The organism is Algoriphagus aurantiacus (genome assembly GCF_035156405.1).
GTDB lineage: Bacteria > Bacteroidota > Bacteroidia > Cytophagales > Cyclobacteriaceae > Algoriphagus > Algoriphagus aurantiacus.
Window position 1 is genome coordinate 1 of sequence record NZ_JAXRUT010000023.1, and the last position, 99,355, is coordinate 99,355.

General features: G+C 37.8%; 74 protein-coding genes. 66 read left to right on the forward strand and 8 right to left on the reverse strand.

Going from position 1 to position 99,355, the window contains the following annotated elements:
- The first annotated feature begins 77 nt into the window (after positions 1–77).
- The gene (locus SYJ56_RS19405) at positions 78–338 is read left to right on the forward strand and encodes a hypothetical protein (RefSeq protein WP_323837048.1); all 261 of its coding nucleotides are present in this window, start codon (positions 78–80) and stop codon (positions 336–338) included.
- A gap of 76 nt (positions 339–414) precedes the next feature.
- Here the strand turns inward: SYJ56_RS19405 and SYJ56_RS19410 are convergent, their stop codons facing one another.
- On the reverse strand, positions 415–1,209 hold the full coding sequence (locus SYJ56_RS19410; RefSeq protein WP_323837050.1) for a thymidylate synthase: 795 nt from the start codon (positions 1,207–1,209) through the stop codon (positions 415–417).
- A gap of 135 nt (positions 1,210–1,344) precedes the next feature.
- Between SYJ56_RS19410 and SYJ56_RS19415 the strand changes: the two genes are divergently transcribed.
- Positions 1,345–3,600, forward strand: coding sequence for an efflux RND transporter permease subunit (locus tag SYJ56_RS19415; protein ID WP_323837052.1), 2,256 nt, complete (start codon positions 1,345–1,347; stop codon positions 3,598–3,600).
- An 8-nt stretch (positions 3,601–3,608) separates the two neighbouring features.
- Here SYJ56_RS19415 and SYJ56_RS19420 read toward each other — a convergent pair whose 3' ends face one another.
- Positions 3,609–4,652: an endonuclease/exonuclease/phosphatase family protein gene (locus SYJ56_RS19420; RefSeq protein ID WP_323837054.1), complete on the reverse strand. Its 1,044-nt coding sequence runs from the start codon at positions 4,650–4,652 to the stop codon at positions 3,609–3,611.
- 335 nt (positions 4,653–4,987) lie between these two features.
- Between SYJ56_RS19420 and SYJ56_RS19425 the strand changes: the two genes are divergently transcribed.
- The 42 genes from SYJ56_RS19425 (at position 4,988) to asnB (SYJ56_RS19630) (ending at position 63,147) form a co-directional block, all read left to right on the forward strand.
- Complete coding sequence (locus SYJ56_RS19425; RefSeq protein WP_323837056.1) at positions 4,988–5,563, forward strand: DUF2911 domain-containing protein; 576 nt, start codon at positions 4,988–4,990, stop codon at positions 5,561–5,563.
- Positions 5,564–5,696: 133 nt separating this feature from the next.
- Positions 5,697–8,111, forward strand: coding sequence for a penicillin acylase family protein (locus tag SYJ56_RS19430; protein WP_323837058.1), 2,415 nt, complete (start codon positions 5,697–5,699; stop codon positions 8,109–8,111).
- Positions 8,112–8,116: 5 nt separating this feature from the next.
- Positions 8,117–8,488, forward strand: a complete 372-nt coding sequence (locus tag SYJ56_RS19435; RefSeq protein WP_323837060.1) for a hypothetical protein — start codon at positions 8,117–8,119, stop codon at positions 8,486–8,488.
- A 113-nt stretch (positions 8,489–8,601) separates the two neighbouring features.
- Complete coding sequence (locus SYJ56_RS19440) at positions 8,602–9,120, forward strand: ArsR family transcriptional regulator (RefSeq protein WP_323837062.1); 519 nt, start codon at positions 8,602–8,604, stop codon at positions 9,118–9,120.
- Positions 9,121–9,271: 151 nt separating this feature from the next.
- A complete protein-coding gene (locus tag SYJ56_RS19445; RefSeq protein WP_323837064.1) occupies positions 9,272–11,893 on the forward strand; it encodes an SLBB domain-containing protein in 2,622 nt (873 codons plus the stop codon).
- 19 nt (positions 11,894–11,912) lie between these two features.
- On the forward strand, positions 11,913–13,232 hold the full coding sequence (locus SYJ56_RS19450; protein ID WP_323837066.1) for a UDP-glucose dehydrogenase family protein: 1,320 nt from the start codon (positions 11,913–11,915) through the stop codon (positions 13,230–13,232).
- Between the two features lie 223 nt (positions 13,233–13,455).
- Positions 13,456–13,980: an acyltransferase gene (locus tag SYJ56_RS19455; RefSeq protein ID WP_323837068.1), complete on the forward strand. Its 525-nt coding sequence runs from the start codon at positions 13,456–13,458 to the stop codon at positions 13,978–13,980.
- A 33-nt stretch (positions 13,981–14,013) separates the two neighbouring features.
- Positions 14,014–15,417 carry a lipopolysaccharide biosynthesis protein gene (locus SYJ56_RS19460; protein WP_323837070.1) on the forward strand — a complete coding sequence of 468 codons (1,404 nt, stop codon included), beginning with the start codon at positions 14,014–14,016 and terminating at the stop codon, positions 15,415–15,417.
- On the forward strand, positions 15,417–16,826 hold the full coding sequence (locus tag SYJ56_RS19465) for a hypothetical protein (RefSeq protein ID WP_323837072.1): 1,410 nt from the start codon (positions 15,417–15,419) through the stop codon (positions 16,824–16,826). The genes SYJ56_RS19460 and SYJ56_RS19465 overlap by 1 nt, the downstream gene beginning before the upstream one ends.
- Positions 16,827–16,857: 31 nt before the next feature.
- Positions 16,858–17,478 carry an acetyltransferase gene (locus tag SYJ56_RS19470; RefSeq protein ID WP_323837074.1) on the forward strand — a complete coding sequence of 207 codons (621 nt, stop codon included), beginning with the start codon at positions 16,858–16,860 and terminating at the stop codon, positions 17,476–17,478.
- A 16-nt stretch (positions 17,479–17,494) separates the two neighbouring features.
- Positions 17,495–18,385 (forward strand): glycosyltransferase family 2 protein, encoded by an 891-nt coding sequence (locus SYJ56_RS19475; RefSeq protein WP_323837076.1) that lies wholly within the window; start codon positions 17,495–17,497, stop codon positions 18,383–18,385.
- 117 nt (positions 18,386–18,502) lie between these two features.
- Positions 18,503–19,594, forward strand: coding sequence for a Wzz/FepE/Etk N-terminal domain-containing protein (locus SYJ56_RS19480; RefSeq protein ID WP_323837078.1), 1,092 nt, complete (start codon positions 18,503–18,505; stop codon positions 19,592–19,594).
- 1 nt (position 19,595) lies between these two features.
- The gene (locus tag SYJ56_RS19485; RefSeq protein WP_323837080.1) at positions 19,596–20,591 is read left to right on the forward strand and encodes a glycosyltransferase family 2 protein; all 996 of its coding nucleotides are present in this window, start codon (positions 19,596–19,598) and stop codon (positions 20,589–20,591) included.
- Complete coding sequence (locus tag SYJ56_RS19490; RefSeq protein ID WP_323837082.1) at positions 20,588–21,790, forward strand: hypothetical protein; 1,203 nt, start codon at positions 20,588–20,590, stop codon at positions 21,788–21,790. The genes SYJ56_RS19485 and SYJ56_RS19490 overlap by 4 nt, the downstream gene beginning before the upstream one ends.
- A gap of 8 nt (positions 21,791–21,798) precedes the next feature.
- Positions 21,799–22,533 carry a glycosyltransferase family A protein gene (locus tag SYJ56_RS19495; protein ID WP_323837084.1) on the forward strand — a complete coding sequence of 245 codons (735 nt, stop codon included), beginning with the start codon at positions 21,799–21,801 and terminating at the stop codon, positions 22,531–22,533.
- Complete coding sequence (locus SYJ56_RS19500) at positions 22,533–23,288, forward strand: glycosyltransferase family 2 protein (protein ID WP_323837085.1); 756 nt, start codon at positions 22,533–22,535, stop codon at positions 23,286–23,288. The genes SYJ56_RS19495 and SYJ56_RS19500 overlap by 1 nt, the downstream gene beginning before the upstream one ends.
- 2 nt (positions 23,289–23,290) lie before the next feature.
- Entirely contained in the window at positions 23,291–24,157 is an 867-nt protein-coding gene (locus SYJ56_RS19505) for a glycosyltransferase family 2 protein (RefSeq protein ID WP_323837086.1), read from the forward strand.
- Positions 24,158–24,159: 2 nt separating this feature from the next.
- Complete coding sequence (locus tag SYJ56_RS19510) at positions 24,160–25,884, forward strand: capsule assembly Wzi family protein (protein ID WP_323837088.1); 1,725 nt, start codon at positions 24,160–24,162, stop codon at positions 25,882–25,884.
- Positions 25,885–26,139: 255 nt separating this feature from the next.
- On the forward strand, positions 26,140–27,444 hold the full coding sequence (locus SYJ56_RS19515) for a nucleotide sugar dehydrogenase (RefSeq protein ID WP_323837090.1): 1,305 nt from the start codon (positions 26,140–26,142) through the stop codon (positions 27,442–27,444).
- A gap of 112 nt (positions 27,445–27,556) precedes the next feature.
- Positions 27,557–28,384, forward strand: a complete 828-nt coding sequence (locus SYJ56_RS19520) for a polysaccharide biosynthesis/export family protein (RefSeq protein ID WP_323837092.1) — start codon at positions 27,557–27,559, stop codon at positions 28,382–28,384.
- Between the two features lie 11 nt (positions 28,385–28,395).
- Entirely contained in the window at positions 28,396–30,759 is a 2,364-nt protein-coding gene (locus SYJ56_RS19525) for a GumC family protein (RefSeq protein ID WP_323837094.1), read from the forward strand.
- Positions 30,760–31,346: 587 nt separating this feature from the next.
- A complete protein-coding gene (locus tag SYJ56_RS19530; RefSeq protein WP_323837096.1) occupies positions 31,347–39,101 on the forward strand; it encodes a PKD domain-containing protein in 7,755 nt (2,584 codons plus the stop codon).
- Positions 39,102–39,482: 381 nt separating this feature from the next.
- Entirely contained in the window at positions 39,483–40,928 is a 1,446-nt protein-coding gene (locus SYJ56_RS19535) for an oligosaccharide flippase family protein (RefSeq protein ID WP_323837098.1), read from the forward strand.
- A complete protein-coding gene (locus tag SYJ56_RS19540; RefSeq protein WP_323837100.1) occupies positions 40,928–41,908 on the forward strand; it encodes a glycosyltransferase family A protein in 981 nt (326 codons plus the stop codon). The genes SYJ56_RS19535 and SYJ56_RS19540 overlap by 1 nt, the downstream gene beginning before the upstream one ends.
- Positions 41,909–42,565, forward strand: coding sequence for a CatB-related O-acetyltransferase (locus SYJ56_RS19545; RefSeq protein WP_323837102.1), 657 nt, complete (start codon positions 41,909–41,911; stop codon positions 42,563–42,565).
- Between the two features lie 27 nt (positions 42,566–42,592).
- Complete coding sequence (locus SYJ56_RS19550; protein ID WP_323837105.1) at positions 42,593–44,008, forward strand: hypothetical protein; 1,416 nt, start codon at positions 42,593–42,595, stop codon at positions 44,006–44,008.
- On the forward strand, positions 44,008–45,144 hold the full coding sequence (locus SYJ56_RS19555) for a glycosyltransferase family 4 protein (protein WP_323837107.1): 1,137 nt from the start codon (positions 44,008–44,010) through the stop codon (positions 45,142–45,144). Before SYJ56_RS19550 ends, SYJ56_RS19555 begins: the two co-directional genes overlap by 1 nt.
- On the forward strand, positions 45,141–46,700 hold the full coding sequence (locus SYJ56_RS19560; RefSeq protein WP_323837108.1) for a glycosyltransferase family 2 protein: 1,560 nt from the start codon (positions 45,141–45,143) through the stop codon (positions 46,698–46,700). The genes SYJ56_RS19555 and SYJ56_RS19560 overlap by 4 nt, the downstream gene beginning before the upstream one ends.
- Complete coding sequence (locus SYJ56_RS19565; RefSeq protein ID WP_323837110.1) at positions 46,697–47,692, forward strand: glycosyltransferase family 2 protein; 996 nt, start codon at positions 46,697–46,699, stop codon at positions 47,690–47,692. The genes SYJ56_RS19560 and SYJ56_RS19565 overlap by 4 nt, the downstream gene beginning before the upstream one ends.
- A gap of 18 nt (positions 47,693–47,710) precedes the next feature.
- Positions 47,711–48,832, forward strand: a complete 1,122-nt coding sequence (locus tag SYJ56_RS19570; RefSeq protein ID WP_323837112.1) for a glycosyltransferase family 4 protein — start codon at positions 47,711–47,713, stop codon at positions 48,830–48,832.
- Between the two features lie 2 nt (positions 48,833–48,834).
- Entirely contained in the window at positions 48,835–49,551 is a 717-nt protein-coding gene (locus SYJ56_RS19575; protein ID WP_323837114.1) for a class I SAM-dependent methyltransferase, read from the forward strand.
- A complete protein-coding gene (locus SYJ56_RS19580; RefSeq protein WP_323837115.1) occupies positions 49,526–50,659 on the forward strand; it encodes a glycosyltransferase family 4 protein in 1,134 nt (377 codons plus the stop codon). Before SYJ56_RS19575 ends, SYJ56_RS19580 begins: the two co-directional genes overlap by 26 nt.
- Positions 50,656–52,071 carry an O-antigen ligase family protein gene (locus SYJ56_RS19585; protein WP_323837117.1) on the forward strand — a complete coding sequence of 472 codons (1,416 nt, stop codon included), beginning with the start codon at positions 50,656–50,658 and terminating at the stop codon, positions 52,069–52,071. Before SYJ56_RS19580 ends, SYJ56_RS19585 begins: the two co-directional genes overlap by 4 nt.
- The gene (locus SYJ56_RS19590) at positions 52,071–53,390 is read left to right on the forward strand and encodes a phenylacetate--CoA ligase family protein (RefSeq protein WP_323837119.1); all 1,320 of its coding nucleotides are present in this window, start codon (positions 52,071–52,073) and stop codon (positions 53,388–53,390) included. Before SYJ56_RS19585 ends, SYJ56_RS19590 begins: the two co-directional genes overlap by 1 nt.
- Positions 53,390–54,583, forward strand: a complete 1,194-nt coding sequence (locus tag SYJ56_RS19595; RefSeq protein ID WP_323837121.1) for a glycosyltransferase family 4 protein — start codon at positions 53,390–53,392, stop codon at positions 54,581–54,583. Before SYJ56_RS19590 ends, SYJ56_RS19595 begins: the two co-directional genes overlap by 1 nt.
- A complete protein-coding gene (locus tag SYJ56_RS19600; protein WP_323837123.1) occupies positions 54,580–55,470 on the forward strand; it encodes an NAD-dependent epimerase/dehydratase family protein in 891 nt (296 codons plus the stop codon). Before SYJ56_RS19595 ends, SYJ56_RS19600 begins: the two co-directional genes overlap by 4 nt.
- Positions 55,471–55,474: 4 nt before the next feature.
- The gene (locus SYJ56_RS19605; protein ID WP_323837124.1) at positions 55,475–56,527 is read left to right on the forward strand and encodes a glycosyltransferase family 4 protein; all 1,053 of its coding nucleotides are present in this window, start codon (positions 55,475–55,477) and stop codon (positions 56,525–56,527) included.
- Positions 56,528–56,529: 2 nt separating this feature from the next.
- Positions 56,530–58,380 (forward strand): asparagine synthase (glutamine-hydrolyzing), encoded by a 1,851-nt coding sequence (asnB, locus tag SYJ56_RS19610; RefSeq protein WP_323837126.1) that lies wholly within the window; start codon positions 56,530–56,532, stop codon positions 58,378–58,380.
- A 219-nt stretch (positions 58,381–58,599) separates the two neighbouring features.
- The gene (locus SYJ56_RS19615; RefSeq protein WP_323837127.1) at positions 58,600–59,601 is read left to right on the forward strand and encodes an N-acetylneuraminate synthase family protein; all 1,002 of its coding nucleotides are present in this window, start codon (positions 58,600–58,602) and stop codon (positions 59,599–59,601) included.
- Positions 59,598–60,752 (forward strand): UDP-N-acetylglucosamine 2-epimerase, encoded by a 1,155-nt coding sequence (neuC, locus tag SYJ56_RS19620; protein WP_323837129.1) that lies wholly within the window; start codon positions 59,598–59,600, stop codon positions 60,750–60,752. Before SYJ56_RS19615 ends, neuC begins: the two co-directional genes overlap by 4 nt.
- Complete coding sequence (locus tag SYJ56_RS19625; RefSeq protein WP_323837130.1) at positions 60,753–61,457, forward strand: acylneuraminate cytidylyltransferase family protein; 705 nt, start codon at positions 60,753–60,755, stop codon at positions 61,455–61,457.
- A 1-nt stretch (position 61,458) separates the two neighbouring features.
- The gene (gene asnB / locus SYJ56_RS19630; RefSeq protein WP_323837131.1) at positions 61,459–63,147 is read left to right on the forward strand and encodes an asparagine synthase (glutamine-hydrolyzing); all 1,689 of its coding nucleotides are present in this window, start codon (positions 61,459–61,461) and stop codon (positions 63,145–63,147) included.
- Between the two features lie 438 nt (positions 63,148–63,585).
- On the opposite strand, the gene SYJ56_RS19635 is transcribed toward asnB (SYJ56_RS19630), so the two are convergent.
- Complete coding sequence (locus SYJ56_RS19635) at positions 63,586–64,494, reverse strand: hypothetical protein (RefSeq protein ID WP_323837134.1); 909 nt, start codon at positions 64,492–64,494, stop codon at positions 63,586–63,588.
- A 5-nt stretch (positions 64,495–64,499) separates the two neighbouring features.
- Entirely contained in the window at positions 64,500–65,921 is a 1,422-nt protein-coding gene (locus SYJ56_RS19640) for an MBOAT family O-acyltransferase (RefSeq protein ID WP_323837135.1), read from the reverse strand.
- A 608-nt stretch (positions 65,922–66,529) separates the two neighbouring features.
- Here SYJ56_RS19640 and SYJ56_RS19645 point away from each other — a divergent pair.
- From SYJ56_RS19645 to rffA, 17 genes are all read left to right on the forward strand, one after another.
- Complete coding sequence (locus SYJ56_RS19645) at positions 66,530–67,498, forward strand: MraY family glycosyltransferase (RefSeq protein ID WP_323837137.1); 969 nt, start codon at positions 66,530–66,532, stop codon at positions 67,496–67,498.
- 477 nt (positions 67,499–67,975) lie between these two features.
- Positions 67,976–68,446: a nucleoid-structuring protein H-NS gene (locus SYJ56_RS19650; protein WP_323837138.1), complete on the forward strand. Its 471-nt coding sequence runs from the start codon at positions 67,976–67,978 to the stop codon at positions 68,444–68,446.
- A 26-nt stretch (positions 68,447–68,472) separates the two neighbouring features.
- Positions 68,473–69,051, forward strand: coding sequence for a hypothetical protein (locus SYJ56_RS19655; protein ID WP_310104303.1), 579 nt, complete (start codon positions 68,473–68,475; stop codon positions 69,049–69,051).
- Positions 69,048–69,890 (forward strand): hypothetical protein, encoded by an 843-nt coding sequence (locus SYJ56_RS19660; RefSeq protein ID WP_323837141.1) that lies wholly within the window; start codon positions 69,048–69,050, stop codon positions 69,888–69,890. The genes SYJ56_RS19655 and SYJ56_RS19660 overlap by 4 nt, the downstream gene beginning before the upstream one ends.
- A complete protein-coding gene (locus SYJ56_RS19665; RefSeq protein ID WP_323837143.1) occupies positions 69,877–72,327 on the forward strand; it encodes a leucine-rich repeat domain-containing protein in 2,451 nt (816 codons plus the stop codon). Before SYJ56_RS19660 ends, SYJ56_RS19665 begins: the two co-directional genes overlap by 14 nt.
- 909 nt (positions 72,328–73,236) lie before the next feature.
- The gene (locus SYJ56_RS19670; RefSeq protein ID WP_323837145.1) at positions 73,237–74,760 is read left to right on the forward strand and encodes a hypothetical protein; all 1,524 of its coding nucleotides are present in this window, start codon (positions 73,237–73,239) and stop codon (positions 74,758–74,760) included.
- Positions 74,748–76,343 carry a hypothetical protein gene (locus tag SYJ56_RS19675; protein ID WP_323837147.1) on the forward strand — a complete coding sequence of 532 codons (1,596 nt, stop codon included), beginning with the start codon at positions 74,748–74,750 and terminating at the stop codon, positions 76,341–76,343. The genes SYJ56_RS19670 and SYJ56_RS19675 overlap by 13 nt, the downstream gene beginning before the upstream one ends.
- Positions 76,336–77,559, forward strand: coding sequence for a hypothetical protein (locus SYJ56_RS19680; RefSeq protein WP_323837148.1), 1,224 nt, complete (start codon positions 76,336–76,338; stop codon positions 77,557–77,559). The genes SYJ56_RS19675 and SYJ56_RS19680 overlap by 8 nt, the downstream gene beginning before the upstream one ends.
- Before the next feature lie 359 nt (positions 77,560–77,918).
- Entirely contained in the window at positions 77,919–78,200 is a 282-nt protein-coding gene (locus tag SYJ56_RS19685; RefSeq protein WP_323837150.1) for a four helix bundle protein, read from the forward strand.
- 153 nt (positions 78,201–78,353) lie between these two features.
- Positions 78,354–78,860, forward strand: coding sequence for an ArsR family transcriptional regulator (locus tag SYJ56_RS19690; protein WP_323837152.1), 507 nt, complete (start codon positions 78,354–78,356; stop codon positions 78,858–78,860).
- A gap of 68 nt (positions 78,861–78,928) precedes the next feature.
- On the forward strand, positions 78,929–79,756 hold the full coding sequence (locus SYJ56_RS19695) for an ABC transporter permease (RefSeq protein ID WP_323837154.1): 828 nt from the start codon (positions 78,929–78,931) through the stop codon (positions 79,754–79,756).
- Between the two features lie 382 nt (positions 79,757–80,138).
- Entirely contained in the window at positions 80,139–80,396 is a 258-nt protein-coding gene (locus SYJ56_RS19700) for an endonuclease domain-containing protein (RefSeq protein WP_323837156.1), read from the forward strand.
- Positions 80,397–80,806: 410 nt separating this feature from the next.
- Positions 80,807–81,469 (forward strand): GNAT family N-acetyltransferase, encoded by a 663-nt coding sequence (locus SYJ56_RS19705; RefSeq protein WP_323837158.1) that lies wholly within the window; start codon positions 80,807–80,809, stop codon positions 81,467–81,469.
- 103 nt (positions 81,470–81,572) lie between these two features.
- On the forward strand, positions 81,573–82,490 hold the full coding sequence (locus tag SYJ56_RS19710; protein WP_323837160.1) for a glycosyltransferase family 2 protein: 918 nt from the start codon (positions 81,573–81,575) through the stop codon (positions 82,488–82,490).
- Between the two features lie 187 nt (positions 82,491–82,677).
- Positions 82,678–83,049 (forward strand): nucleotidyltransferase family protein, encoded by a 372-nt coding sequence (locus SYJ56_RS19715; RefSeq protein WP_323837162.1) that lies wholly within the window; start codon positions 82,678–82,680, stop codon positions 83,047–83,049.
- A complete protein-coding gene (locus SYJ56_RS19720; protein WP_323837164.1) occupies positions 83,039–83,380 on the forward strand; it encodes a HepT-like ribonuclease domain-containing protein in 342 nt (113 codons plus the stop codon). Before SYJ56_RS19715 ends, SYJ56_RS19720 begins: the two co-directional genes overlap by 11 nt.
- A 115-nt stretch (positions 83,381–83,495) precedes the next feature.
- On the forward strand, positions 83,496–84,728 hold the full coding sequence (gene rffA / locus SYJ56_RS19725) for a dTDP-4-amino-4,6-dideoxygalactose transaminase (protein WP_323837183.1): 1,233 nt from the start codon (positions 83,496–83,498) through the stop codon (positions 84,726–84,728).
- Positions 84,729–84,876: 148 nt separating this feature from the next.
- Here rffA and SYJ56_RS19730 read toward each other — a convergent pair whose 3' ends face one another.
- From SYJ56_RS19730 to SYJ56_RS19745, 4 genes are all read right to left on the reverse strand, one after another.
- Positions 84,877–85,404: an RNA polymerase sigma factor gene (locus SYJ56_RS19730; protein ID WP_323837166.1), complete on the reverse strand. Its 528-nt coding sequence runs from the start codon at positions 85,402–85,404 to the stop codon at positions 84,877–84,879.
- A 224-nt stretch (positions 85,405–85,628) separates the two neighbouring features.
- Entirely contained in the window at positions 85,629–87,839 is a 2,211-nt protein-coding gene (locus SYJ56_RS19735) for a hypothetical protein (RefSeq protein WP_323837168.1), read from the reverse strand.
- Positions 87,840–87,841: 2 nt separating this feature from the next.
- A complete protein-coding gene (locus tag SYJ56_RS19740) occupies positions 87,842–89,038 on the reverse strand; it encodes a sialidase family protein (RefSeq protein WP_323837170.1) in 1,197 nt (398 codons plus the stop codon).
- Positions 89,038–90,108, reverse strand: coding sequence for a polysaccharide deacetylase family protein (locus SYJ56_RS19745; protein WP_323837172.1), 1,071 nt, complete (start codon positions 90,106–90,108; stop codon positions 89,038–89,040). Before SYJ56_RS19745 ends, SYJ56_RS19740 begins: the two co-directional genes overlap by 1 nt.
- Positions 90,109–90,572: 464 nt before the next feature.
- On the opposite strand from SYJ56_RS19745, the gene SYJ56_RS19750 reads away from it, so the two are divergent.
- The 5 genes from SYJ56_RS19750 to SYJ56_RS19770 all read left to right on the forward strand — a co-directional run bounded on the left by SYJ56_RS19750 (position 90,573) and on the right by SYJ56_RS19770 (position 98,828).
- Positions 90,573–91,850: an MFS transporter gene (locus tag SYJ56_RS19750; protein WP_323837174.1), complete on the forward strand. Its 1,278-nt coding sequence runs from the start codon at positions 90,573–90,575 to the stop codon at positions 91,848–91,850.
- Between the two features lie 4 nt (positions 91,851–91,854).
- On the forward strand, positions 91,855–93,039 hold the full coding sequence (locus SYJ56_RS19755; RefSeq protein ID WP_323837176.1) for an AraC family transcriptional regulator: 1,185 nt from the start codon (positions 91,855–91,857) through the stop codon (positions 93,037–93,039).
- A gap of 272 nt (positions 93,040–93,311) precedes the next feature.
- Positions 93,312–93,482, forward strand: a complete 171-nt coding sequence (locus SYJ56_RS19760; RefSeq protein WP_323837178.1) for a hypothetical protein — start codon at positions 93,312–93,314, stop codon at positions 93,480–93,482.
- A 51-nt stretch (positions 93,483–93,533) separates the two neighbouring features.
- Positions 93,534–96,929 (forward strand): SusC/RagA family TonB-linked outer membrane protein, encoded by a 3,396-nt coding sequence (locus tag SYJ56_RS19765; protein WP_323837179.1) that lies wholly within the window; start codon positions 93,534–93,536, stop codon positions 96,927–96,929.
- Between the two features lie 207 nt (positions 96,930–97,136).
- Positions 97,137–98,828, forward strand: a complete 1,692-nt coding sequence (locus SYJ56_RS19770; protein WP_323837181.1) for a SusD/RagB family nutrient-binding outer membrane lipoprotein — start codon at positions 97,137–97,139, stop codon at positions 98,826–98,828.
- The last annotated feature ends 527 nt before the right edge of the window (positions 98,829–99,355 follow it).

Below are 99,355 nucleotides of genomic sequence, written 5' to 3' on the forward strand. Positions count from 1 at the left end.
CTCGTTTTTCATACCCTAAAATACAAAGAAGCAGTCAGAATAACACAGAAAAATTAATATAATATACTGTTAATCAGTTGATTATAAATACATTCTCCCTGCAACGGTCTTTATTTGCTATTTTTTTTAGAGTGTATGATTATGGTGATTTCTTCAAGGAATTTGAAAATGAACTGATTACCAATTACAATTTCAAGAAACCACAGTCTGCAGTGAATTTTCATTACATAGAAAATGAACACTATTCTGCCGTACTGGATGTGTTTGGTCACTCACAATATTTCTGCTGGAATGATAAGCAGGAATTAGATAGATGTCTGGAAGGAATAAACCTATGAGTAGATAATTTCCAAAAAAGCTCTGGATCGATTTCGGTTCAGGGCTTTTTCATATCTAAACTTAGCAAGTCATTCCTTAAACTGCCACTGCAGCTTTGATATGTGGGTGTGGATCGTAATTGATTAATTCGAAGTCTTTGTATGCGAATTCAAAAATATCCGTCACATCAGGATTGATTTTCATAGTTGGTAATTCCTTCAGTTCACGGCTTAGTTGTAATTCGGCTTGCTCCAAATGATTTGAATACAAATGAGCGTCTCCAAAGGTGTGAATGAAGTCTCCTGCTTCCAATCCGCAGACTTGAGCTACCATCATAGTGAACAAGGCATACGATGCGATATTGAATGGAACTCCAAGAAAAACATCAGCGCTTCGTTGATAGAGTTGGCAACTTAATTTACCATCGGCTACATAGAATTGGAAGATGGTGTGACAAGGAGGCAAAGCCATATTATCTACATCCGCGACGTTCCAAGCACTCACGATATGTCTGCGGCTGTCTGGTTTGGTTTTGATCTGGTGAATAAGATTCTTGATCTGATCAATTTCTCCTCCTTTGCCATCTGGCCAATGTCTCCACTGATATCCATAGACCGGCCCTAAATCGCCATTCTCATCTGCCCATTCGTTCCAGATCGATACTTTGTTCTCATTGAGATAGTTGATGTTGGAATCACCTTTCAGAAACCAAAGAAGTTCAATAATGATAGACCGAAGATGAAGTTTTTTGGTGGTGACAACGGGAAACCCTTTCGATAAATCAAAGCGCATCTGATGACCGAAAATACTTCGGGTTCCTGTTCCAGTTCTATCTCCTTTCACGGCTCCTTCATCAAGGATTTTGCGCATCAAATCGTGGTATTGCTTCATCTTTTCTGTTTGATTTTCAAGTTTCGGCAAGTTAATCAGTTCAGAGAATAAATGGAATTGATTTAGAACAAAGCACACTCAATCTTATTATACTTGAAAGGGGAATCAGGTCTTAAAGCCATTTACAAAAAACAAATGTTCCAAAAATCAACAGCTTATGCGTTTCTTTTTCTTGCCACTTTACTCAGTATTTTGCTGATAATTTTCCGTCCAATTCCGCAGTTTAATTATGATTTTGAAACATTTTTTCCACAGAATGATCAGGATCTGGATTTTTATCAAAGCTTCAAAAGTCAATTTGAAAATGACAATGACTATTTGCTCATAGCCTTGAGTAATCCTAGTGGAGGGCTATTAAAGCAGGATTTTCTAGCTAAATCCCATTCCATACAATCTGAAATTCAAAAATTGGATAAAATCGATACGGTTATTTCTATTCTGAATTTGAACCAACCTATCATTGGGCTTTTTGGCTTGACAAATCGAAAAGTAGTAGACTGGTCAACTGAAACTTCCTTGGCTAGGACTTCTGTGAATTTGGATCAGTATCGCTCACAATTGATTTCAAAGGATGGGAATTCACTCTTGCTTTGGATTAAAAATGAGCAAAATATATCCAAGGCTGACGGAGATGCATTGTATAATTCGATCAAGGATATTTTTACACAGTATGGAAGTAATCCTACTGCCATAGCTGGTAAAATCCAAATGCAGGGAGACTTTATCAAACTAATGCAAGATGAATTTGGGCTATTTTTTGGATGCTCGATCTTACTCATGTTGTTTTTACTAGTATTAATCTTCCGCTCTTGGTGGGGAGTGCTTATACCACTTTTTGTACTAATTGTCGGAGTTGCTTGGGCATTTGGATTGCTTATCTATTTGGGCAAACCCTTAGACGTGATGTCAGTGATGCAGCCAACTATTTTTATGATTGTAGGCTTGAGTGCGTTGATACATTTTTTCACGCACTTAATAAAAAAAATCAAGACTGGTGCAACTAAAGAGGAAGCTATCCGCGCTGTTTTCGCAGAATTACTTGTTCCAGTTTGGCTAACCGTACTGACTACTTCCTTAGGTTTTATTTCTCTCTATTTTACTACTATACCGGCTCTCCAAGATTTTGGTTGGACCACGGGCCTAGGAGTTTTAGTGATATTTTGTTCAGTTATAGTTATTGCTCCAGGATTATTATTTCTAATCCCAATAAAAATTCACCCTCCCCTGCAAAAGATTGACAAACCCAGCATGTTACTTTGGGTTTTCTCCTGGCAATTGAAACACAGAAAATGGATCTATTTTTCATTTCTAGGAATCACTATTCTATGCATTACCCTTGGGTCCAAAGTGATAATCAATGGATATCTTCTTGATAACTTGCCAGTTGATCATCCTATCCAAAAAGATTTTGAATACTTCGATGAGCAATTTGGAGGGTCAAATCCCCTGGAGCTTTATTTGTCAGTAGGTAATGGAGCTAATTCTTTACTAGACCTAGAAGTTCTAAAAGAGATAAATAAAGTAAACACAAAAATCCATGAATTATTTGGTGAAGGACAGACGATTTCACCATTGACTCTGGTGAAATCCATTAATCAAGCACAAAATCAAGGAGATCCAAAAGCATTTATTCTTCCTTCAAAAGGCCAGTACCAGCGTATGAATCTATGGCTTGATAAAGTGTTGGAGTCTGATGGACCAAAAGTTTTGAGTGACGATAGAAAATCAGGCCGAATCAGTGCCAGAGCTCCAGATCTCGGTTCATTGAAAATGACAGAGCTCCGCGAGGAATTAAATGAATTTGTCAATTCAGAAGTGAATGCGGATTTGCTAAACGTACGATGGACAGGTACGGCTTATTTAATTGATAAAGGACATAAATCAGTGACTTTGCAGATGGCAAAGGGCCTAGGTGTTGCGTTTCTTTTGGTAGGTGTAATTGTGGGCTTTTTATTCAGATCTTGGCGGATATCATTTCTTCTTTTGATCCCTAATTTAATTCCACTAATCTGGATGCTGGGATTAATGTATGTGTTGGGTATTGAATTTAAGCTGACGACAGCCATTCTATTTACAGTTGCATTTGGTATCGCAGTAGATGATAGTATTCATTTTATGAGTAGGCTAAAGCATGAACTTAACTTAGGTAAAAACCTGATTTATGCCTTGAAGCGTACATATTTGGAGGCTGGCAAAGCAATGGTTCTGACCACGGTTGTATTGACAGCAGGATTTGGCTTGTTGATTTTTAGCCAGTTCGGAGTAACTCACTTTACAGGTTTGTTGATTTCTGCTTCAATGATTTTTGCCCTTTTGGCAGATATGCTGCTGCTACCCTTGTTGCTTATACCCTTGAAAAAAATGTGGGAGAAAAAATTCAACAACTCATAAGGAATTGACTATTTCTCGTTTGCCTCCAATGTGAAAGTAGCTGATACCGGATAATGGTCGGAATAGTCTACCTCTCTGTGAGTTTTGAACTGGACTGCTCGGAGCTTTTCACTGGAAAAAATATGATCGATCCTTAGGAAGAAAAGTATGCGGTTATAAGTGAAACCAAAACCTCTTCCTGCTGCTTCAAAGGCATTTTTATAATTTTCCCCCAATTTAAAATAGGTGTATGAATAAGGTACTTCATTCAGATCACCCATTAAAATCAATGGATGTGGACTGTTATTCATGTGCTCTAAAAGCACCTTAAGCTGCTTACTCCGGGCTAGGCTGCCTCTTTGAAGTTTTCCCAAGGTTTGCCTATAATTAGCTTTTACCCCTTCTATGTTTTCTAATCCGTCAGAGTCAATTCTCATTGATTCTAAGTGTGCATTATAAATACGAATAGTATCACTTTTAACCACAATGTCTGCGAAAATAGCTCCGTTAGTTCCCTGGGCGTCAAATACCTTTCCGTCATTGATGATGGGGTATTTGGAGAAAATCGCTAGCCCATTTGACCTTTTGCTTGGATTACCGTCTGTGATATGATAGGAGACTTTATAGTTCGAGTTTTTCCCGAGAATTTTTACAGCATCCCGCGATGGGGTAGTGTTATCTTGGTAAAACTCCTGAAATACTTTTACATCAGCGGGCTGATCCTGCAGCCAAGAGAGCACATTTGAACCTGGAGTTCCCTCACTTTTAGGGTTATCATAAAACATATGGGCATTGTAAGTGAGAACTTTGAGACCTTCGGCAGTTTCATTTTTGGGATGAATCTGGAATGTGGCTAAGAAAAACTTATAGCCAATCAGTAAAGCGAGTAGTGGCAAAATGGATAGTCTTCTCCATGATAGTATGAAAATCACCAAGAGGAGTAGATTCAGGAGTAAAATTACCGGGATGAAAAATGGCAAAAGTCCAACGTATTGAAAATACTCTGGGGAGATATAAACGCTAGCAAACAATACTAATGTGACGGCAAAAATGAGCCAAGTAATGACTTTCATGAATTGTAATTAATCTGACAATAAAGTAAGCAATAAATCATAATCCTATTGAAGCATTAGGTCTTATAACCTTCTGGGCAATCTTCGATCCAATTGGAAATTGATTTCCAAAAATCATTTAACTAATTTGTAAAGGTAGAATATTTGATATTCCAGCAAATGATTGCGGTGCAAATGGTGAAAGAGAGGCTTGAATTTTGCTGATTTACCAAATATTAGTTATTTCGATAGTAAATTACCCACTATGAAATTGAGCATGTCGAAGAAGACACCCATTGGGATGATTATCAACCATGCGAGATTCCATGTGACCAATAAAAATCAATTATAAACTCATGAAAACGTACCATACGATTTTAGCATCAGGAATGATTGCTGTAGTTTTTGCTTCATGCAGTGAATCAAAGACTTCCGAATCCTCAGGGTCTGAAGTAGCTGAGCAAACTATGGAGGCTTTAGAGACAGAAGAATCCAGACCTAGTCCATTAATGGTAAAAGAAGGCCAGATTTCTGGGAAGGCATTCAAAGTGCAATATGGTTCTCCTGCTGTGAAAGGGCGTGAATTATGGGGTGACCTAGTTCCATTTAATGTGGTTTGGAGAACTGGGGCAAATGAAGCTTCTTATGTAGAACTATCTGAGGAAATGACTGTGGAAGGCAAAAAACTTGCTCCCGGTAAATATTCTTTGTTTACAATCCCTAAGGAAACCGGACCATGGACTGTAATTTTCAATTCAGAATGGGATCTAGAACATGGACATTTTCAATACGATGAAAAAAATGATGTGTTAAGAGTTGATGTGGCGCCTGTTTGGGAGGAAAGTAGCCAAGAATTACTTTCAATCGAAATCGAAAATCCTGGAATAGTCATTCACTGGGAAAAACTTAAGCTGCCTATCAGTATTAATTAGAAATACATATTTCTTTAGAAGCCTTCAATTAAGAATTGAGGGCTTTTTTATTTGATAGTGTCAAAAGGATGGATGGATTTGCATAATAATATAGGATTAGGCTAAATTGGTCACCTTACCTAAAACCCATCCAATGAAGTATGTAGGCTTTTTAGTCGTTTTGGTTTTGACAATCGCATTAGCTGTAGCGGTTTCCACACCCTTTGGAGCGATCCCACCTTTGGCTCCTTTGCTGGATCCCTATCATGGGTTTTGGCAGAATTCTATCTCTGAAGATAAGTTGGCTGAAGATGAGTTGGAACTCAATAATCTAGGTAGCGAGGTGAAAGTTATTTACGATGAAAATCTTATTCCTCACGTTTTTGCAAATAATGAGGCTGACTTATACAGAGCTCAGGGATACATTACTGCGAAGCATAGACTTTGGCAAATGGAATTCCAAACTATGGCTGCGGCAGGTAGAATCTCAGAAATTGTGGGTCCAATAGCTATCGATTTAGATAGAATGACTCGCCGAAAGGGCTTGGCTTATGGCGCAGAGATGGGGATGAAATTTATCCAGGAGAATGATCCTGATTCTTTTCTTTTACTAGAAGCCTATGCGGATGGGGTGAATCAATACATTGACCAGCTCTCCGTTGGTCGATTACCAGTAGAATATAAAATCCTGAACTATAGACCGGAGCATTGGTCTGCTTTTAAATCCATCCTCTTATTGAAGTATATGACTGATATGTTGGTGGGAGATCGGGATTTGGAGTATTCGAATTTGCGGAAAATTCTAGGTGATGTAATGCTGGATAAACTTTACCCAGAATATCCAAGTGGAGTAGAACCAATCATTGAGCCAGGTCACAAGTGGGATTTCAAATCGCTTTCAGTCACTCGGCCAGATAGTATCAACTATCCTGATGATCAATTGGTGATTGATCCCTTGCCTCAGCCAGAAGAAGGAACGGGCTCAAATAACTGGGCAGTATCCGGCTCTAAGACTAAAAGTGGAAATCCAATTCTGGCCAATGATCCGCATCTGAGCTTAAATTTACCTTCACTTTGGTATTCCATGCAATTGACCACACCTGAGCATTCTGTCAAAGGAGCTACCCTTCCTGGAGCATTGGGTGTGATTTCTGGATTTAATGAAAATATAGCTTGGGGTGTAACCAATGCTACAAGAGATACACGGGATTGGTACAAAATCACTTTTCAGGATAAATCTAGAAAAGCTTATCGCTATGGAGATAAATGGAAACAGACCACCTTCCGAGTAGAAGAAATCAAAGTCAAAGGCGAGGATCTGTTTCTAGATACCGTAGTCTACACGCATTATGGGCCTGTCGTTTATGATAAGACTTTTAATTCAAACCGTCAGGACGTTAATTTTGCATTGAAATGGAACGTCCACGAAGGTTCTAATGAACAGAAAACCTTCCTTTTGTTGAATACGGCCAAAAACTATGAGAATTATAATACTGCATTGGATAATTTTACCGCTCCGGCTCAGAACTTTGTTTTTGCTTCCAAGAGTGGTGATATAGCCATGAGAATTCAGGGGAAGTTTCCTTTGAAATGGAAAGGTCAAGGTAAGTTTTTTATGGATGGGGCGGATCCCAGCATGGAATGGCAGGGATACATTCCTAATGAGCAAAATGCCAGTACCTTAAATCCTTCCAGTGGATTTGTCAGCTCAGCGAATCAGCATCCTACGGACTCCACTTACCCATATTATGTCTTCGACAATAGCTTTGAATTCTTTAGAAATCGTCGACTTAATAGCCGACTTAGCGAGATGAGTAACATCACAACTGAAGACATGCAAGGGCTACAGTTTGATGATTACTATTTACATGCAGCAGAAGCATTGCCGATAATGCTGGAGTTGATCGGAAGTGATTTTGAAAATGATGCAGATGCCAAAAAGTACCTCTCCATATTGAAGCAATGGGATTTTTATGCAGACCCAAATCAAAAGGCCCCTACCTTATTTTATATCTGGTGGAGAAAGACCTACAGTGAGATATGGAAGGAATTGGCATCCAATGTAGCGCCAGTCGTACTTCCAAACTACTATCAAACGGTTCTTTTTATGAAGAATGAGCCTCGTGGAGAAGTATTTGATTTGAAAAATACTGCAGAAATGGAAACTGCGGCAACTCACGTGAAGCAAGGCCTTAAAGAGATGATTGCGGACATGAAGAAATGGGAAGCAGATGAAGGGGATTTTTCTTGGGCCAATTATAAAAAAACCACAATTCAGCACCTTGTTCCCCAGTTTAAGTCATTTTCTGTGGAGAATGTGTACACTGGGGGCGGGGCTGGAATTCTAAATGCTACCAGTGGAAGACATGGCGCAAGCTGGAGAATGGTGATAGAATTAGGTCCAGAAGTTAAGGCTTTTGGGATTTACCCTGGAGGACAATCTGGTAATCCTGGAAGTAAATTTTATAGCAATTTCATCTCCATTTGGGCAAATGGTGAGTATCTGAATTTCGATTTGAGAACTCCAGATCAAGAAGAAGGCGTATTATTCAAAACTATTTTAAACTAAGGGCTATGAAGTTTATACTATTCACTTTTCTCACAGCTTTGCTTGTCATTGTATTTAATCCATTTCTGCCTTACTGGGCAATAATGTTATTAATTGCAATTTTCGCAGCATTTTTCGGTAAAAAGGGTGCTGGAGCTTTTTTCGCAGGTGGCTTAGGAATGGGCTTAGCTTGGCTAGGTCAGAGTGTCTACCTCAGCACAGTTTCTGGAAGCTCCTTGCCAGATAAAATGGGTGAATTAATGGGCTTGGGATCGGATATGGCCTTGTTTGCTTTTACAGGAGTGTTAGGCTTTTTACTTGGAGCTTTTAGTGCTTGGACAGGAAGCTTATTGAGAAAATTATTTAAAAGAAAGCCTGATAATATTTATGGTGGATAGAGACATAAAAAGGAAATAGTTAAAAGCCGTCAATCTTAATCAAAAACACCCAATTTATTTTTCATATTCAATGCAATGAGTACCTTTGTTACTCACTATTGAAGTGAATTTTTATGCTTGAATCCTTAATTACCTCAAAGACAAGGTTGAGGTTACTTGTTAAGTTTTTTGTTAACTCCAAAACGAAAAGCCATTTGAGAGGACTGGCCGATGAATTTGGTGAGTCTACCAATGCCATTCGAAAGGAGTTGAATAATTTGACTCAAGCAGGTATTCTGGTGAAAGAGTCAGATAAGAATAAAATTGCCTACAAGGCAAATGTGAAGCATCCATTTTTTTCCAACATTCAAGAAATCATTCGAAAATATCTGGGCTTGGATAAGCTACTCGAGCAGATTCTTGAACGAATGGGTGAGGTGAGTCAAGTAATTCTTGTTGGTGATCTTTCTAAAGGTATCGATTCAGGTAAAATTGACGTAGTGGTTACCGGTGATAACCTAAATGAGGATTATATTTTAAATCTATCAAATAGGATAGAGGAACTGATAGATCGAAAAGTGGTATTGACATTGCTACCTAGGAGGATGGTCTCTACAGGGCTGGTTTTGTTTGACAAGGAAGTAGGAGCTTAGGACGCTCAGAATTTTACGAGTTAAAATTGGCGATAGGCACTTTTGTGACTGAAAGGGCGAAGCTTTGATTATTTGTTTGAGAATTGATTAAAAATCAGAAATTAGCAGTTAGTTGTAAGTGAAAATTGAATTGAACACGAAAATTATTGAATTGAAAAAATATACTTGGTTGATTAATTCTAGGAATTACCTATTTCTGGTGATTTTTTTATTGCTAGCCTTTGCTGCGCAAAGTCAGAGCCTTTCGGATATTCAAAATCTTAAAGTAGATGACTTGTCCGATGCTCAAATTGAACAATTGATTAAACGGGCAGAATCAAGTGGTCTTACCACCAATCAGTTGACTGCTTTGGCACGAGAGAGAGGGATGCCCGCTCTAGAGGCAGCCAAATTGAGCAAACGAATTAGCGAACTTCAAATGTCTGCCAATTCGCAAAGTGAAGGACAAGTTGGGGATGGTGGTAGATCTTTGAGTGGATTACAAGAACCAGATATGTTCGATTCCATTCGCAGGTCTGACCCATACTATGATTTGACAGTAAAGCAGAAAAAGATTTTCGGATACAAATTGTTTCATAATCGAGATCTTAATTTTAGCCCTAGCCTGAATATTCCAACGCCACAGTCGTACGTGATAGGTTCTGGAGATCAATTGTTATTGGATGTTTACGGTGCGTCTCAGCAATCGTATGATTTAAGTGTCACTCCAGAGGGAAGAGTTTTCATTCCTAATATCGGTCCTATACAAGTAGGAGGATCTAGTATTCAAGCAGCTACAGTAAGAATCAAATCATCACTGGGAAGGATATATTCTGGGCTGAATGGAGCTAATCCAAATACTTTTATTCAATTAAGGCTTGGGAATATCCGTTCGATCAAAGTTTCGATGGTTGGGGAATTGACCAAACCGGGTACCTATACATTACCTTCATTTGCTACAGTGTTTAATGGACTATATGCGGCTGGAGGGCCCAATGAAAATGGTGCATTTAGAAAAGTTCAAGTATATCGTGACAGTCGATTAGTAGCGACGGTTGATATTTATGAGTTTCTGTCCAAAGGAGATCAAAATTCAAATATTACACTTCAAGACAATGATGTGGTGATCGTTCCTCCGGTAGAAACCCGCGTTGAAATTATTGGACCAGTGCGAAGAGAAGGACTTTTTGAAGTGAAGCCTGGGGAGTCCTTAGAAGATTTATATATCTATACCGGCGGTTTCACTAGCCATGCATACCAAGATAGAATAACCATCAGGCGAATTGAAAACAATCAGCGTAAGGTGCTAGATATCCCATCCAGCGAGTTTGATTCCTTTTCCCTACAAGACGGGGATGAAATATTAATTGGAGAGGCACTAGAAAGATTTTCCAATAGAGTGCAAGCTACAGGGGCTGTCACTCGTCCAGGTGAGTATTCATTGGGTGATGGTGGACTGACTGTCAAAGGACTCATTGAAAAGGCAGAAGGATTAAAACCGGAAGCATTTTCTAACAGAGCTACGTTGTACAGAACTAGCGCTGATCTGACTTTGGCTGCGGAAACACTTGATCTGAAAGGTATTTTAAATGGCACAGCCCAAGATGTTCCTTTAAAAAATGAGGATTTGTTGTTTGTGCCGAGTAGATATGATATCCAGGAAGAGTATTACGTGAAAATATCGGGAGAAATTAACTATCCCGGTACCTATCCATTCGCATCTGATATGACTGTGGGTGATCTTATTTTAAGGTCTGGAGGCATGTTGGAATCGGCTACAAATTCATCTATTGAGATCGCTCGGCGAATTAGAGATGCCACTTCAGGTAAAATTGCAGAGATAAAGACACTGTCTATAGATCCAAACTTAGAATTGAAAGAGGAAGAGAAAAATCTTACTCTTCAACCTTTTGACCATGTGTTTATTAGAAGAAGCCCTGGGTTTGAGAGAGAGCAATTGATAACTATCCAGGGGGAGGTAACGTATCCAGGTGAATTTGCTATAGCATCGGCAAACGAGCGGATTTCTGATGTGATCAAACGTGCAGGAGGAATAAGCCAATATGCCTATCCAAAAGGAGCAAGCTTGATCAGAAGAACTGTCTATCATAAAGGACCAACTGAGGAAGAGGTTAGGGAGGAAATACTTAAAGAAATTTTATCAAAACTAGATCCTGAAACAAACAGGAAGGCGAACGAAGCGGAAGAAATTTTGTATGAACGAATAGATAAAAAACTTGCTCAAAATGAAATTGAGAGGTTAGAAAGAGAGCAAACTGAGCAAAAACGAAAACTTTTTTTAATCGCCCCTGCATTTGACACATTGAGGCAAGATTCCACAATTACTTCTATGAGAATGAAAGAACAAGACTTTGTGGGTATTGATTTGGAGTATATTTTGAAACATCCAGGTTCAGAGGAAGATTTAATTTTACTTGAAGGTGATATCATCCAGATTCCCAAAGAGCTTCAAACAGTACGAATGGTCGGTGAGGTTTTACTTCCTACCACTACCAGGTTTGTGGAGGGAAATAAGCTCAAAAAGTATATTTATAGGGCAGGTGGTTTTACGGAAGATTCTCGAAAAAGCAAAACTTATGTAGTATATGCGAATGGAGATGCACAGAGTACCCGTAGCTTTTTAGGGATTAGGGTATTCCCTAAAATTGAACCAGGGGCGGAAATTGTTGTCCCTAGGAAACCTGAGAAACAAGGATTAAATGCTGCAGGATGGATAGGTCTTGCTTCTAGCTTGGCCACACTTGGAATTCTGGTAGATCGATTAATTCAATAATTATTTAGAATAGTATTATATGAAAATTGCAGTTGTAGGTACCGGCTATGTTGGTTTGGTATCAGGAGCATGTTTTGCAGATGTAGGGATCGAGGTTACCTGCGTGGATATCGATCAAAAGAAAATTGATAATCTCAAAAATGGCATTATGCCGATTTATGAGCCGGGTCTAGAAGAGGTTGTGGTCCGAAACTACAAGAGTGGAAGACTAAAATTCAGTACAGATCTGGGTGAGGCCATACAGGGAGCTTCAGTAGCATTTATAGCTGTGGGAACACCTCCAGGTGAAGATGGCTCAGCTGATTTAAAGTATGTATTGGCTGTGGCGGATGAAATCGGCACCAAAATGACCGATTATATTGTGGTCGCAACAAAAAGTACTGTGCCTGTTACGACAGGGGAGAAGGTTCGGGCAGCAATTAAAGGGGCCTTGGACAAAAGAGATTCTGATTTGCCTTTTGCGGTAGCATCCAATCCGGAATTCCTGAAAGAAGGAGCTGCAGTGGAAGACTTTTTGAAGCCGGATAGGATTGTGATCGGAGTAGATGATGAGCGTGCTGAAGAGATTATGAAGCGATTGTACAAGCCATTCCAATTGAGCGGAGAGCGTATTATCTATATGGATATTCCGTCGGCAGAGATGACTAAATATGCAGCGAATGCCATGCTGGCTACCAAGATTTCCTTCATGAATGATGTGGCCAACCTATGTGAACTGGTAGGAGCAGATGCGAATATGGTTCGAAAAGGAATTGGTTCAGATCCACGGATCGGGAATAAATTTATCTATCCGGGTGTAGGCTACGGAGGATCTTGCTTTCCAAAAGATGTAAAAGCAATCATCAAAACTGCCAAGCAATACGGCTATGACCTGAGGGTTCTTCAAGCTGTGGAGGATGTCAATGAGGATCAGAAATATGTACTCTCCCAGAAAATAAAGGCTCACTTTGGGGAAGACCTGACAGGAATGACCTTTGCGATGTGGGGATTGAGTTTCAAGCCCAACACCGACGACATGCGTGAGGCTCCGGCAGGGGTGATAATCGATGAGCTGAGAGCGGCTGGAGCTATGGTAAAAGCATACGATCCAGTAGCAATGGATGAAGCGAGAGAACATTATATCTTTGATAAAGTGACCTATTGCAAAGATGCATATGAAGCTTTGGTAGATGCAGATGCGTTGCTGTTAGTTACCGAATGGTCGGAGTTTAGGATTCCGAGCTGGGATGTGGTAGGTAGGTTGTTGAAGAACAAAATCATCTTTGATGGAAGAAATATCTACGATAAAAAGTATTTGAAAACGTTGGGTTTTGAAGCTCACGGAATCGGATCAAAATAAGTATAATATGCCTCTATGGATTCCTTAGAGGCATATTTTTGATTAAAACTAAAAAATTAAATTATCTAATTTGTATTTAAAGTACAAAACCCAAAAGCTACTAAAACTTGATAATGAGTAAGTCATTCCTCATGGAATTCTGCTTTAATGAAATAGATGGTTTGACACGCTTTTCAGTTGCTGAAAAAAAATGTGGAATCGTGACTCTGAATATACTTGATTCATGAATGTCCTAAAGTTCATACGTCACCATTATAGGGCATATAAAAAGAGGAAAAGAATCGATTTTCACACTAAGCAAGCTAAGAAGGTATTAGGAGGCTATGGAGATTTGTTGAAAGTTAATTTCAAATGCCTCTTTAATGACAATGTTTTCTTAGGCAAAAACTGTCATTTCAATGGAATTGAAATCCCAAAAGGTGGTAAAGTGACGATAGGAAATAATTTTCACTCGGGTAAATCCTGCATGATTCTGTCAAAATATCATAATTATGAAGGGACAAAAATCCCTTATGATAATACGTATATAGTAAAGGATGTTGTTATAGAAGATAACGTTTGGTTAGGAAATAATGTAATTGTTTTAGGAGGAATCACTATTGGAGAAGGGGCAATTATTCAAGCAGGTGCAGTAGTTGTTAGTGATATCCCTGCCTGCGCAATTGCCGGTGGAAATCCTGCAAAAGTATTTAAGGAAAGGGACAAAGAACACTATAATACTCTTAAGAAAGAGGGGAGATTTCATTAAAATTTATTTTTCTTAAGGAAGTCGTTCTTTATTATGTTTAAAAAATTATTTAGCCATACAGTTATTTATGGTTTTGCTCCCCAAGTTGCCAAAGTAGCTCAATTTTTTATTTTGCCTGTTATTACCCAGGATTTAACAGAAATTGATTTTGGGGTGGCAGGGATACTTACGGCTTATACGAGTAGTATAGCCGTATTGGCATTTTTGGGGCTCAGGGTAATCTTAGTCAATACCTTTTATAAATCGCCCAATCATTTTAAGTGGGCTTGGAGACAAATTTACGGGTTCTTAACCTTATGGAATTTTGTGTATGCGTTACTTTTGGGATTTTTAATTTATTGGATTATTCCGGAGGAGGCGCATGAAGATAGGTGGTTGATTATGTTAATAAATGTTGCCCCTTTGGTTCTATTTGGTCCTGTTGGGACCATAGGAACAACCTATTTTCAATTAAAACAAAAACCATTACAGATAGGTTTAAGAACTGCTCTATTTGGTGTTTTGGCAGTTTTTCTGAATCTTTATTTTATCTCATTTCTGAAACTGGGCTATATGGGCTGGTTTTGGTCTAATCTTATAGTGACAGTTCTTTCTAATGCTTCATATTATTATCCAATAAATTTTAAATTTGGATTAAAGCCTATTTTTAATTTTAAATGGAGACTTATAAAACAGTCACTCAAGGTCAGCCTGCCTACAGTACCTCATTACTATTCAACCTATTTATTGAACTCTTCGGATAAAATGGTCATGGATGTGTTAGGTGTAGGTGTGGATAAAATAGGGAAGTATAATGCAGCATACATGGTCGGGAATATCTTCCAGCAGATAGGGGTGGCAGCAGGTTTTGCAGTTGGCCCTATGATGATGCAGAAATTCAAAGAAGGGAAAGATATAGTCGCTAGAAATTTAATCTTCGGACTACAATTTGCCTTTTTTGTGTTGACATTCTTGGCTAGTATTTGGCTCAAGGAACTTTTTTCCTTTCTATTAAGAAGTCCCGGTTTGGATCAATTGTATTCCCTAGGTATCATTATTATTATGGGGTATAACTACCGCCCCATGTACATGGGGTCTAGTAATAAGTTGTTTTTTGTAGAAAAGACTAATATTATTTGGAAAGTTACCTTCGTGGCAGGGATTATTAATGTGGTACTTAATTCTATATTTATCCCAATTTACGGTTTTGAAGTTGCTGCATACACCACATTCATATCACTAATGTTTATGGGCTACATTGGGTTTTTTATTCCTTCAATAAAGGCTGAAAATCCTGTTAACTACCATCCCTTAGCTTGGTTGATAATGACAATAGGATTAACCGTAGGAGCCTATTTCATCGTTGATTTTCCAATGCATCTAAAAATAGTTATTACACTGCTGGTTTTAGGGATTTCACTGATTTCTGCTTTCCTATTCAAAAAAAGATTTAACTAGTGGATTTTAAAGTAAGGCAGGAGGTTATTAGTTTTCTCAATGATTTTGAGGCCAAGCACCCTACAGAACAGTGGTTAGCCGAAGGGGTTAAAGTTTGGCCTATACTTAAAACGAGCCTTTTTTTAAGGTTGGCTTGGGGAGATAAAGGATTTCATAAACAAAACTTTGATCGTTCTGAGTTAGTTGACTCTGTTTATCGTACAGCAAAAAGGATTAGATCCAGCTCTTGGCTAAAAGGGGTAGAGCTGAAGTCAGCAAATTATTTGTTTTTCAGTGGGGTTAATTTTAGAGAAAAGTTCAATGGGGAGTCCTTCAATAAATTTTATGACCCAATAGGCGATGAGTTAGAAGGAAAAGGCAAGAAATTTATTTTTTTGGAATATGGAAGTACAGCTCAAGAGAACACCTATAAAAACCGGGTGAAAAATATTCAACTTATTTATCACTATTTTGAAAACAGAGTTAAAATAGCGGAGATTGACTATTCCAAATGGAATGGAATCGTCGAACTCATATCTTTTTTTCAAAGTAGGTTGTCATGTTCGAGTTTATCCGTTTACGAGAAGATTCGGGATACCTTAAGAAAGGTTTTCATTTGGAAGGCAAGTTTCGACTGGATTTTGGATCAAACTAAACCACAGAAAATTTTCCTTTTGTCGTACTATAATTTTCCTTGTTTCGGTTTATTGATTGCTGCAAGAAGGAGGGGAATTGCCTGTGTTGACATACAGCACGGCCCGCAAGGAGTGTTGCACGTAGCATATTCTGGATTTAAAGAGGATTATGCTATCCTTCCTACTTCGTTCTGGTTGTGGGATTCAAAATCAGAAGAACAATTAAAGGACAATCTGAATTTTTCTACATTTCAAACTACAGTAGGAGGAAACCCTTGGCATTATTTTTTAATGAATAAAAGTAATGAGTTGAACCAAAAGAAACCCTCCATCTTATTCACACTTCAACCAGTTAATCCCATTATAGATGAATATGTGATTGATACTATACTCAGGACAAAGGATGAGTATGCTTGGTTGATTCGCCTACACCCGAGGATTGATACCACTTCAAAAGGTGGCCTGATTGAGAAATTGAAAATCTTGGGGATTTTCGATAAGGGATTATGGGATTTAGCAAATGAAACCCCATTGCCTTTATTATTGAAAGAAGTGGATCTTCATATTTCCAAGTTTTCAGGATGTATTTCTGAAGCTGCAGATATAGGCACATTCAGCATAATACTTGAGCATGTTGGTGAAATTACTTTCAAACATTTGTTAAAGGAGCAAATAGCAATAGGGGGGATAGATTTTAATTCTGAAAATTTATTGTCCGCTATTCATGCTAACATTGGCAAAAAGAAAGCAGTAGATTCAGTTGATTTAGAATTAGTAGTAGATCAGTTATGCTGATTTTTTATTTTCCAAATAACTTAGGAAGATAATGGTAATTGCGGGCGCAGGTGGTCATGCTTTAGAGATTTTTGACGAATTGAAATGTCTAAAACCAGGAGAAACAGGGAATGGCTTTATTTGCTATGATGAAGATTTCTCCAAATTGAAGTTTAAGCAAAACATCAGTATTCTTCACACTGAAGATGAATTGAAACAAGAAATTCCTGATTCTTTTAGGTTTTGCTTAGGAGTAGGCAACCCTCGCGTTAGAAAGAGAATGATTGGTTTTCTTGAGCAATTAGGAGGGATCTACTTTCCAATTGAATCAATAAACGCTGTAATAAGTGAATCTTCCTTAGGGGTTTTTGATGCCTTGAATCAATCTTTTATTGGCCCGAATGTAAAAATTGGTTTGGGATCTTTGATTAATGTAGGGGCCAAAATTCATCATGAAGTCAGTCTTGGAGAATTTGTGGAAATTGGCCCAGGTTCTCTGATTTTAGGAAATGTGACCATAGGTGATTTTACCCAAATCGGTGCAGGAGTAGTAATTCTTCCTGGAGTTAAGGTTGGTGAAAATTGTATAATTGGGGCAGGCTCTGTTGTAACCCGAAATATTGAAGATGGGGTGACTGCATATGGTGTTCCATGTAAAATAATCATTCAATAGATTCTATAAACCTTTCATGGAATTTCAAAATAACATGAATGTAATAATTTCTGTAATCATTCCTACTTACAGGGAATGGGACATTTTAACTACCTGCCTCAACGCATTGGAAGCACAAAATCTTCCGCCTGAGTTCTTTGAAATTTTGATAATCAATAATTCTATTAATCATCCTTTACCCGAAGGGTACGCCTTACCCAAAAATGCAAAAGTAGTTGATCAGCCAATTAAAGGATCCTATGCGGCCAGAAACATGGGAATAAAGCTCGCTTCAGGCGATTTTTTTGCATTTACAGATTCTGATTGCACGCCGGAGATAGACTGGATCTCCAAGGGATTAGCTTACCTGATGAGATCAAATGTGGATTTAGTTGGAGGAAAAATAGTGCTTTACAAACCTGTGGATGGCGACCAATTGACCTATTTGTATGAGGATAATTTTTCCTTTAATCAAAAGAAAAACGTGGAGCGAAATGGTCAAAGCATCACGGCCAATCTTTTTTGTTCAAGAGAAGTAATCCTAAATAATGGTCCGTTTTTGGAGAATTTACTGTCAGGAGGAGATTTTGAATGGACTCGAAGAGCTACTTCAGCAGGCTTTAATTTGGTTTATGGTTCAGACGTAATTGTCAAGCATCCCTCCAGAAGAAATCTATCGGAATTGATTAAAAAAAAGAAAAGAACAATAGGAGGGATGTACTTCAGGTTTTTCAAACAGTATAGTGCTGCCCAGAAATTCTTGTTTACAGTTAAATTTCTTCGACCTCATATAACTATTTTAGCGTACAAGCATCTGAGTTTTACAGAACGTGTTCAGCTTTTCTTTGCTACCTGGTATGTAGAATTTATCGGAATGAAAGAGATGTTGTTATTACATTTTATGAGAAAACCTGCCCAAAGATCTTAGCCAACTGGCCCTGTACCTTGCATCTTCCACAAAATTAAGACTAAGCCTGTTAATAAGGTATTCTCAAACCATTAGGAGATCATCTTTTAAAGTTTTTGTATTTTCAATATTCCAATTATGAATAAAAAGACTGAAAAAATTCTGGCACAGAACGATTTTACAATCGTAAACCTGACCAGACTTATCCGAATGAAACTGCATTTGCTGATAGGTACTATAGTCCTTTTTATGTTAATGGGGTACGTTTATTATTCTACTACACCTGATTCCTATGTCTCTACCTCGGTATTATTGGTGGAGGCGCAAAATTCAAGTTCCTCAGGAGGATTAGGTTCTTTGGCTCAAGTAGCTGGGATTTCTGTTCCTGGGAATGCGGACCCAATTAATACCTTAGACCCCGCCCTTTATCCTCTTATTTTGCAAAGCAAGCCTTTTTTGGAGGAATTAATGAATACTAAGGTTAAGTCGAACCAATATCAGGATTCTGTTAGTTTGTTTAAATATATGGTCGAAGTAAGGCCTCAAAATAGTATCTATAAGGTACTCAAAAGACCTTCAACCATTATTAGTTCTCCTCTTAAAATTGATGATTCCCAAATAAATGAAGCCAGAGGAAAGAATAGAGTGCAATATAATCCATTTGAGCTTTATGCTTTAGGTCAAATTGGCCAGCGTATCCTAGCTACTTCTGAGGGCAGATTATTGACCATTACTACTGAAATGCCTGAGGCAGAGCTGTCATTTCAGTTTTCCCGATTAGTAGAAAAATTACTGATTGAATACGCTACGAAGTATTTGATAGAAAAGCAAGAGGCCCAAGTAGAATATTTGGATGCTCAATTCCTGAAAAGCGAAATAGGATTTAAAGATGCCCAATCCACTTTAGCAAACTTCAAGGAAAGAAACCAGGGTTTGTTTTCAGAAAGTTTGAAAGCCTATGAACAAAATTTAAATGCTGAGTACAGCTTGAAATTTGAGCTGTTCCGAACTATTGCTCAGGAATTGGAATTGGCTAAGATAAAATTGAATAGTCAGAAACCTATTTTCACATCAATTGAGCCTTCCTATATAGCGCTTAGTCCTGCTTCACCTAAGCTTATGTTGACCGTAGTGTTTATGCTTGTTCTGGGTTTTATTTTTGGGCTGATCCTCATATTTGTTATTTATACCAGAAACTATTTTCAGATCCATCAAGGAGAGAATCCCTAAGTTGAAAGTATCCTTAATTATTCCGTGTTTTAACAATGCGGATCATATTGAAGAGACCTTAGCTTCAGTTCAAAATCAAACTACAGCTGACTGGGAATGCATTGTGGTGGATGATGGGTCTTCGGATGATTCAATTACTATTATCAATTCATTTTCTAGGGCAGATGCTAGGTTTCACTATTATTCAAGACCCGATCATATACCTAAGGGAGCCAATGCGTGTAGGAACTTCGGTGTAAGTAAAAGCTCCGGTACACACCTGGTATTCCTTGATGCCGATGATTTGTTATCCGAAGACTGCATTGAAGTGAGAGAAGGCTATTATCGGGACGAAGATCTGGTAATCTTTTCGACGGCGCATTTCACCGATTCAATTGAAGAGGCAACCCCCTTTATTTCTGGTCTTAATGTGAATCTCTCTCCGATCAATTATCGGAATATGTTTCTAGCTTATTGGATTCCTTGGCATTTAAGTAGCGGGCTTTGGAAAAAAGACTTTTTCGAAAAAAGTGGGGGCTTCAATCCTAACCTAAAAAGATTCCAGGATGTAGAGTTACATGTAAGAGCATTAAGTATTCCTGATTTCAGCTTTAGTATTCACTTAGCACATGGCTATACTTCCTATTACAGGAAATCAGCTTTTCATACTAAAATTGGATTAGAAAAGCGAAGGTTTATTCTGGACCAAGGATTTCAGTATGCCAAACTATTGAAATCCCAGTTGCCGCCCCATGACTTTACGAAGTCAGCGGGGCTTTTTATTTACTTCCTATTCAGGTTTGAAGAGGTGTTTTCATCTGCTGATCTTAAGGAAGTAAAAAACTTATTTCTTAATAGCGAAAAAGAAAGGAAGGTCTCGAATTTGAAAGGTGATTTGGCTATCCTGGTAAATTTGTTTGAAAAGTTACTCACTAAGCCAAATCGATTCAGGAAGTATCTCAGTTATGTTATTTATAGGAAGTTTAGATTTATACAAATTAGCAAACTAAACACTTGAAAGTCTACTATCAAAATATTGAGTTTTGGGAATTGATTTCTCTTCCATTTTACTTTGTAGTTCTTTATCTGCTTTTGACAGCTTTTGCTAAACGAGTGTTGCTTGAAGACGCCAAATTCATCAATCTTTATTTTTTGGCACTCCTGCTGTTTTATTTGGCCATTGGATTATTGGATTTCAAGATCCGATTAATTCCATATTTTCCTGATACCAATTTGTTCACTAGGATTTTGGAAACTGGTATTACTCCTTCTAATCAATCCATTGGAGTGAAGATTGGTTATAAGTTCCTGGCGATTCCTGTCTACTGGCTTTCACTAAAGTCCATTTTCAATTATTTTCTATTTAATATATTTTTCTTTCAGTTGGGCATAGTCCTCCTAGCAGGAGCATTTAATAGAAGCTACAAGATACATGATGTATGGATACAGCGGTTTTACCTAGTTCTTTCAGTCTTTTTACCTTCCGTGATCGTGTATTCTTTTACTCCGCTACGGGAAAGTTATTTTATACTTGCCCTAGGACTGTTTTTTTACGGACTTACAGGGAAATATCGGGTCAATGTATTTCTTTTGCTAGGAGTTTTGTTAGCGGGTATTCTTAGAATTCAGCTGTTGCTTTACTTCTTTATTATTTTTGGTTTACAGGTATTGAGCCAATTGAAGCTCAACCGTAAGCTAATTATTATACTTGTTATAATGCTCTTTCCTGTGTTTTTTGTAGCACTCAACTATTTGTCAACCAGCATTTTAAATATTTCGATTTCACCCGAAAGCCTTACCCTTTTCAGGAATATCCAACGCATGAATTATTTTGAATCTGGCGTGATCTATCCCGAAGTTGCTTGGGATAATTGGCTTGACGTATTATTGGATTTTCCCGGTTTGTTTTTTCAGTTTCTATTGGCACCTTTTCCAGTAATTATTTTCATTCCCTTCTGGACAAAACTCGCCTATTTTGCTGATGGCCTTTATTTATTGGCAGTGTTGATTCTAAGTGCTTTTTTCATTAAGCAGATCAATAAACATGGACTTTGGATACTTTATATTGTGATTTACTTAGCCATGTCGGCATTTTTTGAGTTCCACCTTCTTGGAGCCGTACGTCACCGATTGCCGGCGACCTTACTGATCTTGGGGCTAACCGCACAGGGTCTCGCTTATTACTTGCCCAAATATCGATGGATTTTCAAGTTCTAATTTCAACTATGAATGAGGATCCTACTTCATTCAAAAGATTGGCTATTTCCACTTTGGTAATTTCTCAAAATGCTACTGCTTACGAGGAATCCAGTCAGGATTTTATGTTTTTATCCTTCAATGAACGTGGGCTCTCAAAGAGCAGGAATCGGGCAATTGGTCAGGCTACAGCTAAGTTTGCACTGATTGCTGATGACGACGTATCTTTCTGTGAGAATTTTGAAAAAAAAATTGAAACGGGATTTAAGCAATTTCCAGATGCTGATATCCTTACGTTCAAGATTTTAACTCCTTCAGGTGAGGCGTATAAGAAGTATGCTCCCAATGCTTTTAAACATGACCGCAGTAGCATTTACAAAGTTTCATCCGTTGAGATTGTAATCAGACCTGATCGTGTAAGAAATGCAGGGCTTCAATTCGACGAAAATTTTGGCTTGGGAGCTGTCTATCCAAGCAGTGAAGAAATGATTTTCTTAAATGATGCATTAAACAAAGGGCTTAATATCTATTTTATTCCAGAATATATCGTCGTTCATCCCGTTGAAAGTTCAGGAAAGATTTTAGATAGGGATTTTTACCGAAGTAAGGGAGCATTAATTCGCAGATTGTATGGATCATCTATGTTTTTGTGTATTGGAATTGCATTTTTAATAAAACAAATTTTAAAACCACAAAGGTCTATTTCATTGCTTAGCTCGATCAAGGAAAGTGTCAAGGGGTTTAATTCTATCACCAACGAATAATGTTAGTATCTATAATTACCCCAGTTCATAATGCTTATTCCCATATAGAAGATACCATTCAGTCTGTTTTGAATCAGACCTTCATTGATTGGGAATTGATACTTATTGATGATTATTCTTCTGATAATGGAATTCATATTTTAAATAAATATGAAGAGATGGATGCTAGAATTCATCTTTACAAAAATCCAAACAATCTGGGGGCTGCACTCAGCCGAAATAAGGGGATTGAAATTGCTCAAGGAAGATTTATTGCCTTTTTAGACAGCGATGATCTGTGGGAGCCAAATAAGCTTGAAGTTCAAGTAAAGTTTATGCTGGAGAGTAATCATGCCTTTACTTTTTCAGGATACCTTAAGTTTCGCGAGCAAACTATTATAGGAGAACACGAAGTACCTCATCGTGTAAATCATAAGGAACTCTTAAAGACTTGTTCTATAGGCTGTCTTACTGCTATGTACGATACCGATCAATTGGGGAAGGTATATATGCCTGTGATCTCAAGAAGACAGGATTTTGCACTTTGGCTGAAAATACTCAAAATGATTCCTTACGCTTATGGAATCAATCAACCTCTGGCTAGATATCGCCTGCGCAATGATTCCATCTCGGGAAATAAATTTCTAGCAGCAAAGTACCAGTGGAGAGTATATCGGGAATTCGAACATTTAAACTTTTTTGAAGCTTGTTATTATTTCTCTCATTATACCTTTTTTGGCGTATTAAAAACCTATCTCCATAAAGCCAAAAAGTAATCTTGCATTCATTTTCTATTTCTGTAATAATTCCGGTATTCAAAGATTGGACTCGTCTGGTGCTCTGTCTGGATGCCTTGGAAGCACAAAAGAATACCAATTCCTCCTTTGAGGTGATTGTAGTGAATAATGATCCTGGTGATTCATTCATTCCAAGCCCTACCTACACCTTTCCCATTAAGTTTTTGAAAGAACCTGTTCCTGGTTCCTATTCGGCCAGGAACAGGGGACTGTCCCAAGCTACTGGTGATGCTTTTCTATTTACAGATTCGGACTGTATCCCTGCTCCTGACTGGATTAGCGTAGCATCAAAACTGCTGGAGGAAAATACTGCAGATTTGTTTGCAGGCTCTATTGCTCTTTTTTCGCAGGTAGACAACAAATATGTCCGACTTGAAAAGGCTTTTGCCTTTCCCAACTCAACCTATGTCTCTAAGTATAACTTTGGGGTTACAGCTAACCTTTTAGTAAAAAAAGAGGTTGTGGAAAGTATTGGAGCATTCAATGCAGGTCTTTTTACAGGAGGCGATTCAGAGTTTTGCAATAGGGCTTTCAATGCCGGCTTTAAGATTAACTACTGTCCGACTTTGAAGGTTAATCATCCTGCTAGGTCGAGTTGGGAAGAGTTAAAAGTAAGGGCTATCCGCTTTGGAGGTCGATTGCCAACAAAAGGGAATTCCTTTATTGTTACGTTGAAACTACTGGGAAAATTCAGAATCCATTGGAAAGATATTTCGGAAATATATCAGCTTAAGGAAGTAAGTTTTTCTGACAAATTGGACTTTTTTGTTATACGGCAAAAACTAAGGTGGGTAGAAGCAAAGGAATCATTCAGTGTTTTTTTTGGTAAAAATCCAGGTAGAAAATAAAAATGCAGGCTAAAGCAATGCGGGTAGGCAAAAGGATGAAATTATGGGGCAGAAATGCGCTTTTAATTCTGCTGTCTCTGATTTCGGAATCTGCCTTAAGTCAGATATTGAATGCAGATGATCCGGTATTGGAAGAATTTATAAGAAGAAAACAGCTGCTCGGGGAGTTTGATTCAGCATTCTCTTTTCAAATAAGGCCGTTTTATTTAGCAGCGGTAGATTCTACACCAGCTGTTCGGGATGTAGTGAATTACCTATCAGGAAGGAAGCCTCTACGAAAAAAGCATGTGCAATTCAGTTTACTGCCCTTACGTTTAAGAACCGAAGTAAACAGTAAAAGGCCGTATGGATGGGGCAATAAACTGATGGTTCCCAATGTAGGAATCCAAACTACCCTGAGTGCAGGTTTTTATACCAGATTTCATGTGCTTGAAATCCAATTCCAACCTGAATATCTTTTTGCCCAAAATAAGCCCTATCAAGGCTTTGGTGAAGATTTTACGTCTAAGGAAATAAGTGCTAGGTTTTTCTATTGGAACAATGGCGATAACCCAGAGCGATTTGGAGCAGGGGCTATTTCAAAGTTTTGGTGGGGACAGTCTAGTGCAAATATTGTCACCGGACCGATAGCTTTGGGTATTTCTACCCAGAATATCTGGTGGGGGCCTGGTCAGTTTAATTCGTTGGTATTTAGTGATAATGCTCAAGGTTTCCCTCATTTAAGCCTAGCTACCAGAAAGCCTCTTCGCACCTTTATGGGGAATTTCGAAGGGCAGATAATAGTAGGAAGATTAGAAAACAGTGGACTTGCTCCAAGTCAAATAGAGAGATTTAATGACCTGCTTTTCAGGAAATTTGATGGAGATTGGCGCTATCTCAATGGGATTTCATTGACCTATAACCCATCATTCATTCCACACTTATTTGTAGGATTTAATAGGACCTTTCAGCAATACAGCAAGTATAAAGGCGATACATTTGCGGAGTGGTTTCCCATTTTTGAAGGTTTCCAAAAGGAGAAGTTTTTTACTAATGGCAATTCTGTCATCTATGATAGCAATGGACGAGATCAGCAAGTTTCAATATTCTTTAGACTATTGGTTCCAAAGGCTCATTTTGAAATATATGGGGAGTACGGTCGGCGGGATCACTCGTTCAACTGGCGGGAGTTTATTTTAAATCCTGAACATGCTAGAGCATATCTAGCTGGTTTTCAAAAGATTTTCCCTATAGATGCTGAAAACACATTCATCCAGGTAAGAGGAGAAATGACTCATCAATCAGAATCTGTCAACCGCTACATAAGATATCCGGGTCTCATCGGGAATCAAACATGGCATACTCATGGGCTTGCGAGAGGGTTTGTAAACTATGGCGAGACTTTGGGAGTAGGAAGCGGGGTAGGTTCAAATGTTCAGATCTTGGAAGTTTCCCATGTTTCCGGTTTCAATAAAAGAGGGATACTCCTCGAAAGGTTAGAAAACAACCAAGATTTTTATTATAGAGCATTTGGCCACGATTCTAACAAAAAACCCTGGATCGATTTCAGTGTTGGACTCCTTTGGGATCAGCAGTGGGATCAATTAATTCTAAGCGGAAAAGCTCAATTCATTAAAAGTTATAATTATCAATGGGTGACCGAGTTAAAAAGTAAGGATGACTTCCCTGTGGGATATAATCCATTGGCTTTTTACGGCAGCTTAAATTTAATCTATTCAATTAGGTAGAACTAACTGATTTGTGTTTTAAATCTCTCAAAATTCACTAGTTTTGCGCTCTATTTGAAATGAGTAATTTTGGTACTCATTTGAAGCTAAGATTAAGGGTGACTGAATGATTTTAGTGGTAAGACTACTAAATAATTAAGGAGTAAAGCTTATCCCATGAATAAAGCTAAGTTGTGGGACTGAAAGGGCGAAGCTGACAATTATAGGAATTGGTGATCAAATTTTTATATGAATTCTTTTGAAAGTACAACAACTATGAATACGGAATTAAAAGATGTAAAAATTGCTATAATAGGCTTAGGATATGTTGGCCTTCCATTGGCTGTAGAGTTTGCAAAGAAATATCCTACCGTGGGATTTGATATAAACACAAAGCGAGTAGACGAAATCAATGCTGGCAAAGACAACACCCTTGAAGTGGAAGACGACTTACTTCAGTCAGTATTGGTGAAAAATTTTTCTTCTACAGGGGCAAATGGTTTACTTCCTACTCATCAAGCTACAGATCTTGCTGATTGCACTGTTTATATAGTGACTGTGCCTACTCCTACAGATAGACATAATCGTCCAGTACTTACTCCTATGCTGAAAGCATCGGAGAATATTGGTCGAAGTCTTAAAAAAGGAGATGTAGTCATTTATGAATCCACTGTTTATCCTGGAGTTACAGAAGATGAATGTGTTCCTGTTTTGGAAAAAGTGTCGGGATTGAAATTTAATGAAGATTTTTTTGCAGGATATTCTCCAGAGCGAATTAATCCTGGAGACAAGGAGCATACAGTTGCCAAGATTCTAAAAGTCACCTCAGGATCTACTCCGGAGATTGCGGAGTTTGTGGATCAGTTATATCGTACCGTAATTATTGCAGGTACACACAAGGCATCTTCCATTAAAGTAGCTGAAGCAGCCAAAGTAATTGAAAACTCTCAGAGGGATATTAACATTGCTTTTGTAAATGAGTTGTCTAAAATTTTCAATCTATTGGGAATCGACACAACTGAAGTTCTTGAAGCTGCGGGCACAAAATGGAATTTCCTAAAATTTAAACCAGGATTAGTTGGTGGACATTGCATAGGGGTTGATCCATTTTATTTGGCACAAAAGGCCCAGGAAATGGGATATCATCCAGAAATTATCCTAGCAGGCCGTAGATTGAACGACAGCATGGGAAAGCATGTGGCCACTGAGGTGATCAAACTTATGATGCGAAAGGATCTTAAAGTGATAGATGCAAAGGTGATGATTCTTGGTTTCACGTTTAAAGAAGACTGCCCTGACGTGCGAAATACAAGAGTCATTGATATTTACAAAGAATTACGTTCCTTTGACATGGAAGTAGACGTATATGACCCATGGGCGAATCCGGAGGAAGTAAAGCATGAATACGGAATTGATATCATATCTATCGGACAATCACCCAATTTATCCGATTATTCGGCCATTATCCTAGCCGTGGCACACAAGGAATTTAAGTCTCTTCCAATAGCCAAATCTCAAAACCAAGTAGTATTTGATGTCAAAGGAGTTTTGGAAAAGAATCAAATTGATGCGAGACTCTGATACAATATGTATCAAATTTAAGTCAATTTTGGCCTATTTAACTTCTATCTAAGTCAAGATTAATATATATATATATAAACAATTTAAGGTGACTTTTCTAAAGATGAATAATATGAGAAATAAAATCACGGCATTTATTTGCTTATTTATTGTTTTAATAATCTCTTTTTCTTGCGTTTCTAATAAAAAGGTAATCTTTATGCAAGAATTGGAAGAATCTACAGGCCCATTAGTGGAATCTAGTAAAAAGTATCCATATCAAACGGAAGATTATTTTCTTCAGATAAATGATATTGTGGAAATTAATATTAAAACTACAGACCCAAATTTAAATCTTATTTTTGGAGCTATTACTAATGAGAGTCAAAATAACGCTATGATGGGTGGTGGACAAGGAGCGGGAGATGCCTTTTTTATGAATGGGTATACCATCAGTGATAAAGGTCTCGTTGAAATTCCTCTTATCGGTGAAGTGAGATTGCTAGGATTGACAACAGATCAGGCAAAAGTAATTATTGAAAATGAAGTTTTGAAATATGTTAACAAAAATGAGTTTTTTGTTAGGGTGAGGTTAGGCGGTATTCGTTTTAGTGCTTTAGGTGAATTTACGAAATCAGGTAAATACACTATTCTTCAAAATAGGGTTACTATTTTTGAAGCAATTGCTTATGCAGGTGATTTAAATAATTTAGCAAAGCGAGATGAAATTCTTTTAGTAAGGCAATATCCAGATGGCTCTCAAATTCACAAAATTAACCTATTGGATAGAGAACTATTGGGTTCGGAATTTTATATATTAAAACCTAATGATCTAATATACGCGGAACCTATGAAAGTAAAAGAAATTGGCGCAGGGAATAATTTGGTTGAAACCGTTACACTTTTGACTAGTTCTATTACAGCAATAGCACTGATTCTTACTTTAGTTCGAAATAATTAATTTATTTAAAGATGAATAAATATCAGGAAGAGTATGATGTTTTTGAGGAGAATGAAAATTCTTTTGATTTGAAAATATTATTACCAAAACTTATAAAAATTTGGCCCTACTATCTTTTAAGTCTGATTTTATTTTTAGGTTTATCTTTTTACTATACTAAAACTACATCCCCAACTTATCGTGTTTCTGGTAAGTTTTTTATTAAGGATAAAGAGAACTCTATATCTCTTTTTGATAAATCTTCGGTACTAGAGGATCAAGGAATTGGTATAACAAATGAATCAATCATACTTAAATCTAGTCCAATAGCTGATTCAACCTTAAACCTATTGAAATTTGATGTTGAATATTATAATCAAGGATCATTTTTATTAGAAGAGTTATATAAAAATAAACCCTTTCTAGTAGAAGTGGACTGGAAAAGTCCACAATTGATTAATAGTTTAATCAAAATTGAGTGGAAGAGTCCAACTTCTTATTCTTTGATTTTCGATGCTGAAAGATATACTCAATTTATTCCTGATGGACCAACAAGTATCATAGACCAAATTAACACGCAGATTTTTAATTTTGGAGAATGGATTGAAACTCCAAATTTTAAGCTTAAAATTAGTAATACATCAAATGAAGAAATTGGCAATTTTAATTTTCTTTTAAGGGATAAAAACTTTCTAGTAAGTAAATTCTCAGGGAGTCTAAACGTAGACATAGTTGATAAAAATTCGTCCATTTTAGATCTTAGTCTTATAGTTCCAAATCAAGAAAAGGGTGAAGCTTATTTAAATGCGTTGATGCAAACTTATTTAGACTTAGAACTTCAAGAGAAGAATGAAATTTCAAATAGGACAATAAATTTTATAGATAATCAGGTTTCAGGAGTCTCTGATTCATTAACTTTTTTTGAAAATCAACTACAAAATTTCAGGTCTAACAACAAAATTTATAATCTCAGCAATGAGAGTAATACGGTTTTTAGTCAGCTGACTGCCATTGAAACACAGCTAGCAAATGAAAATCTCAAAAGAAGATATTACCAAACGTTAAAGGATTATTTGGTTAGGGAAAATTATAATGAAATTATGGTTCCTTCGGGACTTGGGATTGAAGACCCTTATTTAAATGGATTGATTGAAAATCTGTTATCAATTCAAGTAGATCGTTCCCGTCTTATGGCTACACAAACGGAACTTTCTCCTGCGGTAAGAGAAGCAAATAAAAAGCTTTCAGATCTTAATAGGTCAATTCGGGAAATTCTTGAAAATGTTGATCTTAATAACTCAATGACTATCAAAGATCTTGAAAGGAGAAAGGAAGAAATAGAAGCCTCTTTCAGGTCTTTACCTGCTGCAGAACAAAATTTAATAAGAATTCAACGCCAAGCTACCTTAAATGAAAGTATATATAACTTCTTAAGCGAAAAGAGAGCTGAAGCCGCTATTACTAAAGCATCAAATCGACCTAACAATAAAATTGTTGAATATGCAAAATCATCCGGAGGGCAAATTAATCCCAAACCAGTCTTAAATTACCTCGTAGCCCTTTTTTTAGGGTTTATGACTCCTATTGGTTTTGTATTAATCAGAGAATTGTTTAGATCTAAAATTGAGGATATTGGATATTTGGAGAGAAAATTAAAACTGCCTGTTATTTCTACCATTCCTAAAGGCAAAACAGATGATAATTTAGTTGTTTTCAACTTTAGTAAAGCAGGGATTTCTGAATCTTTTAGATCACTTCGGGCGAATATTCGCTTTATGATGCCTGCTGAAAGACAAATTACTATTATGTTGACTTCGACTATTTCAGGTGAAGGCAAAACTTTTTGTGCTCTAAACTTGGCGTCTGTTTATTCTTTGACCGGAAAAAAAACAATTTTGATTGGTTGCGATATGAGAAAACCAAAAATATTTCAAGATTTTGACATTCCTAATAATTCTGGTTTATCAACATTATTGAGTGGTCAAGATACAAATTGGAAGGATGTAGTTGTATCTACTAAATTTGATAACTTAGATATTTTAGTCTCAGGTCCTATTCCTCCAAATCCTTCTGAATTATTATTAACTCCACAGTTTGAACTCTTACTTAAGGAATTGAAAGAAACGTATGATATAATTATTCTTGATACTCCTCCGATTGGTTTAGTAAGTGAAACGATAGATTTATTGAATTTTGTTGATTTAACACTCTTTGTTTTTAGACAGAATTATAGTCACCGTACTTTTATTGAAGCATTAAATAGTTTAAAGTATGGTAAAGGATTGAAGAATGTCTATGCATTGTTTAATAGTGTTGATACAACTAAGGTTAATTATGGATATGGATATACTTACGGATATGGGTATGGTTATTATGATGAGGAAAAGAAAAAATAATAGAATGTAATCTTTTCGTTAGAGCAATTTAATTTTTTTATTAGACTTAAGTTTTACTAATTACCTTGATGTTATTGGTTGCTATTATATTCAAATCAGTCAACATTTTAGCTTTTTTTCCTTGGGTAATATTATTTTAAGATAAACAGCCTGAAATTTTTTCTTAACGTCTATACTATCCTAAAAATTATGTCTTTAGGATTTTTTTCTTTTTTGGTTACATTCTGAGTTTGATAGAAGAAGTATTATCTTTAAGCGAAGAAGATGATTACGGGGTTCTTTTCAGCCACTTACTCCGTATATGTTAGATATTGGATTTTTTAGGCCTTATTCAGATTTGGAAAAGTTGTTCGCCTAGCTTTTTTTATTTGATTGTCCGTAAATCCAACATGGAGAAGAATCAAAGAAATCGAAAAATATGTTGTGGATTTTTAATAACGATAGCCATCTTTTCAGTTAAGGTTCATCAAGAGTCACTGTCATCTATATTGTCTGTTATTTGACCATAGTTAGTCGTTTTCATAGAATATTGCTTATTTTAACAAATGCTTAAAATCAGTTCATCAATTTTAAATTTTAGGTACTTATTGCGAATTATTGCAGTATTCTTACTCTTTTTACTTGAGACAGCTGATTTATTTTCTCAAAACATTATTACAATTAGAGAGGGGTTTCCATATTGCGAATCCTTCGAAACCTTAACTCCCAGAGCTAATACAGTCATTGATGGATCTAGACGAGAGGATGAGAATTATGTTTCTGCTATTCCTAAGCTAACGGGGAATTCGCTTCAGCTTACATCTAATTTGCCGGAGGAAAGTGGTCATGTCTTTATTGATTATCCATTTGCTTCCAATAGGGGGGTAAAAGTTTCTTTTGAATACTCTAGTTATGGTAAGACAAAGACTGAAGGAGCAGATGGGCTCAGTTTTTTTATGTTTGACGGTTCAATAGACCCTAGCACTTTCGAAATAGGCGGAAAAGGTGGTGCTTTAGGGTATACTCCCAGGAAAGCAGAATCTTCTCCTGGAATTTATGAGATGAATGAACCAGGCTTAAAAGGAGCATACTTGGGTATTGGTTTAGATGAATTCGGCAATTTTGGAAATCATTATGAGAATAAGCGTTATGGATTTTTAGGGAAAGATCCTATGGATCCTATTAGCAGTTGGTCTTCTCCTCCAACTCCTATTGATCGTTTTAAGCATACTGTTGTTCTTAGAGGACCTGTTATGGCAAATGATATCAATCGGAATGATGCTTTTAATTATAGTAGTTATGAATTTATTACGGGTAAGTTTTTAGCTGAAAATGTCTATCCTGGTGTGGACTCGAAATACCTTACTCCTGTTGGTTCTCCTGTTTTCACAATTGATACAAATAGTGATGAAGCTATTTTTGATTGTAACACAATTGGCTATCGAAAAGTATTTATTGATTTACAACCGGATCCTATTTCTGGATATAAAGTAAATGTTTGGATGCTTGTCAATACAAGTGGTACACCTCAACTGATCAATGTAATTGAAGATGAACCTTATCCCTTCATACCACCACCTTTTTTAAAGATTGGTTTTGCAGCTTCTACTGGTGGCTCAAATAATTTTCATGAAATCAAAAATGTTTCAGTTGAGGTTTCCGAGTCGGAAGGTCAGGATCCTATTTCCTTAGCCTACGTTGAGGAAGTTTGTCAAGGAGGGGAGCTCGAATTCCAGATTAACCCTACAGTAGAAGACGATGCTTACATTAGGTGTATACAGTTATACCCTACCATTGCTGAAGCGAATGCTGCCAAAAACTCCGCGGATTTGATTAATTCTGCACAAACCTTTGATTGCGGTATATCAGGTAAATGCTTTATTGAATTATGTGATCAAGATCTATTGACTGCTCCTACAGAGTTTGGAGATTTTGAAACCTTCATGGAAGAAGATAATGATGGGAATTTCACTCAAAAAATTAGATTTCAATCTTCGGGGATATTAAGTACTACAGGTCAAGTAACCGTCTATTATACAGTGATAGACAATTTCGGACAAATGTCAGCACCTCAATCAATCACAATTGATGTAGTGCCACTTCCGGAGCCACAAATTAGCACCATAGATCCATTGACTTGGGAAGAATCAGAGATTGATGAAATTTATGTAACACTTGAGGCAATGCCTAAAGGTTCAGCCTATCAATGGTTTAAAAATGGCATTCCGGTTCCAGGAGCTATTGAAGAAACGTTTCTGGTTCAGGGAAATGAAGGGATAGGAGCATACACAGTTGAAGTAACTACCGAGGAAGGCTGTGTTGGTCTTTCATCAGAGGAGGTTAAAATTTTATTAATTTCTGATATTAGCCCTGAACATGTGACTAACCGGGAAACTTGTTCAGATGAAGGAGCTTTAACAATCCAGTTTGACCCCTCCAGCCTGGTTGGCGACGAAAAGTGGCAGATCGTTAATTCTGTGGGTGAGCAGATTTATCCTGTAGCGGGGGTGTGGAGTTTTTTCAGTACAGAACAATTAAGCACAGGACAAGTAGTTGTTAGCAATCTCTTAACTGGCGATTATATTTTCCAAGTTGGTGATTCTTTTAGGGAAGGACAACTTGGAAGTGATGGAAACCCACTATTTAGACATCAAATACCTTTCACAATAGAACCTATTGAATCTCCTGTTGCAATTAACCTCACAAAAGTAGATGAGATTTGTTATGGGGAAGGTGGAAGTATTTTCGTAGAATCCTCTGGTGGATTAGGGTTATATACCTATGAGCTCTATAAGGATGGAACTTTAGTTATGGAGAGCACACCTTCCTTATCACAATCTAGTTATGAATTTGTTGATGTTCCTGTTGGAATTTATGAAATTATAGTAACTAGTGGAGATAGATGTCAAGCATTTGAAACTGCAGAAATTCTTCCGCAAGTGCCAATAGACGTCGAAGTTTCTAATTTTAAAAATATCACTTGCACAGATAATGATGGTTTTATTGAATGGATTGCGAGTGGAGGTTCTGGTGTTTATTCTTTTGTTTCCTTAAGTAGGGATGGTAATGTTTTGGATGAGAGTGAATTTATTCTAACTCAAAACGGGGAGAATTCATTTACTACAAGCAATTTGTCTGTTGGTATTTACACACTAGTGATTTTGGATGATCAAGGTTGTTCTGTTAACTCAACCTCAAATCAGCTAATTTCCTCTGAACCTAAACCAGAATTATCAATTGATTTCCCAGAGGAAATATGTGAAGGGGAAGATGTTTTATTGGAGGCATCTTTAATTAATTTTGGCTTGATTACCAATCCGGAATATACTTGGATATCCCCTTGGGGTGATAGGATCACTAATGATGTCACTATTAATGGAGTTGATTTTTCTCCTAGAGATCATGATAGCAATCCTTTAACCCCTCCGTATTTATCAATTTCTGGGTTAAATAGTGGAACATATGAATTTTCCCTTGAAATGAGTGGTGAGAATTCATGTGATCCAATTTCAGAAATTTCTTTGAAAGTTAATGCTGTTCCCCAAGCTGAATACTCGACAGTTACTGTTTCTTGCTTTGGGGGGGCAGACGGACAAATTTCCGTAGGAAGTATTGAACCGCCAACAGGAGATTTTTCCTTTACATTATTAGAAACAGGGGAAAGAAATTCCACTGGAAATTTTAACAATCTTCAGGCTGGAGATTATACTATACGCATTAAAGATATTTCAGCGTCTTGTTACTCTGATAAAATTGTTCAAATCAACCAGCCACCATTTCTCGAGATAAATGAAATTGACAAAACTGATGCGAGTTGTGGTGAGAATAATGGAGAGATCAGTTTTGAAATTATGGGAGGGTCTCCTGATGCCTCATGGAATTATGACATTACAATAAATGGAAATAATCAGGCATCCTTTGGTGCTGATTTCGTCGAAACTTCCGATGGTATTTTTACATTATCCAATCTTGCACCGACCAATTATCAAATAGAGGTTTCCGATTCTAGAGGTTGTCCTATAGAGCTTTCCATTTCTTTAGAAGATATACCCACTCCGGTATTTGATGTAGAGGATACAATCATCTGCGTAGAAACGGATGCCATCCTAACGCCAATAACAGTTAGTAATATTATTGGCGCTTCTCCAATATTTGAATGGTTTGTAGAGGACATAAACAACCCTGGGCAGTATATTCAAATTAACAATGGGGACGGGGATGGTGAAATTTCATATTCTATTAATTCAGGGATTCTAACGATATCAGGATTACTTAATTTAGATAGTCCTTATACCTATTATTTAGGTGTAACGGGAGATCAAATCTGCACTTCGGATTTAATTCCAGCTCAGATCGAAGTCATACAATTACCGAATGCAGAATTTTCATCATTGAATGTTTCTTGTTTTGGTGGATCAGATGGTCAAATTATCCTGAATAGTATAGAGCCAACTGGTAATTTCACATTTACTATACTTGAAACTGGCGAAACCAATACAATTGGATCTTTTTCTAATCTTTCGGATGGAAATTATACCATTCGAATTAGAGAAGATGCAGCTAATTGTTTTTCAGAAGAAGTTATAGAAATCAAACAGCCTGACGAGTTAATTATAACTGATCCGCAAGCGACGAATCCAACCTGTGGACAATCAAATGGGAGTATCCAATTTGATATCACTGGCGGAACCCCGGACTATGAGATTTTAGTCAATGGAAACCCAATTTCTGATTTTTCTTCAAGTATAAGTGGGACCACTGTTGAACTCAAAAATCTATCTCCTGCTACCTATAGTGTCTTGGTACGTGATGCCAATAATTGCGAACTGACTGCATCTAATTTGATGACTCTTGAAAATGACGATGGAGTAGAGGTTAACATGAATCCACTTAATGAGGTGGTTTGCGTTGGCGCAGATGCCGTTTTGATTCCAACATATTCTACATCCCTACCAGTTGTACCAGTTCTCAAATGGTACAGAGACTCTACATTGACGCAGAGCATTACAAATGGAACTGATGCAGCAGGTGTAGGTTATCAGATTGACTCAACGAATGGTGAATTGACTATTCAGGATCTTCAGATTGGTGACTATACATATTATGTCGAAATATCTGGTCCAGGAATTTGTTCTAAAGTCGAAACGGCAACCGTAGAAGTATTTCCCGAAATCACTGCTACAATAGAAGTTAAAGATGTAATTTGTTTTGGAGATTCTAATGGAAGTATACAGATTTCACCTGCAGGGGGTAATGGGAATTTTGAAGTTAGTTTAAACAGTTCACCATTTACGGCGTCAACTTCCTACACAGACTTACCGGCAGGTTCTTATACGGTTGCAATTCGAAATGATGTAGGATGTTTAACTGAAATAGAAGTTGAAATCCTTGCTCCATCTGAAGCTATTTCCATCAATAATCCAACTATCATTAGAGCTTCTTGTGGATTGGAAAATGGAAGCATAAGCGACCTCGTTATTTCAGGGGGATGGGGTGATTATAATGTAGAATGGCGAAAAGGTTCTGCAACGGGACCACTTGTAACAGGGGGATTAACTGGCGCAGTAGATCTGACTCCAGATACTTATTTCTTATTAGTTTCAGATTCAGAAGGCTGCTCAGCTGAATTTCCTTTGGTGGTAGAACAGTCATCTGATCCCGTTTATGCAGTTGTGCCTCCCATTAACTCATGCACAGGCAGTCCTGTGGAAATCCGCCCTATTCACATTGCACCAGATCCTACACTTCCTCCGGCTGCTGCAACAGAGGTGAGGTGGTATACCGGTCCAGGCCAGACAGGTCTTATTCAGAATGGCCCGGACCCATCTTTAGATGGCGTTACTTATACCATAGATGACACCGATTGGCTGAATCCTGAGCTATTGGTCGAAGGACTACCAGCAGGTGCTTACAAGTATTACTTTTACGTAGTTTGCACTGGGCAGGAAATTGAAATTGAGGTAATTGCATATGATACTCCTGATGTAGAACTGGAAACTGATAAAATCACATGTTTTGGAGATACTAACGGTAAAGTTCAGGTTATATCAGGAGCTGATCCTTCTTACACTTATAGCATAGATGGAGCAACACCTATATCCTTGACTGAACTTGAATCACAGAGTTTCGTCACAGGGAATTATACTCTTGTAGTAGCAACTCCTGCTGGATGTGCGCAGGATTTGAACTTTGTAATTGAAGGTCCTGCGGCACCACTAACTGCCTCCCCGCTTACTAAAATCGATCCGGGATGCGGAGCTCTAAATGGCAAACTGATACTTACAATTACTGGAGGATGGGCACCTTATTCACTTGAAGTATTCAAGAATGGAATTAGTGAAGACATCATCACTACATCAGAATCCAATATAACACTTGATGAGTATGCAACAGGAGTTTATAAAATCGAAATCACTGATGTGGTAGGTTGTGTGATAAGTACCAATGAAGTTACGTTAGTAGATGGCCCAACACAGGTATTAGTCACACATGAGGTGATTTGTGAAGGTGAAGTAGCAACTTTAACTCCTACTTTAGATCCTGCGGCAAGTGGGTCAACATTCCAATGGTTCATTGACCAAGGATTGACTCAAGAAATCACCAGTAGCCCTAATCCAACTGCAGATGGAAGAATATATCAAATAAATGCAGGAACAGGTACTCTCACAATAGCAGGATTAACTCAGACTGCAATACCAATTACCTATTATGTAACTGCATCAGGTCCTACAGTATGTCCTGGATTTATTGGTCAGGGAAGTGTAATAGTAGGAGGATCTCCAGCAGCTACAGCTCTGGTTGTGGATGAGGTATGTTTTGGGGACGGGGGAACAATTACTGTAAATGCTAGTGGAGGCTCTGGCAATTACACATACAGCTTGAACGGCGGAACCTTTGGTTCTTCTAATGTATTTGATGTCGACCCAGGTACTTATTCAATCGAAGTTAGATCTCAGGAAGGTTGTAGCTATACGCTTGATGATGTTGAGGTGATCGGTCCACCCGCGGTCTTAAGTATCAACTCATTGCTTCAGGATAATGCATCTTGCAGTCTTGACAATGGAGAAATCAGATTTAATATTGAAGGAGGATATACTCCATACAGCGTTTCTTATTCCAAAAATGGAACCAGCGCAGGTATTATTACCTCTCCCGATGGAAAGATTAGGATTTCAAATTTGGGTCAAGGTACTTATTCATGGACAATTACCGACTCACAGGGTTGTGAACTGATTTCTAGTAGCCCTATAACCATTACTGAAGTGCCAACAATCATCACAGCTAACGGCGATCAGATCTGTGAAGGCGAAACGGCGGAATTGATCGCTTCTGTTCCTCAAAATATCCCGGACCCCCAATTTACTTGGAGCTTTGATTCGGAGGGAAACAATCCAATTATACCTGGAGAAGTAAATGGAGTTACTTATGATGTCGGACCGGATGGGCAGTTGAACATTACAGGCTTGCTTGGCTCAGGATCACCCTATACTTACTATGTCTCTGCAACCGGAACTGGCATTTGTGGACTTTCTCCAAAACCAGTATTGGTAACCATGAGCCCAGTCGCAAACCTTAAAGTATCCAACCCTTCTGTTGTATGTGATCCAAATGGAAGAGTAGATCTTACGGATTACATAGAGGGATTCAATTCAGCTGTTTACGATTACAATGTGCTTAGCCCTTCTGGATCTGCAATGCAAATCGACGAGATTGAAAATGTGGCAGTATCGGGTGATTATAGAGTAAGTAGTTCCTTAAAGGGATCCAGCTGTTGGAATCAACCTCAACGAATTAGAGTTTTAATTGCGGAGACAGAATTAATAGCAAGTTTCGAATATGAAGTTGACCTTGGAGGAGGAAATGTGATTACTAACGGAGATGTCCAAATTCTTGAAGATGTCCAATTCCAAGACCTAACACAAGGAAATGCAATTCTATGGAATTGGGACTTTGGAGATGGTAGTACCTCCGCAGAACAAAGCCCTGTTCATCAATTCCAGGAAAAGGGCACTTACAACGTGATCTTGACCAGCATCGATAACATAGGGTGTCAATCTGATTTCCAAATTATCGTAAATGTATTTGATGATTACATGGTGATTGTACCAAATGCATTCACTCCAGATGGAACCAAGAATCAATTCTTCAAACCCCAGTTTAGAGGAATAGCAAGTATTGAATTCTATATTTTCAACACATGGGGCGAATTGATTTATGAAGCCAAATCTCTTGAAGATATTGGGTGGGATGGAACCCTCAACGGTGTGACTACTCCTAATGGAAATTATGTTTATCGTGGAAGATTTATAAGTAGATCTGGTGAAATTATTGAAAAGTCGGGAGTATTCGTCTTAATAAGATAAATCTTTGTAAATAATCTTACGATTAAGGTCACTACAGTAATTGATCATATTAGCTTATTTGAATTCTTAAATTTGTTGAAAAAATCATAATGCTAAATTGTAGAGATAGCTGCTTAAAATGGTTTAATTATAAAATATGTAGGTTAGAAAAACCTATGTTATTTATTCTGAAATTTATAAAATTATAAAGCAATGCCTACCTACTTATCTACCAGTAGATATTTAAAAACACCATTAGATATAATAAACTCAAGAATTTAAACTATTTATTCACCAAGCTCTTCGGTCAATCTCAAGTAAGTAAATAACATTATTGCTACATTCTGGGAAATCATATTTAATAATACTAATTCTAATGCATATTATTTTTTACTGTAGGTAATGGCATCAACAAATGTTGTCAGTGCAGCTAAGTCAGTACTAATTGGGAGTTTTATATCTAAAGGGATATCATTTCTAAGTTCTATAATTCTCGCTCGAATTCTACTTCCAGATGATTATGGTTCATTAATATTAGCAACAATAATTACTGGTTTGATTGGTCAAATAGGTAGTATGGGTTTTGAACTCTATTATTTACAATATAAAGGAAGTGATTCTGAAAAATTATTTGTATTAAATCAAGTTTATATTTTGAGATTGATTACAAATTCGATAATATTTCTTGTTCAATCACTTTTAGGTTTGTATTTAATATTTTTCATGGAAAGTGAAGTTAGTGGTGGAATTATTATTATGCTTGCAGTATCATTATTGATAGAAGCATTCAACTCACCTCAAGAAGCAATCTTAAAGGATAAAATTGATTTTAAGAGAATTACTGTTGGAAATATATATAGAGAAGTATTTGGAACAATAGCGAAAATTTCGGCCGCTTTTCTTGGTTTAGGAGGTCTCTCGTTTGGGTTTGGTCCTATAATAGGTAGTTTGACAAGGCTAATATATTATAGAAATATTGTAAGTTACAAGCTAGATGATTTTCAGTTAGATAAAAATAAAATATCTGAAATTTTCAAATTTGGCAAACACTTACTATTTGCATCAATAGGTAGTTATTTTGTTCAACAAATAGATAAAATTATTATAACCAGTTTCTTTTCAAAAGAAGATGCGGGTAAATATTCTTTTTCTTGGAATATTGCTGCTATGCCTTTTAATTATTTAATTGTTCCACAAGCACAATTAAATTTATCTTACATAACAAAATTTAAGCAAGGTGACTTCAGTCTTTTTGAAAAACTTTCAATAGTTCAGAAGATGATTTTCACATTCTTTTTTCCCGTAATTCTTTTTCTAATTCTTTTTGTTGAAGAAGGTATTGTTTTATTATTCACTGAAAAATGGATTGATACCACTCCAATAGTGTCTATATTGTTAGTCTATTATACTTTTCAATCGATAACATTTCCTTTCAGCGGAGTAATAAATGGACTAGGGAGACCTGAAATAAACTCTAAAATAATCATTATCAGATTTTGTGTTCTGGTACCTGCTCTCTTAATTGCTGTTTTCTACTTTCCAGGTATGTTAATTTATACATATATATTTGTTTTGATATCCTTAATATTTGATTTTTTAAAGATGATATTTAGTTTCAAATTGATTGATGGTTTGAATAAGCAGGCTATAGGTCGGTTATGGATAGAGTTGTTGTTTTTCTTTCTGATTTTAATTGTCTCTTTTATTAATTTTGATAGTAGTATTTTCAAAATATTGACATTTTTCGGTTTAAATTTTCTGTTTATTAGTCTTTCGTTGGTTTTTAACAGGCAAATGTTTTTTGAGTCATTTCTCTTATTTAAGAGAAGTATTATTTCAAAGATATAATGAGGAAGGGTAAGAATCCTATTTTAACAAAAAAAATTAATAAGAAATCTGGTTATCATAGAATTTTAATTCCAGTGTATATACCAGATTTAAATGGATATTATTCAAATTCATTTGAAGTTTTAAAGCTTTGTATTAGTAGTTTATTAAGTACTGTTCATGAAAAGTCTTTGATTACAATTATTGATAATAATTGTTGTTTAGAGGTGAAAAATTATTTAAATGACCTAGTAAGAAACCGTAAGGTTAATCAAATAATAGTTAATTCTGAAAATAATGGGAAAATAGATCCAATTGTTAGTATACTTAAAGGAACTCATGAGAATTTAATTACTATTACAGATGCTGATGTATTGTTCGCTTCTGGATGGCAAAGTGAAGTAGAAAAATTGTTTATTGATTTTCCAGAGGCTGGTATGGTTAGTCCTTTGGGAATTCCTTCGTTTTATTCTTATTTTTCAGCTTATTCTTGGTTTTATGGTATTTTAAAATATAAGATTGTTAGAGAGTATAATGACGATTTGTCTTCTGTTATTAAATTTAATGAGAGTATTGGTAGGCATCGTAGTATTAATTCGATTGAAAGTAACCCAATTTATATAAAGAATGGAAATTCAAGAGCCATGTTGGGAAATGGGCATTTTTGCGTTACAATAAGTAAAGAAGTTATCCCCTATATTCCTCTTAAATTATCAGGTAGTCAATTTAAAGGTGCTGAGGTCAATTTTATTGATTACCCGGTTGTTTTGGCTGGATTTATGCGAATTGCAACTCCAATGGGTCACGTATATCATATGGGAAATGTTTCAGAACAATGGATGTATGAGTTATTAAATGAAAATAAGTGTAATATTAATTATTTTAATATTCCGCCAAGAAAGAAAAGTATGTTTGTGTACTTATTTGGGGGTTTCCTGAGAAAAATATTTTTGAATTCATCATTTTTAAAATTTCTTGTTAAACATATTTATAAGTTGTAAATGATTACAATTGCTAAAAATATATTATATTTTGTAAAGTTTCGAATACAGAAATATTTCTTTTTACAGACTCGAAAGAAAGAACAAACAATTATTGATAAATCTATAATTGGATTTAAAAATGTCTTATTTGAAGGAAGAAATATTGTTCCTGAAAATTGTAAATTTTTTGGTAAGATTATAATTGGGTACAAGTCTACTTTAGGCTCCAGTAATTATTTTCATGGTAATATTTCAATTGGTAAATATTGTCAGTTGGGCAGTCATGTTGCAATTCATTCTACAAGTCATCCTCTTAATTATTTAACTACTTACGTTAATAGAAATCTTTTTAATGGAGAATTGACTAATCTAAAAACCGTTGAAACAATTAATATAGGGCATGATGTTTGGATAGGCCATGGCGCAATAATTCTTGGTAATATTCGAATCGGTAATGGTGCTATCATTGGAGCCGGAGCCGTTGTAAATAAAGACGTTAAGCCATTTTCTGTAGTTGCTGGCGTACCAGCAAAACTTATTAGGATGAGGTTCCATGAAAATATTATACAGGAAATAGAGGATCTCTCTTGGTGGGACTTGTCTGAATCAGATTTAGAAGCCCATAAAACCTTATTTTTTAAGGATTTTTCAAATAAAAATTCTATATATAAGTAAATTACCTATTAAGTATAATAAATTGTAATGAAAAATAATAGTATAAAAAAAGTTTTTATTTTATTACCAGATGGAATTGGATTAAAGAATTTTGCATTTAGTGAATTTTCTAAGATAGGAGAGGCGAAAGGTTTTTCAGTTATATTTTGGAATAAAACTCCGTTTAACTTACATGAACTGGGTTTACATGAACTTGAGTTGCCTAATTATAAACCTTCTTTTTTAACTTCGATACTTAAAACTGTAAAGTCTTACATTTATTTAGATTTTTTTACTAACAAATTTAATGATTCTACTTTTCAGTCTTATAAACAAAAGAAGCTTTTTTCTTTTAAAGAATTTAAATCGTTTTTTAAGTTTATTATATTTTACATATTTTATTTAATATTTAAAATAATTGGTAGAAATAAAATTCAATCATTAATTAATAGCATTGAGAGAAGAACTAAATATTATTCTGTCTGTAAAGCACAGTTGTTAGTTGAAAAGCCTAGCTTCATTTTTTGCACTAATCAACGTCCCGTCACTGGAATTTCTCCATTATTAGCCGCATCAGATTTGGGCATACCAACATCAACTTTTATCTTTTCATGGGATAATCTACCAAAGGCTACAATGGTCGTTAAAACTGATTATTATTTTGTTTGGAGTCTTTATATGAAGAAGGAGATTTTGAAATATTATAATGAAATAAAAGAATCTCAAATTATGGTAACTGGTACACCACAGTTTGAATTTTATTTCAATGATAATAATATACTCCCAAAAGAGGAATTCTATTCTCAGTATAATTTAAAATTAGACCAAGAATATATTTGTTTCTCTGGCGACGATATCACTACAAGTCCTTACGATCCCATTTATTTAAGAGATTTAGCTAATTCTATTTCCTTGTATAATCAACATGTTGATAAGAAAGTAGGTATTATTTTTAGGAGATCTCCTGTGGATCTTTCAAATAGATATCAATCGGTCTTAGATGACTTTAGAGACTTAATTCACCCAATTGATCCTGTATGGATTAGTTTTGGAAGTGTGTGGAATGAAATAATGCCTACAAGGGAAGATATAAAGCTCCTTACCAGCACGGTTTATTATTCTAAATTTGTTGTTAATTTAGGATCCTCTATGGTTTTTGATTTTATTATTTATGGAAAGCCTTGTTTTTTTGTAAATTATAATCCTAATGTTAATGATGATAATTGGTCAGTTGAAAAAATTTATAAGTATATCCATTTTAAATCAATGCCATCTATTGACTCAGTAATTTGGATAAATAGTTCGGATTCTTTTACAGAGAAAGTACGATTGATTTTGAATTCTAATAGTAAATTAGATTTATCTGAAACCAAAAAGTGGTTTGATAAAATTGTATCTGTTCCACCACCTGAAACCTCTTCAAAATGTTGGGATTATATTATCCAAATAATTCAATCTAAATAATGTATATCTCTTTTATTACCTCTGAATACCCTCATCCCAAAATCGGTTTATCTGGGGGGATTGGAACAAGTATATTCACATTGGCAAATTTGCTCACTAAAAGCGGTATTCATGTTAATGTTGTTGTTTATGGAATGAAAAGGGATGACAGTTTTGTGGACTGTGGTATTAATTTTTTTTTAGTTAAAAATGTAGTCGTTAAAGGGCTGTCCTACTTTTATACTGTAAAAAAGGTTCAAAAACTTATTACATTATTAATAGAAAAACAAGAATGTGACTTTGTGGAGGTTCCGGATTGGACTGGTTTTTCTGCATTTTTAAATGTGGATGTGCCCGTTGTCATGAGATTGAATGGTAGTGATTCTTACTTTTGCCATCTTGAAGGAAGGAAAGTTAAGTTTTTTAATAGATATCTAGAGCGAAGAGCATTTAAAAGAGCTGATTCAATTATTTCTGTAAGTGAATTTACAGGAAAAACTACTAATAATATTTTCGGTTTCAATCGTAAGTTTGTTATCATTCCTAATCCAGTAGATGTTTCAAAATATTCGAATTTTCATTTTGATGATATTACTCCAGGTAAAATTCTATATTTTGGCACATTAATTAGGAAGAAGGGTCTTTTTGAATTACCCTATATTTTTAATGAAGTTGTGAAGAATTTTCCTAATGCTAACCTTGATCTTATTGGGAAGGATTCTTTTGATATTCAAACGGGAAATCCTTCCACATGGGATTTAATTAGGCCACTTTTTACTCCATTAGCTTTGGAAAGAGTAAATTATTTAGGCCCAGTAGAATATTCTAAAATTCAAGATTACATAGATAAAGCATGTGTTTGTGTGTTCCCAAGTTTTGCCGAAGCAATGCCTGTTTCATGGTTGGAAGCAATGGCAATGAGTAAAGCAGTCGTAGCAAGTGACGTGGGTTGGGCCCCAGAAGTAATAGATGATGAAATTGATGGGTTTTTAGTAAATCCAAAGGATCACATTAAATATGCTAGCAGAATTGTATCTGTTTTGAATGATCAAAATATGCGACGTTTGATTTCCCTTAATGCTCGTCGTAAAGTAGAAAGTACATTTGCTGAAAAAAATGCCTTAGTTACTTATATTAACCATTATAGTTCTTTATGATTGTTATTTGTCATTCAAATGGTAAAGTTACAGATGTTTCTAATTTCAGAAGTAATTTAAATTTAAATTTGGAAAATTTAAATAAGTCCCTTAGTTCTGTTGTTTTTAATTATTCTTCCCTTTTTCCTTCTGAAACTATAGTTTGGTGCGAAGTTGAATTTAAAGAGTTAATCAATCTTGAATACATATACGAAAATCTTGAAGCCTCTAATATTTTATTAAGCTATTCTGTATCTGGCAAGTATATACTTGATAGTAGAATTCAATTTATAGATACTACTTTTTTCTCATCCCCTTGTAGAAATACCAAAAGTACCACTTATATAATGAGTTCAGAGGTTGGCTGTGTGTCTGCCATTGTTCTAAATAATTATAAATATTTACATAATTCATCGAAAGATGATGATTTTGATTTTATTCTTTGTTCTATTTCTAAAGTATTTCATCCATCTGGGTTATTTAGTTATTCTGAGCCGAAACTGGTTAATTGTAAAGGGAGAATAACTAAAGTAAATCTTGGAGATATTTATGTGGTTTTTAAGTTTGTCAGTCAGCATTGGAAGAGAAAATGGATAGTATTTTTGTTCATATCTTTATTGTTAAAAGAAAAGAATTTTTTTATTCTGCCTTTAATTGTTTCATTTTTTTATAAAAGAAAATTGAACAATATTATTAATATTTTCCCTTTGAGAAATGTTGAAAATAGAAATAACAATAATCATAGTTTTAAATCTGTTGATGTTATAATACCTACTATTGGTAGGAAAGATTATGTAGAGAGATTTTTAAGTGACCTTTCCTATCAAATATTGCTTCCAAAGAATGTTATTATTATTGAGCAAAATCCCGTTTTAAATTCTAATTCTGAACTGGATTTTCTTAATTCCCAAATATATCCTTTCAATATTATTCATCGTTTTATCCATAAGACAGGTGCATGTAATGCTAGAAATATTGGTCTTGAGTTGGTAGAAAGTGAATGGGTTTTTTTAGCAGATGATGATATTAGCATTGCTAAAACATTTTTCGATAACTTTTTCAAAAATCCAATTCTTAGGTCTGACCGTGCCTTTTCTTTTAGTTGTCTAAAACCAAATGAAATTAAAAAGTTTTCAATTCCTATTCAATGGGATACCTTTGGTGGAGGATGTAGTATTATTCCTAGTTCAATACTGAGTAAGGTTAAATTTGATACCAAATTTGAATTCGGATTTGGTGAAGATTCCGACTTTGGCATGCAGATAAGAAAGTTAGGCGTGGATATTATATATCTTCCTGTTCCCGAAATTGTACATTTTAAAGCTCCTATAGGAGGGTTTAGATATAAAAGGGAGTTTTTATGGGATGGTGAACCTTTAACCCCCAAGCCTTCTCCAACTGTTTTTCTTTTTTTCCTTAAACATAAAACTAATATTCAATTGTATTCATTTAAATTTTTCCTGTTTTTGGGATATTATCGGAATCAAAGTGTGAGAAATCCAATTAAGTATTATTTTCAATTTAAAAAACAATGGATATTGAGTCAAAAGTATGCTCTAAAATTGATGGATCAATGAAATTAAGTGTTATCATTTGTACCTTTATGAGAGTAGAATCTCTGGAATTAATCTTAGATTCGATTGACAAACAAAATAGACTTCCTGATCAAGTAATTATTGTTGATAGTTCCTTTAATGATTCTTGTAAAAAATTAGTTGAAAATTCTAATTATTCTTTCGTTTATAGCTATACTTTGGTCGGAGAGGAATTCCGTGGCTTAACCCTTCAAAGAAACTTTGGGATTTCTAAGGTAGATTCTTCTATGGATCTAGTCTCTTTTTTAGACGATGATTTGGTTTTAAAAGCTGATTATTTTGAGAAGATTGTTTCCACCTTCCAAAAGTATGAATCGGCGATTGGTGTAGGTGGTATTGATCTTGTAGAAAACACTTTCTTTGAAACTGATAAAAAATCTCCTTCTTTTTTTTATTATGAGCTAGATGGTTGGTTTATAAAGGAATCTTTAAGGAATCTAGTAAGAAAGTCCTTCGGCCTTATGTCAAATAAGCAACCATTTGTTGTTCCTCCTTATGGTCATGGTAGGTCTGTGCTACCCCCTAATGGAAAGGTTTATGCAGTGGAGCACTTTATGGGTGGTATTGCAACTTATAGATTATCCTTGTTTAAGGAAATTTCATTTTCCGAATATTTTCAAGGTTATGGCCTATATGAAGATTTTGATTTTTGTGTAAGAGCTTTAAAATTTGGTAAACTTTACATCAATACCGCAGCGCAAGTCTGGCATTATCATGATGATTCTGGTAGACCTAATTTTTTTAAATATGGAAAAATGGTTGTAAGAAACGGCTGGTTTGTCTGGAAATTAAGGTTTACTAACATCAGTGCCATTAATGTTTTTAAATGGCACATGATTACTTTGTTACTTGCGAATCTTAGGCTTGTTAATTCTATTTTAGGCCCTAACCGTAAAAAAGCATTTTTAGATTATTGTGGTCGTATGGTAGGTTGGGTATCATTATTTTTTGATTCACCTAAAATTGTTAGATAGATTATTTTATTATTTTAAATGAGACTTCTTATCGTTACTCATGTTTCTCATATTTATTTTGAGAATAAATATTACGCTTATGGTCCATATATTCGTGAGATGAATTTATGGGGCAAATATTTTGATGAGATTATAATAGTTGCTCCACTTAAATTAAATGATAAGCCATCTACTATAGATCTTTATTATTTAAATAATAATATTAGATTTATGTCTATATCAGAGTTTAATTTTACAAATTCTTCTGAAATTATTAGAGCCATTTTCATTTCTCCACTTGTTATATACAAGATTTTTAGGGGAATGATCGTATGTGATCATATTCATTTGCGATGTCCTGGAAATATGGGCCTCTTGGGATGTCTGATTCAGGTTTTTTTTCCTTGGAAAAAGAAAACTGCAAAATATGCTGGAAACTGGGATCCTAAAAGTGTTCAGCCTTTTTCATATAAACTTCAGCAGAAAATTCTGAACAACTCGATTATTACCAAGAACATGAAGGCGCTGGTGTATGGAAATTGGTCTGGACTTTCCAAAAATATCTTACCTTTCTTTACCGCTTCTTATTCTAATTCAGATATAGTAGTTTTGGAAAAATCTATGCCTAAGACGGGAAATACTTTGAATCTGATTTTTGTCGGGAGTCTAGTTTCTGGTAAAAATCCACTCATCGCATTGCACTCCCTTAAGCTTTTGGTTGATAGAGGATATCAAGTTCATCTCAATGTTTGTGGAAATGGAGATCAGTATGATCTGTTAATGGAATACATAGAGAATAATAATCTTAATAAATTTGTCAGCCTCACTGGAAACGTCAATGCTATAGAGCTAAAAAACCATTACCAAAAATCTCATTTTCTTATATTTTTGTCGGACAGCGAAGGTTGGCCCAAAGTTGTCGCTGAAGCTATGTTTTTTGGTTGTCTTCCGCTTACCACTTCCGTGTCTTGTGTTCCCGACATGCTGGGGTATGGAGAGCGAGGAGATTTGATTCATAAGGATTCCAAACAGGTTTTGGAGTCAATCGAATATTATTTTGAAAACCCTGAGGAATACCAATTAAAATCTAATAAAGCCAGAGTATGGTCAAATCATTATACTTTGGAATTATTTCAATCTGAAATTTCTAAGTTAATTTAAGCATGTACAAAGAAGGCGTTTATTTTACTGATATCACCCGTCATCAAGAAGATACTGATTCTAAGGTTATGGCGATTTCCCGCTTGCTTTTCCCAATTTTGTCTCAACTCAAAATTCCTGTTTATTCTTATGCTGATGTGGGTTGTGGATCAGGCGGAGTGATAAAAGCTATGAAGGAGAAATTGAAAGTGGAAGGGTTTCAGGTTAGAAATATCCAAGGATTTGACATCTCTCCCCATGTTGCCCAGCTCAAAGAGGAGGGAATCGTATTTAAAATGGCTGACTTCATTTCAGAAGGAGAATTGATGGATTTGGTTACGCTAACTGATGTATTTGAACATGTTCCCGATCCCGTCAATTTTATTAAAGGGATCGCAAAAAATGCCAAAATCATAGCATTCCACATACCATTGGATGACTGTGTGAGTGTAAATTTTAGAAATCTCCAACGGGCAAAAATTAAAAATCCAGGACATTTGATCTTTTTGAACACAAATTCAGCTTTAAACCTAATCACTCAATCAGGTCTTAAAATTTTAGATTACGATTATTCCCTTGAAACATTGTCTGCACCTTCAAACAATGAGACTCTTTTACAAAAAATTTCCTCTCCTTTAAAATTGGTTATTTCCAAAATCAGTCCTTGGCTATTGGCTAAATTATTTGGTTTCAGTTTGGTTGTGATTGCAAAAAATGAAAACATCAACACTCCTGACTAGACCAATTAAAGTAGTTCAGCTGGTGGATTCCCTGGATCTAGGGGGGACCGAAAGGATGTCTGTCAATATAGCTAATTCTTTGCCTAATTTTGGATATGAAAGCCATCTGCTGGTCACAAGGAGGTTGGGTGGATTGGCCTCATTTGTGCAGGAGAAAGCGAATTTGAAAGCTTTCAACAAAAAAAGCAAATTCGATTTCTTGGCTTTTTTCAGGTTACTTCTACACTTGAGAAAAATTTCCCCTACGATTTTTCATGTTCATCAGACTTCAATATTCTGGGCAATTCTGCTTAAATGGTTTCTTCCACAAACTAAATTGATTTGGCATGATCACTTCGGTCAAAGCGAAATGCTAAAAATATATTCGAGGAAGGAAATGAACTGGATGATGCCTTATATTGATGCTGTCATTACAGTAAATGACAGAATCAAAGACTATTGGAAGGAAAGATTTCCCAGTCGGGCAAATTCAATATATTATCTAGCGAATTTCCCTGAATTTATTGAAATCGAAAGAAATCCATCGCAAGAGGGAATTCTATATATTATTAATATTGCCAACATCAGGAAGCAAAAAGATCAACTCACCCTTCTTGATGCACTTGGATTAATCAAACAAAAGGGGTATAAATTTAAAGTTGATCTTATTGGAGAATTCGTTGAACATGAATGGCTTGAATTAGTGAAAAATCGGATAATTGACCTTCGCCTGGATAAGGAAGTGCAAATTTTAGGTCCCGTTAACCACCTTATTCCGTACCTGGAAACTGCTCATATAGGTATCTTAAGTTCAGAGTCGGAAGGATTGCCCGTGGCTCTTTTAGAATACGGTATGGCAGCACTTCCTACAATTGTTACTCAAGTGGGTCAGTGTGATGAAGTTTTAGGCTATGGAAAATATGGATGGGTTGTACCACCAAAATCTGCTATCCAACTTGCCTCAGCTATTGAAGAGGTGATTTTGGATCCATTTAAAGCAGAATTTATAGGCCGGGAATTTAAAGCTCATATCCAAAAGAATTATGGCCCAAGAAATTTTATGTGCGAATACCAAGGAATCATTTCACACTTGGAAAGTGTTCGGGGAAGTAAATTCAAAGCAGTATGATTAAGCGGATTATTCTTTCTCACAACTACTTTTTTTGGATAATATTCCACATCATCCTTGGAATTGTATCCTCAATATCTCCTTATGGATTAATTATCTGGTTCTATCTGGTAGTAGGGACTTCCTTTTTCATGATTGTTAGATTGAAAAGCATTTTTCCTTACATCGCTTTTATAACTTATCTGATTTCATTTGAGCTATTGGCGAGGATGTCACAAACCTCACCTTTCATACCCTATGAACTGGGTAAATATCTTCTATGCTTTATGTTGATTTTGGGAGTGATTAAATACGGGCATAAAAATTACCTGGGATTACTTTTGGTTTTACTCCTTGTTCCTGCAATATTTTTTGATTTATCCGGAAAAGTGGACAGTCAAGCCTTAGTTTTTAACTTATTGGGTCCGATTAATGTTGGACTGGCAGTCTGGTTTTTTTATGGAAAAAGCATTACGAAACTTCAATTAATTAAGTTACTTAGAATTAGCCTTTTTCCACTTATAGCTGTTTTATTTTCTACTATATTCAAAACACCATCTTACGATAACTTGGAATTCACTTTAGGTGCAAATTTTTCTACCAGTGGAGGAGGTGGTTCAAATCAGGTATCTACAGTTTTAGGCTTAGGCATTTTTATTTGTTTTTTATTTTTAATAAATAAATGGAAGATAACAGGATTTAGAATTATTGATTTTTTCCTTTTTTTTCTATTTGGTTTTCAAGGACTTCTTACTTTCTCTAGAGGTGGAATTATTGGCGGAGTTATTGGAATTTTGATAATTTTTCTGTTTGTTTTAACGAGTGCGGAGTCAGAAAAAAAGAGATTTAAACTTCCTCGACTTGGAAAAATATTATTGACAGCAACCATTTTAATCATTATAACTTTTCAAGTTGCAGACAATTTAACTGGTGGTTTATTGGGATTAAGGTATTTGGGAGAGACTGAAGGGACATTGGCTGGAACTAAAGAAAAGTCAATAGATTCAATTACAACTGGAAGATTTAATATTTTTATTGAAGATATAGCGCTTTGGGAGGAAAATGTGGTGTGGGGTGTTGGTGCAGGTAGTTCTTCATTTTTAAGAACAGAAAGCCAGTTTTATTTTTCTCATGTAGAGTTAAGTAGATTGTTGGCAGAGCATGGGATATTTGGACTGATTTATTTTTTAATTCTTGTCTATATCATGTTTAGATTGATTTTGTCTAAAAGACCGCCGATGGAAAAAGGGATCTTAGTTGCATTTTTCATTATTGCAATTTACACCACATTTCATGCAGCAATGAGAACATACCTAACACCTTTGTTTATCGGATTGAGTTTAATGGAAATAAAAATGCTGAAACCCAAATCAAAGGTTTCTAAAGAAGAAATAGAAAAGAATGTCAATCAAAATTTCAGACCAGTTCTTTAATGTTTACAATAGAAAGATTGTTGAGACTGAAAAAATATCCTCTTAACGAGGCTATAAATGAACTACGAGTCATTCAGTCTTTTTCAAAAGAGGAATATTACACATGGCAAGAAAATAAAAAATGGGAATTGGCTAAGTTTCATTTCCAATATAATCCACTTTACAAAAAAATGGTTGGAAATTACCTCCCTGAAACATGGAGTGACTTGCCGATTGTCCATAAAAAAGACCTCCAAAAAAATCCTGATCTCTTACTTTCAAAAGGGCTTAAAAAAGAAGATTTCCATTTTGGAAGTACGTCGGGATCTTCAGGGATCCCTCTAAAATTCGCCAGAGATAAATTCAGCCATAGTATAACTTGGGCTCTGATATTGGATAGATACAGCAAGCTGGGCATTTCTTCGTCCGACCTACAGGCAAGGTTTTTTGGGATTCCGTTGATTAAATCGGCCTATTACAAGGAGCGTGTTAAGGATTATTTAATGAACAGATATCGATTTGTTATATTTGATATCTCGGACTCTGCATTAGATGGATTCATTCAAAAATTCAGAACAACACCTTTCAAATACTTATACGGTTATACCAATTCTCAACTCACTTTTGCAAGGCATCTCAAATCAAAAGGATTGACACTTAAAGAACTTTGTCCTACTGTTTCTGGTAGTATCGTCACCAGCGAGCAATGTACTGATGAGGACAAAGTGTTTTTGGAGGAAGTATTTCAGATTCCGGTTTACAATGAATATGGCGCAGCAGAGGTGGCCTTTCTCGCTATGACTGACCCATCAGGTGTAAGAAGATTATCTAACGAAACAGTTTTATCCGAAGTGTTGGATGATGATGGTGAAGTAGTAGGTGAAGGAGAGACTGGCAGGCTTATTTTTACTAATCTATTCAACACTGCTATGCCCTTTATACGTTATGAGGTAGGCGATTTTGGGGCCATCCAAAAAGATCCTATTTTAATACAGGACAAATTGATAGGTCTGCAAGGAAGATTGAATGATAAGGTAATGTTGCCTTCTGGTAAAGTGGCAGCAGGATTCTCCATCTACTATGTTTCCAAACATTTGATGAGCACTTTTGGCCACATCCATGAATATCAGGTGCAGCAGCTAAGTTTAGGAAAATTTCTCATATTCATTGTGATGGACCGTGAACTTGATGATTTTGCAATTAAATCCATCCAAACGGCCTTTGATACCTATCTGGAAAAAGGCCTTGAAATTGAAATTAAGAAGGTCGAATACATCAACCGGGAGAAATCAGGAAAGCTGAAACATTTTATTTCCCATTTGAGGCAAGACGGCAAATAATGAAGATCCTTTATTTCTACCAATACTTTGCAACATCCAAAGGAAGCTGGGGAACTCGCATTCATGAGTTCACCCGGGAATGGGTGAAAAAAGGACATCATGTTACTGTGGTAACCAGTGTCTATTCCAAATCTGATGTTTTGGCATCCAAGTTTATTGATACCCAATACTTTGATGGAGTCAAAGTCATTATTATCAATGTCAGGATCGATAACCGTCAACCCTTCCTCAAACGGATTTTTTCCTTTTTGACCTATTCTCTGCTTTCTTGTTGGTATGCTCTTACCTATCCTGCCCAAGTGGTGATTGCGTCCAGCGGACCGATTACTGTCGGGATTCCTGGATTGATTGCAAAGCTGATCAGAGGGAGGAAGCTTGTCTTTGAAAGCCGGGATTTATGGCCAGATGGTGCAATTGAACTTGGTATAATCAAAAACTCAGTGATGATCAAGGCTGCTCGGTGGTTTGAAAAGTTGTGCTATCGTTCCTCAGATCTAATCGTCGCCCTTTCCATAGGGATGGAAAAAGAGATTATGGCAAAATCCCCCGATCGAAATGTGATTACAGTGACCAATGCAGCAAACATTACGCTTTTTTCAACTCCAAGGCCTTTTCCAGCAAAACTTGGAATTCGCCCTAAAACCTATGCTATCTACACCGGAAATATCGGAGAGGTAAATAATTCACTTTGGTTGCTTGAAGCCGCAAAGGTTCTTCAGAAAAAAGGATCTTCGTTGAAGATATTGATGATAGGAGAAGGGCAACAGCGTGAATTGATTGATCAGCAGATCAAGGATCATAAGTTGGAATCCCTTCTTCGTTGGCCTCTTATGCCTAAAGAGAATTTGGTGTTTTTGGTTCAACATGCGCTCGTTTCACTAGTTCCGCTAAAAGGAACTCCTGTTTTGGATACGTCCTCCCCAAATAAGTTTTTCGAATCGCTCTCAGCCGGAGTACCTGTCGTTCAGAATACCCAAGGCTGGATGAAAGACTTTTTGGTCGAACATCAAGTTGGTTTTACCCTTCCTCCAAATGATCCGGAAGCACTGGCAGATCTGCTGATTTCTCTTGCTTTAGATCCGGAACATCTTGCTGGAATGAAAGACAGGGCCTTGAAAATTTCCAGCATTGAGTTTGATAAAAACAGGCTGGCAGAAAGAATGATTACTGCAATCGAATCCATTGTAATATGAAATACCTCCTAACTGGTGGGAACGGTTTTCTGGGAAAATATTTAGCAAAAAGCCTTGCATCCAAAGGTGAGTTGATACAGCTTGGGCGATCTTCTCAATCGGATATTTATGTGGATTTTTCAGGGGAAGTTCCCTCAGTACCCGAGGTCGATATGGTGATCCATGCCGCAGGGACTGCTCATTTCATTCCCAAAACTTTAGAAGAAAAAGCGCTCTTTCACACAGTTAATGTTCAAGGTACTGAAAAGCTCCTGAAACGAATTTCGGGAAATATCAACAAACCAAAAGCATTTATATTCATCAGTTCAGTTTCAGTGTATGGCCGAGACACTGGAGCGTTAATTACAGAAGAGGCTCCTCTTTTGGGGACTACTCCTTATGCTGTCAGTAAAATCCAGGCTGAACGACTGATTGTAGAATGGGGGGAAAAGGAAGGGATTTCCACTTTTATCCTCAGATTGCCTTTAATAGTTGGCGAAAATGCCCCAGGTAATCTTGGTGCTATGCATAAAGCTATTCAGGCTGGCTATTATTTCCGTGTGGGAAATGAGGATTCCTGCAAATCCATGGTTCTGGCAGAGGATGTTGCTAGATTGGTTCCAACCCTAACAACTTCCAAAGGAGGAATTTTTAATCTTACAGATGGCGTAGATCCCAAGATTTCGGACTTAGATAGTGCCATGGCCGACAAATTGAATAAAACTGTAAGAGTGATTCCACAGACCTTTATCAAACTATTGGCAAAATTTGGGGACACAATTTCAATGTTTCCAATTAATACATACAGACTCGAAAAACTAACCGGCCATTTGACTTTTGATTGCAGTAAAGCAAAACAGGAACTCAATTGGTCTCCCAAACCTGTCCTGAGCTGGTTTTCAAATTAAGCAAATGGTAAAAATTTTATTTTTAGGCGAAACCTATCGTGCAGATGCCAAAAGCTGGATAAAGGGTATAGAACGTGAATCGAAAACCCAGCTGGAAACAATGGAAATTAGAAGAAGCAATTCTAGACCTGGAAGGATATTCAATTCACTTCTGTTTTTCTTTCAAATTCTGAAAACCCGCTTCGGATCCAAATACGACCTTGTATTGGCAGAAAGAGCCACGAGCTATGGGATGTTTTCTCTTTTGGTTCATGCGAAAGTCCGAATTGTTGCCCAACAGGGAATTACAGATGCATTTCCCGAAGAGGGCTTTTCGGGTTTTTATAAGCGAATTATTCAGCGCTTGGTTTATCAAAAAGTGGATATGATCCATGCGTGGGGACATGTGATGTCCTATGCTATGCTTAATTCAGGAGCAGCACCGCATAAAATTCTTGTTTTACCTAAAGGTATTGATTTGGATCTTTATCGATTTTCCTATCCTGATAAAACTTCCGACCGCTCTTTAAGTTTGATTGTCACACGCTCTTTATTTGAACTTTACAGACATGAGGATATCCTGAAAAGTATTTCTATCCTTAGAGATAATGGTTTTAAAGTCAAGGTGGTGTTGGTGGGAGATGGACCCGAGAAACCAAAACTTGTCAAACTCTGCAGTGAATTGAACATACAGGATCAGGTGAACTTTACGGGTTTAATCGCAAATGATAAACTACCGGAATTGCTCAGTCAATCTTCTTTTTATGTCGCTTTCCCGACAACAGAGGGAGTCTCCAGCTCTTTGTTTGAAGCAATGGCAACAGGTTGTTTTCCAATAGTTTCGGATCTTCCTGCCAACCAGGCCTTTTTATCCCAAAAAAAGAACGGAATTTTAGTTCCCGTTGAAAATGTTTCCCAGCTTGCCGATTCAATTCGATATGCAGTCGAACACCCCGGTATGGTGGAAAGGGCAATTTGGAGAAACAGGAAATACATAGAAAAACAAGTAGATTTTAAAAAGAATATGAATGTGATTTATCAGAGATATTTAAGTTTATTAGCTAAAAAATCCGCCTGATTATGTGTGGAATTGTAGGGTTTTGGAATTATAATAATCAACCTGCCTCTTCGGATTTGGTTTATAAAATGAGGGAAAGTCTGCACCACCGTGGACCTGATGCCGGGGCTCATTGGATAAAAGGTGCATTAGCTCTCGGACATCGCCGTCTATCAATTATAGATCTAAGTGAATCTGCAAATCAGCCTTTTCACTCTCCTTGCGGTAATTATACCCTTGTCTTTAACGGAGAAATTTTCAATTATCAAACTTTCTATTCTGAACTTAGGCATAAGGGTTATGTCTTTAAGACTACCTCGGATACAGAAGTTTTGCTCTTTTTATTGATGGAGTATGGATTGGAGGCTTTGAACCGTATGAATGGATTCTTTGCCTTTGCATTTTTTAATAACCAATCTCAAGAATTGATTTTGGCTAGAGACAGGTTTGGAGTAAAACCGTTGTTTTTCTACCCTTCGGATCACGGGTTTTACTTTGCAAGTGAATCAAAGGCTTTTTTTGCTGCAGGCCTGACTAAAGAAATCGAAGAAGAGAACATGGATGAACTCTTCCTTTATCGCTTCAATGCAGGCAAAAATTCGGTGTTCAAAAACGTCCAGAAATTACTTCCCGGACATTGGATGAAAATCACGGAATCCGGGAAAAGAATCTTAGAGGAACGCTGGTTTCATTTGGGTGATCAAATCCTTGCTCAACCTGAAATCAAAAAACCACTGAAATGGTTTGAGGAAACTTTCCACCAAAGTATCAAACTGAGAATGATAGCTGATGTGAAAGTCGGAACTTTGCTGAGTGGAGGTTTGGATTCTAGCAGCACGATCTTCAGCCAATCGAAGCAGGGATTTAAAGACCTTAGTACCTGGAATGTTGCATTTAGTGATGCAAGACACGATGAATCGCACCTCGCTCGGAAACTTTCAGGAGCCCTTGGCGCATCCTTTAATTCGTTCGAATTCAAAGAGGAGGAATTGGTGGACTTAACCCGCGACTCCATCCGTTTCCATGATGAGCCGATCATGCATTTCTCGGATGGTCATTTACTGGGAATTTCAAAAAAAGCGAAAGAGAAAGTTTCTGTTCTCCTCAGCGGAGAAGGTGCCGATGAAATTCTCGGAGGATATGTCCGGTACAAAATCCATGACCGGGCGATGCGGTATAGACTCCTTTCTTTAATACGGTTTGTTCCGGATCGTTGGCTTAAAAATGAGCGCCTTCGAAAAATGAAGCGCTACCTCCAAATGAACAATAGAGAGGCTGAGATTCTCATGAATGCCAATGAATTGTATCCATCAGATTTGCAGAATCTAGGTTTAAATGCAGCGAAACTTCTGGACGAATATAGAATTGGGATTTTGGAGGAGGCCAAAAAAGTATACCCCGGAAATAGGTATCGCCAACTGCTTTATCTTGAGCAGCATACGCATCTTTATACCCTAAATGATCGAAATGACCGAACTACAATGGGGGCATCAATCGAATGTCGTGACCCTTTCCTTGATCCAAATTTGGTGATAGGAACAGGCAGCCTTCCGGACACCTATTTTCGGAGCAACGGAAAAGGAAAATATCTTTTAATGGATTCAATTGGGAAGCAGCTTCCTGATTATATCACCAAGCATAGAAAAGTGGGGCTTTCCGTGCCGTGGGAAACCCTAATTTTAAGTCAACCTTATCTCCGCGAGATCTTGGAAGATCTGCCAAAATCCAATCTTTTTGCATTCAAGCCTTATTGTTACCTTGATGTGAATGGGATCGTGGCTGGCTTTAAAAAAGATCCAGTTCGATACTATCCAATTATTCGCCAGGTGTATTTTACAGCTTGGTGGTACCGAATTAATTTTGAGAAAGAATGAAAAAGAAATAGAATCTTTTGAATAGATGAAATCTCCTTTGAAGGAATAGCAGGCCTACCGATTTGTTTCTTTATTAATTCAAAAATCTAGCAGACGAAAAAAGTGAAAGAGTGTACTGCATATAGGCTTTTTTCAAATTAAATTCTTATTTGGATTATCTAATATTATTGTTGTTGAAAAATATAAAATAAGTATGTTTTTATTATTTGTTAACCTAATATGATTATTGCTGAAATTGCTCAAGCCCATGACGGTAGTCTAGGTAACGCACATGCATTTATTGATGCCCTGGCAGAGACTGGAGTGGATGCTGTAAAATTCCAAACCCATATCGCAGAAGCTGAAAGCTCAGAATTGGAACCTTTTAGGGTAAAATTCTCACTGCAGGATTCAACGCGTTATGAGTATTGGAAGAGGATGGAGTTTACGCCTGATCAATGGCAGGGAATCCAGGCTCATTGTCATCAAGTCGGATTAAAATTCATTTCTTCTCCATTTAGCAATGCTGCTGTTGACATACTCGACTGTATTGATGTAGATGTCATTAAGATCGGATCTGGAGAAATCAGTAATCTTCTAATGTTAGAAAAAATAGCCCGAACTGGTAAACCCATTATTCTGAGTTCAGGTATGAGTGACCTGGATGAGTTGGAAAAGACAATTGACTTTCTGAAATCTTTTTCAAATCCACTATCACTTCTTCAATGTACTACAGCTTACCCTACATTGCCCGAGCAATGGGGACTCAATGTCATTGGAATTCTGAAAGAAAAATTTAGGATCCCAGTTGGCTTTTCGGACCATAGCGGCAATATTTTTGCCTCATTGGCTGCAGCTACTTTGGGGGCTGAAATTTTTGAATTTCATGTTGTATTTGACAAAAGACAGTTTGGTCCGGATACAATCGCAAGTATTACTATAGACCAGACAAAAACTTTGGTTCAGGGTATTAAAGAAATTCAAAAAGCGCTGGCAAATCCGATTGAAAAATCTGAGGTAAGTAAATACACCGAGCTAAAAAGGATTTTTGGAAAATCACTTGCCATAAATAAAGACCTAAAAAAGGGAACTGTTCTTCAATTTGAAGACTTAGAGTCCAAGAAACCGGGAGATCAGGGCATCTCCGCATCAGATTATCAATCAGTGTTAGGAAAATCTTTGACAAGGGATTTAAATAAATGGGACTTTCTTAAGATTGAAAATATCCAAAAAGGAGAATGAAAAGAAAAATATGTGTAGTAGTAACTGCAAGACCATCTTACTCAAGAATTAAAACTGCTCTTGAAGCTATCAGGAACAATCCAAAGCTTGAACTTCAACTTGTGGTTGCCGCCTCCGCACTTTTGGATAGATATGGTAGTGCAACCAAGACCATAGAAAATGATGGTTTTGAAATAGCCGCTAAGGTATTTAACGTGTTGGAAGGCGAAAATTTAACTGCCGCTGCTAAAACCACCGGCATTGGAATCTTGGAACTTTCAACTGTATTTGATAATCTAAATCCTGATATCGTGGTGACGGTTGCAGATCGATTTGAAACGATGGCCACGGCAATCTCAGCAGCGTATATGAATATTCCGCTTGCCCATATTCAAGGAGGAGAAGTCACCGGCAACATCGATGAGAAAGTCCGGCATTCCATCACTAAATTATCTGATTATCACTTTGTGGCATCCCAAGAAGCTTACCACCGGGTTTTGCAGTTAGGTGAAATGGCTGAGAATGTTTTTAACACAGGTTGTCCTAGTATTGATTTGGCTAATCAAGTTCTTAGCAAGCCCTTGCTTGACTTTGATCCGATTCAAAAGTACGGTGGAGTGGGTGGAAACCCTGATTTTTCTTCGGGCTATTGGGTAGTTATGCAACACCCTGTCACAACTGAAGTGGATCACTCCCGATCCCATATTGAGGAGACCCTGCATGCAATGCATGCACTGGATGAACCGGTTTTTTGGTTTTGGCCAAATGTTGACGCAGGTGCAGATGGAACAAGTACCGGTATTCGGGCATTTCGGGAAAATCACCAATTGGATAAGTTCCATTTCTTTAAAAACATGGATCCAACGGATTTCCTCAAACTTCTCGTTAATAGCAAAGGTTTGATCGGAAATTCATCTGTAGGAATCAGAGAATGCGCTTTCTTGGGAGTGCCAGTGGTTAATATCGGAAGTAGACAAAATAAACGCGAAAGAGGTTTTAATGTTCATGATGTTGCTTATGACCGAGTAGAAATCCTTGAAACTATCGAAAATATCAAATCCTCCCAGAGACCCCAATCGTCGTATATCTATGGCGGTGGAGATGCGGGTCAAAAGATCGCCAATCATTTGGCGGAAGTACAGTTGATTTTTCATAAGACAATTACATTTTAAATGAAAATCCTTGGTGTAATTCCTGCTAGGGGAGGATCAAAAGGGGTACCTGGAAAAAATATAAAATTTCTGGGAGGTAAACCACTTTTGGCTTATTCATATGAAGCAGCAAAAAATTCTCAAAAGCTTGATGATTGTATCCTAAGTACCGATGATGAAGAAATTGCTGAAGTAGGTAAAAATCTGGGACTTTCCGTTCCGTTTTTAAGACCCTCAGAACTAGCCACAGATTCAGCACCAACGCTTCTTAGTCTGGTTCACGCAATTGAATATTTCCGAAATAAAGGGGTACAATACGATGCAATTTGCCTTCTACAACCTACCTCTCCTTTCAGGCCAGTTAATTTGATTGATGTCGCAATAGATAAATTCCTGTCAAGTGGGGCTGATTCCTTGGTTACTGTTTTACCCGTTCCTGATCATTATAACCCTCATTGGGTATTTGAACCCAATCAAGGAGGATTTTTGAAAATTGCTACCGGAGAAAATAACCTAATTTCACGAAGGCAAGATTTGCCACCAGCTTATATTAGGGATGGAAGTATTTATCTGATTCGAACAGATATAATCTTATTAGGCTCCCTTTATGGGAACTCCATTAGCTATTTAATTAATGATCCAGAGTATTATGTCAACATTGATACTCCAGAAGATTGGAAAAAGGCAGAACAATGGATTTCAGTAAATAAAGAGAAAATAATTTAACATGTGTGGAATTGCGGGATCAATAGGGCCTAATCCCTCAGTAAGGGATGTTAAGTCTATGTGTGCAGCTATGATTCATAGAGGGCCAGATAATACGGGTACATTTGAGGATGATAACTGTATATTGGGTCAGAATAGACTCAGTATTTTAGATCTTTCCGTAGCAGGAAACCAACCTTTTTATTCAGAAGATGGAAGATATGCAATGGTTTTCAATGGCGAAATATACAATTATATTGAGCTGAAATCTAAGTTTAAGGATCATGTTTTTAAATCAAATTCAGATACTGAAGTACTGTTAGTTGCTTTCCAGAGGATGGGAATTAAGGCTCTTCCACTTCTCAACGGCATGTTTTCTTTTGCGGTTTGGGATAAGCATCTGAAAAAACTTACTGCTGTTCGGGACCGTTTTGGAGTGAAGCCATTTTACTATGGTTTTAAAGATGAGAATTTATATTTTGCTTCTGAAATTCGCCCATTGTTTGAAGTAGGTTTTCCAAAAGAACCAAACATAGAAGTATGGTCAGAATATTTAAATAGGGGAGGGTATTCAGTTGGAGATTCTACTTTTTGGAAAGGAGTTACAAACTTGAAACCAGGACATTTATTGGAATGGCAGGAATCTAAATTACAAGTCAGGAAATGGTATGATTTTGAACAAAATATTGCCGAAATATGGTGTGAAAATAAGCCTGACCCAAAATCTAGAATAAAAGAATTGTTGCTGGATTCTACCCGACTTCGCTTTCGCTCAGATGTACCGGTAGGATTTAACCTAAGCGGTGGATTGGATTCATCGATGTTATTTGCCTTAATTTCTAATCAGTTTCCTGAAAAAACACAAATTGAAGCTTTCACATTTTATACTGGGGATGAGCGATATGATGAACTATCTTATGTGGAAAATTTGGTTAAGGGTAGCTCTTATCGCTTAAATAAAGTTAAACTATCATCAGGAGAAGTGCCTGATTTGGCTGATGAATTAGTTAATAACATGTCTGAGCCATATGGTGGCTTACCTACAATTGCCTATTCAAAACTTTTTAAAGTAGCCAATGAAAAAGGGTTCAAAGTTCTTTTGGATGGCCAAGGAGCTGATGAGGCCTGGGCAGGTTATGATTATTATTTTAATTCTAACAATTCAAACGTTCAGGGAACTAATGCATCACCATTTCGTCCGGGGGTTTTGGTTCCAGAATTACGTGACTATCCTCAAGGGAAAAGCCAATCAAAACCTTTCCCCGAAGACTTGCTTAACCAGCAATACAAGGACATTTTCAATACCAAACTACAAAGAGCTTTACGTTTCTCTGATCAGATGTCAATGAAGTACAGTACAGAACTTCGAGAGCCTTTTTTGGATTTTCGCTTGGTAGAAGAAGTCTTTGCTTTGCCTTTGGAGTTGAAGAGGCAAGGAAAAATTCAAAAATGGTTGTTCCGTGAAATCGCGGCAGATTTTCTGACTAATTCCTTAAGATTAGCTCCTAAAAGACCCCTTCAAACCCCTCAAAGGGAATGGTTAAGCCAAGAATTACAGCCTTGGGCTATGGATCATATTCAAACTTTGGATAAAATTGGTTGGTTTGATATGGACAAAATCCAAAAAGAGGTGGATTTATTTATGAAAGGTAATAATGATAGTAGTTTCCATATTTGGCAATGGATTAATACAGCTTTAATTTTTAAATAGCAGATGATAGGTAATTATTTCCCCATTGTTTTTTCCTCTAAAGGCCATAAAAGAGTTAATAATTAAGGATAGTATTCTATTATACAGTCTAAATTTTAGCTTAAATTTTGAATTCCCTTACCTGCGTTCACCAAACAAAATATTTATAGAATCATATAGGGGAGGATAGGTACATACAAATCAGGGTGAAAACACTAAACTTTGGCTCTGTAACTTGATCTATTAGGAAAGAGGAGCACCTCTCAGTTAGTGGCTTTTACTCTGGACTTTTATCTTAGCAGAGATGAATGATTTAATCTCCTAAGGAGTCAGAGGTATCCGTGTTGAATTTACAACTGAATGCTAGATAAATATTCAAATTTTTCACTATCCTATTCTCTATTTCAAGAATATGTGTCTTAAAAATCCTCAGCTTTTTGGCCGCATTATCAAAAAATACTAATTTTTCAGTCGAGCGTCCTTAAATGATTTGATAAAAAGCTCGGTTGCCTTAGATTTACCTGCATTATTAACATGATCGTAATCAAAAAAATAGTTTGATGTCGGTAATGATGCGGAATGATTTATGACCTGAAATTCTTCACTATTTTTAATATTAATTTTTGTTCCATAATATGGTGCAATATAAATGACTAGTTTTGAGTTATTTCTCTTTAAATAGAGTTCAATTTCTTTTAGAATTGGATTCTTAATTTTTTTATCAATAGACTCCCATTTGAAATTTGAATCTTGTTCTGGCAGTTCTAGGTCCGGGTATGAATAATTTCCGTTTAAATCAAATCGATAGTGGTATTTTGGTTTGAATATACTCAGTACTGCTGGCCATAATAATTCAATATTGTAATAGCTAAATGCAATTACAGGAAAAAATTTTGAGAGTGTCAAGGGCTTGATTATCCCTGTTTCGTATTTTTTGAAATATTCCCAGACATAGTCACGATTTGAATAGGATACAAATCGGTAATCATTGTCATTTATTTTTTGAGCAGATTCCTCCATATGTCCCAAATCTAATGTTAATACGCAATAGTCAGCCGTATTTCCGGACTCAAAATAATGCTTGATCATTACAAATTGACTCGGCAAACCTGTATCGTCCAATGAAATATTAAAACCATTCAAGTCTAGTTCTTTGTCAATTTCGACTGTATTTAATGTAGTTAATCCCCTGCTTGATCCTGCAATTATGTAATTAAAATTACTACCGTTGGGTAGATAATTGACAATGAAATTTTGTTTATAAAAGAAGGACTGGCTAAGGAAAAATTGTAATATAAATGCAACCAGATTCCCTAAAATAAATAGGAAAGTTAAATAGCCTAAGATCCTAGAAGAGAATTTTTTCATACCCATCAAAATTGGAAGTAAATAAAATCAAGATGATTTTTGAAAGCTCCTAAAAATAGGATACAAAGTCCTACTAAAATCAAATCTACTTTGCCTAACCTTACTTCAAATAACCCCTTTCTGCTTGCCACAAATTCATAACCCATTAGGATGGACGTTCCCATTAAAGTGATAGCGGTCATTAAAAGATGCTTACTACTTGAAATATAAAATGATCCTGATCCATTGGATGATACAATTCCTTTTAGATATCCTAGAGAATCAGCTACACTAGGCGAACGGAAAAATACAAATGCTAAAGAAACAATACAAAAGGTGAGTATCACTTGGAGTATATAAGGTAAATTAAATTTGAATTGATCTGCTTTATTGTTGTCTTTATTAATATAATAAAAAAGATATACTAAGCCGTGAATCAAGCCCCAAATTATGAAAGTCCAATTTGCGCCATGCCAAAATCCTGAAACAAGAAATACTATAAACACATTAATTATCGCCCTTCTTTTTCCAAGCTTATTTCCACCCAAAGGGATGTATAAATAATCTCTGAACCAGGAAGAGAGTGAAATATGCCATCGATTCCAAAATTCATTGATGTTTTTGGATAAAAATGGAAACTTGAAATTGGCTACTAAATCAAATCCAAACATACGACTAAGACCTATTGCCATATCCGAATAGCCACTAAAGTCACCATATATTTGGAAAGAAAAAAAGATACTTCCCAAAATCAATGAAAAACTTGTTTGATTGGAATAATCAGCAAAAATGCCTTCGACCAAAATTGCGGAGTTATCTGCTATGACAACCTTTTTAAAAAAACCCCAAAGAAATATTTTGGCACCAGAAATTGCCCAATCATAATTAAAAACTCTAAGTCTATAAAACTGAGGCAATAGATGGCTAGCCCTCTCAATGGGACCCGCAACTAACTGGGGAAAGAAACTTACGAAAGTCAAAAAACTTAATAAATCATCTGAGGCCTTAAGTTTTTTCCGGTAGACATCCAACGTATAGCTTAAGGTCTGAAACGTGTAAAAACTAATTCCTACCGGCAGGATAATACTTAGTCTCTCCCGTTCAATTGGATTACCAAAAAAGGTAAAAGCCTCTGTAAAACTCTCAATGAAAAAATTGAAGTACTTGAAGAAGCCCAGCAAACCCAAATTCACAAACAAACTCAACCAAACTAAAAGCTTTCTTTTGTGCTCATCTTCTTCTTGTCTTAGCTTAAGGCCAACAAAAAAGTCAACTAATGAACTAAAAAGGATTAAAATCAAAAATCTCCAATCCCACCAGCCATAAAAAAAATAACTACCGAGGAGCAGGAGCCAATTTTGGGCTTTTAAATTATTCTTTAGTGGAAACCAGTAAAGAATAAACACAGGGATTAGGAAGATGAAAAATTCAATAGAATTGAAGATCATGCTTTGATCAAAGTACCGTTTAGAATTCTTAAATTATTGATTTTTAATTAGATTGAAGTTTGCCGATGATACTGCTTGATATTAATCTTTCTTTTTTAGGGAAAATCTACCAATTAGAAAAATAAACTAACTATTTATCTCCTGAGGAAGTGACTATGTCCAACTTTAAAATTTGGGACAGCACAAAAGTAGTTTTGCCATCTAAAATTTCCTACAAATTGTTGATCTTCCTTTAAAAAGGTAATTATTTGGAATGGGATTGTTTTGATGGCTGTAATTCAGAAAGTGATTCAGGCATTTGATGATTATTTAGTGATTGTCCCTGATGCTTTTACTCTTACTCGGGCAAAAAACCAATAATTTTAATCTGCCTTTAGGGGAATTGTCAGTATTAAACTCTATATTTTTAGTATCTGGGGTGAATTGATCTATCAATCTGAGGAACTGGAAGGAATAGGATGGGATAAACTATACACGGAAGAGTAGCTCCAAACGTGTAACTACCTCTACAAAGGAATATTTAAATTTAAATCAGGTGAGGATATTCAAAAAGCTGGTACTTTTGTCCTGATCAGGTGACCTAAAGCGAGAGCCTCAAGTTAGAATTTATGTTCCTTAGTTATTTCATTGTTTTTTTATCTCTGCTGCTATTAGCGTTGATTTACCACAGACTGGCTTTAAAGTTCAATATTGTAGATAAACCCAATCATCGCAGTTCTCATATTCATACTACCGTAAGGGGAGGTGGGATTTTGTTCCCATTCGCTGTAGTCTTTTGGTGGATGGCTTTCGATTTTCAGCACACTTGGATGATAATTGGCATCGTGTGGGTTTCGGCTGTTAGTTTGTTGGATGATATTTATACTATCTCAAGAAAAATTCGATTTGCGATACAGTTTTTGGCACTGACAATGGCATTTCATGACTTGGAAGTTTTCTCCCAAATCAATTGGGTGGCATTGCCTGTCTTGTATTTTATTTCTTTGGCGATCATCAATGGTATTAATTTCATGGATGGTATCAATGGTGTCACCGGATTGTATGGGTTAGTATTTCTCGGTAGTATGCTTGCAGTGAATACATATTCCCAGATTTTTGATCAGTTTTTGATTAGATATGAGATTCTCGCGATATGTGTGTTTCTCATTTTCAACCTGCGAAAAAAAGCACTAATGTTTGCGGGTGACATAGGAAGTATATCTCTAGCCTATTTGATGATTTATCTTTTGGTTCAATGGTATTTGAACTCAGATTCCTGGACAGTCATACTTTTTCTACTCATTTATGGCTTAGATACGGCAATTACTATTTTTGATCGGATGAGAAAAGGGCTTAAGATATCCGAACCCCACCGATCTCATTTGTATCAGATACTAGCTAACCAAGGAGGTTATCATCATGTAAACATTGCCTTGAGCTACGCTGTCCTTCAGCTTGGGATTAACTTTGCGTTTTTTATCTACCCTAAAACTACACCAGGCCCATATTTAGGTTTGGGAATTATCGTAGTCACAGGATTAATCTACATAGGTTTGAAATCCTTCCTGCTCCGCAAGTATTCAAAGATTCATCAGTAACCAACAACTCCCGATGGCTATCGGAGCAACCCACCCACAAACCCATTAAATAAAAAGACCCAGAGAAGCTCTGGGTCTTTTTGTTCGGCCACTGCCTAATTAAAACTTAACGCTAATTCAAAGTTGAGGGCTAAAATTTAAAATAAAAATACCCTATATAGGGTATTTTTTGGATGATTTAGGCAGTTTCGAGACTGATTTTGTTATAATTATAATACTTAGAGAAATCCTTGGATCACTTATTGATATAGTATTACATCTAGTTTGATCGATTAAAAAAACACTGGATTAACCGCTCTCCTGACTCATAAGCCGTTCAGAGGACATTTGAAATTATTAACAAAAAGCATTTTTGATTTGGAATAGCATTTGCGAGTTAATCACATGATTTTATTTACTTTGTACCCAAATCAAAAAGTAGGGGAAGCCCCTGTTTAAAAATAAAAAAAACCTCATCATCTTAATCAAATCCCCAACATGAAGCAAAAATTGTTCTCTATTTCGGTTAACCGCTCACTTATTATTGCCTTAGTTGCTATGCTGGCTATGGGTGCATGTAAGAGTAAAAAGAAAGTTGCACAAGAACCCGCACCTCCCGCACCGGTTGAGCAAGTCGAGCAACCTGCGCCTGCTCCAACTCCAGTATCATCAGCAGAGGAATTAGCAGCAGAAAAATTGGAAAATTATTTTAATAGTGTAGCTGCTGCAGGTAATGCATCCATGGCAAACCAGACTATTCAAGAAACCCTTGGTATGTTTTCTAATCAGGAAACTCCAGTATTGATCGTGATTCACGAAGAAAACGGTATCAAGGATTACGATGAACCTACTACTATCAAGAAGTATTTGGAGTACTTGAAAGACACAAAGAAGAATCTTAATTACATCAGCGATATTCGTCTAGATGCTAATGGAAAAGTCTCTGAATTGGAGCTTAGAAGAAAATAATCGCGCATCTGAAAAATTATATACACATGAAAAATAAAATGATTCTTTTCCTGGGACTTTTCCTTGCTACTTCAGTAAGCGTACTAGCTCAGTCAGAAACAATTAGCCCAGCTAGAAAACAAGCAATTGATTCACTTGCACTCGAAAAAGTAAAAGATTTAAGTAAGTACATCAGCATAATCGGAAGCAAAGAGACTCAATTCTCTGAAGCTAATAGAGTGATGGATCGTGCTGAAGAGCTTTTCTCTCCAGGAGCCGAAATGGGTGTCTCTAGCATCAATACCAACGAAATCGCTTACTATAAAGTAAGACGTTATTTTGAGCGTTTGATGGCATTGAACTACGATAGAGTAAATATCACCTGGTATGATATCCAGTACATTTCAGATCTAGAAAGACAGCCTGACGGAAGATATGTAGGTGTAGTCACTGTATACCAACGTTTCGAAGGAACTTCTATTGAAACAGGTATGAATTACAAAGACACTACTAAAAAAGACATCACTATCTACGTTGAGAAAAAGCAAACCCAAATTGCTGGTAGAACTATTGAATTTTGGGACGTCATGCTAGGTGACGTGAGAGTGACTGAAACTTCCGCATGAGAATAGTAACCTTTATCTTTGCGATATTCATCGCAAGCATCTCAATTGTCTCGGGGCAGGGTATAGGCAGCCCCGGGACAGTTAAAGATGATGGCAGATTTGCTGCCTCTACCAAACAACTAAACCAATTCTTCAGAAGATTTAATGCCGAAGAGTCTCCTACTGATGGCAATGTGCGCTATTATCCCGGTGACACTGCCTATCATAGTGTATCACTGAGAAAAGGATTTCTACAAATACTTTTTGATAATCAAACTTCCTCAGTAAGCCAAAACTTGAAAACGGAATTTATTAACTCCGTGCTTTCTCCATCTTATCCGCAATACCTGAACTTCCACCGTGAAGGATGGCTTGCAGAAGTACAAGCAGAATTTATTTTTAAAGGCAAAAGAGAAACTGCCACCTTGATATTAAAACTCCAGCCGGAAGGATTGGGGTATGAATGGGTCATAAATGAGGTGTCATTTCCACCTTTCAAAAGCATATTTAATAAACCGGTGGGAGATAGAAAAGACTTTCTACACCCGCTTAGTCATGAGCTTGGCTTTATGAATCTTAGAAGAGCATTTCAGGACTCAGATTCGCCAGAAGCTTATACTGAATCCAGTTTCAAACCAGATTACCTGACCTTGTTTTTATATGAAATGAAGCAAAATAACATCCGCTACGAAACTGTAACTGATGTTAAGTTTCACTTCTTCCAAATTGAAGGCTGGTATTTTGAAGTACATCAATTCAACCGCCCTGGGTTTAATACAGGTTGGCTGATTTCAAACCTTGTCAAACTCAACCCTGGTGACAAGGAAACTATCCAGAAATACATATATGATCAGAACTAAGTCTATATATCTAAGTTTATTCCTTTTCTGCATGAGCTTCTCCGGAATAGCTCAGACTATAAAAGGCTATACCAAAGCTGAAATAGATGATTATTCAGCTAAAGTTGAAGATCAGATCCGGTTTATGGAATACCTGCTCAACACTATTGGATCCGCAGAGACTCAGCCTAGGGACAAGGATGTAGTGATCCGTGAAAGTTACTTGAAGATTTTTCGTGATGGAGAAGTGCAGGTAGAAGACGACCTTCTGCTGGATAGGAAAGTAGTGACCAACAAGAGTGTGACAGCTTACTTGAAGGACATCGAGTTTTTCTACAAAGATGTCAAGTTCGCATTCAAAATTAGAGACGTAAAACCTCATCAGAAAGATAACGGGGATGTGTATTTTACAGCCTCACTGGATAGAACCATCACTGCTACAGGCATCAACAATGAAAAAATCACCAATACTAAACCTCGTTATGTAGAAGTGAATTTGGATAGTAAAACGCAGGAGTTGAAAATAGCCAGCGTATACACCACAAAAGTGAGTCGTGATGAAGAACTAACAGAATGGTGGGGAGTGCTGGATCCGCACTGGCAAGCTTATTTCCGAAATCGCTTTACAGTAAGTGAGTTCGATTCTATCAATGTAGACCTATTGTACAAGTTTGTAGAGGTTGATTCGCTGGATATTTCTGGGACAGATTCTTTGCTGAACCTCAGTCCTATGGAAGCAATGCGAAACCTGAAGTATGTGAACCTCAGCAATACGCAGATCACAGAACTTGGACCTATTTCCAATGTGACCTTCTTGGAATACCTCGATGTGTCGAATACCCCAACTTCTGATATTCAGTTTATCAAGTATTCTGATCGCCTAAAGCACCTGGATATTTCGAGAACTCAGATCACAGATATTAGCGAACTGGTCAATCTTAAAGCAATAAGATCTCTTCGTGTCGAGGAAACTCCAATTCTTAGCTTTGCCGTGCTCAATGAATTTGACAGTTTAAAAAGCCTTTATATCTCTCAAAGTGGATTTAACAATACAGAGAATATCAAAGATCTCTCAAAATTGGAAAACCTTGATCTAAGTGGTAATTACTTAATCAACTTCAGCCAATTATCAGATTTGGCTTCTCTGAAGAATTTGAATTTATCGAATACCAATATCCAGGATCTTACACCGCTAGAGGGACTTGAAAATCTACAAGTGTTGGATATTACACGGACTGAAGTTTCTGATATATCAGCGCTTAATGGTAAAGCCGAGTTGATAAAGATTTTGGCAGACGAGACCAAACTTTCTGTTATCGCTTCAGATAATTTCACCCGAAATAATCCTAAAGTCCTGTTGATTCATCATGTAAAAGATCTTGAAAGCTGGTGGGACGGATTATCAGATGCTTGGAAATCAAGTATGAAAAAAGCAAATCCGAATATTATTTCTGATAGCCCAAGCGTGGAAATCCTCACGACTACCATTGGAATGGAAGAATTGGATTTGAGTGGATCCGGAATAGAAACCCTCAACCCGATTACAAGATTCGCTAAACTTACCAAAGTTAATTTTTCTGATAACCCTATCACGGAAGTGATATCTCTTAGCGAAGTAAAGACTTTGAAAGAAATCATAGGTAGAAATTCCCAAGTGAAAGATATTGCTCCGCTGAAATCAAATGAGGAATTGGTGAAAATTGATTTGGATGGAAGTCCCGTAACTAGCATTATGGACGTGGTAAATCTCCCCAACTTGACCTATTTAAATGTCAATGGTTCTGAAATATTCATAGAGGAGGTACCGGAAATAGTTATTCAAAAACCGGATTTGACTATTGTTTACAGAACTGACGAGTTAAATACCTGGTGGGATGAGCTAGATGGTGAATGGAAAGAGATATTTAGTAACCAATTTTCATTACCGGAAAATCCAAGTACAGAGCAGCTTCATGCGATGACTCAGGAGTCTTCATTGACTTTCGAGCGCGTATCCGTTGACGATATACATGCACTTACTGTATTTGTAAATCTGCGTTCTTTGGTGATTTTTGATGCTCCGCTCGGATATATTGCTCCAATAGAAGAACTTAAGCTTTTGGAGAAATTGAAAATATCCCAAGTACCAGTGGTTGATTTTTCTCCTTTGAAAAGCTTGTCCAATTTGGAAGAACTCGATATCAGTAATTCTGGAATCGAAGATTTAGACCCCTTGGCTAATCTGATGAACCTGAAAGTCTTAAATATTTCTGGGACTAACTTGAAGACTTTGAAAGGAATGGAAGGAATGATTAATCTAGTGGAGCTTGATGTAGCTAGTACAAATCTCCGTTCCCTTAGGCCTATAGAGGGGCTTCCTAATCTTAAGAAACTATCATGCTTCAATACTCGGTTGAACAGCAGAGCAGTTGATAATTTCAAGAAGGCTAATCCTGATTGTGAAGTAAGGTATTATTGATCAGCAAATTGAGATTTTCTGTTGCTATGTAGTGCTGGTAGGGATTTGCAAATAGTGCTGCAACTGCTGTTCGGGATTTGCAATCCCGAACTATCACACAGATACAAGTCCCAGCACTGACTAACTCCCCCTTATACTCCTAAATTCACCGGGATTATATAATTCTGTAAAGGGGGTAGGGGGATTTATTACAGATAAAGATCTTACACAGTAAAATTAGTAAATACTAGCGCTGTTTGGAATTTGAAATTAACTGGTGAGGTTAAAGATTCACCTATAGTTTGTGGTGTTATTTCTATTAATTTATCTCCAAATCCTGTAGAAAAGAAGCAATGCCGTAGGCATGCAGCATTTCATAGCCTCGGGTTTCAACCCGGGGTAGAATAAGTGTAGAAAACAATGGCCTCCTGCCTACAGATATTGTGGGACATGAGGCTAAATGCAGGAGGATGGAATAGGTTTGCGATAGGAAATTGACGTAAATTTCCCTAGTGACTCAGCTGAGTCTTCCGACTTGGACCTGTAAGTATTGAAGATTTGTAATCCCGAATGAATCTAACTGGTTCAAGCCTCCGACTTGGATCCGTGAGCGTCAAATATCTTGAGTCTTAAATCTTGTGCCTTGAATCTCAAATCTTGAGTCTCCGAAAAAAGGTAAAAGGGATTAAAAAATTAGATAAAAAATCCCTTTAATATTTTCTAAGAAAAAGTAGTGCTGGAAAAGTTGCTTAATCACCCTGACATAAAGGTATGTAGTGCAACTCGGAAAAAAATACCCTGTACAGGGTATTTTTTTGCTTAAGTAGGAGAAAGTTCTCCACATAATGGTATTATTGTAAGGAGTGGTTTACTTATTTTAATTTTGGAATTAAAAATTTAAATCGTGAAAATCAATTATTTGCATTTGTCTTGAGCAAGATTTTAGCAGGATTCACATTTTTATCGCTTTTACTAATCCTTCTCGGAATCAATCGTGGCTTTGACATTTCCGACGAAGGACTGTATATGCTTCTTGCAAATCCAGCACAGGAAAATATTGCTGGCATTTTCAATTACGATTTGTTCTTCAAGCTTTTTTACAACGTGACAGGAATTGAATTTGGGATTGTGGGAATAAGGGGCCTTCGTTTATTCTTTTATTTCTTGGCGGCGATTTCCCTGACTTATTTCTGGAGGAATTTAACTGGAGAGGGCAAACTATCCATCAACCATTTTTTTATTTTCCTTCTGGGTGTTTTTGCTGGTTACGGAATGCAACCCCCATCTCTTTCTTATAATTCCTTGAGTGTAGTATTAGCTTGCTTCTGGATCACTTTAATTTCCCAAGCCAATAGAAGCTTTTTCCGAGATTTGCTGTTAGGTTTGGTTTTAGCATTACTATTCTATGTGAAAATCACCAGCTGTCTGGGATTGGGGTTGGTTACTGCTATATTTATCTACTACAAGAAGCAGCTGGATTGGAAATCTATTTCTGGGATATTATTGCCACTTATATTTTTAGAGACTATTTTTCTGTTGTTCCTTGACGACAACGGATTAGTTCGACTATTGGAGGCAATTGATATGATGGGGAATAGAGAGGATTATCGGTTTTCACTATTACTCAAGTATTCCCTGGTAGGGGTGTTTTGGTTGGTAATTGTTTCACTTCCTTTCTTCGCGGCTGGATATTCAAGAAAGTTACATTATTACCTTAGCAATGGATTGTTGTGCATTGGGACATTAGCTTTAGTAGTAGTATCGTATTTTACTACGATTACTGATGAATGGAACCATATTTTACTCCTTTTAGCAGCTGGTGTGTTAGCTTTCCAATTTGGATTTGTTCAAGGAAAGAACATCCTTGAAAAGCAGTGGGTTTTAATTGTTTTATTACTGATAATTCCCTTCTTACTTCATTTCGGAAGTAATCTCTATTGGTTGAGATTAGGAATTCATTACTTGGTTTTTTGGCTTATGGCTATAGTTTTTCTCTCAAATAGCTTGCAGCCGCTGAGACGAAAATTACTTCATGGTTGTATAGCTATCCTGACTTTAACGGTAGTGTTAAATGGAATATGGATTAATCCATTTGAGCAAGAATCACTATGGCATTCTACAGAGACTTGGGAATATAAACCAGGAAAGACTATTCTTCTTTCGAAAGATCAGGTTCATTTTTTAAGTGAAGCAAAACAATTTGTTACAGATAAAGCCTCATTACTTGTCTTTTACAAGATACCAGGGTTAGCTTTTCTATTAAACAAGAACATTCCAAAATCTCCTGGGTATTGGAGAAAAGATCACTTGGAATCCTTTTTCCCACAAGAGATACCGGGTGATGTAATTTTTTACTGTCCTTATGATTCGTTGCCTCCAAATTTGAATTTTAATACTCAGAAAATTTTGGAAATGCCCAATGAAGAGCAATTACAAGTATTATGGAGAGATTAAAGTCTAATGCTTTCCTGCTGCTTTGGATTATTCTCGGTGTGGGAGCAATGATTACCGTCTGGTTTCTTCCCTGGAAATTCCAAGTCAATGATGATGTGATCATGATGTGGCTGGTGTCTGGAGCCTATACTGGGGAACCGGAATCTTATGCCGTCTTTATCCACCCGTTCCTGAGTTGGGGCTTTTCTATACTTTATACATATTTTCCAAATTTCAACTGGTATGGTGCAACGTGGTTCATTGCAATTTTTTATGGCTATTTATTAATGCTCTATAAAGTTTCTACTACCTCATTTTCCCGCAGTTGGCAAAGCTTATTTGCCTTACTGATATTGATTATAGCTTTGCATTTCAGCTATTTTCTTCAATTTACCCTAGTGGCAGGTTTTTTAGCTTTGGCTGGTTTATTAGTTTTTTTTTCAGGCTCTAATGAAAAAAGTAAGTATGTGATTTATGGTGGAGCTCTGGCAATTGTTTTTTCCTTTTTAATAAGGGAGGAAGCTTTGTTCCTAGTAGGGATAGGCTACTTTCTGTCAGAGTTAGTGATTAAGGGCTTAAGACCGCTTGTGCAGCATAGCTCTAAGTTATTGATTATATTAATGATGATTTTAGCACTGTTTCTTAGCAGGACCGTAATAGAGAATCAAGATGTTTACCGAGATTATTCCGAATTCAATAAGGCAAGATCCTCAGTAAAAGACCACCCCGTTTTCTATCAACTGGAAAGGAATAGCCAAATCAATACATCCGACAAATGGTTTTATTTTTCTAGATGGATGTTCGAAGAGGGTGAAATTTCAATTGCTGATTTAGAGGAAAAAAAAAGAGAATTGGATCAGAACTTCTTTTCTTTAGAATATTTTACCGGATCGTTCAAAAGACTCTGGGAAATACTGAAAATGGAAATGTTTAAAAGTATGCTGATTCTGCTTTTGACTTTTCTCACGCTCGTTACAGGTAGGAAATCAAAAAAAACACTTCGATTCGTGGTTATTTGGTTATTGTTCTTATTACTATTTAATTATTTTTTTTTAATTTTTGGACGAGTTATTATGTTGTTTTTCCTAGTCTCTTTGGGACTAATTCTGAATCATGGAAGAGTCAGTGGTAAAAACATATTGGCAAAAGGAATAACCGTATGCATTTTGGCTTTCTTTAGCTTCCATACCATTAATTTCTTAAAGGAAGCATCAGGCAGAAAAATCATGAATAGGGAATTGGCGAGTATTTTTGAAAAAGTTCCTGAAGGAACTCCCATATTCATGGAAAGATTTTATGAAAACAATTTCATAGAAAGTTTCAACTGGAAAAATCCTGTACCTATACTCTCGTATGGATGGATCTCCAGAAGTCCTTTCCAGCAAAAAGCCTTTCATCGGTTTGGTTTTAATAGTCTCTCTGAATTGGAGGAATTCAGTTTTATTGGTGTCAATATTCCTGAACCACTGGTTTTTCCGAATTACATAGAGTCATTGGCAGGTGATTTTGAAGTCGAAATAATCGATGTATCCCCAAATTTTACTTTCAAGAGATATACTAAATCCTGGAGGAATCATAAAAAAGCCTATTCAGCCAATGATTAAAATCTTAATAAGTAACTATGGTACGAAGGTTCAGGAAAGACAGAATTGGCTAAGGATTTTTTTTCTTGTATTTACATCCCTATTGATTTTAGTCGCTTCATTTGCCCTATTTTACTTTCAGGCCAGGCAGTGGATTGCCTCAGATTATTTTGGACATTTAGAACTCTATAATCTTTTTAAACAAAATGACTGGATCATATACCCACCGTTGTATTATTGGACTTATGATCTGTTGGATGAAATACTCTGGTATAAGTATGATTATATTCTCAGCACTCTATTGATCCTTAGCTTTTCCATCTTAGCAAAGTACTTGCTAACGTGGAGATACGTGCTACACTCAAGCAGTAAGTATGGGAGATGGACATACCTGCTGCCCTTGGTATTGCTGCTGTTTAGCCCCATTTATCTCTTTAGTTATGAAGGGAAATACCTTTATATGGGCAAATTCACCTCGAGTATTTGGCATAATTGTACCAGTACATTTGTTTGGCCGTTTTGTATACTTCTTTTCTTTTTCACCCTGAAGTGGATAAGAACAAGGGATAGGCTTCATTATCAGGCTCTTTGGATTATTGGAGTTTTGATATGCCTAGCCAAGCCTAGTTTTTTATTTGCCTTTATTCCAGTCTTACCTGTGGTTTTAATAGTTCATAGGTCTCCATTTAAAATTTTGATGCAGGGTGTTTTTCTTTGTATTGGGTTACTTCTTTTGATTTACGGGGCTAAAGTTATAATCTATGATTATGGCACTTTGGACTCCCTTATAATCCCTTTGTTTCCAGATGCAAAAAAGAACAAGGTGGTTTTTGATTTATTGGGAGTATGGCTTCATTTTGTGGAATACCCTATACTTGATATTGTATCCAGTTTCGCTTTTCTGATTTTTGCTTTGGCGGTTTATGGAAAAGCCCTTTTCAGAACGTTGGATTTTCAATTTTCTTTTCTTCTTCTTTTGGTCTCTTTGCTGGTGTTTTTTCTTTTTGCTGAGTCCGGTTATCGTTTTGCAGATGCAAATTTTTATTGGCAGATCCCGATATCTCTTTACATTTTGTACGTAGTTATTGTTAAAAATTTGCTTGAAGCCAGGGTTTTCCAGCCATCTACTACAGCAGAAAAAATAAAGTTAGGGATACTCAGCCTTCTTTTTCTAGCACATTTTTTTTCAGGTGTACACTTTATCTATGTTTACTTAACAACGGGCATTTACTTGTAGGAAGCAGACTTAGTTTAGATTCCATCAATATACATAGCACCAGGCGATGCCCACTATCTCCAACCTTTAGCCATTCTGATGTTCATTTTCTAGTGTTCTTCTTGCAAAATTCCCAAAAGCATTTAAATTTGTCTGACCGAGTAAGAAAATTACTCAGTGATGCTAGGTTTCTCCCACAGCGCCAATATGGGGAGTCGTGGGACTGAAAGAGCGAAGCCGTTTTGAATTTAAAATGAACAATTAATTAATTTAAAATTCTCATAGTCATCATTTTAAGGGTTGAAATCTAAAATTGAATTACTGATTCCTCCATTTTAAATTTTAAATTCTTCATTCTTCCATTTTAAATTTTTAAAACCATGGCAAATATCATAGTAGATAAAACGTTCCACTTTGCTCAGGAGATAATAACTGTTTATCTGTATCTAAGAGAGAAAGGACATTTCAAACTTGCCGATCAATTAGTTAAATCAGGAACTTCAATTGGAGCAAATGTTGAGGAGGTGCAGGCGGCTCACTCTAAACTTGATTTTGTAGCTAAACTTACAATATCAAATAAGGAAGCAAGAGAAACCAGCTATTGGCTACGGCTCCTAGACAGGAAGGAATTGCTATCTGAGAACGATCTATGTCTTTTTTAAAAGCTGAAATCGAAGAAATAATCCTGCTCCTCAACTCGATAATCAAGAAATCACGGGAAAACCTAAAATAGAACTATTGCTTTTTCAATTTTAAATTCTTCCATTTTAAATTCTCCATTCTCCATTCTCCATTCCTCCATTTTAAATTAATTAGTGCTCGAATCCCTAGTCACTTCCAAAACCCGAATCAAACTTCTCCTGAAGTTCTTTTCGCACGCCAATTCAAGTTATCTGCGATCCCTGGCCAAAGAGTTTGATGAGTCCACCAATTCCGTAAGGGTTGAGTTGAATCGCTTGACAGAAGCAGGCCTACTTGTGTCCGAAGACGAGGGCAAAACCAAAATGTATAAAGCAAATACCAATCACCCTTTCTTCTACGAAATCAAAGGCATGGTTTCCAAATTCCTAGGCTTGGATGATTTGATGGAGCGAATAGTCAAAAGGATGGGAGAGGTAGAGATGGCCTATATAGTCGGAGACTATGCTAAGGGAATAGATTCAGGAACTATCCAAATGATTCTAATTGGGAAAGATCTGGACAAGGAATATTTGGAATTCCTTAAAGAAAAAACCTACGAAAAAGTCCAAAGAAAAGTAGAGGTGTCCATCATGGAAACCGACCCCGGCGACATTCAGGGAATCCTTGTCTACGGTAAATAAGAACACCCATTTTAAACTCTCAATTCTTTCATTTTAAATTTCTCCATTTTAAATTCTCAATTCAAACCTTGACCCCCAAAGACAATATCAAAATAATCCAACCCACCTCTGGATGGCAACTCATAGATTTCAAGGAACTCTGGCGATACAAGGATCTCCTGTATTTCCTGACTATAAGAGGTATCAAAGCCCGCTATGCACAGTCAGTTTTGGGAGTGGCTTGGGCAATCATCCAACCTTTATTTACCACCTTAGTATTTACCGTAGTTTTTGGAAACTTGGCAAAAGTTGACTCCGACGGGATTCCATACACCTTATTCTCCTACCTTGCTCTTTGGCCATGGAATTACTTCTCCGGTACCCTTACCGAGTCTGCCAATTCTCTAATCCAAAATGCCAATATGATTACCAAGGTCTATTTTCCTAGAATGGTCTTGCCTTTGAGTTCTATCCTATCCAAACTGCTGGATTTTTTGATTGCATTTGTGGTGGTGGTAGGAATGATGATCTACTATCAAGCAATGCCAGGTTGGGGGCTTTTGATATTGCCGCTTTTGATCATCCAACTCCTAATGTGTAGCCTAGGGATGGGAATGATGCTTTCCGCGATGGCAGTCAAATATAGGGATGTCAAGCATGCGTTGACTTTTGTAGTGCAACTCTTACTCTATGCAGCACCGGTTGTTTACAGCACTACAGCTGTTCCTGAGCAATACCAAAAATTCTATGTCCTCAACCCCATGGTGGGAGTGATTGAAGGTTTTCGGGCTGCTTTTCTTGACCGTCCTATGCCTTGGGAATGGATCTGGCCCGGTACAATCGTGGCTTTTATCCTCTTTATCTTCGGAATGATGTACTTTCGGAGGATGGAAAGGATATTTGCGGATGTTGCCTAAATATTAACCATCCGAAGATCCCGATCATACTTAGTTATTTAATGCAATCGGGACGGAGGATGGAACGCATATTCGCGGACGTCGCCTAGCCTTAACCATCCGAAGATCCCGATCAAACTTTATTCTATACGTAATCGGGACGGAGGATGGAACGCATATTTGCGGATGTTGCCTAGTCTTAACCATCCGAAGATCCCGATTAGACTTATTATTATATGCAATCGGGACGAAGGATGGAAAGGATATTCGCGGATGTAGCTTAACCTCACCCCCAGCCCCTCTTCCCGAATCTCTTTCGGGACAGGCTCTAAAGTGAGAGGGGAGCAAGTCACGAATTAGCTTTGAGAAACATTTTCATAACTGTTTCACTATAATTGTTACTATGCACCATAAAGCCTCACCTGAAATTTTTCGTCGTGCAAAAGAGCTCAGAAACAGACTTACTCCTGCAGAAGCTGTTCTTTGGGAGAGATTAAGAGCAAATAGATTGAATGGATTACATTTTCGAAGGCAGCATCCTATTTACAAATACATTCTCGATTTTTATTGCGATCAATTTCAATTTGCAATTGAATTAGATGGAGAAATGCACCAACTAAAAGATCAAATAGAAATGGATAAAGAAAGAGAAGGGATTTAAAGGATTTAGGAATTCACATGGTTAGGTTCGAAAATCGATTTGTAATTCATGAAACAGATGAAGTACTTTGCAGATTTTGACGGAAATTGAGAAGGTTAAAAAAAACTTTCCTCTAAACAGGTGATTTAAATATATTCTCCGTCATCATTCTCCCTTTTGAGAAACATTTCCGTATCTGTTTTATTACAATTAATTCTATACTTCCTATTTATAATTCTAGAGATAACATAAGGACAGTTTGTCCAGTGAGCCTATTCTCCCCTTTAGGGGTCGGGGGTAAATTTTAAATTCCCTTCATTTTTAAATTCTTAACCAACTAACAACCAATAACCAACAGCCAACAACCTTAACCCTTAACCCTTAACCCTTAACCTTTTAACCAACACCCAACAACCAGCACCCATTCACCCTTGATCTCACCTCTGCACTTCGATTCAGCCCTGTTCAACTATCCTGTGGGAAAAACTACCCGGGATGCGGGCTGGAATGAAAAGGGATTTATAGAAGCGGCTCAAGAATACCAACTTGTCTACCTCTTCTCCGAAACTATTCTGGACATTTCCAATCCGAGTATTCAGAAGGTGGATACTAAAATCACTTTTCAGAAATCTCTCCAACCGAGTAAAAGAATTGATGAAATTCTGGCTTATGATAAAATGGATAGGGAAAAGGAATTAGAGAATCTTGCTTATTTAAGTGGGAAGTATTCACGCTTTAAACTAGACTCTCGTCTTAGGGCAAAGGAATTCGAAAAACTGTATAGTCGCTGGATCATCCAAGCAGTTGAACAGAAGGGAGTTTTAATCGCTCCTGAATCTGCCGGCATGGTTACGTTTTCTGTAGAAAAGGAGCAGGGGAGAATAGGACTGATTGCTGTTTCGGAAAAACATCAAGGTCAAGGTTTGGGGAAAAAACTCCTTCAGGCTGCTGAATTTAATGCCTACCAACTTGGAGCTAGAGAGATGCTGATACCAACTCAAGAAAGTAATATCCCGGCTTGCAAACTTTACGAATCGGTAGGGTATAAGCCTATAGAAAAAATACATCTATATCATTATTGGAAGAATGAATAAGACTACCAGCCCTTCGACTTCGCTCCTCCTGACATCCATTGGACTTTATTTTAAATCCTGCCGACCGAAGGTGGGTCTCAAATTCTTCATTTTAAATTTATAAATGCACCTATCCATAATTTCTCCAGTTTACCAGGCAGAAAAGATTCTTCAGGAGCTGGTAGAAAGAATCCATCAAGCAGTTATCGGAATCACAGATTCTTATGAAATTATCTTGGTCGAAGATGCCAGTCGGGATAATTCTTGGATGGAAATTGAAAGATTGGCTAAAAATTATCCAGCTGTAGTGGGGATCAAGCTATCAAGGAATTTTGGTCAGCATTATGCCATTACTGCGGGGTTGGATGCTGCACTCGGAGAGTGGATAGTCGTAATGGATTGTGACTTGCAGGATAGACCTGAGGAGATCCCAAACCTGTACCAAGAAGCTCAGCAAGGTTTTGATGTGGTTTTGGCTAGAAGAGAAAGTAGGAAAGATGGGTTTTTTAAGAGGCTTTCATCAAAGCTATTTTACAGGACGTTGGCCTGGCTTACCGGATCTGAGCAAGACGAGCGTATTGCCAATTTTGGGGTGTACCATCGTAGGGTCGTCAATGAGATAATAAGGATGAGGGAATCTGTCCGCTATTTTCCGACGATGGTCAAATGGGTAGGGTTTAGGCAAACTGCCATCACTGTGGATCATGCAGAAAATGGGGATAGAGTAAGTTCCTATAATTTGAAAAGGTTGTTTAACCTTGCTTTAGATATTATGCTGGCTTACAGTGATAAGCCAATTCGACTTACTGTTAAATTTGGGATGCTGATTGCATTGACAGGATTTCTGTTTGCTCTCTACACCTTCTATAGATTTATACATGGAGATATCATCGTGGCTGGCTATGCATCGTTGATCATTTCCATTTGGATGCTTACAGGATTTCTCCTGATTACCCTAGGCATGGTAGGTCTATACATTGGCAAAACTTTCGAAGGAGTAAAAAACCGACCCATTTATATTGTGGAGAAAAGAGTGGGGTAGATATTGGAGAAAATAGCGATAATCAAGTATCAAGAGTTAAGAGGCTATTTTAAATTTACCGCCCGAAGGTGGGTTTTAAATTCCTGCATTTTAAATTCCTAACTAACAACAACCAACAATTATCAACCAATTCACCGTGGCGGAACTAATACCTGAACGGATAGAAAATTATTTGTAAATTTTGCTCATGGAAGAGAAAGCCCTCTTAGATCAAGTTTCCGATTCAGCAATGCCTTTGTATGTTTCATCAAAAGGGCTAAACATGCTTATTGGTAGAAAAGATGCTATAATTCAGTTATGTGAGAAATATGAATTAGAAAAATTATATGTTTTTGGATCTGTTGTTGAAAATAAATTTAATGATGAAAGTGATTTTGACTTTCTCATTCAATTCAAAAACATTCCATTTGATACATATACTGATCATTATTTTTCACTACACGAAGATTTACAAAATCTTCTAGGTAGAGAAATCGACTTATTGACTGACAACTCTCTAACCAATAAATTTTTCAAAGATAAAGTGTACAAATCAAGACTATTGCTATATGCTGCTTGAAGAGAAGAAATTCCTGTTGGATATTCTTACCTCAATAGATTCTATAGATCAATATTTAGAACGGGAAAGGGACTTTGAAAAGTACTTGAACCAAAAAATGTTACGAAGAGCAGTTGAACGGGAATTGGAAATAATTGGAGAGGCTACAAATAGGCTCTTAAAGATGAATTCTGATTTCCCTATTTCTGAAGCTAGGAGAATAGTAAATCTGAGAAATTGGGTTATTCATTCCTATGATTCAGTCGATTCTGTCATAATTTGGGGTATCATACACAAAGACTTACCACTTCTTCAAAGGCAGGTGAAAGAATTACTGGGCTTAAACCATTAGGGGGGACCTGGCTTGTTAATCGTGCCGAAACTAACCAACAACCAACAACCAATAACCCTCTATTATCAATCCAGTACAGACATCGTGGTAAGCCATTATAAATTTTCTAAAGACCATCAAAATCCCCTTCAACAAACCCTACCTCACAGGAAACGAACTCAAGTACGTTGAGGAAGCGGTAAGCCTTGGGAAAATCTCTGGCAATGGAGAATTCACCCATCTCTGTCAGGATTTCTTTGAAAGACGCTATGGTTTCCAAAAGTGTCTGCTCACCACTTCCTGCACCGATGCGCTGGAGATGGCCGCAATACTCTTTGATATACAGCCCGGAGATGAAGTAATCATACCCAGCTTCACCTTTGTGTCCACCGCCAATGCCTTTGTATTACGGGGAGCCAAAATCGTTTTTGTGGATAGCCGCCCAGATCATCCCAATATGGATGAACGCTTAATCGAAGAGCTGATCACTCCCAAAACAAAAGCAATAGTTGCTGTCCATTATGCCGGGCATGCCTGTGAAATGGACTTGATCATGGATATAGCCAAGCGATACGGACTATTTGTAGTAGAGGATGCCGCACAGGCGATTGATAGTTTTTATAAGGGAAACTCACTGGGTAGCATAGGGCATCTGGGGACGATGAGTTTCCACGAAACCAAAAACATCCAATGCGGAGAAGGAGGGATGCTTATGATCAATGATCCTGGGATGATCAGAAGAGCGGAGATGATCTGGGAAAAAGGGACAGAAAGAGTGGCTTATGCTAGGGGGGAAGTAGATAAATACGGCTGGGTGGATATAGGATCATCATTTCTGCCCTCGGAAATCACCTCCGCATTTCTCTGGGCACAATTGGAGAATTTGGATAAAATCCAGGAACGAAGAAAAGCTATTTGGGAAGACTACTTTAGGATATTTAGCGGAGATAGTGATATCCCTAAGGTCTTGAATTCTAATTATGTTGAGATTTTCAAGAGTTTAAAATTTAAAATTGAAAATTCGGATTCGTCATTGCGCCTGCCCGCCAAGGAGGGAGGAGGCTTTTTGGCTGACGAAGCATTCTCTAATAATGAACCACTATCAATTTTACATTTTAAATTCCCTGCCAACTACCACCTCTTCTACCTTCTTTTCCCAAGCTTAGAAAGTAGAACCGCTTACGCCGCTGCATTGAAAGAAAAAGGGATTTTAGCAGTTTTCCACTATCAAAGCTTGCATCAATCAGAGTATGCCAAGAAGCACCTTCCTGATCAATATAAAAGGCAACTCCCCAATTCCGACCGCTATTCAGACTGCTTGCTACGCTTACCGATGTTTTATGAGTTACCGGAGCTGGCGGACATGTGAATATTTACCGCCTCTTAAGACACAAGAGTTAAGTAGCAAGTATCAAGACTCAAGTATCAAGACTTTAGATCCAAGAAACAAGCGACTTGATCCAATCTCCGATTTAACTTTTAACCTTTAACTTTTAACCTTTAATCCTTAACCCCCTCTACGTTAAATAATTCCTGAGGCTTAATCTTGCTTTGATCAAATGGTTTTTAACAGTATTTTTTGAAATAAGCATTTGATCTGCGATCTCCTGATAGGAAAGATTTTCGAAGTAGGAAAGCTTAACTACCTTCTTCCTTTGGTCAGTAAGCATTTCTATCGCCTCTTCCAACCGGATCATAAGGGCTTCCTCTTCCAACTTCAGATCCACCGAACTCTCGATCCTGTTTTTATAAAAATCCTCCGCTTTTTTTCTGTCGCTGCTTAAATGATTAAAGTAATCTAACACCTCGTTTTTAGAGATGGTAAAGATGTAAGATCGGATTCCCTTTTCGGTATCCAACTCTTTTCTTTTTCTTAGGATTTTCAGAAACACATTATGAAAAATCGCTTCAGCTTCTTCAGCATCTTTAATAAGGGATAAAATAAACCTGACTACGGTAGGTTTATATGAATAATACACGGACTCAATCGCCTCCTGTTTCCCCATTTTGAAATTTTCAATAGTTTCTATAGTTGGTGCTGTCATAGGGCTTAGTTCATTTGCTTATTCAATTTTGAAAAAATAAAACCAACTAGATACGTAAATCACGCATTTAAATCCTCAATTTGCGAAAACTTAGAGCTGGTTACCGATTAATAATCAGATTGTTATCTTATTGTTAATAATTAGAGGAATCAGCCTGACATGAAAAAGGCCTAAACTACGTCAATGAGTTTAGGCCTTTTTTGTGCACATTTTGTTGGCTGGAATTATTCGATTGCCCCTAAATAACGCCCCATCCAATAAGGCAGTAACCAAATATCTCCAGGACTGTAGATAGATCTTCCGTTTCCGGTTCCATCCAAATTGAAGCGATTGGCATTGTGTCTTGCTACTCTGGTCTCAGAAGGAGGTAATACTTCGGGGGTGGTTTGTCTTCTGAAATTGGCTTCAAGGTTTTTGATGTCCTTGCGATGACTGTTTTGTACATTCCAGTTGATAAGATCTATAGGATGCTTCTGCAAGAACCAGATTGATTCTTCCAGGTCAAATTTTGCGGGTTGGACTATAGCGGCAATAATATTCCACAAGCCATCTTTTTCCGGTCTTTCTGCTTGCCAATGGTCTATGATTGCTTCCTTGAATTTTGCTTTTAATTCAGGGTCAAAAGCATACTTATAAAGTCCCCAGTATCCTAAAAAATACATCTCATCATCGGAATGGTTCCAGGCCATAGAAAGCATTTGGCTGTAAGAATCACTTCCGTCCCCTGCTTCTCCGATGATTTTCATGGGTCTCATAAGGTTTTCCAAATACCCATAATCCTCCATGAGCTCAAATGCCTTTACTTTATACTTCTCCTTGCCAGTAAAGTGGTAGGCAGTCTGAAGCATGCTGATGATATTGGAAGAGTTGAGCTTTCTGTCTCCCACCTGAATAGGAAAGTTGTTGACATAATCCGGATTCCATTTGCCCCAGAGTGTAGGTTTCCCGTCAAAATCATATAAATACATGTCATGAGCCAAGATATGTGACATCAAGGTGTCCATCAGTTCAATGGATTTATTTTTTACCCATTCATCTTCCACAAGTTCGGCAAGCACTCCATAGACAAACATATGTCCGATCGCTTCGTCGCTACTGGTAGTGGATTTCCAGTCCCATTCCGGATCTGGGGAATGTTGCCATCTTTCAGGATCTGCCAGTTTTTCTATGTAGCCGGATCTTTCAAAAGAACGGGAGGGGAACCCTTCCACAGGATTAATGGTGAATAGACGCTCCATAGCCAGTAGGGACTGTCTGATCTGAGCAAGGGCTTCCGGATCTTTGGTCACTGCATATCGAAAACCCTGAGAGGCTAAATACATAGAGGTCCAAAGACCATCATTGTCCGAGTCATCCAATTTTCCTGTGGCTATTTTTCCAGGTTCTGTAAGCTCAAGCGTGGCGTTAAATCCGTGCCTTAAATGGTTTTTACGGGTATATTCATCGAAATACCCCGCTTTCTCTGCCAAGGTCATCTCTTTCCGGAATATAGTTGTCAAACCCTGATTGCTGAGGAGGTAGATTTCGTCCTTACCAAAGGCAATGTCAAAAACCTCCTCTCCCGGAAGCCATCTCTCTAAATAGTAGTAGTTGATTTCTCCGTTGGGAAGTAATACAAAGGCTCCTTTGCTTGTTCCAAACCAGATTTCATCTCCATTCGTCTCCACCACAAGAATGTCTGTCCAAGGGATTGTTGTAAGTAGGGGAGATTTGGTTTTGGATTGGATGTCATAGGTGAAATATCCTTCGTCACTTCCCAGCACCAACTGGTTTTTGGGAGAGAAATAAGCCAAGGATTTCAGCCCCTTACCAGACAATTCTTCCTGTAGTTTGCTGGATTTGGGATCAAACTGATAGACTTTTTCCTGACTTATTATCCAGAACTTTTCTTGGATGGGATCATATTGAATATCCACCACCTCCTGAGGTGCAGATACAATGATTGGTTCATCTATAGTTGGCCCTAAATACTGCAATTGTTTTCCGTCACTGATCAAAAAATCAAATTCTTCTCCACCTTCGAAGCGATGTGCCGCTGGTAGTTGGTGCTTCAAAAATAAGCTGCCCGCCCAGGCATTGCTGAATACGGCATGGTCATCCACATAAATGATCTCGCCTTGATAGCTGTCGATTGCTTTCACTTTCTTTGCCGCCATAGGCAGGTAGGATTGATCATGTGCCAAAGTTCCCCAAACCTGAAACTGACCCGCTGCCGGTCGCAATAGCTGCATATTTTCGAGAATTTGGACATTCCCGGTTTGGTTACTGGCCAGACTTTGGGTAGAAAGGTTTCGGAGTGTCTTGGAATTGATAATAGCGTATTCTTGCACAAAAGGAGTGTCCTGATAGGTTCCTCCGGTTCCAGATTGTCCTGTTACCGCAGTCTGAATCAGGGCGACAAAGAGCAGTGTCAATCCATAAAAAGTTTTTTCCATAATCAGTGAATTTGGTTTGGATCCAATAGGCGATATTGGATGGTTTTACCTTCATTTAAGTGTTTGGAATACGTAAGATGAACAAGTCCTTCCTTGTCCTGAATCAAGGCTGGATAAGAGAATTTTCCCTGATGGGTGGAGTCTAGTTCAAGGTATTGTGGGTTGCTCCATACATTTCCCTCATCCGATGAAATCCAAAGCGCTAATTGATACCTGCCATCCTGAATATCGTTGCCTACCATCCACCATCGTCCATCTTTAAGTTTTAGCAGTTCCACACTGGCTGTATTCGGGAATTCTGTTTTTTTGGCAACCGTCCAGGTTTCACCCTGATCTTTTGAAATACTTTGTTGGATCATCGAAGGAGCATCCCCGGCATCCCGAAGCATGGCGACGATATCTCCATTTTCTTTTTGAATTAATGCAGGTTGGATAGGACCTTTGCCTACTAGCGGTAAACTGGGTTTCCAACTTTCTCCCATATCATCTGAAATAGCCATCAGGGAAAAGTTGAAACCATCCGAATAAAGCGGTAGAAGGATCCTGTCTTCAGTGACAAGAGGCTTGATCCGGGTCATCCATCCCATACTTGTTTTTTTGGAGTCCTGGGACGCTTCAATAATCATCTCCTCGTATTCAGGTGCATAGGAAGACCATCCCAAATGGGTAGGAGGAAGATCTTTGAATTTTCGGGCAACTTCCTCCGCAAATTCATCCCCGGGTTTAAGAAAAATATTGTCCTGCCAGTTCCAGATAGGTGCACCATCAGTATCAAAAGATTTACTTCTTTTCAATCGGAGAATAGAGTTTTCCCATTCGTTGGCATTTACGGCGATCCATACCAAGAACAGCTCTTCTCTTTGATTGAGAAAAAGCACGGGATTACAGTCCGGTATCCCCGGAGTATCAGCCATCTCAAAAGGTTTGGACCATTTAGTTTGTCCCTGTTTTTTCCTTGATCCCATCAGCAGGACATCATCAGATTTTCGTTCACCCGAACCTTCAAACCATACGGAAAGCAGATCCCCGCCCGGAAGTGCCACTATACTGCTTGCATGGGTATGTTTTGCCTGCAAAGGGAATATAGACTCATGGACCAAGGAGGGTACAAGATGGGATTGGGCAAGTAGGCAAATAGGCGCCATCATCATCCCCAACCACAAGAATGTTACTTGTTTGAAAAGGCTTCTTAGCATCATTATTTGATATTTTTTCTGCGCTCCATGACTTCTCTCCAGGTAGTCAGGATGATTTCTTCCTCTTCAATATAAGTTTTCAATTCAGGAGAAAGCATGGCTTCCAGGTCAGCCTGTCGGGAAGTCCCAGAGCCTGAAAACCGTCGGAAGTTTTCAGTGTTTTCGCTGCAATGGACAATGATCATGGCCAGACCCGGCTCCATCTGATCAAGTGTTTCCTTGAATTTCATGATTTTATATTGGGTCAACTCCCCTTGGCTAAAAGGTCTTTTTTCAGGCCTCCAGTCTCCGCTGTCCTTGTGGAGGTCATCCAGCACTGGAAAGCCCGAGCTCCAGATTTTTTCTCCCATTGCCTGAGCCTCACGTAGAATATCCGGAGTAGGCAGTTCCATGCCTTCCTTGTACTTCCCTTCTTTCTTCAACTGCTCAATAACAGGTTGTTGAAAACTTTCGGCGATAAGTTTATTGTTGCCTCCCGGAAACATGATTGGGATCTGATATTCCAATCCTACCTTCAGATAGGTTTCTAAAAAGTCCGGGCTGGCAAAAAGTGTCCCCATATGAGAATCCAAATGGCTTGGCTGAATACCACTTTGCAGGGCACGATCCACTTGAGCTTTCAATTCCAAATACACATCCTCTGCAGAGGCATGTGCTACGACTTCTTCTACGCTGTGCCAAAAAGAGCCTTCAGGATCCAATAATCCGGGCACCAAAGTCCGGCCGGCCAGAGGCTCCCACCGGTAAGTTTTCCATTCGGAGGTGAGCACTAGATGCAAGCCAATATCCATCCCCGGCGTTTCTTTGCTTAATCTCAAAAATGTCCCCGCCCAAGGGCAGGGCATCATAACGCTACAGGAAGTGGCCACACCTTCCTGCATGGCTTGAAAGGTTCCCTGATTGGATTCAAAGGACATCCCGGCATCATCTACATGGAATATCACCACCTTCCTTCCTTTTGGATATCCCAGTTTTTCGGCATAAGTCGGATTTACCTGGGATTGGGCAAATGAAAAAGAGATGGATGAGATCCACAGAAGCAGAAAAAAGGGTTGTTTATAGAAGAAACACATTTTTATTTATATAGATATCCGCTTTTCTGCCAGTAAGGAAGAAAAAGCGACATAGGATATGGTAAACTTAAGATTCAAGGCCACTTCGGTCTCCCCTGCCTGCCGGCAGGCAGGCGTCATCGGTCTTCCGACCAGATAAGCGAAGGATCTAAGGTAACTGGTGTCATTGCGGATANGATATGGTAAACTTAAGATTCAAGGCCACTTCGGTCTCCCCTGCCTGCCGGCAGGCAGGCGTCATCGGTCTTCCGACCAGATAAGCGAAGGATCTAAGGTAACTGGTGTCATTGCGGATAATCATTTTTATTTATAAGTGATCTTCGGCCTTGTTTGATATACTGGTGTTACCTTACTATTTTAGAAATGGACTAACAGTTTGATTTTATTTTTTTTTATTTAAGAAACTGTTAACTGGTTAGTTTTTATAGTTTTTCTCTTTAGAATTGAATTAAAATCTAAAACACATGCCTAGACACAAAGTGGATAGTCAAAAAAATAAGCAAACGAAAATTCTTTTGCTTATTTTTTTAATATTCTTTGTCATATCCCTGATGTCCAATATTCTTGGCCCCATCATTCCTGGGATCATCGATAGTTTTTCTTTAAGCTACGGCTTAGCCGGATTTTTGCCTTTTGCCTTTTTTGTGGCTTATGGAGTCATGTCTCTCCCTTCAGGATTATTGGTGGAGCGCTGGCGGGAAAAGCCCGTGCTCCTGTTGGCATTTAGCTTGGCTGCCCTAGGTGCATTGTTGTTTGGTTTCAATCCCCGGTTTGGTTCAGCTTTGGGTTCCCTGTTTATTATTGGAATGGGTATGGCGATGCTCCAGGTGGTCATCAACCCGCTTTTAAGGGTTACGGGAGGAGAAGAGCACTTTGCGTTTAATTCTGTTTTGGGTCAATTGGCTTTCGGGGCTGCCTCATTCCTTAGCCCCATGTTATACAGTTACATGGATCAGTCCCTATTCACTCCTGAAGCACCTGCTTGGATCAGCCTATTGGAAGAATGGGTTCCCGTGGAAATGAAATGGGTTTCCGTCTATTTTGTATTTGCCTTGCTTGCCGGGATCATGTTGCTATTGATTGGCTTTACGAATTTCCCGAAAGTGGACTTGAAAGATGATGAGAAAGTGGAATTGGGAAAAACCCTGAAAAGCCTCCTCAGCAAGCGGATGGTTTGGTTGTATTTTCTTGGAATATTTTCCTACGTAGGGACAGAGCAGGGCATTGCCAACTGGGTGAGCCAGTTCTTGCAGGATTATCATGGAGTAGATCCCAGTATTGGCGGGGCCAGGGTGATTTCCTATTTCTGGGGCCTGCTGACTCTTGGTTGTCTGCTGGGATTGGTTCTGCTGAAATTTATGGATAGCAAATTGGTTCTGATTTTATTCACCTGTGCGGCTATCCTTTCCTTATTGACCGGCTTGTTGGCTGAGGGAAATTTGGTCTTGATAGCATTTGCTTTCTCAGGATTTTGCCTCTCCGTAATGTGGTCTATCTTAATTTCCCTGGCGTTGAATTCTGTTGATTTTGCGCATGGGACTTTCGCAGGTTTACTCTGTTCGGGTATTGTAGGTGGAGCCATCGTCCCCTTGGTTATTGGTGGCTTGGCAGATTTTATTGGACTGCAGGCTGCTATGTTCTTCCTGTTCATTCCACTGGGTTACATTTTGTTCATTGGGATTTGGGCCAAGCCTCTGGTCAGCAATTCCCGTGTCCAATCACTAAAGGAATTATTTAGCTGATCAGATGCAACGGATAATATTACTACTGGATTTTGCTGAAGAGTATAGTAAATCATTACTGAAAGGAATCAGTGCCTATTCCAGTAAAAATGGGCAATGGACATTTTGCCGAATGCCTTTATACTACAGGGAAATGGTGGGGGTCAAAGGCATCCTCACATGGGCAAAGGAATGGAGGGCTGATGGGATCATTGGTCAACTATATAATGAAATGGAGGAGGAGTTTATTGACGGGGGGATTCCTGTCATAGCCCAGGATTTTAAAGAAAGGTTTTCCAAAATCCCCAATATCACAGGTTCTTACCGGCAAACAGGAGTGATGGGAGCCGACTATTTTCTGAACAAAGGGTATTACAATTTTGCCTTTTATGGGTTCAATAATATTGTTTGGTCACGGGAACGCGCGGAAGGATTTGAATCCACTATCAAGAAAGCAGGATATCAGGTCAATTATTTTGAGCATAAAAAAGCCCGCTCCACGGATATCTGGTATTACAAGAGCAAATCCTTGAGCAAATGGTTGAAGAACTTACCCAAACCTGTTGCCTTGATGGCATGCGATGATAATCAGGGGGTACATATTTTGGAGGCTTGCAACCACAATAAGATTAGGGTTCCCCAGGAAGTGGCTGTTTTGGGAGTGGACAATGATGTGACATTCTGCGAACTTGCGGATCCGCCCTTATCGAGTATTGTGCTGGATATAGAAAGGGGAGGCTTTGAGGCTGCGCAGGTTTTGCATGAAATGATAAGAACCGGCAAAAATAACTACAAGGATGTGATTGTCCCCCCGGTGAAAGTAATCACACGGTCGTCTACAGATATGTTCGCCTCCTCAGATGCATATGTCGCAGAAGCCCTGACTTACATTCATAGGAATATTGATAGAAACATCCTGGTGGATCAAGTGGTCAAGGAAGTGCCTCTTTCCCGTCGAGCCTTGGAGAAGCGTTTCTTGCAGGTTACCGGACATCCGGTGTATAAGTATATCACCAAGGTCAGAATGGAGAAATTGGCCCAAAAACTTTTGAGTTCAGATCAGAGTATTTTTGAGATAGCAGTGGATTTGGGGTTCCAAGACAGTACTAATATCGCCAGACAATTCAAACAATTGATGGGCTACGCCCCAGGCGAGTATAGGAAGCGCTTCGGTGCCAACTCTTTGTGGGAAGTGGGAGGTAGGAAGTAGGAAATATCAAGCCTGCCTACCAAAGGTAGGATTCTAGATCCACGATCCACAACCAAATTGCCGATTTAACTTTTCAACCCTTAACCTTTAACCTTTAACTTTTTAACTCCAACAAATCTCATCCAACACCTGACACCAAGCACCCGTCATCCCATATTTTCTGATTGTTACGAAATCCGGATTTTTTCAACTGTCAAATTAACAAACTGATAATCAGTGATTGGGTAGTCCATTTTTAAAAGAGCAAGGTATTTAAGGCGAAGGTACAGCCTATGAAAAATCCAACAATCAAGGAATTACTGGAAAAATTGTCAACCGGTGAGATATCCAAGGATGAATTTGATCTTTTTCTCCAAAAACTAAAAAAGGAAAAAAAAACAAGTGAATTGAATCAAGCCTTTCAGGAATTTTTTGATGGATTGGGGCTACCGGAAAAAAAATAAACACTCAAACCAAAAAAGTAAATACGACTAACCCACTAAATGATTATGCTTATGCAACATTTTTCCAAAAACAAAAAGTCAAAAATCACTTGGGGCCTCCCCTTGATTTTTGGATTGGTGCTGTTTCCGCTGTATGGGATTTCAGCCATGACTTCGCCACTACCCGTCCTGATTGAAGATGCCCTTCAGGCTCAGCAGGTCCAGGGTAAAATAATCTCCACTGAAGATGGATCTCCCATCCCGGGAGTCACGGTACTTGAAAAAGGGACCAGCAATGGAACAGTCTCAGAGATTGATGGAACCTACTCTTTGAATGTTACGGGTCCTAATTCAATACTGGTTTTCTCTTTTGTAGGATTTGATTCCCAGGAAATCACTGTAGGAAACCAGTCTATGATTGATATAACCATGAGTGAAACTGCCACGGATATGTCCGAAGTGGTGGTGACAGCCTTGGGAATTAAGCGGGATCAACGCTCCTTGGGATATGACGTCTCCAGTGTAAAAGGAGAGGGGCTGACCCAGGTCTCCCAGGAAAATGTGCTGAGTTCACTTTCCGGTAGAATGCCCGGGGTTACCATCAACCAAACAAGTGGGCCGGGATCTTCCATGAGCATGGTGATTCGGGGTGCTACCTCTTTGACTACAGACAACCAACCTCTGTTTGTAGTGGATGGGGTGCCCATGTCCAACTCCCTAAACAATGTGAGGCAAAACGGGGATGGAAACCAGGTGGATTACGGAAATGCAATTTCCGATATCAATCCGGACGACATAGAGAGTATATCTGTATTGAAAGGTCCCAGCGCAGCTGCATTGTATGGTACCAGAGCAGGAAATGGAGTGGTGATCATTACCACCAAATCCGGCAAAGCAGGTAAGACCATGGGTATTTCCTTCTCCACCAGCAATGTGTTTGAACGACCGACCCGATTGCTGGATTTTCATTACAAATACGCCAATGGTAATCGTAATGCCGTGTTCAATGAGGGCTCTGCCTATTGGGGAGGCCCAGAATTAGATGCCGGCAACACTGCTGTTCAGTGGAATAGTCCGCTGGATGCCAATGGAGACCCGATTCCTACGGAATTGAGGGCCTATCCGGATGCGATGAAAGATTTCATGCAGACTGGAATCACTTCCACCAACAATATTGCTGTGGACGGGGGAAGTGAGCAGACTACCTATAGGATTTCCTACTCCAATATGTTGCACCAGGGAATGATTCCTAATTCTGATCTTTTCAGAAATAGCTACTCTACCTCTTTGAGCCATAAAATCACCGAAAACCTGACGTTTAGTTCCAATTTCAACTATACCAACAGCAAATCCAACGACCGTCCCAGCACAGGGGATAGAAGGGCAAACCCCTTAGAAGCGGTTTATGACTCTCCTTACGTGGATTATGAATTGATGAAAAGTGTTTGGGTGCCGGGCCAGGAAGGAGTACAGCAGATCAGGACTGCTGCCGGTGACAACCCATATTTTATAGCCAACGAAATGGAAAATGCATTTGTGAGAGATCGTATTTATGGAAATGTGTCCTTGGACTATCAGTTTTCTGAATCCTTCAATATCCGGGCACGCTACTCTTTGGATAGATCAGCTGAGAATCTGGAAACTAAGATTCCTTATAGCTACAGTAGAATGGCCCGTGGAGGGTACTACACGGCTGATATTGTGACTCAGGAATCCAATACTGACTTTCTGGCTTCCTGGAATGATGATTTTGCGAAGTTGGATGTAAATGCCTCAGTAGGTGGGAATATTATGAACCGCTTTGGTAGAAGTACCAATGTGGGTGTAGGCGGAGACCGTAACAATGGATTGGTAATTCCTGGAATCTATAATGTTCAGAATATTCCTGCCGACAACCGCTCCATGAGCAATTCCTATTTTGAAAAGGGGATTTACTCCATTTATGGATTGGTTTCCTTTGGCTATGCAGATCAGCTCTATCTGGACTTGACAGCCAGAAATGATTGGTCTTCCACCTTGCCACGGGAAAACAGATCCTATTTCTATCCTTCAGCTTCCCTGAGCTGGCTGGCAAATTATACCCTAGACTTGCCGGATAACATCGATATGTTAAAAGTGAGATTTGGTGCGGCACAGGTAGGGAATGATACCGGGCCTTATAACCTTCTCCCAAATCTGTCCACCGGAGTCTACAATTCCATCAACACCGCCAGCATGCCTTCAAGTCTTTTAAATCCAGATCTGAAGCCTGAGCAGGCCACTTCCTATGAAGGCGGAATTGACCTGAACATGTTCAACAACAGACTGCGATTTGCAGGAACAATTTATCAGATCGATAACAGAAACCAGATTTTCTCAGTAAATCTCCCTTCTTCTTCCGGCTACTCAGGACGTCTGATCAATGCCGGTCTGATCGAAAGCCGCGGACTGGAACTTTCCCTGGGCGGAACAGTCATCGCTAAGAAAGACATCTCCTGGGATGTAGACCTGAACTGGAGTAGAAACAGGACTACTGTGGTAGAGCTTACAGAAGGTTTGGATAGAATCACCCTTTGGTCTGAGAATGGTGGGGGAGCGATCACTTTTGTGGGGGAGCAGATCGGAAATATGTACAGTAGGAGCTATGCTGAGGTAAAAGATCCGAACTCTCCTTATCACAAATGGCCGGTACTTTCCAATGCAGGAGAATGGCAGGAGCTTTCCGGTACCGAAAACCTCAAGAAAGTGGGCAACTTCAATCCTGATTTCCAAATGGGATTGCAGTCCACTTTGAATATCAAAAGGTTTGTGATCGGAGCTAGCTTTGACTGGAGGCAAGGTGGAGAGTTTATGTCCTTTACCTATAGATATGGAGAGTCGGACTGGAAATCTCAGAGACAAATTGATAATCTAATCCCGGGGAGCCTTTATACAACCGATGAGTTGATCGCGATGATAAAGGCCAATCCGGAGGAATATGTTATTCCAAGCCAGGGTAACTACCCACGTATAGGGGGGTATACTGCGGCAACAGGAGGGTATTTTGTGGATGAAAATGGAAGTGACGGAGCCTTTGTGCCGGGAGTGATTCAAACAGCCGGTGCAGATACTCCAGATGATTTCAGTGATGATGTATATGTAGAGCACCTGGGCGGAGAGGGAACCAACATTTATCCGATTACCAATACCTATCCTTGGGGTTTCAACGAGCAGATAACCTTTGATGCCTCTTTTATCAAACTGAGAGAATTGAGTATAGGCTATAGAATCCCCAACCTAGGCAGATTCAGAAATGCAACCTTCTCTATCTATACCAGAAACCTGATGCTCTGGACCAAAGCTGATATAGGAATTGATCCGGAAAGAGCCTTCTGGGCAAACAGCGGAACACAGGGAAATACCTCTTCACAGTTCCGTCAGGGAATCGAGCGACAGAACGTGATGCCATGGAGCTTTCCTCTAGGCTTCAAATTGAACTTTAATCTTTAATCTCAAATCGACGAATTATGTTGCCCGCTTTCTGCCAGTAAAGCGATAAAAGCATTATAGGATTTGGAAAACACTAGCGTCGAGGCCACTTCGGTCACCCCTGCCTGCCGGCAGGCAGGCGTCTTCGGTCTTCCGTCCGGTAAAGCAAAGAGAATTATAGCTACTGGCATCATTGCGGATAATCTTAAAAAATCAAATAATATACACATGACACTAACATATAAACTTTATCGAGGATTCTTGATGGTTTTGATTTGCTGGCTGGGATTCTCAGGCTGCGATGATAAGCTTGATGAAATGAATGTCAACCCCTATGGAATTGATCCTGCGGAGGTAAATCCAAACTTATTGATGCCGACAATTTTAGCGGATGCAGCTCAGAGCTATGCAAATCTTGGAGTAAATGACCTGGCGGGTGCTGTGCAGCATACGCAGAAAAACGGCTGGTACGATGGCCATAACAATTACAGCTGGGAAAGTATTAGCTGGGCAGGATGGTATAATATCCTTCGAAACAATAATTTGCTATACAACAGAGCTGTTGATTTGGAGAATGAATATTTTCAGGCAGTAGCACTGACCATGAAGTCTTTTGTCTTTGGCAACATCACAGACCTTTGGGGAGATGCACCTTATACTGATGCCCTGAAAGGGGATGAATTGGCCCCTGAGTTTCAATTCCCAAGATTCGACAGTCAGGAGGTCATCTATGACGGAATTATTGCAGAACTGCAGACAGCCGTGACCAAGTTTAATTCAGCGAATAACGCCGGAGTGATACCTGCCAATGACCTGTATTTTGGAGGGGATGCAGCTGCTTGGAAAAGATTTGCCAATTCTCTTTTACTTCGCTACTACCTGAGAATATCCTCCCAAAAACCCGATGTAGCCAAAGCAGGCATTGAGGCAATCTATGCTTCTGGGGATTATATCCAAAGCACCTCCCAAGATGCCGTATTGGATTATACCGGGGGAGCCAGTGACATCTGGATCACACGTCACATTGCCTTGAATCCGGATGATTTCCAAAGGTATCAGGCCTGCCAGACATTTATTGACCAATTGATGGGAACGAATGATCCCAGACTTCCGGTCTGGTTTGCACCGGTAAGAGTGCAATGGGTGGCAGACGAATCTTTGGATGTAGCGGCTGAGGGCTTTATCAGAAATGACGGTGAACCCCTAGGGGTAGTCACCTACTCATTTGATGAGTTTGTGAACAACTATGCCGGTGAGAACTTTACCAGAAGATTTAATCCTGATATGGTGAGCTATAATGATGCTGAATATGTAGGATTACCCCCTTCATCGATGGTACCGGAATCCTATAATGGAAACCCATCTCCGGGACAAGGCACCCAAAATCAACATATTTCGCAGCTGGCAGATATCTACCAGTCAGCAGGAGCCCCGGGAGATATTCTCAAGGCCAGGTTGATCTCTTCTGCAGAAGTGAGCTTTATTTTTGCTGAAGCTGCTTTGAAAGGGTGGAACGTAGGATCCGCTGAGGAGCATTATTACGATGGCATAGAAAAGTCACTGATCGTATGGGGCAAAGCTGACGATTATGCGAGCTTTATTGCTGAAGAGGGAATCGCTTTTGACAATACCTTGGAGCAGGTGATGGAGCAAAAGTGGGTGGCAAGCTGGACTGCAGCAGCAGAAGCTTTTGCGGACTACAGACGTACCGGTTACCCTAGGTTGGAAACAGGTCCCCAGTCTCCGCAACCAAAAATTGCCCTGAGATTTCAGTATGGTGATGACGAGTACAACAACAATGCAGAAAGCGTTACCGGTGCGTTGGACAGATTGGAACTGACAGATTACTCCGGCGGATTCGGAAAGGATAGCCAATGGTCCAGATCCTGGCTATACCAGGGGACTACCATTCCTTGGTAAGAATATAAATTTCATTTTTTTATCACCTCCATGCCAATTGATAGACATGGAGGTTTTTTTTATGTCTTTTTTTTTAACCACGGGATCACAGAGGGTTACGCGGAGAACACAGTTTAGTGAGTATTGTCAGGCTGATTTCGTAGGAAGACCTGTAGAGCTTTTATTAGAATATGAAGCACTGCATGGTTACTGCAAGTAGTGCATTGGAAAACTATAAATGATACCATCTATCGATTTATAACAAAAAATAGTGTGTAGAGGGATGCCCTGGAGGATATGCAGTTTTTTTAGCCGATTTGAAGCATAGCCTCGGGCGAAGACTTTTGGGTACTTTTGCCTGCCCGCCGCAGGAGGGGTCTCAAAAGTACCGAAGGAAATAAACTTAACTATATCGCTATAGGTATCCGAAGGCAATTCAAGGCTGATTTCGGTCGAAGGCTTTTGCCCGTCCGCCTATGGAGGAGGTACTTTTGCTCTTCAAAAGTATCAGAGAAAAATACATCAACTCTATCGATATGGCGTAATAG

Coding starts and splice junctions, on each gene's coding strand:
- SYJ56_RS19410 (WP_323837050.1), bottom strand. CDS start 1,209: ATGAAGCAATACCACGATTTGATGCGCAAAATCCTTGATGAAGGAGCC.
- SYJ56_RS19415 (WP_323837052.1), top strand. CDS start 1,345: ATGTTCCAAAAATCAACAGCTTATGCGTTTCTTTTTCTTGCCACTTTA.
- SYJ56_RS19420 (WP_323837054.1), bottom strand. CDS start 4,652: ATGAAAGTCATTACTTGGCTCATTTTTGCCGTCACATTAGTATTGTTT.
- SYJ56_RS19425 (WP_323837056.1), top strand. CDS start 4,988: ATGAAAACGTACCATACGATTTTAGCATCAGGAATGATTGCTGTAGTT.
- SYJ56_RS19430 (WP_323837058.1), top strand. CDS start 5,697: ATGAAGTATGTAGGCTTTTTAGTCGTTTTGGTTTTGACAATCGCATTA.
- SYJ56_RS19435 (WP_323837060.1), top strand. CDS start 8,117: ATGAAGTTTATACTATTCACTTTTCTCACAGCTTTGCTTGTCATTGTA.
- SYJ56_RS19440 (WP_323837062.1), top strand. CDS start 8,602: ATGCTTGAATCCTTAATTACCTCAAAGACAAGGTTGAGGTTACTTGTT.
- SYJ56_RS19450 (WP_323837066.1), top strand. CDS start 11,913: ATGAAAATTGCAGTTGTAGGTACCGGCTATGTTGGTTTGGTATCAGGA.
- SYJ56_RS19455 (WP_323837068.1), top strand. CDS start 13,456: ATGAATGTCCTAAAGTTCATACGTCACCATTATAGGGCATATAAAAAG.
- SYJ56_RS19460 (WP_323837070.1), top strand. CDS start 14,014: ATGTTTAAAAAATTATTTAGCCATACAGTTATTTATGGTTTTGCTCCC.
- SYJ56_RS19470 (WP_323837074.1), top strand. CDS start 16,858: ATGGTAATTGCGGGCGCAGGTGGTCATGCTTTAGAGATTTTTGACGAA.
- SYJ56_RS19475 (WP_323837076.1), top strand. CDS start 17,495: ATGGAATTTCAAAATAACATGAATGTAATAATTTCTGTAATCATTCCT.
- SYJ56_RS19480 (WP_323837078.1), top strand. CDS start 18,503: ATGAATAAAAAGACTGAAAAAATTCTGGCACAGAACGATTTTACAATC.
- SYJ56_RS19495 (WP_323837084.1), top strand. CDS start 21,799: ATGAATGAGGATCCTACTTCATTCAAAAGATTGGCTATTTCCACTTTG.
- SYJ56_RS19500 (WP_323837085.1), top strand. CDS start 22,533: ATGTTAGTATCTATAATTACCCCAGTTCATAATGCTTATTCCCATATA.
- SYJ56_RS19510 (WP_323837088.1), top strand. CDS start 24,160: ATGCAGGCTAAAGCAATGCGGGTAGGCAAAAGGATGAAATTATGGGGC.
- SYJ56_RS19515 (WP_323837090.1), top strand. CDS start 26,140: ATGAATACGGAATTAAAAGATGTAAAAATTGCTATAATAGGCTTAGGA.
- SYJ56_RS19520 (WP_323837092.1), top strand. CDS start 27,557: ATGAGAAATAAAATCACGGCATTTATTTGCTTATTTATTGTTTTAATA.
- SYJ56_RS19525 (WP_323837094.1), top strand. CDS start 28,396: ATGAATAAATATCAGGAAGAGTATGATGTTTTTGAGGAGAATGAAAAT.
- SYJ56_RS19535 (WP_323837098.1), top strand. CDS start 39,483: ATGGCATCAACAAATGTTGTCAGTGCAGCTAAGTCAGTACTAATTGGG.
- SYJ56_RS19540 (WP_323837100.1), top strand. CDS start 40,928: ATGAGGAAGGGTAAGAATCCTATTTTAACAAAAAAAATTAATAAGAAA.
- SYJ56_RS19545 (WP_323837102.1), top strand. CDS start 41,909: ATGATTACAATTGCTAAAAATATATTATATTTTGTAAAGTTTCGAATA.
- SYJ56_RS19550 (WP_323837105.1), top strand. CDS start 42,593: ATGAAAAATAATAGTATAAAAAAAGTTTTTATTTTATTACCAGATGGA.
- SYJ56_RS19555 (WP_323837107.1), top strand. CDS start 44,008: ATGTATATCTCTTTTATTACCTCTGAATACCCTCATCCCAAAATCGGT.
- SYJ56_RS19560 (WP_323837108.1), top strand. CDS start 45,141: ATGATTGTTATTTGTCATTCAAATGGTAAAGTTACAGATGTTTCTAAT.
- SYJ56_RS19565 (WP_323837110.1), top strand. CDS start 46,697: ATGAAATTAAGTGTTATCATTTGTACCTTTATGAGAGTAGAATCTCTG.
- SYJ56_RS19570 (WP_323837112.1), top strand. CDS start 47,711: ATGAGACTTCTTATCGTTACTCATGTTTCTCATATTTATTTTGAGAAT.
- SYJ56_RS19575 (WP_323837114.1), top strand. CDS start 48,835: ATGTACAAAGAAGGCGTTTATTTTACTGATATCACCCGTCATCAAGAA.
- SYJ56_RS19580 (WP_323837115.1), top strand. CDS start 49,526: ATGAAAACATCAACACTCCTGACTAGACCAATTAAAGTAGTTCAGCTG.
- SYJ56_RS19585 (WP_323837117.1), top strand. CDS start 50,656: ATGATTAAGCGGATTATTCTTTCTCACAACTACTTTTTTTGGATAATA.
- SYJ56_RS19590 (WP_323837119.1), top strand. CDS start 52,071: ATGTTTACAATAGAAAGATTGTTGAGACTGAAAAAATATCCTCTTAAC.
- SYJ56_RS19595 (WP_323837121.1), top strand. CDS start 53,390: ATGAAGATCCTTTATTTCTACCAATACTTTGCAACATCCAAAGGAAGC.
- SYJ56_RS19600 (WP_323837123.1), top strand. CDS start 54,580: ATGAAATACCTCCTAACTGGTGGGAACGGTTTTCTGGGAAAATATTTA.
- SYJ56_RS19605 (WP_323837124.1), top strand. CDS start 55,475: ATGGTAAAAATTTTATTTTTAGGCGAAACCTATCGTGCAGATGCCAAA.
- asnB (WP_323837126.1), top strand. CDS start 56,530: ATGTGTGGAATTGTAGGGTTTTGGAATTATAATAATCAACCTGCCTCT.
- SYJ56_RS19615 (WP_323837127.1), top strand. CDS start 58,600: ATGATTATTGCTGAAATTGCTCAAGCCCATGACGGTAGTCTAGGTAAC.
- neuC (WP_323837129.1), top strand. CDS start 59,598: ATGAAAAGAAAAATATGTGTAGTAGTAACTGCAAGACCATCTTACTCA.
- SYJ56_RS19625 (WP_323837130.1), top strand. CDS start 60,753: ATGAAAATCCTTGGTGTAATTCCTGCTAGGGGAGGATCAAAAGGGGTA.
- asnB (WP_323837131.1), top strand. CDS start 61,459: ATGTGTGGAATTGCGGGATCAATAGGGCCTAATCCCTCAGTAAGGGAT.
- SYJ56_RS19635 (WP_323837134.1), bottom strand. CDS start 64,494: ATGAAAAAATTCTCTTCTAGGATCTTAGGCTATTTAACTTTCCTATTT.
- SYJ56_RS19640 (WP_323837135.1), bottom strand. CDS start 65,921: ATGATCTTCAATTCTATTGAATTTTTCATCTTCCTAATCCCTGTGTTT.
- SYJ56_RS19645 (WP_323837137.1), top strand. CDS start 66,530: ATGTTCCTTAGTTATTTCATTGTTTTTTTATCTCTGCTGCTATTAGCG.
- SYJ56_RS19650 (WP_323837138.1), top strand. CDS start 67,976: ATGAAGCAAAAATTGTTCTCTATTTCGGTTAACCGCTCACTTATTATT.
- SYJ56_RS19655 (WP_310104303.1), top strand. CDS start 68,473: ATGAAAAATAAAATGATTCTTTTCCTGGGACTTTTCCTTGCTACTTCA.
- SYJ56_RS19660 (WP_323837141.1), top strand. CDS start 69,048: ATGAGAATAGTAACCTTTATCTTTGCGATATTCATCGCAAGCATCTCA.
- SYJ56_RS19665 (WP_323837143.1), top strand. CDS start 69,877: ATGATCAGAACTAAGTCTATATATCTAAGTTTATTCCTTTTCTGCATG.
- SYJ56_RS19675 (WP_323837147.1), top strand. CDS start 74,748: ATGGAGAGATTAAAGTCTAATGCTTTCCTGCTGCTTTGGATTATTCTC.
- SYJ56_RS19680 (WP_323837148.1), top strand. CDS start 76,336: ATGATTAAAATCTTAATAAGTAACTATGGTACGAAGGTTCAGGAAAGA.
- SYJ56_RS19685 (WP_323837150.1), top strand. CDS start 77,919: ATGGCAAATATCATAGTAGATAAAACGTTCCACTTTGCTCAGGAGATA.
- SYJ56_RS19700 (WP_323837156.1), top strand. CDS start 80,139: ATGCACCATAAAGCCTCACCTGAAATTTTTCGTCGTGCAAAAGAGCTC.
- SYJ56_RS19710 (WP_323837160.1), top strand. CDS start 81,573: ATGCACCTATCCATAATTTCTCCAGTTTACCAGGCAGAAAAGATTCTT.
- SYJ56_RS19715 (WP_323837162.1), top strand. CDS start 82,678: ATGGAAGAGAAAGCCCTCTTAGATCAAGTTTCCGATTCAGCAATGCCT.
- SYJ56_RS19720 (WP_323837164.1), top strand. CDS start 83,039: ATGCTGCTTGAAGAGAAGAAATTCCTGTTGGATATTCTTACCTCAATA.
- SYJ56_RS19730 (WP_323837166.1), bottom strand. CDS start 85,404: ATGACAGCACCAACTATAGAAACTATTGAAAATTTCAAAATGGGGAAA.
- SYJ56_RS19735 (WP_323837168.1), bottom strand. CDS start 87,839: ATGGAAAAAACTTTTTATGGATTGACACTGCTCTTTGTCGCCCTGATT.
- SYJ56_RS19740 (WP_323837170.1), bottom strand. CDS start 89,038: ATGATGCTAAGAAGCCTTTTCAAACAAGTAACATTCTTGTGGTTGGGG.
- SYJ56_RS19745 (WP_323837172.1), bottom strand. CDS start 90,108: ATGTGTTTCTTCTATAAACAACCCTTTTTTCTGCTTCTGTGGATCTCA.
- SYJ56_RS19750 (WP_323837174.1), top strand. CDS start 90,573: ATGCCTAGACACAAAGTGGATAGTCAAAAAAATAAGCAAACGAAAATT.
- SYJ56_RS19755 (WP_323837176.1), top strand. CDS start 91,855: ATGCAACGGATAATATTACTACTGGATTTTGCTGAAGAGTATAGTAAA.
- SYJ56_RS19760 (WP_323837178.1), top strand. CDS start 93,312: ATGAAAAATCCAACAATCAAGGAATTACTGGAAAAATTGTCAACCGGT.
- SYJ56_RS19765 (WP_323837179.1), top strand. CDS start 93,534: ATGCAACATTTTTCCAAAAACAAAAAGTCAAAAATCACTTGGGGCCTC.
- SYJ56_RS19770 (WP_323837181.1), top strand. CDS start 97,137: ATGACACTAACATATAAACTTTATCGAGGATTCTTGATGGTTTTGATT.